This window comes from Mogibacterium kristiansenii (assembly GCF_029224645.1).
Classification (GTDB): domain Bacteria; phylum Bacillota; class Clostridia; order Peptostreptococcales; family Anaerovoracaceae; genus Mogibacterium_A; species Mogibacterium_A kristiansenii.
Window position 1 is genome coordinate 1 of the sequence record NZ_JAQXUZ010000015.1, and the last position, 115,343, is coordinate 115,343.

The 115,343-nt window shown below is 52.3% G+C and carries 90 protein-coding genes, 2 tRNA genes and 2 rRNA genes (1 of these 94 running past the window's edge); 78 read left to right on the plus strand and 16 right to left on the minus strand.

The features are described 5' to 3' along the window. The 11 genes from PUE40_RS03980 to lpdA form a co-directional block, all read left to right on the plus strand. A 23S ribosomal RNA gene (locus PUE40_RS03980) occupies nt 1-101 on the plus strand; the annotation flags it as partial. Nucleotides 102-171: 70 nt separating this feature from the next. Continuing rightward, a 5S ribosomal RNA gene (gene rrf, locus PUE40_RS03985) occupies nt 172-288 on the plus strand. 11 nt (nt 289-299) lie between these two features. Then, nucleotides 300-376: transfer RNA gene (locus PUE40_RS03990), tRNA-Ile, on the plus strand. Nucleotides 377-584: 208 nt separating this feature from the next. Then, a complete protein-coding gene (locus tag PUE40_RS03995; RefSeq protein WP_154554570.1) occupies nt 585-1,955 on the plus strand; it encodes an acetyl-CoA hydrolase/transferase family protein in 1,371 nt (456 codons plus the stop codon). A 52-nt stretch (nt 1,956-2,007) separates the two neighbouring features. Next, complete coding sequence (locus tag PUE40_RS04000) at nt 2,008-3,387, plus strand: NAD(P)/FAD-dependent oxidoreductase (RefSeq protein ID WP_154554571.1); 1,380 nt, start codon at nt 2,008-2,010, stop codon at nt 3,385-3,387. A gap of 383 nt (nt 3,388-3,770) precedes the next feature. Beyond that, the gene (gcvT, locus tag PUE40_RS04005; protein WP_277671976.1) at nt 3,771-4,862 is read left to right on the plus strand and encodes a glycine cleavage system aminomethyltransferase GcvT; all 1,092 of its coding nucleotides are present in this window, start codon (nt 3,771-3,773) and stop codon (nt 4,860-4,862) included. Nucleotides 4,863-4,904: 42 nt separating this feature from the next. Beyond that, nucleotides 4,905-5,282 (plus strand): glycine cleavage system protein GcvH, encoded by a 378-nt coding sequence (gcvH, locus tag PUE40_RS04010; RefSeq protein WP_154554572.1) that lies wholly within the window; start codon nt 4,905-4,907, stop codon nt 5,280-5,282. A gap of 32 nt (nt 5,283-5,314) precedes the next feature. Next, on the plus strand, nt 5,315-6,637 hold the full coding sequence (gcvPA, locus tag PUE40_RS04015; RefSeq protein WP_154554573.1) for an aminomethyl-transferring glycine dehydrogenase subunit GcvPA: 1,323 nt from the start codon (nt 5,315-5,317) through the stop codon (nt 6,635-6,637). Then, nucleotides 6,634-8,052 carry an aminomethyl-transferring glycine dehydrogenase subunit GcvPB gene (gene gcvPB, locus PUE40_RS04020; RefSeq protein ID WP_277671977.1) on the plus strand — a complete coding sequence of 473 codons (1,419 nt, stop codon included), beginning with the start codon at nt 6,634-6,636 and terminating at the stop codon, nt 8,050-8,052. Before gcvPA ends, gcvPB begins: the two co-directional genes overlap by 4 nt. 58 nt (nt 8,053-8,110) lie before the next feature. Beyond that, a complete protein-coding gene (locus PUE40_RS04025) occupies nt 8,111-9,103 on the plus strand; it encodes a lipoate--protein ligase (protein ID WP_277671978.1) in 993 nt (330 codons plus the stop codon). 16 nt (nt 9,104-9,119) lie between these two features. Then, nucleotides 9,120-10,496: a dihydrolipoyl dehydrogenase gene (gene lpdA, locus PUE40_RS04030; protein ID WP_277671979.1), complete on the plus strand. Its 1,377-nt coding sequence runs from the start codon at nt 9,120-9,122 to the stop codon at nt 10,494-10,496. Nucleotides 10,497-10,683: 187 nt separating this feature from the next. Here the strand turns inward: lpdA and PUE40_RS04035 are convergent, their stop codons facing one another. After that, nucleotides 10,684-10,866: a hypothetical protein gene (locus tag PUE40_RS04035; protein WP_277671980.1), complete on the minus strand. Its 183-nt coding sequence runs from the start codon at nt 10,864-10,866 to the stop codon at nt 10,684-10,686. 283 nt (nt 10,867-11,149) lie between these two features. Between PUE40_RS04035 and PUE40_RS04040 the strand changes: the two genes are divergently transcribed. From PUE40_RS04040 to PUE40_RS04065, 6 genes are all read left to right on the plus strand, one after another. Next, the gene (locus PUE40_RS04040; RefSeq protein WP_154554578.1) at nt 11,150-12,424 is read left to right on the plus strand and encodes a double-cubane-cluster-containing anaerobic reductase; all 1,275 of its coding nucleotides are present in this window, start codon (nt 11,150-11,152) and stop codon (nt 12,422-12,424) included. Between the two features lie 79 nt (nt 12,425-12,503). Further along, a complete protein-coding gene (locus PUE40_RS04045) occupies nt 12,504-12,758 on the plus strand; it encodes a putative Se/S carrier protein (RefSeq protein ID WP_154554579.1) in 255 nt (84 codons plus the stop codon). Between the two features lie 33 nt (nt 12,759-12,791). Then, nucleotides 12,792-13,556 carry an acyl-CoA dehydratase activase gene (locus tag PUE40_RS04050; RefSeq protein ID WP_277671981.1) on the plus strand — a complete coding sequence of 255 codons (765 nt, stop codon included), beginning with the start codon at nt 12,792-12,794 and terminating at the stop codon, nt 13,554-13,556. A gap of 88 nt (nt 13,557-13,644) precedes the next feature. Continuing rightward, nucleotides 13,645-14,244, plus strand: a complete 600-nt coding sequence (gene thrH / locus PUE40_RS04055) for a bifunctional phosphoserine phosphatase/homoserine phosphotransferase ThrH (RefSeq protein ID WP_154554581.1) — start codon at nt 13,645-13,647, stop codon at nt 14,242-14,244. Between the two features lie 494 nt (nt 14,245-14,738). Next, the gene (locus PUE40_RS04060) at nt 14,739-15,743 is read left to right on the plus strand and encodes an alpha/beta hydrolase (RefSeq protein ID WP_277671982.1); all 1,005 of its coding nucleotides are present in this window, start codon (nt 14,739-14,741) and stop codon (nt 15,741-15,743) included. 32 nt (nt 15,744-15,775) lie between these two features. Continuing rightward, the gene (locus PUE40_RS04065; RefSeq protein WP_277671983.1) at nt 15,776-16,312 is read left to right on the plus strand and encodes a GNAT family N-acetyltransferase; all 537 of its coding nucleotides are present in this window, start codon (nt 15,776-15,778) and stop codon (nt 16,310-16,312) included. 196 nt (nt 16,313-16,508) lie between these two features. Here the strand turns inward: PUE40_RS04065 and PUE40_RS04070 are convergent, their stop codons facing one another. The 6 genes from PUE40_RS04070 to coaBC all read right to left on the minus strand — a co-directional run bounded on the left by PUE40_RS04070 (nt 16,509) and on the right by coaBC (nt 25,890). Beyond that, the gene (locus tag PUE40_RS04070; RefSeq protein WP_277671984.1) at nt 16,509-17,009 is read right to left on the minus strand and encodes a hypothetical protein; all 501 of its coding nucleotides are present in this window, start codon (nt 17,007-17,009) and stop codon (nt 16,509-16,511) included. Between the two features lie 21 nt (nt 17,010-17,030). Beyond that, nucleotides 17,031-17,324 (minus strand): PD-(D/E)XK nuclease family transposase, encoded by a 294-nt coding sequence (locus tag PUE40_RS04075; RefSeq protein WP_277671985.1) that lies wholly within the window; start codon nt 17,322-17,324, stop codon nt 17,031-17,033. Between the two features lie 384 nt (nt 17,325-17,708). Next, a complete protein-coding gene (locus PUE40_RS04080; protein ID WP_277671986.1) occupies nt 17,709-18,854 on the minus strand; it encodes a flavodoxin family protein in 1,146 nt (381 codons plus the stop codon). Further along, nucleotides 18,829-19,788 carry a lactate/malate family dehydrogenase gene (locus PUE40_RS04085; RefSeq protein ID WP_277671987.1) on the minus strand — a complete coding sequence of 320 codons (960 nt, stop codon included), beginning with the start codon at nt 19,786-19,788 and terminating at the stop codon, nt 18,829-18,831. Before PUE40_RS04085 ends, PUE40_RS04080 begins: the two co-directional genes overlap by 26 nt. Before the next feature lie 3 nt (nt 19,789-19,791). Next, the gene (locus PUE40_RS04090; protein ID WP_277671988.1) at nt 19,792-24,594 is read right to left on the minus strand and encodes a nicotinate-nicotinamide nucleotide adenylyltransferase; all 4,803 of its coding nucleotides are present in this window, start codon (nt 24,592-24,594) and stop codon (nt 19,792-19,794) included. A 96-nt stretch (nt 24,595-24,690) separates the two neighbouring features. Next, nucleotides 24,691-25,890: a bifunctional phosphopantothenoylcysteine decarboxylase/phosphopantothenate--cysteine ligase CoaBC gene (coaBC, locus tag PUE40_RS04095; RefSeq protein WP_277671989.1), complete on the minus strand. Its 1,200-nt coding sequence runs from the start codon at nt 25,888-25,890 to the stop codon at nt 24,691-24,693. Between the two features lie 316 nt (nt 25,891-26,206). Here coaBC and rpmE point away from each other — a divergent pair, with 316 nt between their 5' ends. The 7 genes from rpmE to tyrS all read left to right on the plus strand — a co-directional run bounded on the left by rpmE (nt 26,207) and on the right by tyrS (nt 33,226). Beyond that, nucleotides 26,207-26,404, plus strand: coding sequence for a 50S ribosomal protein L31 (rpmE, locus tag PUE40_RS04100; protein WP_154554589.1), 198 nt, complete (start codon nt 26,207-26,209; stop codon nt 26,402-26,404). A gap of 195 nt (nt 26,405-26,599) precedes the next feature. Next, on the plus strand, nt 26,600-27,664 hold the full coding sequence (prfA, locus tag PUE40_RS04105) for a peptide chain release factor 1 (RefSeq protein WP_154554590.1): 1,065 nt from the start codon (nt 26,600-26,602) through the stop codon (nt 27,662-27,664). Continuing rightward, complete coding sequence (locus tag PUE40_RS04110; protein WP_277671990.1) at nt 27,664-28,671, plus strand: L-threonylcarbamoyladenylate synthase; 1,008 nt, start codon at nt 27,664-27,666, stop codon at nt 28,669-28,671. Before prfA ends, PUE40_RS04110 begins: the two co-directional genes overlap by 1 nt. A 12-nt stretch (nt 28,672-28,683) precedes the next feature. Next, nucleotides 28,684-29,115 carry a ribose 5-phosphate isomerase B gene (gene rpiB / locus PUE40_RS04115; RefSeq protein ID WP_277671991.1) on the plus strand — a complete coding sequence of 144 codons (432 nt, stop codon included), beginning with the start codon at nt 28,684-28,686 and terminating at the stop codon, nt 29,113-29,115. A 13-nt stretch (nt 29,116-29,128) separates the two neighbouring features. Then, on the plus strand, nt 29,129-29,767 hold the full coding sequence (gene upp, locus PUE40_RS04120; RefSeq protein ID WP_277671992.1) for a uracil phosphoribosyltransferase: 639 nt from the start codon (nt 29,129-29,131) through the stop codon (nt 29,765-29,767). Nucleotides 29,768-29,977: 210 nt separating this feature from the next. Further along, nucleotides 29,978-31,540 (plus strand): 4Fe-4S dicluster domain-containing protein, encoded by a 1,563-nt coding sequence (locus tag PUE40_RS04125; protein WP_277671993.1) that lies wholly within the window; start codon nt 29,978-29,980, stop codon nt 31,538-31,540. Nucleotides 31,541-31,888: 348 nt separating this feature from the next. Then, the gene (gene tyrS / locus PUE40_RS04130; RefSeq protein ID WP_277671994.1) at nt 31,889-33,226 is read left to right on the plus strand and encodes a tyrosine--tRNA ligase; all 1,338 of its coding nucleotides are present in this window, start codon (nt 31,889-31,891) and stop codon (nt 33,224-33,226) included. Nucleotides 33,227-33,889: 663 nt separating this feature from the next. On the opposite strand, the gene PUE40_RS04135 is transcribed toward tyrS, so the two are convergent. Next, nucleotides 33,890-34,474, minus strand: a complete 585-nt coding sequence (locus PUE40_RS04135) for an HDIG domain-containing metalloprotein (RefSeq protein ID WP_154554598.1) — start codon at nt 34,472-34,474, stop codon at nt 33,890-33,892. A gap of 254 nt (nt 34,475-34,728) precedes the next feature. Here PUE40_RS04135 and PUE40_RS04140 point away from each other — a divergent pair, with 254 nt between their 5' ends. Further along, nucleotides 34,729-40,398, plus strand: a complete 5,670-nt coding sequence (locus PUE40_RS04140) for a phosphodiester glycosidase family protein (RefSeq protein ID WP_277671995.1) — start codon at nt 34,729-34,731, stop codon at nt 40,396-40,398. 22 nt (nt 40,399-40,420) lie between these two features. Continuing rightward, nucleotides 40,421-43,477 carry a CotH kinase family protein gene (locus PUE40_RS04145; RefSeq protein ID WP_277671996.1) on the plus strand — a complete coding sequence of 1,019 codons (3,057 nt, stop codon included), beginning with the start codon at nt 40,421-40,423 and terminating at the stop codon, nt 43,475-43,477. 135 nt (nt 43,478-43,612) lie between these two features. Here the strand turns inward: PUE40_RS04145 and PUE40_RS04150 are convergent, their stop codons facing one another. Next, nucleotides 43,613-43,993 carry a flavodoxin domain-containing protein gene (locus tag PUE40_RS04150; protein WP_472850825.1) on the minus strand — a complete coding sequence of 127 codons (381 nt, stop codon included), beginning with the start codon at nt 43,991-43,993 and terminating at the stop codon, nt 43,613-43,615. 224 nt (nt 43,994-44,217) lie between these two features. Then, nucleotides 44,218-44,808 carry a GNAT family N-acetyltransferase gene (locus tag PUE40_RS04155; RefSeq protein ID WP_154554601.1) on the minus strand — a complete coding sequence of 197 codons (591 nt, stop codon included), beginning with the start codon at nt 44,806-44,808 and terminating at the stop codon, nt 44,218-44,220. A gap of 206 nt (nt 44,809-45,014) precedes the next feature. On the opposite strand from PUE40_RS04155, the gene PUE40_RS04160 reads away from it, so the two are divergent. The 26 genes from PUE40_RS04160 to brnQ (PUE40_RS04285) all read left to right on the plus strand — a co-directional run bounded on the left by PUE40_RS04160 (nt 45,015) and on the right by brnQ (PUE40_RS04285) (nt 80,666). Beyond that, nucleotides 45,015-47,579 (plus strand): LTA synthase family protein, encoded by a 2,565-nt coding sequence (locus PUE40_RS04160; RefSeq protein WP_277671998.1) that lies wholly within the window; start codon nt 45,015-45,017, stop codon nt 47,577-47,579. A gap of 2 nt (nt 47,580-47,581) precedes the next feature. After that, the gene (locus PUE40_RS04165) at nt 47,582-48,184 is read left to right on the plus strand and encodes a histidine phosphatase family protein (RefSeq protein ID WP_277671999.1); all 603 of its coding nucleotides are present in this window, start codon (nt 47,582-47,584) and stop codon (nt 48,182-48,184) included. 864 nt (nt 48,185-49,048) lie between these two features. Further along, nucleotides 49,049-50,011 (plus strand): amidase domain-containing protein, encoded by a 963-nt coding sequence (locus PUE40_RS04170; RefSeq protein WP_154554604.1) that lies wholly within the window; start codon nt 49,049-49,051, stop codon nt 50,009-50,011. A 9-nt stretch (nt 50,012-50,020) separates the two neighbouring features. Further along, entirely contained in the window at nt 50,021-50,398 is a 378-nt protein-coding gene (locus PUE40_RS04175) for a hypothetical protein (protein WP_154554605.1), read from the plus strand. A gap of 9 nt (nt 50,399-50,407) precedes the next feature. Continuing rightward, nucleotides 50,408-51,091: a response regulator transcription factor gene (locus PUE40_RS04180; protein WP_277672000.1), complete on the plus strand. Its 684-nt coding sequence runs from the start codon at nt 50,408-50,410 to the stop codon at nt 51,089-51,091. A 164-nt stretch (nt 51,092-51,255) separates the two neighbouring features. Next, nucleotides 51,256-52,515, plus strand: a complete 1,260-nt coding sequence (locus PUE40_RS04185) for an HlyC/CorC family transporter (protein WP_154554607.1) — start codon at nt 51,256-51,258, stop codon at nt 52,513-52,515. Between the two features lie 22 nt (nt 52,516-52,537). After that, entirely contained in the window at nt 52,538-55,276 is a 2,739-nt protein-coding gene (gene secA / locus PUE40_RS04190; RefSeq protein WP_277672001.1) for a preprotein translocase subunit SecA, read from the plus strand. A 73-nt stretch (nt 55,277-55,349) separates the two neighbouring features. Beyond that, nucleotides 55,350-56,466, plus strand: a protein-coding gene (prfB, locus tag PUE40_RS04195; RefSeq protein ID WP_277672002.1) for a peptide chain release factor 2 whose coding sequence is annotated in 2 segments (ribosomal slippage) — nt 55,350-55,415 and nt 55,417-56,466 — 1,116 coding nt in all. Because the reading frame shifts where the segments join, the coding sequence is not laid out codon by codon here. Next, complete coding sequence (locus PUE40_RS04200) at nt 56,467-57,111, plus strand: HAD family hydrolase (RefSeq protein WP_154554610.1); 645 nt, start codon at nt 56,467-56,469, stop codon at nt 57,109-57,111. It begins immediately after the preceding gene. 37 nt (nt 57,112-57,148) lie between these two features. Continuing rightward, nucleotides 57,149-60,568, plus strand: a complete 3,420-nt coding sequence (locus PUE40_RS04205) for a PD-(D/E)XK nuclease family protein (RefSeq protein ID WP_277672003.1) — start codon at nt 57,149-57,151, stop codon at nt 60,566-60,568. Nucleotides 60,569-60,585: 17 nt separating this feature from the next. Then, nucleotides 60,586-61,428 (plus strand): MBL fold metallo-hydrolase, encoded by an 843-nt coding sequence (locus PUE40_RS04210; protein WP_277672004.1) that lies wholly within the window; start codon nt 60,586-60,588, stop codon nt 61,426-61,428. A 12-nt stretch (nt 61,429-61,440) separates the two neighbouring features. Beyond that, on the plus strand, nt 61,441-61,920 hold the full coding sequence (gene rlmH / locus PUE40_RS04215) for a 23S rRNA (pseudouridine(1915)-N(3))-methyltransferase RlmH (RefSeq protein ID WP_154554613.1): 480 nt from the start codon (nt 61,441-61,443) through the stop codon (nt 61,918-61,920). A 67-nt stretch (nt 61,921-61,987) separates the two neighbouring features. After that, nucleotides 61,988-64,270 (plus strand): endopeptidase La, encoded by a 2,283-nt coding sequence (lon, locus tag PUE40_RS04220; protein WP_277672005.1) that lies wholly within the window; start codon nt 61,988-61,990, stop codon nt 64,268-64,270. 121 nt (nt 64,271-64,391) lie between these two features. Further along, complete coding sequence (locus PUE40_RS04225) at nt 64,392-65,564, plus strand: iron-containing alcohol dehydrogenase (RefSeq protein ID WP_277672006.1); 1,173 nt, start codon at nt 64,392-64,394, stop codon at nt 65,562-65,564. Nucleotides 65,565-65,842: 278 nt separating this feature from the next. Further along, the gene (locus tag PUE40_RS04230) at nt 65,843-67,207 is read left to right on the plus strand and encodes a CCA tRNA nucleotidyltransferase (protein WP_277672007.1); all 1,365 of its coding nucleotides are present in this window, start codon (nt 65,843-65,845) and stop codon (nt 67,205-67,207) included. Between the two features lie 77 nt (nt 67,208-67,284). Then, entirely contained in the window at nt 67,285-67,971 is a 687-nt protein-coding gene (locus tag PUE40_RS04235; protein WP_277672008.1) for an L-2-amino-thiazoline-4-carboxylic acid hydrolase, read from the plus strand. A gap of 33 nt (nt 67,972-68,004) precedes the next feature. Then, nucleotides 68,005-68,796 carry a pyrroline-5-carboxylate reductase gene (gene proC / locus PUE40_RS04240; protein WP_277672009.1) on the plus strand — a complete coding sequence of 264 codons (792 nt, stop codon included), beginning with the start codon at nt 68,005-68,007 and terminating at the stop codon, nt 68,794-68,796. A 525-nt stretch (nt 68,797-69,321) separates the two neighbouring features. Beyond that, on the plus strand, nt 69,322-70,065 hold the full coding sequence (locus PUE40_RS04245; RefSeq protein ID WP_154555027.1) for a CHAP domain-containing protein: 744 nt from the start codon (nt 69,322-69,324) through the stop codon (nt 70,063-70,065). Nucleotides 70,066-70,073: 8 nt separating this feature from the next. Then, nucleotides 70,074-70,976 (plus strand): LysR family transcriptional regulator, encoded by a 903-nt coding sequence (locus PUE40_RS04250; RefSeq protein ID WP_277672010.1) that lies wholly within the window; start codon nt 70,074-70,076, stop codon nt 70,974-70,976. 221 nt (nt 70,977-71,197) lie between these two features. Then, complete coding sequence (locus PUE40_RS04255; RefSeq protein WP_154555029.1) at nt 71,198-72,547, plus strand: LVIVD repeat-containing protein; 1,350 nt, start codon at nt 71,198-71,200, stop codon at nt 72,545-72,547. Nucleotides 72,548-73,384: 837 nt separating this feature from the next. Further along, nucleotides 73,385-75,175, plus strand: coding sequence for an aminopeptidase P family N-terminal domain-containing protein (locus PUE40_RS04260; protein ID WP_277672011.1), 1,791 nt, complete (start codon nt 73,385-73,387; stop codon nt 75,173-75,175). A 216-nt stretch (nt 75,176-75,391) separates the two neighbouring features. Beyond that, a complete protein-coding gene (locus tag PUE40_RS04265) occupies nt 75,392-76,486 on the plus strand; it encodes a M24 family metallopeptidase (protein WP_330636976.1) in 1,095 nt (364 codons plus the stop codon). A 116-nt stretch (nt 76,487-76,602) separates the two neighbouring features. Then, nucleotides 76,603-77,493, plus strand: coding sequence for a proline iminopeptidase (gene pepI, locus PUE40_RS04270; protein ID WP_154553818.1), 891 nt, complete (start codon nt 76,603-76,605; stop codon nt 77,491-77,493). A 120-nt stretch (nt 77,494-77,613) separates the two neighbouring features. Then, nucleotides 77,614-78,570 (plus strand): alpha/beta fold hydrolase, encoded by a 957-nt coding sequence (locus PUE40_RS04275; RefSeq protein ID WP_277672012.1) that lies wholly within the window; start codon nt 77,614-77,616, stop codon nt 78,568-78,570. Between the two features lie 5 nt (nt 78,571-78,575). Beyond that, nucleotides 78,576-79,109: a hypothetical protein gene (locus tag PUE40_RS04280; protein ID WP_154553820.1), complete on the plus strand. Its 534-nt coding sequence runs from the start codon at nt 78,576-78,578 to the stop codon at nt 79,107-79,109. Nucleotides 79,110-79,310: 201 nt separating this feature from the next. Next, nucleotides 79,311-80,666, plus strand: a complete 1,356-nt coding sequence (gene brnQ / locus PUE40_RS04285; protein ID WP_206157291.1) for a branched-chain amino acid transport system II carrier protein — start codon at nt 79,311-79,313, stop codon at nt 80,664-80,666. A gap of 130 nt (nt 80,667-80,796) precedes the next feature. On the opposite strand, the gene PUE40_RS04290 is transcribed toward brnQ (PUE40_RS04285), so the two are convergent. Continuing rightward, the gene (locus PUE40_RS04290; RefSeq protein WP_154553822.1) at nt 80,797-81,669 is read right to left on the minus strand and encodes a LysR family transcriptional regulator; all 873 of its coding nucleotides are present in this window, start codon (nt 81,667-81,669) and stop codon (nt 80,797-80,799) included. Between the two features lie 184 nt (nt 81,670-81,853). Here PUE40_RS04290 and brnQ (PUE40_RS04295) point away from each other — a divergent pair, with 184 nt between their 5' ends. The 3 genes from brnQ (PUE40_RS04295) (at nt 81,854) to PUE40_RS04305 (ending at nt 85,977) form a co-directional block, all read left to right on the plus strand. After that, a complete protein-coding gene (gene brnQ / locus PUE40_RS04295; protein WP_277672013.1) occupies nt 81,854-83,185 on the plus strand; it encodes a branched-chain amino acid transport system II carrier protein in 1,332 nt (443 codons plus the stop codon). Nucleotides 83,186-83,778: 593 nt separating this feature from the next. Next, nucleotides 83,779-85,191 carry a sodium-dependent transporter gene (locus PUE40_RS04300; RefSeq protein WP_154553824.1) on the plus strand — a complete coding sequence of 471 codons (1,413 nt, stop codon included), beginning with the start codon at nt 83,779-83,781 and terminating at the stop codon, nt 85,189-85,191. A gap of 102 nt (nt 85,192-85,293) precedes the next feature. After that, complete coding sequence (locus tag PUE40_RS04305; RefSeq protein ID WP_277672014.1) at nt 85,294-85,977, plus strand: TMEM165/GDT1 family protein; 684 nt, start codon at nt 85,294-85,296, stop codon at nt 85,975-85,977. A 125-nt stretch (nt 85,978-86,102) separates the two neighbouring features. Here the strand turns inward: PUE40_RS04305 and thrS are convergent, their stop codons facing one another. Further along, nucleotides 86,103-88,139 (minus strand): threonine--tRNA ligase, encoded by a 2,037-nt coding sequence (gene thrS / locus PUE40_RS04310; protein WP_154553826.1) that lies wholly within the window; start codon nt 88,137-88,139, stop codon nt 86,103-86,105. 355 nt (nt 88,140-88,494) lie between these two features. Then, a complete protein-coding gene (locus tag PUE40_RS04315) occupies nt 88,495-89,715 on the minus strand; it encodes a homocysteine S-methyltransferase family protein (RefSeq protein ID WP_154553827.1) in 1,221 nt (406 codons plus the stop codon). 131 nt (nt 89,716-89,846) lie between these two features. Between PUE40_RS04315 and PUE40_RS04320 the strand changes: the two genes are divergently transcribed. The 16 genes from PUE40_RS04320 (at nt 89,847) to PUE40_RS04395 (ending at nt 107,139) form a co-directional block, all read left to right on the plus strand. Next, on the plus strand, nt 89,847-90,383 hold the full coding sequence (locus PUE40_RS04320) for a DUF2284 domain-containing protein (protein WP_154553828.1): 537 nt from the start codon (nt 89,847-89,849) through the stop codon (nt 90,381-90,383). 36 nt (nt 90,384-90,419) lie between these two features. Then, nucleotides 90,420-92,162: a cobalamin-dependent protein gene (locus PUE40_RS04325; RefSeq protein WP_277672015.1), complete on the plus strand. Its 1,743-nt coding sequence runs from the start codon at nt 90,420-90,422 to the stop codon at nt 92,160-92,162. Nucleotides 92,163-92,192: 30 nt separating this feature from the next. Then, complete coding sequence (locus PUE40_RS04330) at nt 92,193-93,176, plus strand: ornithine cyclodeaminase family protein (RefSeq protein WP_277672016.1); 984 nt, start codon at nt 92,193-92,195, stop codon at nt 93,174-93,176. A 34-nt stretch (nt 93,177-93,210) separates the two neighbouring features. Beyond that, nucleotides 93,211-94,449, plus strand: a complete 1,239-nt coding sequence (gene hflX / locus PUE40_RS04335; protein WP_277672017.1) for a GTPase HflX — start codon at nt 93,211-93,213, stop codon at nt 94,447-94,449. 45 nt (nt 94,450-94,494) lie between these two features. Next, a complete protein-coding gene (locus PUE40_RS04340) occupies nt 94,495-95,115 on the plus strand; it encodes an HAD family hydrolase (protein WP_277672018.1) in 621 nt (206 codons plus the stop codon). Continuing rightward, the gene (locus tag PUE40_RS04345; RefSeq protein ID WP_154553832.1) at nt 95,108-96,145 is read left to right on the plus strand and encodes an ABC transporter permease; all 1,038 of its coding nucleotides are present in this window, start codon (nt 95,108-95,110) and stop codon (nt 96,143-96,145) included. Before PUE40_RS04340 ends, PUE40_RS04345 begins: the two co-directional genes overlap by 8 nt. Next, the gene (locus PUE40_RS04350) at nt 96,138-96,968 is read left to right on the plus strand and encodes an ABC transporter permease (protein WP_277672019.1); all 831 of its coding nucleotides are present in this window, start codon (nt 96,138-96,140) and stop codon (nt 96,966-96,968) included. The genes PUE40_RS04345 and PUE40_RS04350 overlap by 8 nt, the downstream gene beginning before the upstream one ends. 66 nt (nt 96,969-97,034) lie before the next feature. Further along, the gene (locus tag PUE40_RS04355) at nt 97,035-98,597 is read left to right on the plus strand and encodes an ABC transporter substrate-binding protein (RefSeq protein WP_277672020.1); all 1,563 of its coding nucleotides are present in this window, start codon (nt 97,035-97,037) and stop codon (nt 98,595-98,597) included. 39 nt (nt 98,598-98,636) lie between these two features. After that, nucleotides 98,637-100,118 (plus strand): ATP-binding cassette domain-containing protein, encoded by a 1,482-nt coding sequence (locus PUE40_RS04360; protein WP_277672021.1) that lies wholly within the window; start codon nt 98,637-98,639, stop codon nt 100,116-100,118. Further along, nucleotides 100,105-100,947, plus strand: a complete 843-nt coding sequence (gene larE / locus PUE40_RS04365; RefSeq protein ID WP_277672022.1) for an ATP-dependent sacrificial sulfur transferase LarE — start codon at nt 100,105-100,107, stop codon at nt 100,945-100,947. The genes PUE40_RS04360 and larE overlap by 14 nt, the downstream gene beginning before the upstream one ends. Continuing rightward, complete coding sequence (gene larC / locus PUE40_RS04370; protein ID WP_277672023.1) at nt 100,940-102,283, plus strand: nickel pincer cofactor biosynthesis protein LarC; 1,344 nt, start codon at nt 100,940-100,942, stop codon at nt 102,281-102,283. The genes larE and larC overlap by 8 nt, the downstream gene beginning before the upstream one ends. A 10-nt stretch (nt 102,284-102,293) precedes the next feature. Then, complete coding sequence (larB, locus tag PUE40_RS04375) at nt 102,294-103,214, plus strand: nickel pincer cofactor biosynthesis protein LarB (protein ID WP_277672024.1); 921 nt, start codon at nt 102,294-102,296, stop codon at nt 103,212-103,214. A gap of 87 nt (nt 103,215-103,301) precedes the next feature. Further along, nucleotides 103,302-104,102, plus strand: coding sequence for a mechanosensitive ion channel family protein (locus tag PUE40_RS04380; protein WP_277672025.1), 801 nt, complete (start codon nt 103,302-103,304; stop codon nt 104,100-104,102). Between the two features lie 127 nt (nt 104,103-104,229). Then, entirely contained in the window at nt 104,230-105,327 is a 1,098-nt protein-coding gene (locus PUE40_RS04385) for a M24 family metallopeptidase (RefSeq protein ID WP_277672026.1), read from the plus strand. Nucleotides 105,328-105,429: 102 nt separating this feature from the next. Further along, nucleotides 105,430-106,581 (plus strand): DNA recombination protein RmuC, encoded by a 1,152-nt coding sequence (locus PUE40_RS04390; RefSeq protein ID WP_277672027.1) that lies wholly within the window; start codon nt 105,430-105,432, stop codon nt 106,579-106,581. Nucleotides 106,582-106,713: 132 nt separating this feature from the next. Continuing rightward, nucleotides 106,714-107,139, plus strand: coding sequence for an RrF2 family transcriptional regulator (locus PUE40_RS04395; protein WP_277672028.1), 426 nt, complete (start codon nt 106,714-106,716; stop codon nt 107,137-107,139). Between the two features lie 777 nt (nt 107,140-107,916). Here PUE40_RS04395 and PUE40_RS04400 read toward each other — a convergent pair. From PUE40_RS04400 to PUE40_RS04410, 3 genes are all read right to left on the minus strand, one after another. After that, nucleotides 107,917-108,615 (minus strand): TIGR00266 family protein, encoded by a 699-nt coding sequence (locus PUE40_RS04400; RefSeq protein ID WP_154553843.1) that lies wholly within the window; start codon nt 108,613-108,615, stop codon nt 107,917-107,919. Between the two features lie 381 nt (nt 108,616-108,996). After that, nucleotides 108,997-109,851, minus strand: a complete 855-nt coding sequence (locus tag PUE40_RS04405) for an undecaprenyl-diphosphate phosphatase (RefSeq protein ID WP_154553844.1) — start codon at nt 109,849-109,851, stop codon at nt 108,997-108,999. Nucleotides 109,852-109,930: 79 nt separating this feature from the next. Next, nucleotides 109,931-110,006: transfer RNA gene (locus tag PUE40_RS04410), tRNA-Arg, on the minus strand. 368 nt (nt 110,007-110,374) lie between these two features. Here PUE40_RS04410 and rplM point away from each other — a divergent pair. From rplM to feoB, 7 genes are all read left to right on the plus strand, one after another. Next, the gene (gene rplM, locus PUE40_RS04415) at nt 110,375-110,803 is read left to right on the plus strand and encodes a 50S ribosomal protein L13 (RefSeq protein WP_154553845.1); all 429 of its coding nucleotides are present in this window, start codon (nt 110,375-110,377) and stop codon (nt 110,801-110,803) included. Nucleotides 110,804-110,820: 17 nt separating this feature from the next. Next, nucleotides 110,821-111,216 carry a 30S ribosomal protein S9 gene (gene rpsI, locus PUE40_RS04420; protein WP_154553846.1) on the plus strand — a complete coding sequence of 132 codons (396 nt, stop codon included), beginning with the start codon at nt 110,821-110,823 and terminating at the stop codon, nt 111,214-111,216. Between the two features lie 150 nt (nt 111,217-111,366). Continuing rightward, nucleotides 111,367-112,341, plus strand: coding sequence for an O-acetyl-ADP-ribose deacetylase (locus PUE40_RS04425; protein WP_277672029.1), 975 nt, complete (start codon nt 111,367-111,369; stop codon nt 112,339-112,341). 126 nt (nt 112,342-112,467) lie between these two features. Next, nucleotides 112,468-113,124, plus strand: a complete 657-nt coding sequence (locus tag PUE40_RS04430) for a vWA domain-containing protein (RefSeq protein ID WP_277672030.1) — start codon at nt 112,468-112,470, stop codon at nt 113,122-113,124. Nucleotides 113,125-113,808: 684 nt separating this feature from the next. After that, the gene (locus PUE40_RS04435; protein WP_154553849.1) at nt 113,809-114,024 is read left to right on the plus strand and encodes a FeoA family protein; all 216 of its coding nucleotides are present in this window, start codon (nt 113,809-113,811) and stop codon (nt 114,022-114,024) included. A 63-nt stretch (nt 114,025-114,087) separates the two neighbouring features. Beyond that, on the plus strand, nt 114,088-114,327 hold the full coding sequence (locus PUE40_RS04440; RefSeq protein WP_277672031.1) for a FeoA family protein: 240 nt from the start codon (nt 114,088-114,090) through the stop codon (nt 114,325-114,327). A gap of 47 nt (nt 114,328-114,374) precedes the next feature. Then, nucleotides 114,375-115,343, plus strand: the start of a protein-coding gene (gene feoB / locus PUE40_RS04445; RefSeq protein ID WP_277672032.1) for a ferrous iron transport protein B. It continues 1,179 nt past the right edge of the window; 969 of the gene's 2,148 nt are visible here — the first part of the coding sequence; its start codon is at nt 114,375-114,377; the stop codon falls past the right edge of the window.

Below are 115,343 nucleotides of genomic sequence, written 5' to 3' on the forward strand. Positions count from 1 at the left end.
AATGGTAAGACCCGTGAGAGACTATCACGTTGATAGGCCAGAGGTGTAAGTGCAGTAATGCATTCAGCTGACTGGTACTAATCGGTCGAGGACTTGACCAGATGGTTTAGATGGCCAGTAGATATTATTCAGTTTTGAAGGCACAGCCTTCAAAAAAACAAATAAGGAAAATCCGGTGATTATAGCAGAGAGGATACACCTGTTCCCATCCCGAACACAGAAGTTAAGCTCTCCAGCGCTGAAGATACTTGGCGGGAAGCTGCCTGGGAAATTAGGAAGTCGCCGGTTTTTTCCTATTTGGGCTTGTAGCTCAGCTGGTTAGAGCGCACGCCTGATAAGCGTGAGGTCGGTGGTTCGAGTCCACTCAAGCCCACCACGAAAGCACGGAGCATTTCGCTTCGTGTTTTTTTATGCGTTTTTATACAGAGACTTGAGTCCTCGCTGAGGCGAAGGCAACTGAAGATTATACTGTGAATTTGTTCGCTACATACAAACTTCACTTGTCTTTTTATTAAGAATATTATAAAATACGACAAGGTATGTTTGTTATTTCTTAGGATATCTTAGAATAACGGAGGGACAGAATGTACGATATTAAACAGGTGCAGGGGGAGTATAAGACCAAACTGATTTCTGCGGAGTTTGCAGCCAGCCTGGTTAAGAGTAACTACCGCCTTCATTTTGGTGTAGGCACGGGCACCTCGGTATACATGGATCGGGCGCTGGGAGAGCGCCTGAAGGACGACACCCTGCTGCGAGGCGTGGAGATTCAGACGGAAGTGGCGGTGCGGAACGACTATATGGAGACGTTTAAGGCGAAGCAGCCGGTGGAGCGGGTACGCTTCTATTCTTCACATTTTACGGGAATGGACCGGAGAATGTCGGAGTCCGGAAATACGTGGTATGTGCCAATCATGTTCAATGAAGAGCCGCTGTACTGGTCTTTAGAGGGCAATCAGTTCGACATCTGCTGCATTCAGGTAGCGCCGATGGACAAATACGGCAACTTCAATTTTGGGCCGACCAACGCGGATTTGCACGGAATTATCAAGGCGTCCAAGAAGGTGATTGTGGAAGTCAACGAGAAGATGCCGATTGCGCTGGGGTACGAATCCCACATCAATATTTCGGATGTGAATTACATTATCGAAGGGGACAGTCCGGACATTCCGGAATCCCTTCCGAAGGATGCGGATCCGGAGGATCGCCGGATTGCGGAATATATTGTCAGTGAAATTCGAAACGGCAGCGTGCTGCAGCTTGGAATCGGCGCGGTTCCCAACAGTATCGGCAAAATGTTGGCCGAGTCGGACATCCGGGACCTGGGCGGACACAGCGAAGTGCTCGTGGATGCTTTTATGAATCTGTACTACGCGGGCAAGCTCACCAACAACAAGACCCGGGACAAAGGACTTAGCGTCTACACTGCGGCGGTGGGCAGTAAAGCGCTGTATGATTTTATCGATGACAACCCGATTTGCTGCTGCGCGCCGGTAGATTACGTGAATAACGTGCACACCATTTCGGAAATCGACAATTTCATTTCCATCAACAGCTGTATCGGTCTGGACCTGTTCGGCCAGGTTTGTTCGGAGAGCGCGGGGTATCGCCAGGTGAGCGGAACCGGCGGACAGCTGGACTTCGTGCAGGGGGCTTTTGCGTCGAAGAACGGCAAGAGTTTCATGTGCACCCATTCCACGCGGCGGGATTCCAACGGAAAGCTGCATTCCCTGATTCATCCGGTGCTTCCGGCGGGATCCATCGTGACGACGCCGAGAGCTGCGGTGAACTACGTGGTGACGGAATTCGGCGCGGTGAATCTGAAAGGTAAATCCACCTGGCAGCGGGCGGAGATGCTGATCAGCATTGCTCATCCGGATTTCCGGGAGGACCTGATTCGCGAAGCGGAAAAAATGGGGATTTGGCGAAATACCAGCAAGATTGAGTATCTCTAAGGCTTTCGCAATACCATAAAAACAAATGCGACAAAAACAAGGAGCGAAAAGTATGAAGTATGACGTAATCATCGTGGGTGCCGGCCCGGGAGGAATATTCTCAGCCTATGAGCTGACAAAAAAGAATCCGGAATTGAAGGTGGGCGTTTTCGAAGAGGGAAATCCTTTGGAGAAGAGAAAATGTCCCATCGACGGAAAGAATGTAAAAGCCTGCATCAACTGCCCGACTTGCGCCATCATGAACGGCTTCGGTGGCGCCGGCGCATTCTCTGACGGGAAGTACAACATCACCAACGATTTCGGCGGGACGCTGTACGAATATATCGGCCGGGAGAAGGCGCTGGAATTGATGAATTATGTGGACGAAATCAACTGCGCCAAGGGCGGCGGCGATACGAAGAAGTATTCCACCGTGGGGTCCAAGTTCAAGAAAATCTGCATGCAGAACAAGCTCACATTGCTGAACGCATCCGTTCGCCATCTGGGAACGGACGTGAATTATATCGTTCTGGAAAATATTTATAAAGAACTGCAAGACAAGGTGGACTTCCGCTTCCGCGCACCGGTGGAAACGGTGGAGGCGCTGGAAGATGGGACCTACCGAGTGATCGGGCGAGACGGCAGCACGGCGGAGTGCGACAAGTGCATCATCTCCGTGGGCCGCAGCGGCAGCAAGTGGATGGAGAAGCTGTGCCGGGATCTGGAAATTCCAACCAGCTCCAACCGGGTAGACCTGGGTGTCCGGGTAGAACTGCCGGCGGTAATCTTTGAGGATCTGACGGATCAGCTGTACGAGAGCAAAATCGTGTACCGCACCAAGAAGTTCGAAGACAACGTGCGCACCTTCTGCATGAATCCACAGGGTTTTGTGGTGAACGAAAACACCAACGGAATCGTGACGGTGAACGGTCACAGCTTCGACGGAGCGGATAAGAAGACGGAGAACACCAACTTTGCCCTGCTGGTGTCCAAGCATTTCTCCGAACCGTTCAAAGACAGCAATGGGTACGGTGAAAGCATCGCCAGACTGTCCAACATGCTGGGGGGCGGCGTAATCGTGCAACGTTTCGGCGATCTGGAGCGAGGACGCCGGAGCACGGAAAAAAGAATGAAACGCAACACGGTGATTCCGACATTGCAGGCGACACCGGGAGATTTGAGCTTGGTGCTGCCGAAGAGAATCCTGGACGGAATTATTGAGATGATTTACGCTCTGGATAAGATTGCTCCGGGAACCGCGAACGACGACACGCTGCTCTACGGCGTGGAAGTGAAATTCTACAACATGGAAGTGCAGCTGGATGAGCATCTGGAAACGAAGTATCCGGGGCTGTACGTTATCGGGGACGGAAGTGGCGTGACCCATTCCCTGTCCCATGCATCCGCCAGCGGTATATTCGTTGCCAGAGATATTTTGGGATTGAACGAATAAGTGATGGCGGGAGAAAGAATATGACGGAAATGTGCACGTCTGTGTTGACGGCGTGCTACAGTATACACATACAATGACTAAGGAGTCTTTACCGAATCTACATATAAGCTTGCTATTATATGAGTGTCAGAAAAAGCGAACAAAACGACATTTTCCTTAATTGTTCTTTCTTAATTAATAATTTCGTAGTGAAGAAACAGGTATATGGCCTCCAACATATACCTGTTTTTCTTTTTGATTTTCCTTTATATACAAAATCATCAAAAGAAAATTGTAATAGATAAAAAAATAACTTATTCCACAAGGGGGTTCGGTGTATTGACGGCGGATTTTGTGAATGATAATATAGGAAAAGAATTTGATGTACGAATGGAGGTACAAAAGTGGAAGGAAAAAAAACACCCCTTTATGACACCCATGTGAAGTACGGTGGAAGCATCGTGGACTTCGGTGGTTTTCTGTTGCCGGTTCAGTACGAAGCCGGTATAAAGAAGGAACATATGGCAGTTCGGACGGAGTGCGGCCTGTTCGACGTTTCCCATATGGGAGAGATTCTGGTTCAGGGCGAGAAGGCTCTGGAGTTCCTGAATCACGTGTTGACGAACGACTACACGGATTTGAAGGACGGTTGTGCGAGATACAGCCCAATGTGCAATGAGAACGGTGGTACCGTAGACGATCTGATTGTTTATAAGAAGGCGGACAACGATTATTTCGTCGTTGTAAACGCGGCAAATACCGAGAAGGATTTCCAGTGGATGGTGGATCACAAGATTGACGGCGTGGAATTGTCCAACGCATCGGCAGAGTGGGGCCAGCTGGCACTGCAGGGTCCGAACTCCGAGAAGGTTCTGGCAAAGGTTGCGAAGCCGGAAGCAATCCCGGCAGGATATTATACTTGCGTATTTGATACCGAAATGCAGGGAATTCCATGCATGATTTCCCGTACCGGATACACCGGCGAAGACGGTTTCGAAATCTACATGCCGGCAGACAGAGCGGTGGACGCTTGGGAACTGCTGATGGATGCGGGTCAGGAATATGGAATTCTTCCATGCGGTCTGGGTGCAAGAGATACCCTGAGAATGGAAGCAGCAATGCCTCTGTACGGACACGAGATGAACGACGAGATTTCCCCGAAGGTTGCCGGTCTGGGATTTGCTGTAAAGATGGACAAGCCGGAATTCATCGGTAAGGAAGCCATCGAGGCAGCAACTCCGCTGAAGCAGCGCAGAGTGGGCCTGAAGGTTACCGGAAGAGGAATTCTGAGAGAGGAATGCGACGTATATAGAGACGGAAAGAAAGTGGGCGTAACCACATCCGGAACATTCCTGCCATACCTCAAGGGATCCTATGCGATGGCAATCGTAGAAGCAGCGGACAGAGAAATCGGCGCGGCTTGCCAGGTAGAGGTTCGCGGAAGAATGATCGACGCAGAAATGGTGAAACTGCCATTCTACAAGAGAGAGAAATAGAACACGATAATTATTTTTACTGTAAAACAGGAGGAACATATAATGGCTAATACTAATGAACTGAAGTATTCGAAATCTCACGAGTGGGTACGTTACGAAGGAGACGAGGCGTACATCGGAATCACCGATTTTGCACAGAGCAGCATGGGCGACCTGGTATTCGTAAACCTGCCGGAAGTAGACGATGAGATCGAAGTAGGAGAAGCGCTGGGCGACATCGAGTCCGTAAAGGCCGTAGAAGACGTACTGTCCCCGGTTTCCGCAACCGTTCTGGAAGTAAACGAAGAGTTGCTGGATGCACCGGAAGCAATTAACGAGCATCCGTATGACGCATGGTTCGTTCGCGTTGGAAACATCACAGAGACCGAAGAGCTGCTGGATGAGGAAGCGTACGATAAGTTTGTTGAAGAAGAAGCGTAAAAAAAGCTTATAAAAGAGAGGACCAAAAAGAAATGGGGACTTTTATTCCGAACACAAAAGAGGAACAGCTGAAAATGCTGAACGAAATCGGCTATGCGGATTTCGACGACCTCTTTAAGGACATCCCGGCGGAAGCACGAGTTCAGGGTGAGCTGAACCTGCCAAAGGGAAAGTCGGAAATCGAAGTAAGCCAGATCATGGAAGAGCTGGCATCGGACAACGTTGTCTTTGATTCGATTTTCCGGGGTGCAGGCGCGTACAATCACTACGTACCTGCAGCGGTAGATGCGATTGCCAATAAGGAAGAATTCCTGACTGCCTACACGCCGTATCAGGCAGAAATCAGCCAGGGCATCCTGCAGTCCATCTTTGAATATCAGACCATGATGTGCCAGCTGACCGACATGGACATTGCCAACGCATCCATGTACGACGGCGCTTCCGCAGCGGCAGAAGCATGTGCAATGACACAGGATCGGAAACATTCCACAATCTATGTATCCGATACCGTAGACAAGAGAATCCTCAGCGTAATCAAGACCTACGCATTCGGAAAGGATTCCGTGGTAAAAACAATTCCGGCAGCAGCCGGCGCGACCGATTTGGCCGCACTGAAGGAAACGCTGGAGGCAGACGACAAAGCCGCTTGCTTCCTGATGCAGTATCCGAACTTCAACGGAATCATCGAAGACGGCGATGCAATCGCAGAAATCGTTCACGGTGCCGGTGCACAGCTGATCATGAGCGTGAACCCGATTGCCCTGGGCGTTCTGAAGACACCGGGCGAAATCGGTGCGGATATCGTTGTGGCAGAGGGACAGCCTCTGGGACTGGGACTGGCTTACGGCGGTCCATACCTTGGAATTCTGGCAACCACCGAGAAAAACATGCGTAAGATCGTAGGTCGTCTCGTTGGTGAAACAAAGGATTCCCAGGGCGAAAGAGGATTCGTTCTGACACTTCAGGCAAGAGAGCAGCACATCCGGAGAGAGAAAGCAGCCAGCAACATCTGCTCCAACGAGGCTCTTTGCGCACTGAAGGCGTCCATCTATCTGGCAACCATCGGTCCGAAGGGACTGAAGCAGGTAGCCACTCTGTGCACTTCGAAGGCACACTATCTGGCAGAGAAGTTCGAGGAAATCGGCATGAAGAGAGCATATGAGGGTGAATTCTTCCATGAATTCGTAACCACCTGCCCGAACGCCGATCAGCTGCTGGACGCACTGGAAGACAACGGCATCCTGGGCGGACTGAAGCTCAGCGATACCGAGATCCTGTGGTGCTGCACCGAGCTGAACTCGAAGGAAGATATGGATGATGTAGTAGAAATCGCTAAGGAGGTGTTCAGCGCATGAAACTGATTTTTGAAAGAAGCATGCCGGGCCGTGGCCAGGACATCTTTCCGGAATGCGATGTAGAGATTAAACTGCCACAGGCAGCACTGAGAGAGAAAGAAGCAGCGCTGCCGGAAATTTCCGAGAATGAAATGGGCAGACATTACACCGAACTGGCAAAAGCATCTCGCGGTGTAAATGACGGATTCTATCCGCTGGGTTCTTGCACCATGAAGCACAACCCGAGAATCAACGAGAAGATGGCCGCATTGCCTGGATTTACCAACATCCATCCGCTGCAGCCGGAGTGGTCCGTATACGGTGCGTGCAAGGCTATGGAAATGCTGGAACACGATCTGGGCGAAATCACCGGAATGGACCGCATCACTCTGCAGCCGGCTGCCGGCGCACAGGGTGAATTCACCGGACTTCTCCTGATTAAGTCCTATCACGAATCCAGAGGCGAGAATCAGCGTAAGGAAATCATCATTCCGGACTCCGCTCACGGAACCAACCCAGCCAGCGCTGCAATGGCCGGCTTCAAGGTTGTTGTCATCAAGTCCAACGAAAAGGGAATGATTGACCTGGACGATTTGAAGGCACATCTCAGCGAGAAGACTGCCGGATTGATGCTGACCAACCCGAATACGGTAGGTATTTTTGACGACAATATTATGGAAATCACCAGACTGGTACACGAGGCCGGCGGTCTGTGCTACTACGACGGTGCGAACCTGAACGCGGTAATCGGTCTGGTTCGTCCGGGAGACATTGGTTTTGACTGCATCCACTTGAATCTGCACAAGACCTTCTCCACCCCGCATGGCGGCGGCGGCCCGGGTGCAGGTCCGGTAGGCTGCAAGGACTTCCTGGCAGAGTTCATGCCGGGAACCTATTCCAAGGATGACGGCTTCGTTCGTGCAGAGAAGAGCCTGGGAGATATGACCGGATTCCACGGCAACTTCCTGGTTTGCATGAAGGCGCTGACATACCTGCTCACCATCGGTGCAGAAGGCGTTCCGGAACTGGCAAAGAATGCGGTTCTCAATGCCAACTACATGATGGAGAAGCTGAAGGATTACTATCCAATGGCATATGACCACACTTGCATGCACGAGTTCGTTATGAGCCTGGAGAAATTCCACAAGGAAAGCCACGTATCCGCACTGGACGTAGCAAAGGCACTCCTGGATTACGGAATCCATCCGCCAACGATGTACTTCCCGCTGATCGTGGACGAAGCACTCATGGTAGAGCCGACAGAAACCGAGGCAAAGGAAGTGCTGGATGAAGCCATCGAGGCATTTATCGCAATTCATAAGCAGATGATGGAGTCACCGGAAAGCGTAATGGCTTGCCCGGTAACCACACCGGTTCGTCGTCTGGACGAAGTGAGTGCGGCAAGACATCCAATTCTAAAGTACACAGCTGAATAAAATGCATTGCAGTAAAGGCGCGGGCCGCAAGGTTCGCGTCTTTATCCACAGGAGAATCATGACAAAATTAAAATACATACTCACTGACTGCACCGACCCGGCAAAAAACTTGGCCGTGGAAGAATATTTGACATTCCGGGCAGATCCGGACGAGGTAACCATGTATCTGTGGCAGAATGCCAATACGGTGGTAATCGGAAGAAACCAGAACCCATGGAAGGAATGCCGCCTGGAAGAGATGGCGGAAGGCGGATGCACTTTAGCCAGACGAGTTTCCGGTGGCGGTGCGGTATACCACGACCTGGGAAATCTTAATTTTACATTTATCGCACAGGAAGGCTTGTACGACGTGGCAAAGCAGACGGAAGTCATCCTCCGGGCGGTACAGATTCTGGGAATTCACGCGGAGAAAAACGGTCGAAACGACCTTACCATTGACGGAAAAAAATTCTCCGGTCATGCATATTTCAAACGGGGAAAGTATTGCTATCACCACGGAACCATCATGATGGACGTAAACCGGGATGTGCTTTCCCGCTATCTGAACGTTTCCACGGCGAAGCTGAAGTCCAAAGGCGTGGACTCGGTACGTTCCAGGGTAACGAACCTGACGGAGTTTCGTCCGGAGCTGACCCTGAAGGAAGTGGAGGATGCATTGATTCAGGCGTTCGGTGAGGTCTATCAGGGGGCACCGGTGGAAGATCCGCTGCCATCCATTGAGAATCCGGATGTTCGAGCATTGTACGATCGCTATCGCTCGGACGAGTGGCGCCTGGGCCGCCGCATTCCGTTCGATGTGGAAATCGACAATCGTTTGGATTTCGGAAGCGTGACCATTCAGCTGCACGTAGTGGGAGGCGTGATTCAGGAGGCGAAAATCTATTCGGACTCTCTGGAAACCGACGTTTTCCCGGAAATCGAGGAACTGCTGAAGGGTGCAGCATACAAAAAAGCAAACTTGAGCGGATTGGACTTGAATCAGTTCGAGACAGAGGAAGAGCAGGCAATTGCAGCAAAGGTGATTGAGCAGATTACGCTGCAGATGGAGTAAAGCAGGAGGTAGGATTATGAGCGAATTTCAGTATGATCTGGTGATTATCGGAGCCGGACCGGGCGGATACGAGGCAGCGTATGAAGCGGCAGATTTCGGCATGAAGGTTGCCCTGGTGGAAAAGGATCTGGTAGGTGGAACCTGCCTGAATCGGGGCTGCGTGCCAACCAAAACAATGATGCATTCTTCCGATGCGTATCGGATTGCCACCCAGTCTGCAAATATCGGCGTTTCCGCCGAGGGCGTAAAAGCAGATTTGAACCGCATCATCGACCGGAAGTGCGAGGTTTCCGAGACATTGAGAGACGGGATCATGTTCTTGCTGAAGAAAAAGAAAGTGGATTTCGTAGCGGGAACCGCAAAGGTTACGGACGGGCACACCGTTGAAATCAGCGGAAACGATGAGGTATCGGAACTGACTGCGGCCAACATCATGATTGCCACGGGTTCGGAACCGGCAACTCCGCCGATTCCGGGCGCGGACCTTCCGGGCGTGCTGGACAGCACCGGATTGCTGGAGCTTCGGGGCGAAATCATGAAGGATTTCGTAATCATCGGCGGCGGCGTGATTGGTATCGAGTTTGCAACCATCTACAGCGACCTGGGAACGAATGTTACCGTTGTGGAGGCCATGGATCGTCTCCTTCCAAACATGGACAAGGAGCTGGGTCGCAGCTTGAAGATGAACTTCAAGAACAGAGGCATCGATACGCATACCAACGCAATGGTAGAGAAGATCGAAGAACGCAACGGCCGTCTGGTATGCTTTTACAAGGAGAAGGACAAAGTTCAGGAAGTGGAAGCCGACCACATCCTGGTTTGCACCGGAAGACGTCCGGTGACCAAGGGTGTCTTCAGTGAAGAGCTGGAGGAGAAGCTGCTGGGCGCAAGAGGTTTCCTGCAGGTCGACGATTGCTATCGCACGGAGATTCCGTCCATCTACGGAATCGGGGATGCTATCGGCGGAACCATGCTGGCCCACACCGCAACGGCAGAGGGCCGAAATGCGGTGGCAATCATGAACGGCAAAGAGCCGGAAATCAATATGAACGTGGTTGCAGGATGCATCTACACATCTCCAGAAATCGCTTCCGTTGGGCTGACGCAGGACGAAGCGAAGGAAGCGGGCATCGATGTAATTACCAAGAAGTTCCCGACTTCTGCTAACGGCAAGACCATCATCGAGGAGTTGGATCGCGGATTCATCAAGCTGGTTGCCAGCAAGGAAGATCACACGCTGCTGGGTGCACAGCTGATGTGCGGCAGAGCTACCGATATCGTCGGAGAGCTGGCAGTAGCAATTGCCAATGGATTGACCGTTGAAGAAGTGGCAAACACCATTCACCCACACCCGACTTTTGTAGAAGCGGTTTGTGAGGCGGCAAGAGCGTAATGAATCGTGGAAGGGCGGCGGTTTCGGCCGTTGCCTTATGCTGGAAGAATATATTGCAAAGTAAAAGGAAGCGGACTCGCCGCTTCCTTTTACTTTGTATTGGTAATAATAGGTATTGATAGCTTTGGGGTAGGGCACACACCCCCGTGAGGATGCATGCCGAATAATATTGAAGAACAACTATATGTTATTTGAGCATCTCGTAGGATGTTACATCGAAAGCACCCATGGATGCGAGTATGAGGACCATCAGCACAATCTGTGCACCGGAACCAGCTGAGACCGCGTCCATTGCAACAGTGAATACGATTCCGAGAGCTGCGCTAACTACCAGAATAATCATACCAATTACATTGTACATATTTCTCATAATGATACCTCCTATATTGTATGGTGTATTTAGTTGTCATTGCCGAATTCCTTCGACACCTATAATATACCACCGGCCAATCGATTTGTTAAACTAAACTATTTAATAAAATCTATTAAAATTATTAATCAATCAACCTATAGAAAATATATATATTAAATCCGTTTAACTGCGAAAGATATCTATTTCTTCTGGTGAAAAACGGGTGTTATACTAATGACGAAGAGGTATTGATACGACTACGCATATGGAAAAAGTTTTTTTGATACAGGAGGAAATAAGAATGGCAGATTATCATCAGATGTGGAAAGATCTCGGAATGGACGTGGACAACCACGATGTCCTGTGCAACGTGCTTCCGGGCGCAATCGGCGACGTGTTCCTGTCCCAGGAAAACAGACCGGAGAAGATGGACTACTTTGATTTCGTATTGGCAGAGGTTCACGGCGTTCGTCCGGCAGAGCTGGTAGATTTTAGAGAAAAAGGCGGAAAGGTATTTGGTACCTTCTGCGCATACGTTCCGGACGAAGTGATTTTCGCTGCGGGCGGAATTGCAACCGGCCTCTGTGCCGGCTCTCAGTTCTGGGTTCCGGGCGGCGAGAAATATCTGCCGGCCAACACCTGTCCGCTGATTAAGGCGATGCTGGGTGCACGGTTCGACAGAACATGTCCGTTCTATCGTCTGGCAGATGTATATATCGGTGAGACCACTTGCGACGGCAAAAAGAAAGCATATGAAATCCTGGGAACCGACGTTCCGATGCACGTAATGGATCTTCCGCAGATGAAGAGAGATAAGGATGTGAAGAAGTGGGCCGAGGAAATCCGGGAACTGAAAGCGCTGGTAGAGAAGGAAACCGGAAACGAAGTTACTCCGGAGAACCTGGCAGAGAATATCAAGAAAATCAATGCCAAGAGATCCGCTCTTAAGAGACTGTACGATCTGAGAAAAGAAAAGAACATTCCAATCAGCGGAACCGACACCCTGCTGATTTCTCAGATTGCATACTACGACGATCCGGAAAGATTCACCCAGATGGTAAATACCCTGTGCGATGAGCTGGATCAGAGAGTGAAAGACGGCGTCAGCGTATTCCCGGCAGGCACCAAGAGAATTCTGGTCACCGGAACACCGATGGCAATTCCGAACTGGAAGATGCACAACTTAATTGAAACCTCCGGCGCTGCCGTTGTCTGCGAAGAGACCTGCACCGGAACCCGCTACTTCGAGAACAATGTAGACGAAAGCGGCAAGACCGTAGACGAGATGATCGACAAGATTGCCGAGAGATACATGGGCATCAACTGCGCATGCTTCACACCGAATACCGGAAGATTCGACGATGTAGTTCGCCTGGCAAAGGAATACGACGTGGACGGCGTCATCGACGTCACCCTGAAGTTCTGCCAGACCTACGACATCGAAGGTGCGACCCTGGAGAAGAGACTGCAGGAGGAGAACATTCCGGTACTGCGCATCGAAACCGACTACACCGATGCAGACGCACAGCAGCTGAAGACCAGAATCGAAGCGTTCTGCGAAGTCATCGGCGAATAACCTATCCCCCATCCTTACACAGGAACATGGACTGCGTCCCCTTCTGGCGGACGCAGTCTCTGTATGTTAGAATAAAACCATGAAACACTACTATATACTATTCAACACCCATACAGATGGGCTGGCCATGTATCAGGCGATAAAAGGAGCCGGCATGTATGCCCAAATCAGTCCGACTCCTCGGGAGCTGTCGGTATGCTGCGGCATTTCTCTATTAATCCATCAAGAGGATATCGATACCATCCGAAAGTTGGCAGAGGAACAGGAGCTGGAATACATCGGAATCGAAGGCTTGGATAACGAATTCAACAACCGGCGCCATCGGTATGGTTAGACGAAAAGAAATTTATTTTTAGGCGAGGAAACTATGAACTACATTGGAATCGACATCGGCTCCACGGCATCAAAAATCTGCATTCTCCGGGAGAACGGGGAACCGGAATTCAAGGTGATGCCCACCGGCTGGAACAGCAAGATTACGTCCGGAATTATTCTGGACGGGCTGACGGAAGAGCTGGGAAGCGTGGAGGATTGCCGGATTGTGGCCACCGGGTACGGGCGGATTTCTGTGGACTACGCGGATAAGGTGATTACGGAGATTTCGTGCCACGGCCGGGGCGGATACGAAATGATTGGGCGGGACTGCTCCATCGTGGACATCGGCGGCCAGGACACCAAATTCATCAACGTGAAGCGCGGCCGGGCGGTGGATTTTCTGATGAATGACAAGTGCGCGGCCGGAACCGGGAAGTTCATCGAGGTGATGGCCAACCGGCTTGGAGTGACTATCGGGGAGCTGTTCGATCTGGCGGCGAAGGGAAAGCCACTGCCGCTAAGTTCCATCTGCACGGTTTTTGCGGAATCCGAAGTCATCAGCTACATGGGCGAGGGCAAGGAGAAGGATGAAATCGCGGCGGGGGTGATCAATTCCGTGGCGGTAAAAGTAGTTGCGCTGATGCAGAGGAAGGAGCTGATGGATACGGTCATCGTTACCGGCGGCCTCAGCGACAATCCGTTCTTCGCAAAACTTCTGTCGGAAAAACTTCACCGGGAAGTTCTGCCCATGGAGAACGGTCGGTACGCCGGCGCCTACGGCGCAGCGATTCTGGCTCGAGAGAAATTAGGACGCTAGCGGGCGACTTTTCAACTTGCAAAAATTTGTGATTATTGATATAATTAATCAAGATTTTTTGTAAAATAATAAAAGGAGAGAAGAAAATATGAATATCGTATGCCTGGATATGGAAGGTGTTCTGGTACCGGAAATCTGGATTGCGTTTGCGGAAGAGGCGGGAATCCCGGAATTGAAGAGAACCACAAGAGATGAGCCGGATTACGACAAGCTGATGAATTACCGGCTGGACATTCTGCGAGAGCACGGCCTGGGACTGAAGGACGTGCAGGCAACCATCGGAAAAATCGATCCGCTGCCGGGTGCCAAAGAATTCTTGGATGAGCTGCGTTCCATTACACAGGTAATCATTCTCAGCGATACCTTCCTGCAGTTTGCACAGCCGCTGATGAAGAAACTGGGATATCCAACCCTGTTCTGCAACGAGCTGGTGATTGGGGAAAACGGAATGATAGATGATTTCCGGATGCGTTGCGAAAAATCCAAGCTGACGACGGTACGGGGCCTGCAGTCTATCGGTTTCGAGACCATCGCGGCGGGCGACAGCTTCAACGACCTGGGAATGATTCAGGCCAGCAAGGCAGGATTCCTGTTCAAGAGTCCGGAATCCATTCAGACGGAGTATCCAGACGTTCCGGCGTACGAAGAGTTTGACGAACTGCTGGATGCCATCAAGAAGGCACTGTAGACTTTTCTTTTACACACGAGAATAAATGGAACCCCGGCGGGAATGAGCGTTTCAGTCCCGCCGGGGCTTTCTTTTGCTGCCGGACCGGGTCTCCCGGGCCGGCTGTTGCTGATTTTACGGGCGGCGGTTTGCGCCCGTAAACGGAAAGCAATGGCTTAGCGGGGAGCCGAGCGCGAACCACCGTTGGAAGGGACCTACGATGTAGGAAATACAAATAGGGAAAGATGTTGCGAAAAAAGACTAAATTGTTATAATCATCTAAACAAGACATATAACTTAGGAAGTAGGTGACAAACATGACGAACACGAAGAAAAGTCTCACTGAATTTTTTGTAGAATTGAGCTGTGTTAGATAATAACATATCCAAAGAATAATTGCCAATGAAATTGGAATCTAAACGCCCCGTCAGCGATTGAAGGCGGGCGGTGGATGTGTTAGAATTTCAGTATCGAAAATCCTGCATGAACGCATTGATAGCCAAGGGAGAGGGCGTATGGGAAGCAAGAACAAGAATCGCACAAAAATAATCGGTGCCGCAGCGGCTGCCGGGGCTGCACTGGGATATACCGCCGTTTGCAATCAGCTTTTTGATTTTACGGTGGCGCGGAAGAGCCTGTGGAGTTACGGCGGAAAGAAAAAGAAGGATGGGAAGGCCAAAGCCGTGCCGCTGGATCGGTACGGGCGGATTCCGGAACAGGACCAAGAGTGGCTGAAGAACCGGGAACAGGACGAATTGGAGATTTGCTCCACCGTGGACGATACACCGCTGTTCGGTCGCTATCTTCGATGCGAGAATCCTAAGCGGATTATACTTTGTGCCCACGGATACCGAACCAACTCCCTGAAGGATTTTGCCGGAGTCGCCCGGTGGCTTCACGAGAACAATTGCGACCTGCTGACAATCGATCAGCGGGGCTGCGGCAAAAGCGGCGGGGAATACATCACCTTTGGTGCCAGGGAGAAGTACGACGTGTTGGATTGGCTGGATTTCATCGAGAGGCATAACAGAAAAGACCTACCGGTCTATCTGTATGGCGTGTCGATGGGGGCGGCCACCGTGTCCTGCGCTTCCGGCCTGACCCTTCCGCCCAACGTGCGGGGGATGATTGCGGACTGCGGATATACTTCCATGAAGGATATCTGCACCCTTTGCCTAAAAAAATGGTTTCACCTGCCGGCGTTTCCGTTCATGCAGAGCTTTGGCCGGCGATGCCAGCGGAAGGCGCATTTCGGAATGCAGGAAGCGGATGCGGAACACGCCCTTCGGAAATGCCGGATTCCAAGTCTGTTCATCCACGGGACCGCAGACAAATTCGTGCCGCCGTCCCATGCCATTCGGAACTATCAGGCTTGCGGTGCGGCAGATAAAGATATCCTGTGGATTGACGGCGCGGAGCATGCGGTATCCTATTACGAGAACCCGGCGGAATACCGGAGTGCACTCAAGGCTTTTTTCGACCGGACGGAGCACCGGAAGCCGAGAGAAACGGAAGTATAGAAAGTATAGAATAATTAGAACGGAGAGAAGGTATGAGTATAGAAATTCGTCCGGCAAAAGCCTCCGATATGGAGCTTTGTGCCGCTTTGTACAAGGAAATATATAACACCGTTTATCAGGGAATCGTGGATTCTCGGCTAATTACATCCATCAACCAGGAGGACACCGTGCAGCGGATGCGGGGAGACTGGCTGCAGCCGGGGGGCGAATTCTGGATTGCCGAGGAAGTGTCGGAGGTGGGAGAACGCACCTTCCTGGGGTTCACCAGCGGATTGCCGTCGCCGGAGGTTTTGGGCGCCTTCTGGCTGGAAAAGCTGTTCCTGACGGAAGCGGCTCGGGGCAAAGGTCTGGGCCGGAAACTGATTGAGCACATGGGACGCTGCGCGAAAACCCAGGGATACGGTCAAATGGTAATAGATGTCTTCAAGGGAAACGACAATGCAGAGCAGATGTACCGCCATCTGGGGGCGGAGCTGATCAGCGAGGAGTATCCGGAGGAAATCAACCTGTTCCCGATTAAAGCGAAGTTGCTTTCCTGGGACGATCTGAGCATTTTTGAAGAAGAATAGCCCTTCGTCCATTTCGACCTGAAGGCCTACGAGTAGTCCAATGACGGAACCATGAGCGATACGATTCCGGCGGACGAGGACATCGCTAAGAGCCTAGCCCAGCTGCCGAAGGTGGAATAAAAACGACAATCCCGAAAAGGAAACGCAAAAAAAGAGCGGAACGATCCATTTCCATTCCGCTCTTTCGGGTATTTGATTACTTTGTTGATTCCTTTCGCTCCTTAATATAAGCTTGCAGTGCTGCTTCGGAATCAAGACCGGTTTCCTTGAGTGCTACTTTCACCGGAAGGTATCCGGATTCAAACATTTCAAGGATCGTATCTATGCGGCCTTCTTCACGACCTTCCGCGAAATAAGCTTTGTATTTTTCTTCCAGCAACATATAAACCCTCTCCCATCGTACATTATTTCGGGATTTAACGACCTCGTTCTGAATTCGATCGGTGAGCGGTGTATCCGGATTTTCTCCGCGGAGGTAGCGGAGAAAGCCTTGCAGTTCCGGGGACATGCCCGGAATTGTACTCTTGGCATTGATGAACACCTTAACCGTACCGTCAGCCAGATGAAGATCCGATGATTCCTGACAGATGTTCTCAAAGGTATATTTCGGAAATCCTTTCCCGAACAAGTCAAAGGTGTTAATGAAAATAATGTAGCTCGTTTTCAGCTCATCGTATCCTGCTCCGGAGCTAATCATATTTAAATCAACGGTACCTTGTTAATAGCGACTTCGCTTCGGCAGATTTCCGGTATTGGAGGTCTGCATTTCGATATTGTATGCAGTGCTGAGATCGTCTTCAAAGTAGACATCCAGGCGAACCCCTTTCTGCTCCAATGCGAGATCGATGGATTTCTGAGTTTCACTGTAAGCCACTTTGCCAACCTTTCGGTCCAGCAGCAGTTCCACCAACTCTTTGCAAATGTCCGGATTGTTCTGCATAATATTGCAGAACAGAAAATCATCGGTAAACGACAATTCTTTGTAGGTTTTGTACTTCCTTCTCGTACTCATTTATTCCTCTTTTCTTTATTATAAATCAAATATAGTTCCTGTCAAATCTTAATGGCAAACACTGAAACTATATTGGACTCGAAATAACGGTGCGCGCGCGTATGTTTCTGAAATTTCATGGTTCCATCCTATCAGAAATAGTTTTAATCACAATATGTTTAGAACAAAAAGGACTGAAACCACCGATAAAAAAACTATACACCCTTGTTTTTAAACTCGAGGAAGCAACCCAACGAAAATAGCAAGAAAAGAAAAAAATCAAAAAAGAGAATCAGACGCATCCGATTCTCTTAGGTGTGTTCCGCATAATCGGAGATACACCGCAATTCACATCATTTGGTTAAATGTATAATAGCATCTGCTTTAAGTCGCAGCCAAAACCCATCACCACATATGTCTCGCAAAGGTGCGCGCCTTGGTCTCAATTCCCGGCACATTCAAGATGGCACCGGGGTCGTTGGCGGTTTCCACGATGGCAAATCGCCCCGGCAGGATGAAGTTTTTGTTAAAGCAGAAGGCTCCCAGAATCTGCTCCGATACGATATCGCCGCCGCTGTAGCCGGAAACCACCAGACTGTAGATTCTTTTTTTACTAAAATCATGGGTCCGGAACAGTGCAGTGAGCCGGTTGACCATAGCGGTGAGGTTGGCGCTCAGGGCATCGTTGTAATTCGGTGAAATCAGCATGACCGCATCGCTGCGGAGGATGGCGGGAAAAACCTTCTCCGTCATGATTCCGCCGTAAAAGCAATCTTCCTTCTCGCCGAAGTGACGGCAGGTCTCGAAGGTGCAGCCGCGGCAATCCTGAATGGAGCCGTTCCGGAGGGACACCTCTTCCACCACGGTATCCTTTGGCAAATTACGCCGAATCATATCCCACAGAAGAAGCGTGTTAGAGGTTTTTCGGGAACCGGAATGGATGGCGGCAATATGAAGCGGGGCCGCAGACGTGGCGTCATCCGGATAGCACCACCCGGCATCGGTCAGATCGAAGTCCAGGACCTTTCGCATTAGATTTTCCACCTGAAGGGCGTAGACTTCTTCTACCGACTTTCCCGTGATTTGGCTCAGGACCCGGAAGTTCGCCAGGGTGCCGGTGGCTTCCACCAGGGGTTTTCCGGGAAAGGTGCAGCCCGAACTGTTGGCGGAGAAGGCCATGCGGCGGGCTAATGCTTTGGTGTACAGGTCGCTGGCGCCGTCCACGATAATTCCTCCCACGGAACCGTCCAGGCAGTGGGGATGGAGTCGGAAGGCTTCCAGCAGTCGGTAGTATTCCAGGTTGACGCCGGATTCCGAGAGGCAGATGGCGAAAATCACCTTTTTTCCGGGCATGGGAATATCCTCCAGTTCGGAGACTTTTTCCACCAGGGTAACCCGGATGCCTTCCGCTTCCAATCGGGTCAGGCAGTCTCCCAGCACCTGTTCCATCCGGCCGATTCGTCCCAGCATCTCGCAGATGGGACGAATTACCAGAAGTTCTTTTGGCTTGTTATTATGAATCTCATTATCGGATTTCGCAGAGGTTGTCATAAGCGTTTCGAATCCTTTCGTAAAGCTCTTCCGGAAGGTCCAAATCCTCCCATTCCCAGCCGCCTTTCGTAAGGCGGTTTTTCATTCCCAGAAATGCACCCCGCTCCCAGGTACCCAGGTACAGGGAGCCGTAATGCCATTCACCTCGGAGTGTGAGAAGGATGGACAGTGCGGCAGAGGAAAGGGCCGGTGCGATGTAGGGTTTGAAACCCAGGTCCCGGACAGCGATGTTGGCCCGAACTGCCTGTTCCGTCAATTCTCGGGAAAGGGCATCGTCGTATCGGTCAATGCTGTTGGCAATCACCAGGTCTTTCCCGTGTGGACCGAAGGCCCGTCCTTCTGTGAGATAGGAGGCGAAACGGGAATCCTTGGAGGCGTAGTATTCCGCTCTTTTGTGCATGACTCCAAGACCGTATCCCTGAATCTGCCATGGCTCCAGCCCGGATTCATTCAGGAACGCCGCGCACAGGTTGTCCACCGGATCGCTGACCACGCATACCAGCCCCTGATACCGGGCATTTCGTGCCAGTCCGGCATAGTGGCGGATGATATCCCGGTTGGCATCTAATTGAGCCATGCGCACGTCCGTTTTGGAGCCGGGCTCCACCGGCGGAATCCCTCGGCTGGCGCAGAAAATCAGCACATCTCCGGTAAAGAGTTCGTCTTCCGGCACCACCACCACGGACGGAAGCGCGGGCCCCTCGAAGGGGTATCCAATCTGATTCATTTCCATTTCCAGCCGTGCGGTGTTTTCTTTCCGAATATCGCAGATGCCGATGGACTCGATTACATCGCTTCCCAGAAGCTTGAGGCCGATGAGCATGGTGGTGCCCACATCCCCCAGCGCCACGATATTCACCCGAGCTTTGGTGCCCGGGATTACCGGACACTTTCGCAGGGAGAGGGGTTCTTTTACCAGATCATGAATATGCATTGTCTATTCCTCCAATTCGCATTCTCGGTACAGGCTCAGGCGCTGCGCCTTCCGGATATCGCTTTCCACGTACTGGGACGGGGAAAGGTGCTCATCGTATTCCAGGTCGGCCCCCAGCATCGGCATCCGCGGATTGCTGATGATGGCTCCCAGCCGCCGGATGGTCAGCTTCTTGCCGAAGGTGGCCTGATACTCCTGCTCCAACACCTGAAGGATATCCCGGGCGTTCTCCAGGCAGGTCATGGAGTATTTGTAAATGTGCTCCAGATTCTTTCCGCCCACGAAGTTAAAGCTGGTGTACGGCAGGATAAAATTAACGGAGCGTGACGCGGAACCGTCCGGCCGTTCGATGCTGTCCCCGCCGATGAACGGGTAGCAGTCCCGCTCATTGAGCCACATGGAGATGGTCGGAATGAAGTAGGCCGATTCCACCTCCCGGCCTCGCACGCTCATGGTGTCCCGGGCGTTCCCCGTAAGGAGGCCTACTATGATTTTGTGCACGTCGATATTCTGTGCCCGAAGAATCGGGTCGATGTTGTTCATGCGCTGTCCCTTATGGAGCAAATCATCAATGAGAATCACCGGCCGGTTAAAAGATTTCAGCATCCGTGCCTGATTCTTTAGAGATGGATAATTTTCCGATGCGCCCACGGTAAAGCCGGACAGGTCGTTTCGGAAATACTTCTCTGTGTGCAGCGCTTTCGTTACCGTGTTGGGAACGGCCACATCGGACAGCGCTTTTCCGAACGGTACCGCCAGATACGGTCCGCGTTTCTGTGTCGGATCCGGAACGGTGGATACTCCGTTGTCCAGTGCCACCAGATCCACAATCTTGCTGTACACCGCACTGGTATTAAAGGAAATCACCAGTTTTCCCGGGAACATCTGGGTAAAGGTGTTCAACAGTCGGTTGTGGGCATCGTCGATGGCCTTCTGAACTTTTGGAATCTTGTTCAGCGGCGCTTTAATGACCGTCTCCACATCCCGGAAAATGACAATCGGGTCGGTGAGGTCTACCGCATACACCGGATGAGCAGCGGTATCCGAAATATTTACAAAACCCTGTCGGCGCAGCGCCTCGATGGTGGCACCGCTGTAACCGCTTGGGTCAATCGGATGGTAGACCGCATAGGCGTAGTCCTTGGCCAGCAGACCGGTGAGCAGTTCCGTCAGAAGAATCTGGTTCAGATTGCTGACGGAGCGGTTGGCGTTCGCATAGAATGCACCGATAACCGCAATGCCTCCGTGGGCCTGATTTCGAATGGTGGCAGTAATCTTCGGATCCTGAAATTCCGTCAGCAAATCGTGGGTCTCAAATCTTCGTGCCGCCGCAAAAGCGGAAACTTTTCGGTTTTTATGTCCGCTCTCCACGTAGAGGGTCTGGGTGTCTTCGTGGGAGAGGTAGTTCCACAGTGCGTCGAAAGCGTAGCCCCGACCGCTCAGCTCCTCCCGCATATTGGCGATGGCCGCGTAGTTGTCGTGCTTGTAATCGCTGATCTTCAAATCCTGTGCCTGCAGTACGTGTTTGTACGCCGGCTCTCTGGAATAGAGGTTGTGGTCGTAGATATAGTTCTGTACAATCGGGTCCAGCAGGTTGGAAATATCTCGTCCCATATCGATATTGTCCCGGATTTTGGTGGAACTGATATCTTCGTAGTATTTTTTCAGCTTCAGGTGGATAACCTCTCCCGTAATCGGATAGGCTTCACCGGTTTCAGCCTCCATATTCTTGGCATCTCGTGCGAAGACGATGTGGTTAAAAGAATGGATGGAGTTTTCGCAGGGTTCCAGCCGGTAGCAAGAAGCGTTATTCACCACATCGGAGCCCATTGCAATGTAGACCTCCTGATTCGGAAACAGGCTGCGCAATTCCGCCAAATCCTTCGGATTGGCAATGTTGACGGAAATGTCATCCGGGAAAACATAGAGGTTCTCTTCATCGGCGATGGACATGGTGAGAATTTCTTCCCGCAGCATGCGGGGCAGGGTCTTCTTGGACCAGGAGAATTCGTCGATGGCCAGATATACCTGATACCCCATGTTTCGGATGGTGGTGGCAATGGCCTTGTGCCCCAGACTGAACGGGTCGAAGGTTCCCGGGAAGAACGCAATCTTCTTCGTTTCCGGGAAATGGAAGTCGCCCACCTCCGTCTGGTATTCCGATATGAAGCGATAGATGTTCAGCAGTCCGGCAGAGTTATTGTAGAACTGCAAATCCTCCCGTTCCTTGGCGGAAAACGGGATGATGGTTACCAGTCGCTTGAAACAGCGAGCCGCGAGGTCGTGCTTCTGCTCCGGGGTGAGCTTCTCGCTATGGAAGATTCTTTCGCCAATCATGCGGAAGGCTTCCTGAGAAATCGGCGCACGGTAATAGGCAAAACCCTTCAGAAGGAGTCCCAGCAGTCGGGAGGTCCGGGTTTCCATGACGCCGTCCTTTTCTTTGAATTTGTAGATACTGCATTCTTCCAGAATGACGGCAATGGTCTGGAGAGCCGCACAGGCGGAACGCTCCACGCCGTTGTTCAGCATTTTCTCCAGTTCGTCGATTACCTCATCCAGCTCCTTTGGCGGAAGATACAGGGTGATGATGCCCAGCACCTTCGGCAAGGACCGGCTGAACTGGTAATCCTCGATTTCCAATCCGTTGAAAATTTCAATCATCAGCTCGTTGGCCTGATCCGATGTGAGATCCGGCAGGATTTGGAACAGAACCTGAGCCGCATATCGGCGAACAGTGACGGTTTCACTGTTCTTAATCAGGTTGGCCAGGTGAATCGCAATCTGAAGGATGCGGGCCTGTCCCACCTCGGTATGCACCGATTCCAGCATATAACGGATGTTGGCCATCTTTCGGTTCCAGGAAGTGCGGGTTTTCAGATTGTCCAGGAACATGGTGGACAGCTCTTTGTCGGTAAGGGTTTTTCCCGACAGCCCCAGGATATCCCTCCGGCGGATATCCGTGAAGTTGTCCATGGTATCGCCGAAATAGTGATCCATCACGTCCAAGGTAATCAGGTCCACATCCTGGGAGAAGGAACCCAGCATATTCTTGGAAAAGAAGCGGATGGTCTGAATAAAGGAGTCCGGGCACCAGGACGGATTGATTCGAAGGGCGGTAATCATCAAAACGACAATTCGCGCTTCCGATACATCGTCCGAATCGTAATATTTCTCCAGCACATCGAAATAGAAGTGCCGGCGTGCCGGATTGCAGTTGTTCAGAGCAGATTCTACGTAGAAGTCCGCACAGGAAGTAATCCATTTCCGGTGATGGTCGGTCACTTTGTAATCCGGGTTCAGTATTTTTATCAGAAAGGATTCAAACTGATAGATGTTGGTGGAAGTGATGTTGGGCGAAGGGACATCCTTCGGCAGTTCTTTTTTGTACTCTTCCCGGTAATTTGCTACGATGCGGCCCATGAGTACCGCCGCCTGCTCTCGAATGTCGCTGGCCTGATGAGCCAACATTTCGTACAGAAAATTCAGGGTCAGGTTTTTCTGATCCTCGGACATGTAGGTGGAGTACTCTCCCAGAAGAGTGATGTAGGTACGGGTGTCCTTCCAGCGCTGACAGCTGCGAGCGGATTCGATCAGGCTGGCGAACTGTTCCGGATTACTGAATCGGCTCATCACCCGAATGTTATGGCCGATGGCCCGGAATTTCAGCTCCTGCACCACCTCATCGTTTCGGAGCAGAGCCGGGCGGAGGCGCAGTGGAATCGGTTTCTGAATGCACTGCTCATCGAAATGTGCGGTGGCATCTTTCGGAATATCCACGGAAACTCCGTTCTCAATCATCAGGTCTTCGAAATCCTTCAGTTTGGCGTAGACTTTTACGTAGCGATGGCGCTTGGCGGCATCCACGTTGTCCAGCTTGTTCAGGATGACATCGAACGCTTCTTTGAGGGAATAGAAGTGAATGACTTCCCGGTCCTTCACTCGGGTGCTCTTTACGCGGAAATCCGCATAGATGAGCAGCAGGGATTCCACGGAAAGGTTCTCCAGTTCCAGGTCCCAGGTGGAGTGATTGGCGGCGATGTGCGCAATGGTGGGAAGGGCATTCCGGCTGAGACAATAGTTGGTGTAGTAGTAATGAAGATACGGTACCCGCTTTTCTTCGAATGGGCGGCAGCCGTATTTCCCGATGTCATGCATGGCAGCGGCACCGGAGATGATGCCCAGATCCACCGGCATCCCTACCTGGTGCAGCTGATATGCCATATACATGGCAACGTAATGCACACCGCTGATATGACCCAGGGTGTTGTACGGTGTAATATCGATGCCAATGCGCATGAATTCGTAGATGTACTTGTTGCGAATCATCTTGTGCATCTTGGTGTATTCCGGATTGAAGTGGCCGGCTGCAATCTGAACATCGCTGAGCAGGCGAAGATCCTTTGTGGGATCGAAAGGAAGGGTTTTCTGTTCATATATGAATACGCCGCGCATCAGCTGGAGCAGGTTGTTCCGCTGCTGGCGGAAAGCGTCGGCATCCGCCGGCCCCGGAAGATGGGGGAACAGCTGATTCCGAAGAAACATGTAGCAATGCTGCAGCCAGCCGTCCTCCGGTTCCGAATTGCCGGTATGGAGGTGGTTTTTCCACACGGCCAGAATCTCCGGTGTGTGAATTCGTCCGGTTTCATCGCCGCGGTCAATTAGGTCGTAGGCCATGGCCTTGAACAGGTCTCGTGACCGATTTACCTGATCCTTGGTCAGACCTTCGCCATGCATGTACCCTCGATCCAGATAAGCACCGGTAATCTCGTTGTACAGAATATCTGCATTGTTTTCACTAAATAACATAAAAGCCCTCTCTCTGCTCGATATCACCGAGCGATGCGGCCTCCTCCCCCCGCGGAGAAGGCGCGTTTTTCTAAGCAACCATATAAGTAAGTAAAATTATTCCCGATTCGCCATGGCCAACGCCATGGTGAGCAGTTCACCTGCCGCATCGAATTTGGATTGAATCGGCAGTTCCCGTACCAGATCCTTGGTGATTACCGTAATCACGTTGGTGTCGGTGCCGAATCCGGCCCCTTCCGTCCGCAGGCTGTTGGCGGCAATCATATCCAGTCCTTTTCGTTCTAATTTCCCCCGGGAATTTTCGATGAGGTTCTCCGTTTCCATGGAGAACCCGCAGAGGATTTGGTCTGCCCGGCGAATTCCGGCAACGTCCTTTAGAATATCCTTGGTTCGGGTAAGGGGAATGGACATGTCCTCGTCCTTCTTCTTGACCTTCTGATCGTATGTCACTGCCGGAGTGTAATCCGCAACGGCGGCAGCTTTAAATATGAAGTCGGCTTTCGGCACCTGTTCCAGAACCGCGTCATGCATCTCCTCGGCGTCGGTAACCGGAATGAATTCTGCGTGTACCGGCGGCTGAAGAGCAGTAGGACCGGAAATCAAGGTGACTTCCGCGCCGCGGAACGAAGCGGCCCGTGCCAGCGCGTATCCCATCTTTCCGGTGGAGTGGTTGGTGATGTATCGCACCGGGTCGATGGATTCCTGCGTTGGACCGGCGGTAACCAGAACCCGTTTCCCGGCAAAATCCTTGTCGCAGGCCAGGAGGTACAGAATTTCTTCCAGCAGCACCTCCGGTTCCGGCATTTTTCCCGGACCGGAATCGCCGCAGGCCAGGTGGCCGTTGGCCGGATTCATAATGTGGAATCCGTATTTCCGGAGAATCGCCATATTATCCTGAGTAATCGGATTTTCATACATGGCAGTGTTCATGGCCGGCGCCACCAGCTTCGGACACTTCGCTGCCAGAAGAACGGTGGTGAGCATATCGTCGGCCAGACCGTGGGCCGCCTTTGCCATGAAGTCGGCGGTGGCCGGAGCCACGCAGATCAAATCTGCGGCTTTCGCCAAAGAGATGTGTTCCACATCGTATTTGAAATTTCGGTCAAAGGTGTCCACCGAAACCCGGTTGTTGGTCAGGGTTTCAAAGGTGAGGGGTGCGATGAACCGAGTGGCGTTCTCGGTCATAATGACGTGCACATCGGCGTGCTGTTTCTTCAAAGCGCTGGCCAGCATGGCACTCTTATATGCTGCGATGCCACCGGTAATGCCCAGCAGCACGGTTTTTCCCTGTAGCATAGTGAATTTCCTTTCAGTAATCGATTCGACAGCGGGATGCATTCCGAACTGCCGGAACATGTTGAAAAATAAACCTTTTTTTACAAATATATTATAACCATCGGGGGAGCGGGGTGCAATGATTGATAGGGAATGGACAAATTGACGGGGTGAAAGCGCTTCCTTCACGAAAAATCGAAAGAAAAGGGCAAAAAACCCGAAAAATAAAGCAAAAATCCCTTGCGCACAGGGTTTCATGCTGATATAATTATAAAGCTATTTGGGTAATGGACTAAGCCGTGCCCGAATGGACATTCACAGAAAGAGGAGAGACAACATGAAGGAAGGAATCCATCCTGATTATAAGGAATGTAAAGTTACTTGCGCATGTGGTAATACATTTATGACACTGTCCAACAACTCCGAGATGAGAGTGGACGTTTGCTCTGAGTGTCATCCGTTCTTCACCGGTCAGCAGAAGTTTGCAAACCGTGGCGGACGTATCGAAAAGTTCAAGAACAAGTACAACCTTTAGGGAACGAACGAGTAAGGGGGATGCTGTGGGAGAGACTGCAGCATCCCTTTTTCGTATGACTGTATTTTATACGGATGTGGGATGTGATATAATGGCAAAGAGCGTGATTTTCTTGTAACGACAGCAGATGACGCGCCGGAAGACCGGAAGAAATGTTATCGTTTTTTTACATATATAATATAGAGGAAAAAGATTATGTTTGACAAATTGGATTTTACCGTAGACAAGTACGAGGAGCTGGCAAAAAAAGTTTCCGACCCGGATATCATTTCCGACCAGCCGACATGGCAGAAGTACATGAAGGAAATGGGCGAAATGGAGCCGATTGTGAAGGAATACAAGCACTACAAGGATATGAAGCAGGAGCTGGAGGATTCCAAGGAAATCTTCGAGATGGAAGACGATGAGGAACTCCGGGAGATGGCTCGGGAAGAAATCAAGGAACTGGAAGCGGGCATCGAGAAATCCCAGGAGGAGCTGAAGATTCTGCTGTTGCCAAAGGACCCGAACGATGAGAAGAACGTTATTCTGGAAGTTCGTGCCGGCACCGGCGGAGACGAGGCGGCGCTGTTCGGCGGCGACCTGATGAGAATGTACCTGCGCTATGCAGAGAGAAGAAGATGGAAGACGGAAATCATCGACTTGAACGATACCGGAATCGGCGGTGTGAAGGAAGCGGTTATCATGATCAAGGGTAAGGGCGCGTACTCCCGTCTGAAGTTCGAGAGCGGCGTGCACCGGGTACAGCGTGTGCCGGAGACGGAGTCCAGCGGACGGATTCACACTTCTGCCGCATCCATCGCGGTGCTGCCGGAAGTAGATGACGTGGAAGTGAAGATTGACCCGAATGACGTCCGGGTGGATGTGTACCGCGCTTCCGGTAACGGCGGACAGTGCGTTAACACCACGGACTCAGCGGTTCGTCTGACCCACATTCCGACCGGACTGGTGGTAACCTGCCAGGATGAGAAATCCCAGATTAAGAATAAGGACAAAGCTTTCAAGGTATTGAAGGCCCGTCTGTACGACCTGATGCTCCAGGAGCAGAACGACAAGATTTCGGCAGAGCGCCGGAGCCAGGTGGGAAGCGGAGACCGTTCCGAGCGAATCCGGACGTACAACTTCCCGCAGGGTCGTGTAACCGATCACAGAATTAACGTGACAATCTACAAATTGGAAAACTTCCTGGATGGAGATTTGGACGAAATTATCGACGCTCTGATCACCCATGACCAGGCAGAGAAGATGAAGAGCTTCTAATGGATACCGAAAGACTTGAGATTACAGAAAAAAATATCGCTCATGCCGGCGAGATCATCCGGCGAGGCGGACTGGTAGCGTTTCCCACAGAGACGGTGTACGGCCTGGGGGCCAATGCGCTGGATGCGGATGCGGTTCGGTCGGTGTACGAAGCCAAAGGCCGTCCCAGCGATAATCCCATGATCGTTCACATTGCGGAGATGGGACAGCTGGCGGATGTGGCGTCGGAAATTCCGGCAGTGGCGGTGCCGCTGATTCAGGCTTACTGGCCGGGACCGATTACCTTTATCATGAAAAAGGCCGAGGGCGTGCCGATGGTGACTACCGGAGGATTGGATACCGTGGGAATTCGCATGCCCCTCAGTGAGGCGGCCAGAGATTTGATTCGGGCGGCAGAAAGACCGATTGCGGCGCCCAGCGCCAACCGGTCCGGCAGACCCAGCCCGACCCGATACGAAGATGTGCTGGAGGATATGGACAGCCGGATCGATGCGGTTCTTCTGGGAGAAGACTGCGAGGTGGGCATTGAATCCACGGTGCTGGACCTGACTGGGGAAGTGCCGATGATTCTGCGGCCGGGATATATCACGAAGGAAATGCTGGAGTTTACTTTGGGAAGCGAAGTGAAATACGACCCGGCGCTGTTCGTGGATCCGATGCATCGCAGCGTGGGGGAAGAGTTCCACCCGAAGGCACCGGGAATGAAGTATCGTCACTATGCGCCGAAGGCGGAAGTGAAGATTATCGAAGGCGACGATGACGCTGCGGTGGAGCGGGAAATCGAAGAGCAGCTGCGACTGTGCAAATACGCTCGGCAGAAGGCGGTGGCGCTGAATTACGGCCGGGACAGTAAGGCCGCGGCGAAGGATTTTTTTGCCCGTCTGAGAGAATTGGATCGGGAAGATGTAGATGTGATTCTAGTTCGGGCCCTTCCGGAAGAAGAACTGGGGTTCTCGGTGATGAACCGGATGCTCAAGTCGGCAGGGTACGACGTGATACATGTGTAGGAGGTGGAAGAAATGATTATTGCGATTGGATGCGACCACGCGGGTTATCCCCTGAAGGAAGCGGTCAAGGAGAAGTTGATTGCGGAAGGTCACGAAGTGCTGGATATGGGCACGAATTCTACGGAATCGGTGGATTACCCGATTTACGGAAAAGCCGTCGGAGAAGCGGTGGCTTCCGGTAAGGCGGAGCGGGGAGTTGCAATCTGCGGGTCCGGTATTGGAATTTCCATCGCCTGCAACAAGGTGAAGGGCATTCGCTGTGCGCTGTGCACTTCCGTGGAGATGGCGGAGATGTGCCGGAGACACAACAATGCCAACGTAATTGCCATGGGCGCTCGGATGATCTCTCAGGAGCTGGCTTTTGAAATGATCGATACATGGATGAAGACGGAATTTGAGGGCGGAAAACACCTGCGCCGAATCAATATGCTGGAAGAGATTTAATCGGAGGAAAGTAATGGCAAGAGAAGGAAAGGTTTATGTATTCGATCATCCGCTGATTCAGCACAAGGTTTCGCTGATGAGAAAAACATCCACGACCGTAAAGGAATTCCGGGAGCTGGCAACCGAGGTGGCGATGCTGATGGGTTTTGAGGCAACTCGGGATCTGGCGCTGGAGGATGTGGAAATCGAAACCCCGATGTGCACCACACAGGTGAAGATGCTGAAGGGAGAAGATATCGCCATCGTTCCGATTTTGCGGGCCGGACTGGGGTTCGTGGATGGAATGCTGGCACTGGTGCCGAACGCAAAGGTCGGTCATGTGGGGCTGTACCGGGATCCGGAAACCCACAAGCCGGTGGAATATTACTGTAAGCTGCCGGTGGATATTGAGAAGAGGGAGTGTTTCGTGGTGGATCCGATGCTGGCAACCGGCGGAAGCGCGATTGCAGCCATCGACTTCATCAAGAAGAGAGGCGCTACCAATATCAAGTTCATGTGTCTGATTGCGGCACCGGAGGGAATTGAGGCGCTCCACATCGCACATCCGGATGTGGACATCTACATTGCGGCAAAGGATGAATGCCTGAACGAAAACGCTTACATCCTTCCGGGCTTGGGCGATGCGGGAGACCGCCTGTACGGAACAAAGTAGGGAATAAAAAATATAGAGGACGATGATTTTCTCGGGACTGTTGGACGGGGGCGGTACGGGGAAATTAAAATAAAATTCAATATGTGATGATTGGTTATTTGAAATGTAGAGGGAAGCACGCATTTTACTTTTAACTAATAACAGAAAACCCAGAGCATCGGCGGATGCCCCGGGTTTTCTGTTGCACGATTTCATGAATTGGAGGAGAACATGAAAGGGTACATCACAGACAAGACGAAACTTCGCAGAAGGGTATTTGAAGAGGTGGCAAGGCTGGCCTACGAAGGAGGCGGCCCGGAGCAGCTGGACGACCTGCCGTACAAGATTATTTCCGGCGAGAACGAGCCTTTCCGGGACAGCATTTTCCTGGAGAGAGCCATCATCGGCGAACGCCTTCGGGTGGCGATGGGGATGTCGCTCCGGAAAATCAACGAGCATGCCAACACATCAAAGGGCGTGGATGAGAGCATGATTGCCGAGAAATACTATGAACCGCCGCTCATCGATATCATTCGGTTCGCCTGCAACTGCTGTCCGGATGGCGTGACGGTGACCAACGGATGTCAGGGATGCCTGGAACATCCGTGCAAGGAGGTTTGCCCGAAGGATGCCATCACCATTCAGAAGGACGGACGGTCCGTCATCGATCCGGACAAGTGCATCAAGTGCGGCCGCTGCGTTCAGGTGTGCCCGTTCAACGCCATCGTAAAGCAGGAGCGCCCTTGTGAGAAAGCCTGTGGAATCAACGCCATCCACAAGGATGAGTACGGTCATGCGGAAATTGACCAGGAAAAGTGCGTTTCCTGTGGCATGTGCCTGAACTCCTGTCCGTTTGCCGCTATCGTGGATAAGGGTCAGATCTATCAAACCATCAAAGCAATGCAAGACGATGCACCGGTTATCGCTATGGTGGCACCGTCCATCGCCGGACAGTTCGGAAAAGAACTGACCGACACCAAGATGAAAGAAGCTTTCGGCAAGCTGGGATTTTCGGATGTCGTGGAAGTTGCCGTAGGTGCGGATCTGTGTACCATCCAGGAAGCGGAGCATTTCATGCACGACGTGCCGGAAAACCTGCCGTTCATGGGCACCAGCTGCTGCCCGGCGTGGTCCATTATGGCAAAGAAGCAGTTCCCGGAGTTTGCCGGAAACATTTCCATGGCGTTGACGCCAATGGTACTGAGTGCTCGCCTGGCGAAAAAGCTACATCCGGAGTGCAAGGTGGCATTCATCGGACCGTGCCTGTCAAAGAAACAGGAAGCCAGCCGCCGGAGCGTGAAGAGCTACGTGGATTTCGTATTGACCTATGAAGAGGTTGCCGGAATGTTCGCGGCGAAAGGAGTGGACTTCAGCGCAATATCGGAAGGAGAGAAACTCCGCCGCGCCAGCAGCGATGGCTACGGTTTCGCCCGCAGCGGCGGCGTAGCGGAAGCGGTGAAGAAGCGTCTGGAAGAAGTGGATCCGGATCGAGAAGTTCTGATCGAGCGCGCCGAGGGCTTGGACAACTGCCGTAAAATGCTGATGCGGGCAAAAGCCGGAAAGCTGAACGGATATCTGCTGGAAGGAATGGCCTGCCCGGGAGGTTGTATCGGCGGGGCCGGAACCCTACTGGCGCTGAACCGCGCGGATTATCAGCTGGGTGTGTCCGAGAAGGAAGCCGGCGTTCTTCGCTGCTCCGAAAGTCGATATGCGGATATGCTTCCGGGATTGGAGCATTTGGGCGAAGAGGTGGCTCGTATTGAAGAAGAAGTTCGGACGCAGGGAGACGACTAATCGGAAACGTTCGGGTAAAAACAATTGTGTTTTTACCCGAAAACTTCCGAAAAATATGTTGACATCATACAAATGCGGTGATATATTGTAATAAATCACAACACAAAGAGGATGGAACAATGACTACATTTCTTAGAAACAGATCTCACAAGCAGGCCTACTATTACCTCTTCTCCTAACTGAAGAGGTGATTTTGTTGCGATGTGGGTTCAGAAATCCGGAAATGAAGTATTCAGGCTTCGCGGCAAAATGCTGCGGAGCCTTTTATTTTGCCCCGGGAATATGATAGAATAATGTCATCGTTTCGAAGGATAATTTTATTATGATAGATTGAGAAGGAGAGAGAAAATGTTTCAGATTCCAGACAATGTGAGCAAGTACGATAACGTGTTCGACGTACTTCAGGAAAGAGGATTGATTGAACAGTGTACCAATCCGGAGGCATTGAGAGACCTGCTGGGCCGGGAAAAGATTAAGTTCTACATCGGTTTCGATCCGACTGCGGATTGTTTGCATGTGGGACACTTCATCCAGATTATTATCATGCTGTACATGCAGAAATACGGACATACTCCGGTTATTCTGCTGGGCGGCGGCACCGGTGAAGTGGGCGACCCTTCCGGTCGAAGTGACATGCGTCAGGTGATGACCATCGATACCATCGACGATAACTGCAGAGCGTTCAAGAAGCTGTTCGAAAGATTCTTCGAGTTTGACGATGAGTGGAAATACGAGGGCAACGGCGGCGTATACGTTCCGGGACATCAGAACAGAGAGCCGCTGGAAGGAAAGGCTGTCAGCGTAAACAACGCGGAATGGATTCGGAAAGCGAAGTACACCGAGTTCGCCAGAGAAATCGGTACGCAGTTCAATGTAAACACCATGCTGAGAGCGGAGTGCTTCAAGAGCAGAATGGATCGGAACGAGGGTCTGTCCTTCTTCGAGTTCTGCTACATGACACTGCAGGCATACGACTTCATGGTTATGGCAAGAGACTTTGACCTGAAGGCACAGTTCGGCGGAAACGACCAGTGGTCCAACATCATCGCCGGCGTGAATCTGACCCGTAAGGCGTGCGACAAGGAAGTATACGGCATGACCTTCGGACTGCTGACCAACAGTGAAGGCAAGAAGATGGGCAAGACCGCAAAGGGTGCGCTCTGGCTGGATGAGAACAGAGTATCTCCGTACGAGTTCTTCCAGTACTGGAGAAACGTGAACGATGCGGACGTGAACAAGTGCCTGAGAATGCTGACCTTCCTGCCGATGGAAGAAGTGAACAGACTGTCCGCACTGGAAGGCTCCGAAATCAATAAGGCGAAGGAAATCCTGGGCTACGAGGTAACCAAGTTGGTTCACGGCGAGAAGGCAGCGCAGGAAGCGCTGGAAGCATCCCGCAAGGTATTTACTAGCGGAAACGCTGCTGCGGCAGAGAACATTCCGAGCGTGGAGATGGAGCGTTCCGTATTTGAGGGCGAAGGCATCGGCCTGGCGGCACTGGCCAAGGAACTCAAGCTGGTATCCAGCAACAGTGAAGCATTCCGCATGATTGAGCAAGGCGGCTTCAAGATCAACGACGAGAAGGTTGTGGACAGAAAGCACCAGGTAACGCTGGAGGACTTCAAGGATGACAAAATCATCATTCAGAAGGGTAAGAAGAAGTTCATCGCAGTGGTGCTGAAGTAATTGAAGAGAATTGCGTGTAGTGAAAGCCGCCCGACAGGGTTCGAACCTGTCGGGCGGCTTTTGTGGTGTGGCGGATGCCTCTTGGAGCGTCCCCTGAGTGCCCACTCGATAATTAGAGCGATCTCGATGCAAATGGTTAAATATGCCTAGAATTTCGGTGCGACTTCACGCTATTCTTACATTTTGGGCGGATTAGCGTGAACGAATTCCTTTTTTCAGCCGGTGTTTCCGAGCAGCCCGCTGCGTGAAAACATGATTTCGAAAAACAGTTCACGCTTTTTGAAGGGGAAAATTCTTTTTAGCGTGAACAAAAGGCAGGGCGTCATCGGTCAGAAATTAGAATTTCATAAAGTCGGCGGATTTCGTTCACGCTATTTTGAAGTTTTTTGTTAAACAGCGTGAATCGTCCTCAAAATTCTAGGCATATAGGATTGTGCGCGGATGGAAATAGATAATGCAACTAGGGCTTGGTCGGTTCATCACATGGGGAGGGATTGATTCAGGAATTGACATGTAAGAATGTATGATGTATAGTACATGCGACCTGGCTGGATTATCTCGTACATAATCGTATATGCAAGAAACAAAATGGTGAAATAGAAAGTAATAATGCAAAAAACTCGGCAGGCGTCCGGCTTGCCGAGTTTTTTGTCCCATAATTTATTATCCTTCGATTCCGTTCCGGGCATCTAGCTCCTCCGGATCCGGCAAAGACTGCATGGCTTCCAGCACGGTCTGGAAAAGATCGGTCAGTTCCCAGCCCAGCATCTCCGCACCCTTTTGGATGACTTCCCGGTCGCAGCCTGCGGCAAATCGCTTGTCTTTGAATTTCTTTTTCACCGACTTCACGTCCATATCCTTGCAGCTGTGGGATGGGCGAAGAATGATGGCGGCGCCGATCAGTCCGGTGAGTTCGTCGGCGGCAAAAAGAAATTTCTCCATTTCACACTCCGGCCGGACGTCGCAGCAGAGGCCGTAACCGTGGCTGCAGATGGCGTGGACCATTTCCTCCGGCGCCTGGATTTCCGCCAGAAGCTCCGGGGCTTTGGTGCAGTGTTCCTCCGGCCACTGCTCGAAATCCACGTCGTGAAGCAGTCCGCAGATTCCCCAGAAATCCGGATCTTCGCCGATTTTCTCCGCGTAATATCTCATGACGCCTTCCACGGTCACTGCGTGATGCTGATGAAAGGGCTCCTTGTTGTACTTCGTCAGAAGTCCCCATGCGGTCTCTCTTGTAATTGTGTTCATCTCTAATCCTCCCTTGATGGTTTGATTACCTATGATTATATCACAGCTTTTTTCGATGTATATATGCATTCTGAATAGATGCTCCGGCGAATATAAATGTAAACAATAATGAATTGGGAAAAATTATGGTATACTTAAGATTTATTTAAACTACAAGTGCAGTGACAAAAATCTAATAGAGGGGTAGACTTAAACTGTATTTTTATACCACCGATAATCGTCCATCGAATGAAGTTTGAAGAAAGGATTGGAAAATGGAAATGGGAAAACTGAAGAAAATGTTCAGCATAGCGTTAAGCTGTGTATTTCTTCTGACTCTCTGCAATGTGGAAAGCGTTTTCGCTGCGGATTTTACCGCTCCGGAAGGGAAACTGCTGACTTCGCTGAAGCAGTACAGCATTGCACCGGGAGTAAAAGAACAGCATATCACACTGGTAGACTCCCAAGGGGATAATCAGGTACAGGGATATGCTGCGACTGTGGATCTCACAAAAAAAGCCGGAATCCTTGCCAGCTATAAGGATTACGATACCAGTGGAAAGTGGGGACTGCAAACCGTTCGAGATCAGGCGGCCGCAGTGACCAAAAAGACCGGAAAGAATATCGTAGCGGCGACGAATGGAGATTACTTTAATATGACCACCGGAGAGCCTGTCGGTGTCCTTGTCATGAACGGAAAAGTGGTAAAGAACACCAGTGGCTGGAGTGAAGGTTACTATTATTTTGCAATACTGAAGGGGGAAGACGGAAAACCGGGCAAAGCGGTAATTCGTGATATGCACGGATCGGCTGACCTGAGCGACGTCAAAGAAGCAATTGGCGGACCGTATAAGTTGGTCACAGATGGCAAAGTGGACCTGGCGGATTGGCTCCGTGCAGATAAAGGCAGAATGCCTAGAAATGCGGTTGGTATAAAGGAAAACGGAGAAGTAGTTTTCTTTGGTGCAGATGGACGACAGGCACCGAAATCCGTTGGAATGACTTATGAAGAGACTGCACAGACCATGGTGAAACTGGGCTGTAAGGAAGCAATCTATATTGATGGCGGCGGCTCCTATACCTATGCCAGCAAGTCCGAAGGAACCGATGAGCTGACGGTAAAGAACAGTCCTTCCGATGGCGTGGAAAGAAAAGTATCTTCTGCATTGATGGTGTATTCCGATGCGAAGGGCAGCGGTGAATTTGACCATGCGACGATTGCTCCGGATAATGAAGTGTACACTCCGGGATCGAAGGTGCAGTTTAAGGCAACGGGTGCAGACAGTGCGGGAGGAAAGGCAAACATTCCGTCCGGCGCAAAGTTTGTACTGAAGGACAGCCAGATGGGCACCATCACGGAAGACGGTACATTTACAGCCGGCGAGAAAACCGGAACGGCAGAAGTACAGCTGAAGGTTGGAAACGACGTTGTTGGAACGACGACCATCGAAGTTCAGCAGCCGGATTCAATCTCTTTTGAGAATGAAGAAGTTGCGCTTGGATTTGAAAAGGAATCGGATCTCGGGCTCACGGTAAAATACAAGAATCGTCAGATTCATTATTCCGATGATGATTTTGACTGGAGCGTAACCGATCTGAAAGATGCGGACAAAAAAGAAGTGACCGACCCGAATGTGAAGCTGGGAGAATTCCATGGCAACAAATTCGTGTCTTCCGATGGAAAAACATTATACGGAACCGTTCACTGTGCGTATAAACACAACAAAGAAGTGAATGGAAAGGTGGCCGTTGTCGTTGGACTGCAGCCAACCGTTGCCATGGATTTTGAAGATCAGGTGGTCGACGGGAAAACCGTTGCGGCGAAGGATTATTGGACCTTTAATCGCGCCGGCTTTGATGCCGGCGGCGGGCAGATTCGCGGCGTATGGGATAAGGACGGCAAATGGCTGGGAACATCTTCTTCGTCAAAGCTGTTATACGGACATTATCCGAACTACGTGGATCCAACAACCGGTGCTGAGGATTCCAGAGGCGGAAAGGAATCCGCGGAAATCGTAGGAATCTCCAGTGGAGAACCGGTTCGGAAGGGAAATAATTCCCTCAAGTTGAACTACGATTTCTCCGGCGTCGGAGGAAGCACCGAGGGTGCGTGCGTTGGATTCTCCAACGAAACCCAGGAGATTCCGGGAAATCCATCGGCAATCGGAATGTACGTATATGCACCGAAGGGAACGCCGAATTTCTGGCTTCGAATTCGTGTGAAGGACGGAACCGGCGGAGTACAGACACTGAACTTTACACCGAATGGGTGCAGCAATGAAAGTGCAGAAGAATTGGGCGGCATTGACTGGACCGGCTGGAAATATGTAGAAGCAAAACTGGTTAATCCACAAAGCCACGAACCACTGAAGGGGCCGTTTAAGCTGATTGGTGGAGAGACCATTCGTCTGATGTATTTGCCGCCATCGGGAGGAAACTTCATCAAAGAAGACGGAAAAATTGTTCGGGTTCCGAAGGCGGACATCAAGGGTTCTATTTATGTCGATAACGTACAGTTCGTATACGGCGCGAATACGACAGACACGGATAACCCGCTGATTAACAGCATTTCGGTAAACGGAATCGGTCTCAATAATAAAGAAGAAGCCATCAAGTCCAACACCGCAAACTTTGAGGTGAATGTTTCCGATGTGGAAAACAAGTACACATCCGGTGTGGACTACAACACTAAAAATATCTGGATCGATGGAAAGAACATTACCGACAAAGCACTGGAAAACAATTCCCTGCTGGAGGATAAGAGTAAGGATACGATTTATCTGAACAACTGGTATCTGCCGAATGGAACTCATTCCATTAAGGTGCTGATTCGGGATAAGGAAGGAAACGAAACGACCAAAAAGTTCTCCTTCGATGTGGACGGAACCGATCAGAATAAGCCGAAGGTAAACGTGTATGCTGCGGAAGACGGAGCGTACTTGGGTGAACAGGTTAGCCTGAATCTGAAGGCAGATGATCGGAAATGTGTGAACAGCGCATCGACGGAAATCGAACTGGGCAAGGGTATTTCGGATTATACGGTGGAATACGCGGACGGATTCGAAGAAGCGAAGGCGCCGGTATACAACAAGACCGATAACAGCGTTCAGATTTTTGTAAAGAAGAAGGCGGATGCGGATGTTTCCGGGGAAGGAAATCTTGCGACGGTCAAGGTGGGTGTGCCGACCGATTTGACGAAGGATAAGAAATTCACTTATGCGGTGACGGCCGGTAATTTTGAGTACACGGACGATCAGGGCGAGACCCACGAACTTCCTTTTACCCGCAAGACACAGCGCATGGAAGTAAAATCGGCATACAACATTAGCGTTGAGAATACGGTGGCCGGAGAAGATACGAAGATTATCGTTACCGACAAAAATGGCAAGAAGGTAAAAGGGATTGGTATCTACATGGCGGACGGCGAGAAAATCGGGGAAACCGATATCCGTGGAACGCTGACCACATCGAGATTCCGCGATGCGCAGAAAATTTCGATTTACGCAAAGGATGCACAGGGAAAACCTTCGTTCATCGAAACGGCTCAAATTTTCAATTCCGGTGCAAATGAAGATGGAGCACCGGCGTACATTCAGCTGAACGCGGTGAAGAATTCGGAAAATACCAAGAGCATTACGTGGATGTCCAATCCGGCGAGCGCGGAAAAGAAGGCCGTGGCGAAGGTGGCACTGAAGAGCGACTATGAAGAACAAAAGGACAAGGCCTTTAAGGAACAGGAAGGAACTTGCGAAAGATTGAATTTCGACGGTTCTTCGATTGCGACGAACAATAAGACCATTTACATCAACACCGTGAATGTCACGGACCTGAAGAGCGGAAACGATTACGTTTATAAGGTAGGTGACGGAGAACACTGGTCCGATGTACGAGAATTCAGTACCTACAATAACGGTGAGGATACGAAATTCTTCCTGCTGGGTGACACACAGGTAGAGGATAAAAGTATCCTACAGGATATTATGAAGGACCTGGCAAAGGATAAGTATTCCTTCGGCGTGCAGACAGGAGATTTCGTGGAGACCTCGAATCTGTATAACGAATGGACTTCTATCCTGGATATGTTCAGCGCAGCACCGTTTAACAGAACCGATATGATTCATGTAAGCGGCAACCACGAATTCTACGGAGACACGGAAGGAATCAATCAGAAGAAACTGTTTGATATCAGCAATCAGCAGCATTATTCGGTTACCTACGGTAATGTATACGTTGCCGTTCTGGGATATAATTCCAAAGATCAGGCGGCAAAGGAAGATGCCGAGTGGCTGGTTTCGGACGCAGCAAAGAGCAATGCGAAATGGAAGATTGTAGTTTCCCATCAGCCGCCATACGGCACCAATGCGACGACAGATGACTGTAAGTCCTTTACGAAGTACATTCCGGATGCTTGCGAACGGGCGGGAATCGACTTTATGTTCTCCGGACATGATCACTCCCTGGTTCGAACCCATCCGACCACAAAAGGAGAGACGGACGAAAAGAATGGCGTTGTGTACTACGTTTGCGGCACTACCGGTGGCAAAGCATATCCGCCATCGAAACCAGAGGGCTTTAACTTTGCGGTAGACCCGATTGATGATTTCACCGGTGTTTACTTCAAGATGAATGCCACCGATACGAAATTCTCTGTGGATGTCTACGATGCCGATGGCACGAAGATGAATGATTACTGCTACAGTAAGGAGAAGGTAAAGGAAACCTGTGCCAATGATCAGCACGAATTTGTAGTCGTAAATAATCGACTGGTCTGCAAGAAGTGCGGAATTTCTAAGAAAATTCCTTCGGATAAGACCGGCATGGTTACCGATAAGGAAACCGGTCTTCCTCGTTATCTGAAAAATGGGGAATTTGTCAAGAATCATTGGGTGTCGATTGGCAATGACTGGTATTACATGGACAAGGATGGCTACGCATCAACCGGTACGGTTACCATCGATGGAAAGAAATATACTTTTAATAAAAAAGGCGTGTTCGTCAAGGGCAGTTTCGTAACGGAAACCGTTACATTGAAGGACGGAACCGAGAAGACGATTACGAGATACTATGAAGGCGGCGGCTCCTATGCCATCCGGTGGAGAGAAATCGACGGAAACATGTACTACTTCCGGAGAAGACTCAATAACGCTGTATCTCCGGACGATGGTGAGATGTACGTCGGCAAGGACGGTAAGGATACGAAGATTGCCACACCGGGCAACAAGAAGGTAACTTCAAGATACTTCAAATTCGATACCAACGGCGTCCTGCTTCGTGGAGCGTTTGAGAACGAAACCGATTCAAACAACAAAGTCGTTGGTACACGGTACTACTGGGGTAATGATTACGTAACGGAACCGACCGTGATTGAAGGCGTTCGTTACGATTTCGACCCGAATACCGGATACATGAAGAAGAAGTCCCTCTCGAAGTGCACGGTATCTGCTCCGGATCAGACATACACCGGCAAGGCATTGACGCCGGTTGTGGTAAAAGACGGAGATCAGGCGTTGACCGAAAAGGTTCATTACAAGGTAACCTACTCCAACAACGTGAAGAGGGGTACTGCGACGGCAACAGTTACCGGAATATCCAAGCGCGGATACACCGGAAAGGTAAAGGTAAGCTTTAAGATCAAAGAGGCAAAGAAGGTGGCGAAACCTTCCAAGGTAAAGATTGCTTCGGTGAAGAATCTGAAGGGCCGCAAGGTAAAAATAACTTGGAAAAAGGCTGCAAATGCCGGCGGATATAAGGTATACAGAGCGACCTCAAGCAAAGGAAAGTATCACTGCGTGAAGACTGCCGGTTCCAAAACACGGGGTTGGACCAATACGAAGCTGAAAAAAGGCAAGACCTATTACTATAAGGTTCGCGCCTACAGAAAGGTTTCCGGCAAGACGCTTTACGGCAGCTACTCCAGCGTAAAGAAAATCAAGATTAAGAAGTAATGTGTAAAGGTATAGGTGAAAAATGTATAGCAATTTGAAAAAAAGAACATGGATCCCTGTACTGGTACTGATGCTTGCTGCCCTTTGGGCAGCGGGCATCCTCTGTACTCCAACAGTGTATGCAGAGGAAACGGGGAGTGTGCACTTTAACGAAGCCTATGCTTCACCGGGGGAGAATCTGACGGTAACCTACGATGGGGACGCAGAAGGAATCAGCTACCGGTGGTACATGGATGACAAGCAGATTAACTGCAAAGGAAGCAAGTATTGTGTGACATCCGATGATTTGGAGAAACTGATTCGGGTGGAAGCATGGAAAAATCAAAAGAAGGTCGCCCAGTGTATACTGCTGTGCAGCAAATTGCCGGTGGTATACATCAACACGGAGGACGGTGCGGACATCACGTCGAAGGACACCTATGTCACCGCAGATTTTAAGATTCAGGGCTGCGATAAATACAACAGCGAAAACACCACACTGTACGATGGGAAAACCCAGATTCGCGGCCGGGGAAATTCCTCTTGGACGCGTTTTGAAAAGAAACCGTACAAAATAAAGTTGGACAAAAAGACCAATCTGTTCGGTATGGGCAAAAACAAGCATTGGGCATTGCTTGCCAACTACATCGATGAAAGCTGCATGCGGAATATGCTGGCGTCCTATTACGGAAAGCAGCTTGGCACGGTTGCTATGGATTCGGTATGGGTCGACGTGGTGCTGAATGGAAAGTATGCAGGGAATTATCAGCTGACAGAAACGGTGAAACTGGACAAAAATCGGGTGAATGCCTTCGATTGGGAAAACGCTGCCGGAGACATTGCGGAAGGAATTGCGGCAAAGGACGGCCTTTCCGATGAAGATGCCGAGAAGCTGGAAGATCAGCTGGAATCCGACCTGGATTGGATGACCTCCGATACCGTTAAATTCAACGGGAAGGAATACACTGCGACGGACTACTACAAGAAACCGAAGTCGGTTAACGGTGGATACCTTATGGAAATGGACAAATATTATGATGAAATATCCAAGTTCAAGACAGACCGAGATGTGCCGATTCAGTTCAAAAATCCGGAATTTCTGAACAGCAGCAACCGGGCATTTTCCGGAATTCGAAACTACGTACAGAATCTGGAGGATGCAATTTACAGTCCGGACAAGTGCGTGGCGGATATTGCCGGAAAGCGCTTGTCCTACGTGGATTTATGTGACGTGGATAGCCTTACGAGCTTCTGGCTGACCTCGGAAGTGATGCGCAACGAAATCGGTTCCGGAAGTACTTATATGTACAAAGACATCGATGCACCGATTCATTTCGGACCGGTATGGGACTTTGACTACGGCTCTGATTCGGTAGCACCTTTCGGCTCTTCATCGGCGGTATCCTGGGCATCGAATGGCAGATGGTGGTTCTCTGAAATCATGAAAGATCCGTATTTTGCCGTAAAGGCAAGGGAACTGTATCTGGACAAAGAGGATACGCTGAAAGAAGCGGTGAAAGAAAATGGCACCTTGGATCGGTGGCACGACTACATTGAGGAATCCGGGATTAAAAATCAGCAGCGTTGGCACTATTCCAGAGGTTTTGAAGAGGACAACAAAGCACTCAAGAGTTGGCTGAACAAGCGGTTTAACTGGATGGACAAACAGTTTGCGTCGGATGCATCCACCATGGAGTCCATGCATGTAAATCTGAGCGACAAGTTTAACCTCAAATTTGAGGGAGACGACGTCACCCATCTCAGTGCACAGAGTTACGAAGCGGTAAACAAGAAATCCGGAGAATATTGTCTGAATGTGGCTATCGGAAATGGCTCCTACAAGTATTTGAGCTATTACGTGAACGGCCATTATGTGGGCCGAATGAACATCGAAGGCAAGTCTAATGTCGATGTTCTGTTAGATTCGGAACTCTTTACCGAGCGCGTTGGCGACAAGAACGTGGTGACGGTATGGCTCCAGAACTCGGAAGATGAGTACAACGAGCAGCAGTACTGCACCCTCTCCTTGACCGACGGAAAGGTTTCGTACTGCAATGTGGAACTGGCGGACCGCGGAAAATCAACCGTACGGAAAATCACATCCGGCAAAACTCTTCGCGTGCCTGCTCCAACCGAAAGGGATAAAAATATGCTCTTTGACGGCTGGGACTTCGATGGAAAAACGGTTACGCCGGGAAGCCGGATTACGGTATCTTCGGATATAACCTTGCGCGCCGTATATCGCAGCTGCACTGATGGAAATGTATATCATGACTGGAAGAAAGCCGGTGATGAATATGAATGCAGTCGCTGCCATGCCAAGAAGGCGGATGACAACACATATGTTGATATAGCAGATTGTGAGTATTCACAGAGCTCTCGGTACAACACCCGCTATACCGGATCTCCGGTGGCTCCGAAGATTACGGTAAAGTACAACGGAAATATCCTGACGGCCGGAAAAGATTACAACATTACGTTCAAGAATAACGTAAATGTTGGATACGCAACCTATACGGTGACCGGAATTAAGGATGCCGGATTTAACGGAAAAGCGGAACTTAGTTACCGGATTATCCCGAGAAGGATGAAATACGTGAGCGTAAAGATGAAATCTTCTCATCTGACATATTCCGGAAAAATCCGGAAGCCATCCTTACAACTTTCCTATAAAGGAATTCCGTTGAAGGAAGGAACAGATTATACAGTATCGAAGGCAACCGCAAAGAATGTGGGCACCGGAACCGTTGAAATTACCGGAAAGGGTAATTTTAGCGAAAAAAGAACGGTGACATACCGGATTGTTCCGAAAACCCCATCGGTAACAAAAGCAAAACCGTTACGAGGAAAGAAGATTTACGTTCGTTGGAAAACGAAGAAGAATCAAGTGAGCGGATATCAGATTGCGTACTCCGTCCGCAAGAACTTCAAATCCGGAAAAGTTTTAAAAATCAGTAAAAAGAGTGCGGTTAAAAAGACCTTCAAGGTGAAAAAAGCGAAGAAGAAATACTACGTACGGGTTCGGACGTACAAAACCGTAAAGGGAAAGAAAATCTATTCATCCTGGTCCAAAGCAAAGGTGCTGAAGACCAAACGGTAGGAATGGACGAACCGGAAATGTAAACATCTGTTATCCTAAAGAAGAAAATGGGGGCTGCCGTCGGCAGCCCCCATTTTCCGTGTAATGTAAAGGGAGTTATTATGTGTAAAGTGATGTAAATGGGTCTATATTATTCTATGCCAGCGTCTGCCCCAGGTTCCGGCAAGCGGTCTTCGCTTCGTCGTCCGGTTCCTCGTTGGCCATCACGCTGTCGCAGGCCAGAATCGCACCGGCATTCCCAGCGCTCTCTTCCCAGGTGCGCATCCATTCGCCGTCGCCCCATCCATAGGAACCGAACAGCGCAATCTTCACTCCGCTGAGGCTGCCTTCGCACTCGTTCCACATCGGCTCGAATTCCGCTTCCTCCAGCACTTCCGCACCCATTGCCGGGCAGCCGAAGGCGATGGCATCATAGGCACTGATTTTGGAAGAATCGAAATTCGACGGCGTCAGCACGTCCGCTTCCGGACTGTTCAGCCGGGACGCCAGCTGTTTTTCTCGGTATACGTATATCAACGCACGATTTCCCTGAAAGCGCAAGAGGAACAGCCGGACGCCCTTGATTTTCAATTGAATATTCCAGAATCGAATCTGGTCTTCCAAAACTATTACAGAAGTTAAACAAGTCTAACCACAATGAAATAATACAAGACGGCGATTGTAATGTCAAGAAAAATATAAAAAAAGATTGCACCCCGGCCGGGATGCAATCCGATGCTTCGCGATATTTTATTTTTACCTTACAGATAATCGGCAATCACCTGCGGCACTTTCTCCGGTTCCTTGGCCTTCAGAATTTCCTTTTGCTCTTCCCACTCCTCTTTGAGAATCGCCCGCATCTGCAGGTCGAAGTAGTCATTTCCCTGGCGACCCGCATTCTTCATAATGCCCTCCTTCCGGAAACCGATGCTGTCGTAAAGGTGCTCGCTTACCATGTCGTCCAGGAAGTGATCGATGGCCACCCGGTGCAGATCCATCTCGGAAAAAGCGTACTCCAGCACCGCACGGGTGGATTCGCTGCCGTAGCCCTTGCCCCGGTAGCAAGCGTCTCCGATGTAGATGATCTTCAAATTCATGGAGTTGTTAATCGGGTCGATATCGTTGATGCCGATTCGACCGATGGGTTTGCGATTTTCCTTCAGCATGATGGTGAGCCATTTCCGAGAAGGGTCGTGCGTCACGTCGTGGAAATCGTCCGTCAGGGTATCCAGATTTCGCTTGTGGTCCAGGCAGAAATGCTCAATAACATCGTCCCGGGATTCCCATTCGGCGAAAGTATCCAGGTCTGCAAAAGATGCGTTTCGTACAATTAGGTGCTCAGTTTCAACCATTGCCTCGTAATCTCCTTCTCCATAAAAACAGTTTGCGCCGCGCCGGACGTCTCCGGGGGTGCGAATTTTCTTTTTACCGTATACGAATTATAGCAAAAAATTATACGGAATTCCACACCGTGGAAAGAGTTTTATACCGTACAACCCTTGAAAATGAAAGGGTATGAGTGTAAAATTATTTGGTTAATATTTTTTGGGGAGAAAAAATGAAAGCAAAGTTACAGAGATTTTTTGAAATTTCCGGATTTGAAGGGAAGGGAAAGGTCCTTCTCGGCCGGAAGATTATTTTGACACTGATTATCATCTGCGGAATGGGAATGGTGCTCATGAATGCCGGCACCTTTAACCGCAACTACGTGCTGGAGCGGCTGGAGACCCATTCCTACGAGCCGGTGCAGATTGCCGGCGATCGGGAGGCCACGCAGACCTTCGTGGCTCAGAAGGCCCATCTTTGGAAGGCCGGGGTGCGGCTGTACACCTTGGACAAAACCGTTCTGAAGGGAAAGGTGAAGGCGGAAATTCGGGACAAGGACGGCAAGGTGCTGTCTGCCATAGAGGTGCCGTGCAACGAAATTCACCTAACCAAGTACGATGATTTTACGGAATTTGAATTCAACACGGATCTGAAAAAAGGGCAGGAATACGTGCTGGCGGTGCGCACCGAGGGCAGCCCGAAATCGGACAACCTGGGCGTCTACATGGGCAAGATGGCCGATGAACAGAAGGACTACCTGAAGGGCAGCACCGTTTACGGCAAAAATACATCCGGACAGGATCTCCGCGTCCGGTGGGTCTATCAGTTCTTGCCGGTGGTGAGCGTGGCATTTATGGTCATCATGCTTCTGATGGCCTTGATTTTCACATGGCTGCCGATGGACTGGATTGATGCGCGGTGGAAGCGGAAGAAATTCTTCCCGCAAGCCGGCCTGAACCGAATCTTCGGATGGCTGTTCATGGCGGCAACGCCGTTCTTCTGCCACATCATCATGATGCGGTACTACGACATGGGACTGGGTGCCATCATCCATCAGGCGACCCGGGTGCCGCTGGTAGTTCTGCTAAACCTGCTGATTTACATCCTGGTGGCGTGGATTTTCTATGTGATTACCAACCGGACCACCGTGGCAGCGTCTCTGACCGTGCTGGTGGCATCGGTCTGCGCGCTGGGAAACTACTACGTGTTCAAGTTCCGGGGAACCCCGATCATGTTCCAGGACATCTATTCCCTGGGCACAGCGACGGAGGTGGCGGGGAACTATTCCTTTGAATTGGATCTGCGGATTGTCTATTCCCTGATATTCACCATCGTCTTCGTGACCGCAGCGCTAAGCCTGCGCATGGAGAAGGGTTTTCCTTGGAAGAAGCGTCTGGTGGGCCTGCTGGCCTGCGCCGTGGCATTGGGCGGGTTCTATCACACCCTGTTCAACACCGACTTCCTGAAGAACCACGATATCCAGGTCAAGACCTGGCATCCGCAGGGATATTATAAGCGGAGAGGCACTGCCCTGTCCTTTATCATCACCTGGACCTACAACACCATCGAGAAACCGGAAGGATATTCCGTGAGTGCGGTGGAGAAGGTTGCGGCCAAGTATCCGTCGGATTCGGAGAAAAAGAACACAATCGGGAAGAAGTCTCCGAACGTGCTGGTGGTGATGAATGAATCCTTGGCAGATCTGAACGTGGACGGCAAGATCAAAACCTCTTCGGATTACATGCCGTATATCCACAGCCTGAAGAAAAACACCATCAAGGGACATTGCCACATGTCCATTTTCGGCGCCAACACGGCCAACTCGGAATTCGAGTTCCTGACGGGAACTTCCATGGCCTTCCTGCCGCCGCGAAGCGTGGCTTACAATTCCCTGGTGCACACGGAACTGGCCAACTTTACCACCACGCTGAAGCAGCAGAACTACGGATACAACAAGGCGGTGCATCCGTACTACGGAAGAGGCTGGAACCGGGAAGTGGTCTATCCGCTGCTGGGATTTGACGACTTCATCTCCATGGAAGATATTCCGGAAAGCAAGCTGGACTTCATCCGGGCGAAATACATGTCCGACGAAGGGGACTTTAAGCTGCTGAAAGAATACTACGAGGGATATCGGGCAAAGAATCAGAGCAACCCGTTCTATCTCTTCAACGTCACCATGCAGAACCACGGCGGGTTCGATGCGGCGAAGCAGGGAGACATCGATCGTCCGGTTAAAATCACCGATTCCAAGCTGAAGGACGATCAGGCGGAGCTGTTCCTGAACCTGATGAAGAAATCCGACGATGCCTTCAAGGATCTGACGGAATACTTCGAGAACGTGGACGAACCGACAGTTATCGTCATGTTCGGAGATCACCAGCCGGCCCTGGAAGATTCCTTCTGGAATGCCATGTACAACGGAAAGTCCGTGGACAACATCTCTAAGGAACAGCAGGTCAACCGGTATGTCACCCCGTTCATCATCTGGGCGAATTACGATATCGGCTCGGAAGACAATGTGGACATCAGCGCCAACATGCTGGGCGCCTACACCTTGGACAAAATGGGCGTTCAGATGACGGGTTACCAGAAGTATCTGGTGGATATGCATAAGACGGTGAAGTTCGTTGCCGGAGAATTCTACATGGGTGACGATAACAATTTGCACCGCTTGACGGAGGAATCCAAGTATTCCAAGAAAATCAACGAGTATCAGAAGCTGCAGTACAACCTGCTGGCGGATACCGGCCACACGGTGGACAGCTTCTTTAACCTGAAAAAAAACGGTAAATAGACATGGAAAGAAAACTGTATCTAATCCGGCACGGAAACACGGAGGGGACGGAACGGAAGCTGTTCTACGGAAGCACGGACCTCCCCATTACCCAATCCGGCCGGCAGGAGGTGGAGGCGATGCGGCGGCGTGGGTTGTATCCGGAGGGCGAGGCCGCTGCGCTGTACACCTCCGGGATGCTCCGCACGGAGCAGACCTTTGAGGCCATCTACGGGGAAAGGCCTCACGGCCGGATTCCGGATCTTCGAGAGATTGAAATCGGAATTTTCGAAATGAAGACCTTCGACGAGGTGCTGGCCACTCCTTTGGGAAGCCGCTGGCTTAAGGGGGAGATGCCGGAATTTGATTTTCCGGGCGGAGACTCCTACGAAGGCTTTTTTCGCCGGGTCAACCGGGGCCTGGAAACCCTTCTCAAAGAGGACAATCCGCGGGTTATCGCGGTCCTTCACGGAGCGGTGATTTCCGCAATCATGGAAATCCTGTTCTCCGGCGAGAAGAAAAATATCTTCGACTGGACCCCGAGCCCGGGCTGTGGATATGAGATTCACATCAAAAACGGCATGGCCACAGAACATCTGGAAATTGCGGCAGAGCACGAGGCGTAACGAGAAGCGCCTCCGGCTCTGCCGTTTTTTTATTCCCAGGTATCAAAAGGCGCCGGACGGCCACCCGAGTTGGCGCCTCACCCCCGGCAAAGCCTTGAGCTACCGTTTCGAGGCGCCAACTTTTTGTCCCAAAGCCTGCCGGCCGAGCGCCCGAGTTGGCGCCTCACTCCCGGCAAAGCCTTGAGCTACCGTTTCGAGGCGCCAACTTTTTGTCCCAGAGCCCGCCGATGGACCGCCCGAGTTGGCGCCTCACTCCCGGCAAAGCCTTGAGCTACCGTTTCGAGGCGCCAACATTTTGCTCCGGAGCCCGCCGATGGACCGCCCGAGTTGGCGCCTCACCCCCGGCAAAGTCTTATGCCACCGTTTCGAGGCGCCAACTTTTTGCCCCGGAGCCCGCCTTCCGTCCGCCCGAGTTGGCGCCTCACCCCCGGCAAAGCCTTATGCCACCGTTCCGAGGCGCCAACTTTTTGTCCCAGAGCCCGCCGGTGGATCGTCCGAGTTGGCGCCTCACCCCCCGGCAAATCCTTGTGCCACCGTTTCGAGGCGCCAACATTTTGCCCCAGAGTCTGCCGGTGGGGCGCCCGAGTTGGCGCCTCACCCTCCGGCAAAGCCTTGAACTACCGTCATGAGGCGACAACACGATTACCTTCCCTCTGGCTGAACCTGAGAAAAATGCTTTCCTCTTGTGAATCCTGCAGATGTATGAATGGTCCCATATGCTTGGAATTACAGACGTGTATAAAAAAGTAAACGAATTCCAAGATGTGTTTAAATATTATTAACACATCTTAACACTAATTTAACATAAGTTGTTTAGAATGAAAGAAACGGTGGTTATTTGCAGTGTTAAAAGAGGAGGTTCGTATGAATTCAACCGTTAAAAAAGTATCTATTTGTAATGTTCTATGTTTACTAGTTCTTACTCTATGTATGTTAACAGTGGGGGCTTTTGCGGAAGATGATTCTGGTGAGAAAACTAGTGTTTTAGAAGCAAGAAATTGTCTGAATTCATACATTCAGAACAATTATCCGGAAATTGAAATCGATAGTAAGGAATATATCGATTTCTTATCAGATCAGTTGGTCTTTGATAAAGATATAAATTTACTTAATCAGGACAACTATCAGGAAATGATGGCATATGCATCGTTGTATGTAATCAATCCGGATTCTTATGCTAATAAAAAGGCACGAAATAAGATTGAAGGAAAAGAAATCTGGTCGACATATGCCTTGGTTGATGAGCAGGAGAAAGCGGCATCAGATGAACTATCAGATACTCTTGCAACAAAACAGAGTTTTTCGTCCTCAAAAGCAATTTCGTATGCAAAGAAGCATGCGCGCAATCCAAATACGCCTGCATATCCTGCATACGGCTCAGATTGCACTAACTTTGTCTCTCAGTGCATTAAGGCTGGAGGGAAATCATTCACATATGCTCCATCATACAAGACAAAACCAGACAAATATGGGACTACAAAATATTGGTATTCCTACCATTACACGTCATCAAACCCATATCATCGTTATAAGCAAAGCACGGCATTTATGAGAGTAAGTGATTTTTATACATACTGGAAGAATAAGGGTGCGAACATAATATCGTGTAAAAACCGGACAACATTGCAAGATAAAGCAAAGCTGGGAGATGTTGTTCAATTAGCAAAAAAGAATTCTAGTGGAAAAACAGTATATTATCATACTATAATAATAACAGGTGGAAAGAAAGGTGATTGGAAATATTCTGCTAGATCAAACAGCGCGGTGGATGCGTCTATATCAAAGATTGCATCTACTAATACATTTCGAATCATAAGAATCAAATAGGAGGTTTCTATGAAAGATAAGACGTTTGTGTTTCCGTTGCTTGTAGTACTACTCTCTCCTTTTGTGTGGTACACGAATCAATCCGGTGTTGACGGAATCCGCGGGACGCACTTTTTGCTTAACCCGTTTGTGTTTTTAACATTGGGCATAGTAATTGCGGGATGTATTTTATTGCGAAACAGACTGGTATTTCTGGTTGGAAATTTATTGTTCATTCCGGCAGTGTTTTTATATGTATATACTCAAGGAAAAGAATTTGAAGGAAGTGCATATTCGGTGAAGGATATCGTGTCCGGATTAACTCTATGGGGCGGTGCGGTCATCGCAATAGCCGTGGCAGGGTGTGCATTTTCAATTGTTCAAATGGCAAGAAAAAGGGAGAATTAAGTTCGAGATATGAAATCAAGCAATTTGGTTCTTTTGATTGAATTTGATGCAGTTATCGCAACAGCCATAAAGAGTTTTCTTATGGAATACGGATATGAAGTAACGGTTGCAAGCGACGCTGCATCTGCGATAAGATTGCTGCAGATTAAGGGCATTGATTTGATTCTGTGTGATTTACATAGTTTGGAAAATGCGAAATTGAAAATTGCGAAGCATATCAGTGATGCTGATATGCTTCGCAGCGTAGTTTTGATGTTGAGAAATAGCGAGGACGTGAATATGTGCAATCAACTCAGCATGAATGTTGTCAAATATCTTACGATTCCGTTTATGCCCAATGATTTGCTGGAAACTGTGAGAGCGTACTTTTGTGCGGTTCCTAATGGAAACGTTATTTCTGTTGGAAATATGACGTTTAACAGAAGAAAATATCAGCTGCAAACGGCAGTCGGCTCTGTTGAGCTTACCAAAAATGAGGCAGTAATTCTTCAAAATTTGATAGATCACATGGGCGCCGTTGTTCACAGAGAAGTTTTGCATGCACAGATAGATACCTATGGATTTTGCAATTCCAATCGCACCGTTGACGTTCACGTTTCTGCACTCAGAAAAAAGTTAAATCGTATTGATTCCAACCTAGAAATATTGACCAAAAGAGGTGTTGGATACATTTTGCGAATAGAATTAACGTGAAATGATTCATTCCTATCAATCCAATCTATACTTCCCACCCCATCTATTGAAAAAACCTTCCAAAACCACAGTCCCGATAGTTGAAATTCTTTTATTCACCACAATAATATAGTATAATTCAATGATGCGTAAGCATATTTATAATTAGGGACAGGAGGAAATTTTTGACAGCCTATATTTTCAGTATTTTATGTCTGTTATTGTTATCCGCTTTCTTTTCTGCAACGGAGACGGCGTTTACATCCCTCAATCGCATTAAGATGAAGAATATGGCCAATGATGACGTGAAGAACGCGAAGCTGGTGTTGAAGCTGGAGGACCGGTATGACAAGCTGCTGTCCACGATTCTCATTGGAAACAATATTGCCAATATCGGCATGACCGCCATTGCGACGGTGATGTTCGTTGCGCTGCTGGGCGGCTCGTTGGGACCGACCGCATCGACGGTGGTGATGACCGTGGCGGTGCTTATTTTTGGGGAAATCTCTCCGAAGAATATTGCAAAAGAACACCCGGAAGGGTTCGCGCTTTTTGCGGCACCGATTATGCGGGGGCTGATGTGGCTGTTCACGCCGCTGAACGTGCTCTTTTCCTTGTGGAAAAAGCTGCTGGGAAAGCTGTTCGGGACGCAGGAGAACGGGTCCTACACCGAGGACGAGCTGATTACCATCGTGGAGGAGGCCCAGATTGGCGGAAGCATCGGCAAGGAGCAGCAGGAGCTGATTACCAATGCCATTGAGTTCGACGACCTGGAGGCCATCGACGTGATTACCCCGCGAGTGGACATCGTGGCGGTGGAGCTGGGAACCTCCGTGGAGGAAATCGGCCGGACCTTTAAGGAGAGCGGGCTTTCCCGGCTTCCGGTGTACGAGGACGACCTGGATAACATTATCGGAATCATCAATCAGAAGGACTTTCACAACTACGTGGTGGGCGAGAATCGGGAGCTGGAGCAGTACATCAAGCCGGTGGCCTACGTGGCGGAATCCATTAAGGCGGCGGTGCTGCTGAAGAAGATGCAGACCAAGAAGACCCATATCGCCATCATTGTGGATGAGTACGGCGGAACCACCGGGCTGGTCACCATGGAAGACATCATCGAGGAGCTGGTGGGAAAGATTTACGACGAACACGATGCCATCGAGATGCGAGAGGTGACTCGGCTGTACGACGGATCCTACTCCGTTGCCGGTGGCGCCAACGTGGAGAAGTTCTTCGAGATGGTGGGCGAGGACATCGATATCAATGCCACCACCATCAACGGTTGGGTGATGATTGAGCTGGACCGGCTGGCAAAGGTGGGAGACACCTTCACCTATCGGTCGAGACATAAGATTTTTCACGTGCGGGTAACCCGGGCGGATGAAAGAAGGGCGTTAATGGTTCAGATCCGGATTGAGGACATTCCGGAGGAAGATGAATAGTTTTAATTAAAGGAGAAGTTGAATGGGATTTTTGGAAAAAATATTCGGAGATCTTAATGCGAAGGAAGTCCGGAAGGTGGAGAAGATTGTCGATCGTATCGAGGCTTACGACGAGGATATGCAGAAACTGACGGATGACGAGCTGAAGGGAAAAACCCGAGAGTTCAAGGAGCGACTGGCCGAGGGGGAGACCTTGGACGACCTTCTGCCGGAAGCCTTTGCGGTATGCCGGGAAGGTGCGTGGCGTGCGGTAGGCATGAAGCACTTCCGGGTACAGCTCATCGGCGGTGTGGTTCTTCATCAGGGACGAATTGCCGAGATGAAGACCGGTGAAGGTAAGACCCTGGTGGCAACCCTGGCGGCATACCTGAATGCACTGACCGGCAAGGGCGTGCACGTAGTTACCGTCAACGATTACCTGGCAAGCCGTGACGCGGAATGGATGGGAAAAATTTACAACTTCCTGGGACTCACCGTGGGCTGCGTGACCCACGCCATTGAAGGAGAAGACCGGAAGGCGGCGTATCTCTGCGATATCACATACGGAACCAACAACGAGTTCGGTTTCGACTACCTGCGGGACAACATGGTGACCTATGAGGAAGAGCTGATTCAGAGAGAGCTGAACTTCGCCATCGTGGACGAGGTGGACTCCATCCTCATCGATGAAGCCAGAACACCGCTGATCATTTCCGGACAGGGCGTGGATTCCAGCGGTATGTACGTATCTGCCAACAGTTTTGTAAAGACGCTGCTGAAGGATACGGATTATAAGATCGACGAGAAGGACAACCAGATTTCCCTGACGGATGAAGGTGTGGCGCAGTGCGAGCAGTACTTTGACATTCAGAACTTCTCGGATCCGGACAACATGGAGCTGAACCACTATGTGAATCAGGCACTTCGTGCCAACTACCTGATGAAGCGGGATGTGGACTACATCGTGCAGGACGGCGAAATCCTGATTGTCGACGAATTTACCGGTCGTCTCATGTACGGCCGCCGTTTCAGCAACGGTTTGCATCAGGCAATCGAAGCCAAAGAAGGGGTGAATATCCGGGCGGAGTCCAAGACCCTGGCCACCATCACCCTGCAGAACTACTTCCGTATGTACCAGAAGCTGTCCGGAATGACCGGTACGGCGAAGACCGAAGAAGACGAGTTCCGGGATATCTACAACATGGACGTTGTGGTCATTCCGACCAACCTGCCGATTGCCCGTGTGGACAAGCAGGATGCGGTGTACGCTCACGAATCCGGAAAATATGCGGCCATCGTGAACCGAGTAGCGGAGGTCCACGAAAAGGGACAACCGGTACTGGTGGGTACCATTTCCGTTGAGATTTCCGAACTCATCAGCCAGCAGCTGAAGAAGAGAGGTATCAAGCACAACGTGCTGAACGCGAAGCACCACGAGCGAGAAGCGGAAATCGTTGCCGAGGCGGGACGCCTGGGCGCAGTAACCATCGCCACCAATATGGCGGGTCGTGGTACGGATATCATCCTGGGCGGAAATCCGGAGTTTGAAGCGCGGAAAGAGATGAAGCGCCGGGAGTATACTCCGGAGCAGCTTGCTTTTATGACCGGAATCACCAAGTCGGAGGATCCGGAGCTGAACGAAGCCCGAGACACCTACAAGAAGCTGTGCAAGGAGTACGAGGCGGAGAGAAAGCCGGAGCAGGAGAAGGTAAAAGAATTGGGCGGACTATGCATCATCGGTACGGAACGTCACGAATCCCGTCGTATCGATAACCAGTTGCGAGGCCGTGCGGGACGTCAGGGAGACCCGGGTGAATCCCAGTTCTTCATTTCCCTGGAAGACGATCTGATGAGACTCTTCGGCGGCGAGAAGATGCAGCGCCTGGTAGAGCGCGTGGGACTGGAGGACGATGAGGCCATTGAAGCCGGCATGCTGTCCAAGTCCATTGAGAACGCGCAGAAGAAGGTGGAAGGCAAGAACTTCGGCATCCGTAAATACGTGCTCCAGTACGATAACGTAATGAACAAGCAGAGAGAAATCATTTACGGCCAGCGCCGGATGGTTCTGGATGGTGTGGACCTGAAGGAGTACATCCTGGGCATGATGGGCGAATTGGTGGACGGAATTGTGGATCCGGTGACCATGGAATCCAAGTATCCGGAGGAATGGGACTTCGACCGAATCTACGATGCACTGGACAACATCACCCCGAGATACCGGGAGGCGTTTGCCGGATATACCGATGAGGAGAAGCTGAACCTGGATGGGGACAGCTTCAAGGACGATCTGAAGCAGGCCTTCGAGAAGGTATACGATGCCAAGGAAGCGGAGATTGGCAGCGAGCAGATGCGTGAAGTGGAACGGATGATTATGCTCCGAGTGGTAGACAACCGCTGGATGGATCACATCGACGCCATGGATCAGCTGAAGACCGGCATCGGACTTCGGGGTCTGGGTCAGCAGGACCCGGCAATGGCATACGCATCGGAAGGTTTCTCCATGTTTGAAGAAATGATTTCCGATATCCGGGAGGAAGTGGTAAAATACTGCTATAACGTAACGGTTACCACCCGCACGGAGCGGACCAGCCGAATTCTCAGCCAGGAATCTTCCAAGGCGGAATATCGGGACGAGGATACCGCAAACGGACCGGATGCGGCTCCGGAAGAGGAGAAGCACCAGGAGACGGTACATCGGAAAGCGCCGAAGGTGGGACGGAACGATCCTTGCCCTTGCGGAAGCGGAAAGAAATACAAGAACTGCTGCGGAAGAAACGCATAGGAATAACAGGGTGCCCGGATAAGATTTTTATCCGGGTGCTTTTGGATAGACGAAAGATTAGGAGGAACGAAACATGGTTTTATTGGAAGAGATTAAATCCGCAATCCCTCAGGAGAAGGCGAAGCTGCTGGAAATCGGAGAGTATCTTTGACCTGCCGGCGCTGAAGAAAACCCTGGAGGGATATGAGAAAGAAATGAGCAAGGAGGGCTTCTGGGACAACCCGGCGGCGGCGCAGAAGCTCATGAAGAAAAAGAAATCCCTGGAAAATGAGATTGAGGGATACGAACGCATCCGGCAAGGCTTGGACGATACGGCGGATCTGATCGACCTGGCGGAAGAGCTGAACGACGAGGATGAAGCCAAGGAGATTCGCCGGAATTTCAGTGCGCTACAGGAAGACATGGAAGAGCTGAAGCTCCGCATGCTGTTGGGCGGCCGCTACGATTCCAACGACGCCATCCTTTCCGTCTATGCGGGCACCGGCGGCGTGGACGCCATGGACTGGGCGGAAATGCTGGAGCGGATGTACCTTCGGTACTGCGAAAAGAAGGGCTTCAAGGCGGAAGTGGTGGACCTTCAGAACGATACCGTGGCGGGCATCAAGAGCGCTACGATTATGGTGTCCGGGGAGAATGCCTACGGATATCTGAAGAGCGAGAACGGCGTCCACCGGCTGGTTCGAATTTCGCCGTTTAATTCGGCGGGAAAGCGGCAGACGTCTTTTGCCGGCGTGGAAGTGGTGCCGGACCTGGGAGATGACCTGGATGTGGTCATCAATCCGGGGGATTTGAAGATCGATACCTATCGGGCCAGCGGAGCCGGCGGTCAGCACGTCAACACCACGGATTCCGCCATTCGAATCACCCATTTGCCGACGAACATCGTAGTTACCTGTCAGAACGAGCGGTCTCAGCTGCGGAACAAGGAAGTAGCACTGAAAATCCTCACCTCCAAGCTCACCAAGCTGGCGGAGGAGGAACACAAGGAGAACCTGAACGAGCTGAAGGGGGATATGAGTCAGGCCTCCTGGGGCGCTCAGATTCGGAACTACGTGTTCCAGCCTTATACTATGGTGAAGGATACCCGTACCGGCGCGGAAACCGGAAACATCGGCGCGGTGATGGACGGAGATCTGGATCTTTTTGTGCGTGCGAAACTGTCTCAGGATGCGAAAGAGAGGAATCTGTAGGTGAAGAAAAAGCATATTATTTTTGATTTCGACGGAACAATTTTCGACTCCAACAGGGTCATCGTGGCTTCCTGGCAGGAGGTGTTCCGCCACTACACCGGCAAAGAAGGTCGGGTGGAAGATATTTACCACACCTTCGGGGAGACCATTCGGTACACCGTGAAGAAGTTCTTCCCTCAGGCGAACGTGGACGAAGCGGTGCAAATCTACCGGAACTACCAGCAGGCCCATTACGACGGAATGGTGGGGCTCTTTGACGGAACCCGGGAGATGATGGACCGCATGGTGGAAGGGGGTCACACCCTTTCGGTGGTGACCTCTCGCACCAAAGTTACCACGTTAAATTACATGAAGGAACTGGGCATCCGGGACTACTTCGACGTACTCATCACCTGCGATGACACGGACAAGCATAAGCCGGATCCCACCCCATTGCGCATGGCGCTGGAGGAGCTTTCCGCGAAACCGGAGGACGCCATCATGCTGGGGGACACGAAGTTCGATATCGGCTGCTGCAACAACGCCGGCGTGGACAGCATTCTGGTGGGCTGGAGCCATGATATCGACGAGAACGAGCTAAAAGAATTGGGCTTCCGGCCGACGTACCGGGTGGAAACACCGGCGGACGTGCTGAAGCTGATCTAGAGAATGCCACGCGCAGAAACGGATATAGGAGAAGGACATGCTGAAGATCTATCAGGGCCGAGAGAACATTGACAAGGAAAAATTCATCTATGAGCATACCGAAGGGGAGACCCTGGTGATCGTGCCCGATCAGTACACCCTGGTGGCGGAGGAACAGGCTTTGAAATACCTGAACACCTCCTGTCTGCTGAATGTGGAGATTCTCAGCATGAACCGGCTGGGCCTGCGCATGCTGCAGGAGCAGGGCACGGATAACGTGCGGATGCTGGACCGGTATGAGCGGTACATGCTTTTGGCGCGGATTATTCGCAATCGGGAAAAACAACTGGATATTTTCCGCACCTCCGCCGGCAAGCGGAATTTCGTGGAGATGGTCCACGATTTCATCGCGGATTTCCGCCAGCAGGAATGCACCCGAGAAGAACTGGAGGAAATTCTGGCGGATCCGGAAACCGACGAACTGTTGCGGAAGAAAATCCGGGAGCTCTCCGGCATTTTGGAGGAGTATGAATCCCTGGTGCAGGGAAAGTACAAGGATGTGGAGGATTACGTGGACCTGTACACGGACGCCATCGGGAAATCCCGGGAACTGGTGGGAAAAACGGTGTGGGTCTACGGATTCGACAGCATGACGGCGAAGTTCGTCCGCTCCCTGACAGAGATTGCCGGAGTGGCCCGGAACGTATACGTCATGGTGAACCGGACGGATTTCGGATTGGAAGACGTGCTGATTCGGAGCATCCGCCGTTCCGCCGAAGAGAAGGGCCTGACGGTTTCCGTGGAAACCCTGACCGGCGACGTGCTGGAGAAGTCGGAAACCCTGAAGCGCATCGAACAGGGTCTTTTTACCCAATCGGATAAAACAAAAATCGCCTCGGCGGATTTCCGTCCGGCGGATCTTAAGGTGGTGGAGTGCGCCAACCTGTACAACGAGGCGGAAAATGCGGCGATTCAGGTGTACAACCTGCTGCACCGGGGATACCGCATGAAGGATATCGTCATCATCTGCAACGACACGGAGAAGATGCAGCCCATCGTGGAACGCACCTTTCGGGAGTACGGACTGCCTCTGTTCCGGGATGCCCGGCGAAGCATTCGGGATTCGCAGGTGGTGGGTTTCGTGATGAACCTTCTGGAAATCTGCAGCGGCGGGTACCGGACGCCGGCGGTGATGGCGCTGCTGAAGAGCGGCCTCACCGGGCTGGAGCGGGAGGCCATCTGGAACCTGGAGAACTACGTCCGGGATTTCGGCATCAAGGGCTCTATGTGGACGACGCCGTTTAAATACGGGGATTTTGAGTATGACCCGGAGGAATTCGCCAAGCTGGAGGAGAGCCGGGTGGAGATTACCGGACGAATCGACCAGCTGAAGGTGCTGGCGGAAGAATCGGAGCGGATGGCGGATTTCATCGAGAAATTCTACCGATACCTGAATGAGGTATGGGATCTTCGGAATAAAATCCGGGAGATTGAAGACGGTCAATACAACCGGGATCGGTTCGAAGAGGCTCAGTGGACCGCCCAGAGCTACAACGAGGTGGTTCGGATTCTGGGATGCGTGGGGAATATCATGGGGGACGAGAACATGGACCTAAAGGAGTTCGTGGATCTGTATTCCGTGGGAATTCTCAATGCGGAAGTGGGGCTGATTCCGCCGACTCAGGACGGGCTGACCATGGGCGTGATGATTCGAACCCGGCCGGCACCGCCGAAGGTGGTGATGGTGCTGTCCGCCAATGAGGGAATCCTGCCTCAGACCCCGTCGCCGGAAGGGCTGTTTTCCGTGGATGAAAAGCAGCAGTTCGCGCGGCACGAATTCGTTCTGGGGAGCCTGGACGACTTGAAAATGATGGAAGAGAACGGCGCCATGTACCGCACCGTGTCCCAGGCATCGGAGAAGCTGTACGTAAGCTATTCCCTGGCGGGAAGCGATGGCAGCGATATGAAGCCGTCCGTTCTGGTAGATTACCTGAAGGACCTGTTCCCCCTGCTGAAAATCCGAAAGGATGCGGTGAGCCGGGGCTTTAATGCGGATCTGATACAGAACGGACCGGAGTCCCTGCGCCACATGATGAACCACTTCAAGGAGCGGCCGATGGATCAGATGATCGGAGCGCTTCAAGAGGAGGCATCGTCAGAGGAAGAAGAGGCGGAGGCAATTCCGACACCGGCATCTGCAGCGGCAACGGAATCGGCGGAAGAGGAAGAAAAATATCTGGCAGAGGGCATCCTCCGCTGGTACGAGAAGCACCGGCCGGAGCAGCTGAAGGAACTCAGCCGGGCGGGACTGGATGAGAACAGCGCTCGGGATTTGGACATCGACACCGCCGGACGGCTGTACCGCCGAGGGGAGGATTTCGTCTTCAGCGCCTCCAAGCTGGAGAAATACAACCACTGTCCGTTTGAATTCTTTGTGATGCACGGACTTCGGGCGGAAGAGCCGCGGGAGTTTCGAAGCAGCGGCCGGGAAATCGGCGATGTGTACCACGAGTGCATCATGCGGGTTTCCAAACGGCTTCTGGCAGAGGGCATTCTGGAGGATAAAAGCAATACGGAAGAGGCGGAAGCTGCCGGCACCGGTATCGGTGAGGGAGCGGAGGAACCGAAGACATCGGAATCGCAGGCGAAAGCGGAAGGAGGTATCTCCATGGAGCACCTGGCAGAAATGGTGGACGAAGAGCTTCTGAAGCTGTCCGAATCCTATCGCGGCGGACTCTTCGTTTCCGGCGACCGAGAGAAATACCGCATGAGCCGAATCCGCCGGATCTGTGAGGATGCGGTGCGGGTGCTGGCGGAACAGCTGCGCCTGGGAAATGTGGAAATGTCCTTCTTCGAAGAGCAGTTCGGACGGGGCTGCCGGTTTCAGCCGATTGAATACACCCTCCACGGGCAGAAGGTCTACATCGAGGGAAAAATCGACCGGGCCGATCTGATGCGGGGCGGCAACATCCGAATCATCGATTACAAGACCGGAAAGGACAAGCTGGACATCGAGCAGATGCGCATGGGCTACAAAATGCAGCTGATGGTGTACCTGGAAGGGGCCAGCGGCGACGAATACAATCCGGTGGGCATGTTCTACTTTAACATCAGCGACAGCGAGCTCAACGCCAACAAGCTGGATGAAGTCAAGCAGCAGGAACAACTGGCCAAGGAAGAGGGCGAGCGGTTCAGCCTGCGGGGCGCCGTGCTGGACGACCCGGCGGTGCTCAGCAGCATGCCGGTGGAAATGCTGGAGAAGAAGCCGAAGAAACTGAGTCAAGAAGAATTCCGCACCCTGCGGGAGGATGTGCACAAAACCATCGAGTTGCTCAGCGATGGCATCGTCCGCGGCAAAATCGACATTTCCCCGACCCGCCTGAAGAAGGACAAACGGGCAGAATGCACGTACTGCCAGTACCGTGCCATCTGCAAATTCGACTTAACTTACAGAAACAACAAGTACAGACAGATATAGAACATAGGCAGAAATTCATGAATTTAGCAATACAATCAATCGGGAGCAGCAGCTCCGGCAATTCCTATTTAATCACCGACGGCACCACCCACCTCCTTCTGGACGTGGGCCTCAGCGGCAAAAATATCCGCGCGGCTTTGGCGGACGCCAACATTTCCGAGGACGCCGTTTCCGGAATTCTGGTGACCCACGAGCACGTGGATCACGTGAAAAGCATCCGCATGATGTCCCGCATCTGCGAGAACGCAGAGGTCATCGCCTCTCGGGGCACGGCTCACAACTGCGACAAGTTCCAGTACGTGCCGGAGGACCGGCTTCGGTATTTTTCCGCTCAGGATGAAACCCGAATCGGAGACATTCAGATTAAGGGCTTCGCCCTTTCCCACGATGCCAGCGAGCCGCTGGGCTTCTCCTTCCGGAAGGACAACACGAAAGTCACGGTGGTGACGGATACGGGCACCGTCACCGATGAAATCTACGAAGAGATTCGCACCTCCGACGTGCTGGTGATGGAAGCCAACCACGAGGTATCCATGCTGGAAATGGGTCCCTACCCGTATCCGGTAAAAAGAAGAATTCTCAGTGACCAAGGCCATCTTTCCAACGTGGCTTGCGGCGAGGCCCTGACCCGCATGCTGGAAGACCGGCCGTCCCTGAGCCTTGCCGGACACCCTTGTGAGGACGGGAAGCTGGCGCTGCCGAAAATTCTTTTAGCCCATCTCAGTACCACCAACAACACGCCATTCAATGCGGCGCTGACGGTACGGGATGTGCTGGACCAGAACGATTACCACAAGAACGTGAATTTCCGCATGGAGGTGGCGGCCAAGAGCGCAGCCGGACCGCTGATTGGATTCTAGGATAGGAAGAAAATGAACATCAATATTATTTGCATCGGAAAGTTAAAGGAAAAATATTGGCAGGCGGCGGTGGCGGAGTACACCAAACGAATCGGTGGGTATGCCCGGATTCAGATTGTGGAGCTGAAGGAATCGAAGCTCCCGAAGAACGCATCGCCGGCGGATGAGAGTCAGGTGATGGAGAAGGAGGGGGAAACCATCCTGTCCAAAATCGGAGAGTCGGATTACGTGATTGCCATGGAGGTGGAGGGGAAGATGCTGGACTCCGTGGAACTGTCCCGGCATCTCACGAAAACCTTCGACAGCGGTCGGTCCACCGTGGATTTCATTATCGGCGGCAGCCTGGGGCTGTCCCCGGCGGTGAAAAAGCGGGCGGACTTCGGGCTTTCCTTCAGCCGCATGACCTTCCCTCACCAGATGGCCCGGGTGCTGCTGCTGGAGCAAATCTACCGCAGCTTCAAGATTGCCAACAATGAGACCTATCATAAGTAAAGAAACCTGCAGCATTCCCGCTGATGCAGGCATGCCGCAAACAAATACATAGAAGGGATGAAGAGAGATGACATTAGTACCGATATATAATCGAATCATAATTCCAAACGGAAAAGTATACATTATCAGCGACCGGTACCGGATGGTAACCGGTCAATTGCCGCAAGTGGGAGAACGAGTGATTCTCCTGCTTTCTCGGGAAGAGGACAGCTGGAAGGAACTGACGGAAGAGGGGTTCTATCCCGTGGGCGTGGGCGGCACCGTCACCGATGTGAGCAAGAACGGCTACTGCATCGTGGAAACCTCAGATCGGGTGAGCCTGGATGCCATTAACGGAAAGGGCGCGTTTCACGCAGAGCTCAGCATCAGCCGGATTCCGGACGAGGAGGAGATGGATCCCGAAATTGAACAGCCTCGAGTGAACCGCATGAAGCAGAAGCTTTACGAGTTCCTGAGCACCGTGCCGTGGGGGGTCATGGCCAAAAGCTACCTGAAGAACATGGAGAGCGTGGGAGAAATCGCTTCCGCCCTGTCCATCTGGATGAGCAATACGCCGGAGGAGAAGTACCGGGTACTGTTGGAGAGCAGTCCGGTAAAAAGAATGGAAATCATGGAGTCCATGGTTTACGAATATCTGGAGATGGCGAAGCTCACCGGGGAAGCCGAGAGTGCTCAGGAAAATGAGAACGAGAAGGCGTACCGGAAACAGGCCATCCAGCGGCAGATGGAATTTCTGCAGCGGGAGCTGGACGAAATGGATCCGGAAAGCGTTTCCGATATTCGCAAATTCGAGAAGAAAATCGAAGAGGCGGGCATGAACCCGGAGGCCGAGAAGGAAGCGAAGAAGGTGCTGAACCGACTGAAGCAGGAGGGTCAGAACAGTCCGGAATCCGGCATGCTTTATGACTATCTGGACTTTGTCACCACCCTGAAATGGGGCAAGGCGGAACCGGAGCACATCGACCTGGACGAGGCGGAAAGCGTGCTGGAGGAAGACCACTTCGGCCTGGATAAGGTGAAACACCGGATCATTCAGCAGATCGCGGTGATGGAGCTTCAGAAAAAGCAGACCGGCTCCATCCTTCTTTTTGTAGGTGCACCGGGCACGGGTAAAACCAGTATCGGCCGCAGCATTGCGCGCGCGCTGAAGCGGGAATACGTTCGGGTCAGCCTGGGCGGCGTTCGGGATGAGGCGGATATTCGGGGTCATCGGCGGACCTATATCGGCGCCATGGCCGGCCGGATTATGAACGGCATTCATAAGAGCGGCGTGTCCAATCCGGTGATGGTGCTGGATGAGGTGGACAAGCTGTCCGCGTCCTATAACGGCGACCCGGCCAGCGCTTTGTTGGAAGTTCTGGATCCGGAGCAGAACAGCACGTTTACCGATCACTACATGAACGTGCCGTACGACCTGTCGGATGTGTTCTTCATCTGCACGGCCAATTCCACGGATACCATTCCGGAGCCGCTGCTGAACCGGATGGAAGTGATTCAGTTCTCCGGTTATACGGCCACGGAGAAATTCCAGATTGCACGGCGGCACCTTTTGCCGAAAGCCATGGAATCCATGGGAATCCGGGAGGAGAATCTGGAGATTCCGGAGGACGTGCTGGAGACCATCATTTCGGATTACACGGCAGAGGCCGGAGTCCGGGGCCTGAAGAAACGACTGGACACCCTGTGCCGAGTGGCTGCAGTGAAAATGGTGAAGGACGCGGGCGAAGAACCGGCGAAGGTGGAAGTCCGGAAGGAGGATCTCCGGGAATATCTGGATATGCGGCCAATCAGTCACGACCGGATTTTGGAGAAAAAACAACCCGGCATCGTGACCGGACTGGCGTGGACCCGGGCCGGCGGCGAAATTCTTTTTGTGGAAACCCTGTTCACAAAGGGAAGCGGAAAGCTGATTCTCACCGGTCAGTTGGGAGATGTGATGAAGGAGTCCGCTCAGATTGCGGTGAGCCTAGTGAAATCCATGCACCCGGATAAGGCGGCGCTTTTTGAGGAGAATGATATTCACATCCACGTGCCGGAAGGGGCGGTGCCGAAGGACGGTCCTTCGGCGGGAATCACCCTGACCACGGCATTGACCTCCCTGGTGGAGAACCGACCGGTATCGCCGGAAATCGCCATGACCGGCGAGGTGTCCCTGCGGGGCGCGGTGACGCCAATCGGTGGGCTGCCGGAGAAACTCATGGCGGCGCAGCGGGCCGGCATCCGCAAGGTACTCATTCCAAAGGAGAACGAGGAAGATTTGAAGGATGTGGCAGAGGAAGTTCGGGAGAAGCTGGAGATCCTGCCGGTAAGCCGGGTGGAGGAAGTGCTGGAACTCACCGGACTGAAGTAGAAGTCATTATGCAAAAAAAGTCTTTTTCCGCAACAGGCTTGCGGAAAAAGACTTTTTTGTTGTAAGATGAAGTGGCATGAAATGCAATTCTTTAAGAAGAAAATTAGCAGAGGGAAGAACGATGAATAATTTTGAGTTTGAGAATCGGACGAAGGTATATTTCGGAAAAGGTGCGGTGGCAGAAAAGCTGCCGGTGCTGGCCGCTGGCTATGGCGGCAAGGTGTTGCTGGGATACGGCGGCGGCTCCATTAAGAAGAACGGCGTATACGATGAGGTCACCGGAATCCTGAAGGATGCCGGCGTGGAAATCGTGGAATTCAGCGGCATCATGTCCAACCCGACCCTGGAGAAAATGCAGGAGGGCGCCCGTCTGGCAAAGGAGCAGGGGGTTACCTGGATTCTGGCTGTGGGCGGCGGCAGTGTAATGGACTGCTGCAAATCTATTTCCATCGCCGTTCCTTACGACGGCGACGTGTGGGAAGAGTTCTGGGAAAAGCCGGGCAATTTGAATTTCGATCCACTGCCGCTGGGCATGATCGTAACCATGCCGGCCACCGGCAGTGAGGTGAACGGTTCCGCAGTGCTGACCAATACGGAAAAACACATTAAGACCGACCGGGACTATCCGCGGATGAATGCGGATTTCGCCCTGATGGATCCGACCTATACCTACTCCATGCCGCTGCGGCAGCTGCGGGCAGGCACTTTTGATATCCTGTCCCATATCATGGAAACGTATTTCAGTTTCCCGATTGAGGACAACGTGTCCGATGATATTTCCGAGGCCCTGATGAAGGGCGTCATCCGGGATTTCCGTAAGGCCCTTCAAAATCCGGAGGATTACGAAGCGCGAAGCAACATCATGTGGGAAGCTTCCATGGCGGAAAACCGGGTGATCAAGATGGGCAAAACCAAGGATTTCGAGGTTCACAATATGGAGCACCAGCTGAGTGCCTACACGGACTGCAACCACGGAGAGGGGCTTGCGGTGCTGCATCCGACCTATTACCGCCATATTTTCCGGGACGGTCTGGGTAAATTCACCCGTTTTGCGACGAACGTGTGGGGCCTGAATCCGGCGGACTATGCGGATGAAGAGGAACTGGCGCTGGCAGGCATTCAGGCGCTGGAGGATTTCATCCAGGAGTGCGGACTTCCGGGAACCCTGCGGGAGCTAGGCGTGGATGAAAGCACAGACCTTCGGGAAATCGCCGATTCCTGCTACACCGCCGGCGGCGCCTTCCGGGAAATCCGGCAGGATGAAATATATGAGATCTATAAGGAATGTTTCTAGAAAAAGAGAAGAGGGGAGATGGGAGAGTGATTCGCCGGGCGAATCACTCTCTTTATATAAAGAAAACTCCGCGAATTCGCGTTAGATGCGGAGTTCCGTTGATGCGTGGCGAAAGCGGCGGGCTTAATTGGTAAAGAAAGCTCTCATTGCGGTCGTGAAACAGAAGATGTGCTTCCCAGCGGCGGGGAAAGGGGGTAGAATACCTGTAAAGATGGAGATTCGATATGACGAATGTTATCGGACGAATTTTTTCGGTGAGGACTTAAAGGACGATGAATTTGAAGACTTATAAGGAGCAAATTCCGGCGGCGGCCCGGTTCATTATGGAGCGGCTTCAGGCGTCGGGATACGAAGCGTACCTGGTGGGGGGCGCGGTGCGGGACCTGATTCTGGGGCGGCAGCCGGGGGATTACGACATTACCACGAACGCGCTGCCGGAGGAGACGGAAGCGGTGTTCCGGGATTTTGGGACGCTGGAAATCGGAAAGGCGCACGGAACCATCGGGGTGATTGTGGATCACAAAGCCTACGAGGTCACCACCTACCGGGTGGATGGGGAATATACGGATCATCGGCGGCCGGATGCGGTTACCTTCACCCGATCTCTGGAACAGGATTTGGAGCGCCGGGATTTTCGGATCAATGCGGTGGCCATGGACCTGAATGGAAACCTGCGGGGCGTGCCGGGGTACGAAGAGGATTTCGCCCGGCGGCAGATCTGTGCTGTGGGCAATCCGGTGCAGCGCTTCGAAGAGGATGCCCTACGGATTCTGCGGGGCGTGCGTTTTGCGGCGCAGCTGGGATACGAGATTGAGGCGAACACCGGCCGTGCCATTCACGAGAAGAAACACCTGCTTCGGCAGATTTCCCCGGAGCGCATTCGGGTGGAAATAGAGAAAACGCTGACTGCGCCGAATCCCCTTCCGGTGCTTCGGGAATACCGGGATGTTTTCGCCGAGGTGATTCCGGAGCTTCGGGAGACCTTCGATTTCAACCAGCAGAACCCGTTCCACTGCTACGATGTGTACGAGCACATCCTCCACGTGGTGGGCAATGTGCCGCCGGAACCGGTGCTGCGCCTGGCGGCGCTGTTCCACGATATCGGGAAGCCGAGGTGTTTTGTGGTAAAAGAAAACTGGGGACACTTCTACGGTCACGAGCAGGTGTCCGCAGAGATGGCGGAGGCGATTCTAAAGAGGCTTCGCTACGACCGGAAAACGGTAAAAGACGTGACGGAACTGGTGGCATCCCACGGATATGTTTTTAACCGCACGGAAAAGTACGTCCGCCGGCGGCTGAACCAGCTGGGGGAAGAGCAGCTGATGCGGCTGATCGATCTGGAGCGCGGGGACGTGCTGTCCCAGGCGGAGCATGTGCGAAAGGAGCGTGCGGCGGCCATCGATGCGTTTCGGGAGCTGGTGCAGACCGTGGCGGAGAAAGAAGGGGTGCTGAAGCGGAAGGACCTAGCCATCGACGGCCGGGATGTGTTGGAACTGGGGGTGCCCCGGGGACCGGAAGTGGGCCGGGTACTGGATGAAATCCTGGACCGGGTGCTGGAAGGGGACCTGGAGAACCGCCGGGAGGTGTTGCTGGAAGCGGCAGAGGAATGGAAGAAAAAGCATATAATTTGGTACATAGGATAAATATTTCTGCAAAATATTGAAATTTTGGACAGAAAAGCGTATAGTGAGTACAAATAAGCAACCAGGGAGGTAGGCAAATGCTGAGAATTGAAAATCAAGCAATCGTGTTCGCGCTGCTTTGCAAATACACGGTGGAGACCGAAGGCGAGAAAGGCCGGGAGGTCATTCAGAAAGGTATGATTCGGTACGGCCGGGAGCGGGGCGCGCGGATGGCGGCTCGGGCGAAGGCCAACGGGGACCCGATTGCCCTGTGGACCAATCAGGCCTACGGCGAGTGGAAGCCGGATTACGAGGGACAGATGGAGTTCGGATACGACGAGACGGAACCGACCCTGAAGAGCTACATCAGCAAATGCGCGTGGTGTGACGCCTGGAACAAATACGGCCTGTTGGAGTACGGCCGGGAGTACTGCGTGAATGTGGACAAGGCGGTGTACGAGGGATTCTGCGAGGATTTCGTCTGTACGCCCAACGTGCCGACCATGAGCTGGGGCGGCAAGCGCTGTGAGTTCGACTGGGGGCAGCCGCTGACGGAGGAAGATCTGGCGAAAATGAACCGGAAGAAACAGGAATTGGGCACTTCAGCCATGCGGGATTTCGACTATCACACGGCACACATCTACTACACCATCACCGATGAAATACAGAAGGCGTTCCCGGAGAGTGCCGATGAAATCATCCGGAAGGCGGTGCAGGATTACGTGAAGATCTTCGGGCAGGCGGAATACAATCGAATTTTGGAATTTGAGGGAGAACGGTTCTAAGAAATTGAACGAAAGAGAAAGAAGGTACTTGAGATGAAATTTGGCGTAATTGGATTCGGAAACATGGGCGGTGCCATCGTGAAAGGTGCGGTGGCCAGCGGCGTTCTGGCAAAGGAAGATGTTCTGGTCTACGATATCAAGGAGTCGGCGCGGAAAGCGGCGGCGGAGTTCGGCCTGAAGGTGGCGAAGGACGATGAAGATGTCACGGCGAACACGGACGTGACCCTGCTGGCGGTAAAACCACAGCAGATGCTGGATACCATGGCGCAGACCGGCAAGGGACTGCAAGACAAGGCGATGCTGTCCATCCTTCCGGGCGTGTCTGTGGAGCGTCTGCGGGATGCCTGTGCGGTAAAAGAATTCCGCATTCTGCGGCTGCTTCCGAATACCCCGGCGCTTGTTTTTGAAGGAGCGTTCGCATGCAGCAAGGAAAACGACCTGACGGATGCAGAGCGGGATTTTGCCACAAAACTCTTCGAGTCCATCGGCACCATTACTTGGGTAAAGACCTATGACCTGGATGCGGCCTGCGGTCTTTCCGGCGGCGGCCCGGCATACGTGGCAATGTTCGTGGAGGCGCTGGCCGATGGCGGCGTAAAAGAAGGTTTGACCCGGGATGTGGCTTACGAGCTGGCGATTCAAACGGTGCTGGGGTCCGCAAAACTCCTGAAGGATACCGGGATGCACCCGGGCCAGCTGAAAGACATGGTGACTTCTCCGGCCGGAACCACCATTGAAGGATGTGAAGTGCTGGAAGATAACGGCTTCCGTGCGGCGACCATCAAGTGCGTGTCCGCCGCTACCCGGAAATCCAGAAGCATGTAATGGAGTGGGGGTATTTAATTGGAATTTTAAGATGTGGGGAGCTTGCGCCGGCGCAAGCTCCCTTCTTATTTGTGTCCGGCCGGCTCGGTTCGCGCCCGCCAGTCCGCAAAACCAATGAACTCGGTTTTCGAGCGCGAACTGCGGGCCGGAAAAAAAGACGATGGCGGCCCGGCCGCCGGAAGGGTTCGCGCCCGCCTGCCCGCAAAGCCAATGAACTCGGTTTTGGAGCGCGAACTGCGGGCCGGAAAAAAAGACGATGGCGGCCCGGCCGCCGGCAGGGTTCGCGCCCGCCAGTCCGGAAAACCAATGAACTCGGTTTTCGAGCGCGAACCGCGGGCCTGAAAAAAGGAAGATGGCGGCCCGGCCGCTCGGCAGAGCCGCAGATTTTTTTCACATTTATATCAATTATTTTGTGTTCAAAGTGGTAAAATAAGTTGTTACGCAGGGGAGGCGGTTGGCGGAAATCACCCCGACGAAAAATAGGCAATCGCATGGCCGCGAAGATGAATTAGAAAAGGTACACAGATGTTTAATATAAGGAAGAAACGGAAGAAAAAGAAAACTGTAAGCCCGCAGGTGCAGCTGACGCCGGAAGAACTGCAGGCCCTGGAAAGCGGCGATGATGAAGTGATGCGCCGCTACGCGGAGCGACGGATTCGGGCCGCCCGCAAGGCACAGCGGAAAAGAAAACAGCAGCGAATCCGGAGGCGGTCGTTAACGATAATCATCCTTTGTCTTATAGGAATGAATCTGGTTCTGGGCGGCCGGTATGTAAACAATCTGCTGAAAGCCGGCGGAACGGTATTGGACGGAGATGTTCCTATGGTGGAGACCGCCCGCACCCAGCTGGGAAACTACGGCGGAAAGAAGTTTTGGCAGTGGTATGGGTTTGATTCTCATGTGGATTGGTGTGCCTGCTTTATTTCCTGGTGCGCCGATCAGAACGGTTTGATTGATGACGGTAAGGTGCCCATGTCTTGCTACGTGCCGCAGCAGGTGAATTGGTTCCGAGATCGGGATCGGTACCACGAGCAGGGAGACGGGTACACGCCGAAAGCCGGGGATATCATTTTCTTCGACTGGGAACACGACGACTCCGTGGATCACGTGGGACTGGTGGCCTCGGTATTCCGAGGGAAGGTCTACACCATCGAAGGAAACTCCGGTTTTACGGGCAAGGATGAGAAGAAGTGGAAAGGAATATGCAAGCGAAACGGATATCCGATTAAGAGCAAGGATATTTTTGGCTACGGTCTGGTAGAGAAATAGGTGCGAATATGAACATCAAACAGATGAAAGGTTTCCTGGAATTATCCAAAACCCTGAATTTTTCCAAGACGGCGAAGCAAATGTACATGTCCCAGCCCGCCTTCAGTCGAATGATTGAGAGCATGGAAAAAGAAATCGGCGTTAAGCTGATTCAGCGGGACAAGGTGAATCCGAAACTGACTCCCGCCGGACAGAACGTGCTTCGGCATTGCGAACGTATACTGAACGAATATAACGAGCTGATGCAGGATGCCAAGCGCTTCAGTGCGGAGAGGAAAAAGCTCACCGTCGGAATTCTGGAGGACGGCATCCGGGCGGGGAACACCGGCCGAATGATTCGGCAGTTTGCAGAGGAAAACCCGGATGTGGAAATCGATTTCAGAAACACCAGTGAATCCGCCGCCTTCGATCAGATTCAGGAAGGGGAACTGGACTGTGGAATTCTGGTGCATTTTCCGGAGGTATACAGAGAACAGCTGAACGGAACGGTTATTTCCTGGGATCACGACTGCGTTTTCATGAACCGGAATAATCCGCTGGCATCGAAGGAAAAAGTTTCCGTGAAGGACTTGCGCTCGGAACGTTTCATCGTGGTGGATGCTTCTCAGTCTCGTTTTGGGTTCAACCGGACTATGGGACTGTGCCTGCAATACGGATTTGCTCCCCACATTGCCAAGAGCGTTTCTTCCGTGACCACCGCACTGCTGGAAGTGGACATGAATTACGGAGTGATGATTCTCCACAATTCCATGCAGGACATCGCCGGTCCGGAGACGGTGGCCATCCCGTTGGAGGGGGAACCGGAAGTGCCGGTTCAGATGATTCATCGGAAGGACAGCGGCAATCCGGCATTGGAGCGTTTTCGGGAATTCATCCGGGCGCGGGTTCCCCAAGGGGAGCCGGAGGCGTGACCGCGCTGCCGCAGGCGGCAGACGCCCCCGAAGAACTGCGCCAAACGGTTCCGTTCGGGGAGTCGGACGTGTGGGATGAGAGGTAATGCTTTTTTTGCATAACCTCCCCCTCAAAAATCGCATTTCCAATTGAATGACAAAAAGGATATCATCGAGTTATCGAAGATATCCTTTTTTTAGTGGAAGAGATTGGAGAAAAAACGATCATAAGGAGGAAATTCATGAGCAGAAGAACCGAAATGCTGCTGAAGAACATGGAATTTGTCGGCTACAATGACCTGAACAAGAAGCCGGGATTCCAGATGGGAATGCATCGCACGGAAGATGGAAGATATTTTATCTATTCGGCGTGCTTCCGGGATAATGGTTTTAATATTATTGAAGTGACGGATCCGAAGAATCCGGTGTCCAAGTGGGTCGAGGGCGATTGGGTCAGCGAGATTCATGACGGTCAGTCCCTGGCGAAGATTCAGGTGGCCGGCGGAAAGCTGATTGCTTGCTACGGCGGAACCATGCGGGTGCTCCACGGAACACACGAGCAGCCATATTGGGGCGGTTTCAAGATCTACGACATCACCGAGGATCCATGGAATCCGAAGTTCCTGGGTCAGTTCGAGTGTGAAGACGGTCCGGGCGTGCACCGGAGTTACTACGATGGCGGCAGATATGCGTACATCATGGGAAGTAAAAGAAATTATATGGGATACATCCTGCGCATCATCGACCTGGAGGACCCGACTCATCCGGTTGAGGTGGGCAGCTGGTGGGCAGACGGCCAGTACCTGGGCAACAAGAAGGCATCGGATATTCCGGAATTCGGAACCGAGCCGTTCATGAAGCTGCCGAACGGCCACGCCATCACCGAGAGAAACGACATCGTCTATGCGGCGTTCCCGAATGTGGGATTCTGCATGATCGATGTGAAGGACAAAACCCGCCCGAGACTGCTGGGCAATGTTCCGCTGAACCCGCCGTTCTCCAACGGCCAGTCCGGCGCAGCGGTGCACACCGCAATGCCTTTGGGCGACAGACCGTTCGCCATCGTAACTACCGAGGGTGAGCGTCCTTGGTACTTCGATCCGAACCGTGAGGATGGCATGTTCCACAAAATCACCAGCCAGCCGATGAACATCATCGGAATGATCGAGACCGGTGACAAGGAGAACCCGTCCCTGATTTCCGTATTCCCGTATCCGGAAGTTCCGGAGGAATACAAAAAGTGCCACGGCGAGAACTTCAACATCATTGACGGCCAGCGCGTGGTATTCGGCCCGCACAACATGTACGATGCCGCACCGCAGGATTGCTTGGAGCAGAGAGATGACAGAGTATACAACTGCCACTTCCAGGCAGGCCTCCGCGTCTACGACGTATCGGATCCTTTCGTTCCGAAGGAAATCGCTTACTTCATGCCGCCGGATCCGGAAGGCACTTGGTTCGACATCGAGGACGGCACGCTGTTCCCGGGACCGCACATCGGCATCGCCGAAGATGTTCTGGTAGACGACCGCGGATACATTTACGTGGACACCTACCAGGATGGACTGTACATCGTAAGATGCACCGTATAATCTTGTAAAAAAAACGCTCTGTAAAAATACAAACAACGAGACCGTAGGTGCCCAGCAGAGCGAAGGGGAAACGCTATTCTTGCGATTTCGCGGAATAATCCGGGTAACGTTTCGTGAAAAAGGGAAAAGATAGACTAGAAATGCTAGAGATGTAGGCTTGCAAGAGGAAGAGTTCCTCCTGCAAGCCGTTTTTGATTGTATGGGGGCCGGCCCAAATCCCGCCTGCCGGCCGTCCATGTTGGCGCCGCCCCGCCGGCAAAGCCTTATCCCACCGCCGGGTCACGCCAACAGGCCGGCCCAAATCCCGCCTACCGGCCGTCCATGTTGGCGCCTCCCCGCCGGCAAAACCTTATCCTACCGCCGAGCCACGCCAACAGGCCGACCCAAATCCCGCCTGCCGGCCGTCCATGTTGGCGCCCCTCCGCCGGCAAACCCTTATCCCACCGTCGGGCCACGCCAACAGGGCGTGCTCTTCCCCCGAAGGGCCCCTCTTCCCGGCGGGCCTGCCCCTCTTCTCCCGAAGGTCCCCCTCTTCCCGGCGGGCCTTCACCTCTTCCCCGTAGGGCCCCTACCGGCAGGCGGTTCTGCCGCCCCGTTCAAATCGAAATTTAGTAGGAATAGCCGGTGCAAAAGTGAAAAATAAGCCCTTTCCGGCAATTTCAACCGAAAATTAAAATTGTATCCATAAAAAAATCAAGAGCATTCTGGGGGAAGTATTAATTTTTTGAGTAGCCGGACCAGTTGAATTATTTATTGAAAGTGTTACAATTTTGACTAGGTATAGAACACGGTCTATGCTCCGGAGTTCTACCGCGTGTTATTAAGGAGGGAAACAAAATGACAGAAGTTGCAAAGCGCATTGAACAGCTTCGCAAGCTGATGGCAGAGCAGAACATCGACGCATATGTCGTTCCGACTGCAGATTTTCATCAGAGCGAGTATGTTGGCGAACATTTCAAAGCCAGACAGTTCATTACCGGTTTCAGCGGATCCTATGGAACAGCTGTTATCGCAAAGAACGATGCCGGTCTGTGGACGGATGGAAGATACTTCACCCAGGCACTGAGCGAACTGGAAGGCAGCGGCGTTCGTCTGATGAAGATGTTCGTTGATGACACTCCATCCACTACCGAGTGGCTGGCAGAACAGATTCCGGAAGGCGGCAAGGTTGCCTTCGACGGCCGTGTGCTCTCCATGGGCGAAGGTCAGGAATACGAAGAAGTTCTGGGAGCAAAGAACATCACCATCGAGTACGAAGTAGATCTGATCGATCAGATTTGGAGCGACCGTCCGGAACAGTCCAAGAAGCCATGCTTCTTCCTGGAAGACAAGTACACCGGCGAGAACGTTGCATCCAAACTGGCAAGAGTTCGGGCAAAGATGGCAGAATGCGGTGCTACCGTACACCTGATTGCATCTCTGGATGACAATGCCTGGTTGCTGAACTTCCGTGGTGACGATATTGACTTCTTCCCACTGGTTCTGGATTATGTAATCGTTGGCAAAGACGATGCACACCTGTACATCGACGAGAGCAAACTGAACGACAGAATCCGTGAAGAACTGGCGAAGAACAACATTCAGATTCACCCATATAACGACATCTACGAAGATGCCAAGAAGATTGGTAAAGACGAAGTCGCTCTCATCGACCCGATGAAGATGAACTACGCACTTTACAAGAGCCTGCCATGCAAGGTGGTAGAAGGTGCCAACCCAACCATCCTGATGAAGGCCATGAAGAACGAAGTGGAAATCGCAAACATCCGGAAAGCAGAGCTGAAGGACAGCGTTGCCCTCACCAAGTTCATGTACTGGATTAAAAAGAACTACGACAAGATGGAGATCACCGAGTTGTCCGCATCCGACAAGCTGACATCCCTCCGCGCTGAACAGGAAGGATACATTCGGGATTCCTTCGAACCTCTGCAGGCATTTGGTGCACACGCAGCAATGATGCACTACTCCCCGACAGAGGAGTCCGATGTTCCGCTGAAAGAAGGCGGCATGCTGCTGACCGATACCGGCGGCGGCTACTATGAAGGTTCCACCGATATCACCCGTACCACCGTTCTGGGCCATATCACACCGGAGCTGAAGAAATACTACACCGCAGTATACAGAGCAATGCAGCACTTGAGCGTGGCAAACTTCCTGTACGGAAACCACGGCTGGTCCCTGGATGTACTGGCAAGACAGCCAATCTGGGATCTGAACAAGGACTTCCAGTGCGGAACCGGACATGGATTCGGTTATCTGGGCAGCATTCACGAACCGCCAACCGGATTCCGCTGGTACATCGTTCCGTCCAAGAATGAGCATCACCAGTTCGAAGAAGGCATGGTTATAACCAATGAGCCGGGAATCTACGAAGAAGGCGACTTCGGTATCCGTATCGAGAACAACCTGCTCACCGTAAAGGGCGAGAAGAACAAGTACGGTCAGTTCATGCACTTCGAGACACTGAACTTCGTACCGATCGACCTGGACGGCATCAATCCGGAAGAGCTGACACGCTCCGAGAGAGAATGGCTCAACGATTACCACAAGGATTGCTACGAGAAGGTTAGCCCATTCCTCACCGACGAAGAGAAGGAATGGCTCAAGGAGTACACCAGAGCCATCTAGTTAGAAATCCAACACTCTCGGCGAACGAGAGACCGGTGCAGCTCTGCACCGCCGGACCACTCGGACACTTGGAATTTAGAAAATAATTATTTTGTAAAAAGAAAGTATATAATAACTGTAGATTCTCTATCAAAGTGCCGGCGGTCGTGCTATAATAATTTGTGGATGTTGTTTTCGGAACAATCCGGAAAGATTTAAGAAATGGAGGATTACATCATGTTGAAAAAAGATCGTTTGGAGAGAACCATTGCCAAGATGAAGGAAAAAGACATCCCTCAGATGCTCGTTTCCGACCAGTACGCACTGTACTACCTGCTGGACAAGACATTTGTTTTCGGCGAAAGAATGGGTGCGCTGTACATCAATGTTGACGGTACCGTTCACTTCGTACTGAACAAGCTGTTCCCACAGGTGGAAGACCTTGGCGTGGAGATTACCTATTACGATGACGTGGAGGACGGCGTAGAGATTCTGTCCCGTTTCGTCGACAAAGAGAAGACAATGGGTATCGACAAGACTTGGCCGGCAAGATTCGTTCTGAGACTTCAGGAACTGGGCGCAGGCAGCTCCTTCGTAAACAACGCATGCGTAATTGATAAAGTTAGACAGGTTAAGGGTGAAGATGAGCACAAGATCATGAAGGAATCCGCTCTGAAGATCGATCAGGTTATGGATAAACTGATTCCATGGGTTGCAAAGGGCCTCACTGAAATCGAGCTGAACCAGAAGACTGCAGAACTGTGCAAGGAAGTTGGTTTTAGCGGCATGTCCTTCGACCCGATCACTGCATACGGTAAGGGCGGCGCAGATCCGCACCACATCACCGACAACAGCAAGGGTAAGCACGGCGACTCCGTTGTCCTGGACATCGGCGGAATGTGGAAGGGTTATGCTTCCGACATCACCAGAACCGTATTCATCGGCGAAGTAAGCGAGAGACAGAAGCAGATTTACAACATCGTTCTGGAAGCCAACAAGAGAGGTATTGCAGCAGCAAAGCCGGGCAACAAGATGAGCGACGTAGATAAGGCTGCAAGAGATTACATCACCGAGCAGGGCTTTGGTGAATACTTCACACACAGAACAGGTCACTCCATCGGTCTGGAAGACCACGAGGTTGGTGACGTATCCCTGGCTAATGACGAAATCATCGTACCGGGACAGTGCTTCTCCGTTGAGCCGGGAATCTATCTCTATGACGAGGGCATCGGCGTAAGAATCGAGGACATCCTGTACATCACCGAAGATGGCTGCGAAGTGCTCAACGAGTATCCGAAGGATGAAATCATCGTTGTTCCGGACGGAGAATAATTGTTCATAAAACAAAGTTCGCCTCGGCAGACACTTCCGAGGGAATAAAACGGAAATGATAAGGGTGCCGCGGTCTGCGGGCTGCGGCATTTTATTTACAAAGGAGAGTTAAAAAAATGGCAAAGATTACAGAAGGTTACATGCCGTTCAGAGGTTATCAGACGTATTACAGAATCGTTGGTGAGCAGAAGGACAACGGAAAGGCTCCGCTGATCTGCCTGCACGGTGGTCCGGGATCCACCCACAACTACTTCGAAGTACTGGACAACGTAGCAGACGATGATGATCGTATGATCGTAATGTACGACCAGCTTGGCTGCGGAAATTCTTACCTGGACGGACATCCTGAAATGTGGACACAGGATTTGTGGCTGGACGAGCTGGATGCTCTGAGAGAGCATCTGGGTCTGGATAAGTGCCACATCATCGGTCAGTCTTGGGGTGGTATGATGCAGATTGCATACGCAATTGAGCGTGGTGCAAAGGGCGTAAAATCCTTCATCATCTCCTCCGGTCACCCAAGCAGCAGCCTGTGGGCAAAGGAAGGTATGAGAAGAATTAAGATGATGGATGAGGCAGATCAGAAAGCCATCAACCACGCACTGGAAACCGAAGACTTCACCGGCGAAGATTATCTGAAGGCAGTAGATCACTATATGGACAGATACTGCACATACTGGAGAGAAGATCTTCCGGAGTGCTGCACCAGAGCAAAGAAGAGCGGCGGCGAAGCATATCTGTATGGATGGGGCCCGAACGAATTCGTACCGTCCGGTACACTGAGAGACTTCGAGTATATCGACAGACTGCCTGAAATCGAAGTACCGTCCCTGATCATGAGCGGTATCTCCGATTTGTGCTCCCCGCTGGTTGCAAAGACCATGGCAGACGGAATCCAGCACACCAAGTGGATTCTCTGGGAAAATGCAAGACACACCACATTCGTAGACAGACACGATGATTACTGCGTTGAGCTGATCAAGTGGATGAACGAATACGACAAATAAGAACTGACAGCACATCTGTGCTTTAATCGATTTTAATCCGGACACGATCGAAAGATGCCGTGTCCGGATTGCTCTATAAAAAAACAGACCGGGTGAAAGCCCCGTGTCGGGAGGTGTACGATGTTACATGAAGTAAGTTTTAAATCCTTTAATGAGAGAGATGATGTGCAAGGCTGGATTTACGTTCCGGCAACAGAGCCATGCGGAATCATTCAGCTGGTGCACGGCTTCGGAGAGCATTCCAGAAGATATTTCCATATGATCGTGAATTTTATGGAGGCCGGCTATATCGTCGCGGCCGATGATCACGTAGGTCACGGCAAAACCGCCATGGTGAACGACACCTGGGGCGATTGGGGCGACAAGGGTTTCCGCACCATGATGGAGGACGAGCACACGCTCACCACCCTGGTCAAGGAAATGTATCCGAATCTTCCGTACTTCATGTTCGGCCACAGTATGGGTTCCTTCATCGCGCGAGATTACATCACCAAATACGGCGATGAACTTACCGGCGTAACCCTTTGCGGCACCAGCGGCGTATTCCCGCACGTAGAAGAAGGAATCGATCTCCTGGAAAAAGAAGTGGCAGCCGGTCACGGAGAGGATCCGGCCACCGAGGCACCGAATGTGGTGATGGGCTGGATGTTCGGACGCTGCGATGAAGAGATCAAGCTGGGCAACGAGTGGATCTGCTCGGATCCGTGCGTTCAGTACGACCACGCCCACGACCCATTTGACGCCTTCACAAAGCCGACCACCAATCGATCCTTCTTGTACTTCTGTCAGATGATTACCGCCATCACCGGAGCGGACTGGGCGAAAAATGTTCCGACCGAACTCCCAATCTTCAATATTGCCGGCGACCAGGATCCGGTGGGACAGTATGGCGAAGGGGTATATCAGGTATCCAACTGGCTGGCGGAAAGCGGACATGCCGTAGAGACGAAACTGTATCCGGGTTACCGCCACGAAATCCACAACTACGAAGATCTGAAAGATGAAGTGGTGGAAGACATTGTTTGCTTCTTCGACGCTCAGCTGGATTTTGACGACGACGATGAGGATGAGGAATAATAGAATTGATTAAATCCACAATTAGGAAGCGCACCTATCGCGCAATATATCGGTTACTGGACCGGGTATCTCCGGTGGATTACGACTGCGGCACCCTTTGCGGTGCCGCATGTTGTATGGTGGAATCGGAGCCGGATATGGAAATGGGCATCTACCTGCTGCCGGGGGAGGACAAAATCCACCGCCGGGAAGGCGAGGGCTATCGGTGGACGGAAGAATCCACAGAAGAGTTCGAATTCCCGGAATCCTGGAAGGGGAAGGTGTTCTTTTTGCACTGCATGAATCCCCCTCACTGCCAAAGAGCGCTGCGGCCCATTCAGTGCCGGACCTTTCCGCTGCTGCCCCATTTGACGGAGGAGGGCGAGCTCATCATGATTTATGATGATACGGAGGTACCGTACGCCTGTCCGCTGATTGAAGAGACCCTTCCGCTGAATGATGATTTTGTGAAGGCCACCACTACGGTGTGGCGGCATCTGATTCGAGACCCACTGATTTACGACCTGGTAAAAGCAGATTCGGAGGACCGCTACGAATAGCCCACCGTGCGGAATGGAGGGTATCGGTAGAATATAGGAATAGCGGAAAGAATATTTTTACAAAACGAACACATAACATCGGGCGACATGAAAAAAAGTGCTATACCCATAGGAATAATTCGTTTTTCAAGGAATTGTGAATATGTTAACATCTGTACCGTAAGGAAAGAGTGCTTTAGGTACATCCCCGGAGAAGCGGGGATGAAAAGTATGAGAGGTATTGAAATTATGGAACAGAATGGTAAGACAAGAAGCAAGCGTTCCGCCATTATCATCATGGGTCTGGCGCTGTTTGCAACACAGTTCGGTGCCGGAAATCTGATTTTCCCGCCGTTCCTGGGAAGAGACACCGGTTCTTCCTGGTTCGTTGGATTCATCGGCTTCTTTCTGATGGACGTTGGTCTGGCGGTAGCAGCGATTATTGCAACCGTATCCAACAAGAAGGGCGGCGTTGACGGCGTTATGGGCAAAATGGGCCGTATCCCGGGAAAAGCGATGGTAACCGCTATCATCATCTGCCTGGGACCGCTGATCGCAATTCCGCGTACAGCAGCAACCACCTATGAAATGGGCGTTAAGCTGCTGATTCCGGGACTTCCGCAGTGGGCATTCGGTGCTATTTTCTACGGAATCGCACTGCTTCTGGTAATCCGCCCGACAAAAGTAGTAGATATTATCGGAAACTATCTCACACCGATTCTGCTGGCAGTAATGGTACTGCTGATCGTGATCGGTATCGTGAATCCGATTGACGAGGCCGCAATCTTGGCAAACGCATCCCCGATGCACGACGGTATCGTAAACGGATACCAGACATTGGACGGTATCGGCGGCGTTCCGCAGACACTGATGATGATTACTGCGGCATGTGCTTACGGATATACCACAAAGGATGAAATTCGTCAGACTGTCAGCGGTTCTGCAGTGATTTCCGGAACTTTACTGGCTCTGGTATACGGCGGACTGACCTATCTGGGTTCCACCATTTCCGGTATCGCAGAATATAAGAATTTGGAGCAGGCTCCGCTGCTGATGGCAATCACCAACAAACTGCTGGGCAGCTATGGCGTAATCGCGCTGACCATCATCGTACTGATGGCTTGCTTGACCACCGCAATCGGACTTTCCGCAGTAGTAGGTGATTACTTCAAGGATCTCACCGACGGAAAGATGCAGTATAAGCACACCGTTGTCGCAGTTATTGTATTCAGCTATATTCTCTCCAACTTCGGACTGAGCAACATCATCGCGCTGGCAGGACCGATTCTGTCCATCCTGTATCCGCCGTTGATCGTTCTGGTAGTAATGACGCTGCTGGAGAAGGTGGTAAAGAACGATATGGCTGCATGCGTGGGTGCATATGTATCCCTGCTGGCCAGCCTGGCGGGAACCCTGCCGATGGGCGCAATCTCCGACATGGCTGCAAAGCTGCCGTTCGCGGCAGATGGTCTGGGCTGGATTTTTCCGGCTGTAATCGGATGCGTGGTAGGCGCATTCCTTCCGAAGCCGCAGAGCAAGAAGGTTGAAAATCTGAAGGCAAATGTGAATCTCGACTAAAAGTTTATAAAAAGAGTTTTTCCTCGGCCATTGACGAACCCGATTTCCGGTCCCCCCGGAAATGGATGCAAAACGAAAAGGCAGGCACTTCACGAAAGTGGAGCGCCTGCCGGTTTTTTTATGAGATGAATTAACAGGTGACGATGCCGTGCTGGTTGATGAATTCGATGAGCTTCCGCAGAGGGTCGTTCATGTATTTGGTGCTGTAGAAGAGCTGAAGCATTTCCACGAATTCTTCTCCCAGCGGGAAACATTCAAAGTCGCTGTCTGCGTCGACTTCCGAAAGGGGAAGGATGGCAAAACCTTGGGACAGAGCCAGCATCATGGTCTGTACATCCTGACTGCGGGCGACCCGAACTTCGTGGAAGGTTGTGCCGTATTTTTTGTGAAGATTGGTGCGGCAGTATTCGTAATACTCTTCATCCACGGATTTGGTAATCAGGGGAAGGTTCTCAATCGCCTTCTCGATGGAACCGAAGTGGCGTACCGTATTCGGCGGAAAAACCAGGTAGTCCAGGGCCTTTAGAATGTCGATGCTGCGGATTTCCGGATAGGAGCGAACTTTTTCGCTGATGTTGTCCGGCATGACGATGGCGTGGAGTCGCTGGTGTACCAGATCGCTTACCAATTCCTTTTCACTGCCGAAGGCGGCTTTCAGGTTTACGTCCCGATAGGCGGTTTGAAAATCCGTAAAGAGGGATACGTAGAAATGAGAACCGTCCAGCCCCAGGTTCAAATCCCGTGAATGATCCTGCTTCAGGGCGGCCACCAGGTTGGCATAATCTTTTTTCATGACCAGCGCCTTTTCGTAGAAAATTTGTCCCTGGTCGGTGAGCTCACAGCCCTTATTGGTTCGGTAGAACAGCTTGCAATTGAATTCGCTCTCCAGTTGGGCAATGTACTTGCTCATGGTTGTCTGCGCAATTCTGCATTGGTCGGCAGCTTGGGTAAAATTCCCGGTATCTGCTGCTGTCAAAAAATAGTCTAATTTTTGAATATCCATAACCTTTACCTCTCATTCTTATTATAACGGATAAAAAATAATAAACAATAGAATAAATTGGTTTAGTATGTCAAAACATGAAAAAAAGTGCTTGCAAGATGAAAAGAATTCTTTTTTAAAACGCATTTCTTCATGGTAGAGTAGGTGCGTATTGGTTATATGTATTAATAGGTAAGGTGAAAAAATGGAAAAGAAAAGAAGTAAGTTCTCTGCAACCCTGTGTATGGGACTTGCATTGTTTGCCGCACAGTTCGGTGCGGGAAATCTGATTTTCCCGCCGTTTCTGGGAAGAGAAACGGGAAGCAGCTGGATCAGCGGATTCATGGGATTCTTCATCATGGACGTGGGACTGGCAGCAATTGCGATTGCGTCGGTAGTGCTGAACCGAAAAGGGAACGTAGACGGAGTGGTTGGCAAGATGGGAGCGAAGCCGGGAAAGGTACTGCTTACCACCATCATGCTCTGTCTGGGACCGTGCGTGTGCATTCCGCGAACCGCGGCTACCAGCTATGAGCTGGGATTCAAGACCATCGCGCCAAGCGTTCCGCTGTGGCTCTACGGACTGGTGTTCTTCCTGATTACGTTGGGTCTGGTTATCCGCCCATCGAAAGTAGTAGACATTATCGGTAATTACCTCACCCCATGTCTGCTTGCGGTGATGATTCTCCTGATTGTCATCGGAATCATCAATCCGCTGGGCGCTTCCGTTTCCCCGGAGGAAATTGTTCCTATCGCATCCGGCATTCAGAACGGATATCAGACACTGGACGGAATCGGCGGCGTGCTGATTACCATCATGCTGATTACCGCTGCGTACAACTATGGCTACAAGGAACACGAAGACGTTAAAAAGATGATCGTCGGCGCGGATCTCATTTCCGCAGCGCTGCTGGCCATCGTGTATGGCGGACTGACGTATCTGGGCTCCACCGCATCCGGTATTCCGGAATATGCCGGACTGGACCAGGCCGGCCTGCTGGTAGCGATTACCTACCACTTGATGGGAAAATACGGCGTATACGCCCTGGCGACCATCGTAATCCTGGCTTGCGTCACCACCGCACTAGGACTCAGCTCCATCGTAGGAGACTACTTTGAAGAGCTGACCCACGGAAAGCTGAAGTATAAGCAGATTGTAATCGCTCTGATTGCCATCAGCTACGCCATGTCCAACTTCGGACTGAGCCAGATCATCGCCATCGCGGGACCAGTGCTGAACATTCTGTACCCGCCGCTGATCGTACTGGTACTGGGTGCCTATGTGGAAAAAATTACGGATAACGATCACGTCATCTGTGTGGGAACCTATGTGGCGCTGATTACCAGCATCCTGAGCACCATCAGCACCTCCGGACATCCGATTGCGTTCATCGACAACCTTCCGTTCGCATCCTTCGGATTGGGCTGGGTCATCCCGGCACTGATCGGCTGCGGTCTGGGTGGATTCTGGAAGAAAGATGCTGCTTTGTTCTCCGGAAAGGAACTGAAGGCCGGTAAGAAGCTGGAAGCAGAATAAAAACACTTAAAACACTAATTTCTATATTATATAAGGGAAACACCGTCTCGGTTTCGGAGGCGGTGTTTTTCTGTTATACGCAGTGTTGGCCGCATTTTCCCGCAGTGATAGACCAATGATTATACCGAAGTCGGTATAAAAAAACATGATAGCAAAAAAGAACAGTTGAAAAGTGGGCTGGAAAAAATTTTCAATTTATACTAAAAATTGGTTGAATGGATAATTAATCAACAATCAGGCAAATATGAGCGTTTATATTGATTTAAAAATGAAAAGAAAACACAATATATAGCGGTTTTAAAAAAGTACGACAATAAAATAACGAAATTTTGCTTTTAAAATCGTACAAATTTCTAAAACCCTATTGTTCAATAGGTTTCCGCCAGTATTAAAAATTGTAAAAAGTTTTCTCGCTTTAACTAAATATACAGAATATATGTTGCGAATGTGAAGAACAGGTGATATACTTTGAGCATAAATTGTATAGGGCGGATTAACCAATAGAGTGATTATTCCGATTTAGTCCGAAAGGTATAATGTCTTATACAGAGTTCTTATATGTGTCGTTTTCATTTTTGTATGGAGGTATTGAAATGGAACAAGAAAACCAAAAAGGCCAATTTAATTCCAATTTTGGATTCTTGATGGCAGCACTTGGATCGGCCGTAGGTCTTGGTAACCTGTGGTCCTTCCCTTACAAGATGGGTATGAACGGCGGATTCGCTTTCCTGCTCTTGTACGTAATTCTGGCAATTGTAACCGGTTACCCTCTGATGCTCTCCGAGATGGCTCTCGGTCGTAAGACTCAGAAGGCGGCAATCGAGGCTTACAAGGAAGCCGATCACAGATTCACCTTCAACGGTGTTCTGCAGACCATCGTTCCTTGGCTCTTGATTTGCTTCTACTGCACATTCGGTGGATTCATCACTAAGTACCTGGGAGACTCCATTCTGGCGCTCTTCGGTAAGGGTGTTCTGAACACTGCAGATCCGGGCGCACAGTTCGGCGGACTGCTGACCAACACCGGAAACTCCGTTGCATGGATGACAGGATTCCTGCTCCTGACGATGGTTATCGTATTCGGTGGTGTATCCGGCGGTATCGAGAAGTTCTGTAAGGTAGCAATGCCGTTGCTGTTCTTCATGCTGCTCATCGTAGTAGTAAGATCTTGCACACTGCCTGGCGCAGGCCCTGGACTGAAGTTCCTGTTCAGCCCGGATCTGAGCGCTTGGGGAAGTGCAAAGGGATTCTTCAGTGTACTCTCTTCGGCAGGTGGACAGTGCTTCTTCTCGCTCTCCCTGTCGTCCGGTTGTATCATTGCTTACGGTTCTTACCTGGATAAGAAGGAGAACTTGGAATCCAACGCAGCAATCATCACCTTTGGTGACTCCTTGGTAGCGGTTCTGGCTGGCGTAGCTATCTTCCCGGCTGTATTCGCATTCGGTCTGGAGCCATCCGCAGGACCTGGACTGCTGTTCGTATCGATGACAACCGTATTCACATCCATGGGCACTGCCGGAAAGATCTTCCAGCTGCTGTTCTGGCTGCTGGTATTCTTCGCAGCACTGTCTTCTTCCATCGGAATGATGGAAGCCGGTATTTCCGCAATCTTGGACTCCAGAGTGAAGGCCGGAAAGAGCGCAAACAGAGTAAAGGTTACCGTTGTCATGGCAATCATGGCATGGATTGGTAACTTCTTGACCACAGCTGACGGACTGGGCACAAGCCAGAATGCATTCTTCGTAGCATTCCGCGGCCTGTTCAGACAGCCGGATGTACTGGACGTATGGGACTGCATCGCAGAAGGTATCCTGATGCCGCTGACCGGTCTCATCATGACAATCCTGCTTGGCTGGTTTGTACCTGGATATCTGGATGATGAAATCAGCAATGGCGGAACCAGAAAGTTCAAGTCCAGAGGCTTCTACAACTTCTGCATCAAGTGGGTTGGACCGATCTTCCTGGCAATGGTAGTTTATGGACAGCTCACAAGCTTCTGGGGTTAATTTAAAGACTAGTTGTAAGACTTTAACTTAAGGCAAATATAAAGAACGCACAAATGCTCGGATTCTCGGATTCGAGCATTTGTGTTTTTTGAAGGAGAATGAATGGTGTTATTCTTTAAAATTTTTTTGACGGAATTCATTGCAGAGATGGGGGATAAGACGCAGCTGATGCTGATTGCGCTTGCCTCGAAGTACAAATTAAAGGACATTATACTGGGAACTGCGGTGGCGATTCTCGTGCTTAATGGACTTGCAGTGCTGGCAGGTGGACTGGTGAGTGAATTTATCCCAGATTGGGTCATTAAGATTGTTGCTGCACTGGCATTTCTCTATTTCGCTGCATCTACCATTGCGGGGGATGAGGATGAAGAGGAAGAAAATGCGAAATCCGGAATTCAGTTCGCGCCACTGGCTGTCTTTTGCACATTCTTTGTGGCCGAGCTGGGAGACAAGACGCAGCTTACTGCCATCACCTTTGGTGCAAATGAGGGAATGAGTGCGGCGTTTATCGTTTGGCTTGCTTGTTCTCTTGGATTGTTCGCAGCGGATATCCTGGGGATGATGGTGGGATATCTGCTGAAAAGCAAGACGCCGGACGGACTTCTGAACAGTCTTGCATTCGTAATATTCTCCATCTTTGGAGTGTACACACTATACCGGGGACTCCACCTCATTCGTGAAGGCGTCTGTCCAATCCCGGTGTGGCCAATATTAATCGGGGCTACAAGCGTATTCGTTGGTTTGTGTGCATGGTTGTTTGCGCGGAGAAAGAAGGTAGAACAGTAATATATTTTACAATAAACATGCATAACCAATCATCAACAGAAAGATTAGTACAAAGAAACGCCAGAACCGGCATTCGCCGGAACTGGCGCTTCTTTATTTGCGGACTTATTTTACAGTCCCGTTTCTTATTTTTCTTCTACTTCTTTCTTCCGGATCGCCTTTGTCTCAATCTCTTCCACAATCTGGCGGACGAATTCGGACAGCGGCTTGCTGCCTTCGTCACCGGCGAATCTGGAACGAACGGAAACGGCATTTTCTTCCTCTTCCTTGGCACCCAGAACCAGCATGTACGGAATCTTTTCCATCTGTGCCTTACGGATCTTATAGCCGATACGTTCCGTGCTGTGATCCACGTGAACATCGACGCCGTTACGACGGAGTTCACGGAATACCTTTTCCGCATAGTCATCGTACTTGTCGGAAATCGGCAGGATGCGAACCTGTTCCGGACAGAGCCATGTCGGGAAGTTGCCCGCATATTTTTCAATGAGCCATGCCAGTGTTCTCTCGTAGCAACCAATGGAAGTACGGTGGATGATGTACGGGCGCTTCTTGGAACCGTCCTTATCGATGTAGTACATATCGTAGCGTTCTGCCAGGAACATATCCAGCTGAATGGTGATCATGGTGTCTTCCTTGCCGTATACGTTCTTGGCCTGAATGTCCAGCTTTGGACCGTAGAACGCTGCCTCGCCGGTCGCCTCGGTGTAGTCCAGACCGATTTCATCCAGGATGGTTCTCATGGCATCCTCTACGCGGTTCCAATCCTCCGCAGTTCCCAGATACTTCTCGGAGTTCTCCGGATCCCACTTGGACATCCGATAGGTTACATCTTCCTCCAAACCCAAAGTGGTGAGGCAATATTTTGCCAGGCGAACGCAGTTCTTGAACTCCTCGTCAATCTGCTCCGGAGTGCACACCAGGTGACCCTCGGAAATAGTGAACTGACGAACGCGGGTCAGTCCGTGCATCTCGCCGGAATCCTCGTTACGGAACAGAGTGGAAGTCTCCGCCATTCTGTAAGGCAGATCGCGGTAACTCTTCTGACGCGCCTTGTACACATAGTACTGGAACGGGCAGGTCATCGGACGCAGTGCGTATACATCGCTGTCCGCATCGTTTTCAATCATCTTCAGGTCCTGAACACCGTGAATCTCACGGGAAGCGTCCTCCGCATTGTTCAAATCCTCCAGGTTATCGTAGCCCAGTAGGAACATACCGTCCTTATAGTGGTACCAGTGGTCCGAGATTTTGTACAGGGTGGACTTCGCCATCAGCGGAGTACGGGTACGAACATAGCCCCACTCGTAATCCTCCAGATCCTCAATCCAGCGTTGCAGCTTCTGAATCATTTTGGTACCGTTCGGCATGAACAGCGGCAGGCCCTGACCCACTACATCCACCGTAGTGAACAGGTCCATCTCACGGCCCAGACGGTTGTGGTCTCTGTTTTTGATATCTGCCAGGTACTCCAGATACTCTTCCAGGTCCGCCTTCTTGGTGTACGCGGTTCCGTAGATTCTGGTGAGCATCTTGTTGTGCTCGTCCCCTCTCCAGTATGCACCGGAAGAAGAAGTCAGCTTGAACGCCTTGATCTGCTTGGTGCTCATCAGGTGCGGACCCGCACACAGTTCGATGAAATCACCCTGCTGGTAGAAGGAAATGGTCTCGCCCTCCGGCAGATCCTCAATCAGCTCCACCTTGTACGGCTCTTCCCGATCCTTCATCATCTGAATCGCCTCTTCCCTCGGCAGTGTAAAGTACTCCAGACGGTCGCCCTTCTTGATGATCTTCTTCATCTCCTTCTCGATCTTGTCCAGATCCTCCCGGGTCAGCGGCGGCATGTCGAAGTCATAGTAGAATCCGGTGTCGATGGAAGGTCCGATGGCCAGCTTTGCCTCTGGGTACAGGTTCAGCACCGCCTCCGCCAGAACGTGAGAACAGGTGTGGCGATATGCGTGTTTGCCCGCATCGGAATCGAAAGTGAGAATGTTCAGCTCACAGTCGCTGTCGATTACGGTACGCAGGTCCTTCACCTCACCGTTCACCTCGCCCACGCAGGCAACACGGGCCAGACCCTCGCTGATATCCTTCGCGATATCGTAGATGGACATCGGTTCTCCGTATTCACGGGTACTTCCGTCTTTCAAAGTAATAATCATTTGGTTTCCTCCTTCTTGAAACGGAAGGTACAAAAAAGTCCCTTCCGCAGATATACTGTCAGAAGGGACGCATACATTTCGTATTCGTGGTTCCACCCATCTTCCGGGAAAATCCCGGCACTCATTATGGCTTTTCACGCGGCCGGCGGGCAGGATTAGTGCCACTCGGAGGTGGTGTTCCGCAAGTCCGAATCTGGGATAATTTCACCGGCTATCCCTCTCTGTAAGATTCTCCCGACAAGCGTACTGTCCTCGTCATCGTTTTATTTTTATAATCATTGATTTTAGCACCGGCGCAAAACCTTGTCAAGCGATAAAAACAAATTCGCCGCGGCCCGCTCGTCCGGCAAGCCCCCTAGATTACCAGTCCGTAGCGGTTGGCCAGCGGCAGAAGCTCCTCCTCCGGCAGATCGCCGGCATAGAGGACCCGGCCCTGATAAATTTCCAGCGCCTGCTCCAGAAGGGACGCATCATTGCAAAGAATGCACAGCGGCAGCGAGATGGCGTATTGGAAGTCCTCCAGGTGATCCAGCTCCTCCTCCGCTTTCAGTTCAATCGTCATGAAGAGAGCCTCGTCGTCCTCCTCTGCCTCCTCGCAGGAATCCTCCAGGTGCTCATCGCAAGGATAGATTTTGCCGATTTCGAGATCCGTCGGCAGGAGGTAGAGATTCTTCTCCGTCGCCAGAGGGATTTTGCCCTGAAAATCCGGGTGAGGCGGAAGGAATTCCACATTCTGAAGCTCTCGGTGAATCGCCCGAATGTGCTCCTCCGTGGAGCCGCAGCAGCTCCCGAAAATGCCTACGCCGGCGGCCGCCAGATCCTTCACGTAGGACGCCAGTTCCTCCGGACCGCAGTCGTAGTAGGTCTCCCCGTTCTTCGTCTTTGGCATGCCCGCATTGGGCTTGGCGATAAGAGGCACCTCCGCGTACTTCTGCAGCCGCTGAATGTGGGGCAGCATCTGATCCGGCCCCGTGGAGCAGTTCAGCCCGAAGGCATCGATGCCCATGTTCTGCAGGATTACCAGCGCTGCCGCAATATCGTTGCCCATCATCGTGCGTCCGTTGGCCTCACAGGTAAAACATACCATGATGGGTTTATCGGAAATTTGCCGGATGGCCAGCACCGCCGCCCGGGCTTCCGCCAGGTTGGTCATGGTCTCCACGGCGTACAGGTCCACCCCGGCTTCCTCCAGGGCTTCCGCCTGCTCCCGGTAGATTTCCAGCATCTCTCGGAAGGTGGTGTTTCCGATAGGCTTTAGAAATTTGCCGGTCTGGGAGATATCCCCCGCCACCAGCGCGCGCCCCTCGGCATTATCCAATGCTATTTTTGCCAGACGTCGATTGTACTCCGGCACCTGATTGAAGACGCCGTACTCCTCCAGCTTGACCCGGTTGGCCCCAAAAGTAGGGGCGTACAGCACGTCGCTTCCGGCTTCGATGTAGTTGTTGTGCAAATCCGTAATGGCATCCGGGTGCTCCAGCACCCACTGCTCCGCGCTGATGCCGCCCCGGTAGCCCCGTTTTTGAAGCTCGGTCCCCGTGGCGCCGTCCAGCAGAATCGGAAAATGAAGTTCCATAATATGCTCCTTTATGCTTGTCTCTTTGTCCCTATAAAATCTTTTCTTAATATTATAGGCAGAGGGTTTTGGAGGTGTCAAGAAAATATCAAAAATGGTATAATGAATCATTATACCGAGGGGGTAGGGAAATGAAAACAGAGGAGCTCATCGAGCTGGCACTGGAGGTAGGATTCGACCACGCCGGAGAACTGAATATGGGGGCGCTGGACTTCCGGCCGGAGGTGCGGGATATGTGTTCAAGCGGACGCTGCCGGGCCTACGGCACCCGGTGGAGCTGCCCGCCGGCGGTGGGGGATCTGGAACGCAGCCGTCGGCGCACGGAGAAGTATCATCGGGGGATCCTGGTACAGACCACGGGGCAGATGGCCCACGACTTTGACAGCGAGGGAATTTTACAGGCAGAGAAACGCCACAAGGAACGGTTTGCCACTTTGGTGCGGCAGATTCGTTACGGATATCCGGACTGCCTCCCCATGGGAACGGGGGCCTGTACCCTGTGTCGAAAGTGCACCTATCCGGACCGGCCCTGCCGCCATCCGGAGGAAATGTTCACTTCCATGGAGGGCTACGGCTTGCTGGTAAATGATGTGGCAAAAGCCTCCGGGCTTCGGTACGACTACGGGCCGGGTACCATCACCTATTCCGCTGCGGTACTGATTGACTAGAAAAGGGATTGTTTTAGGGACAAAGGAGAACGCAAAATGACACCAAAAGAAATATTTCTGGAACTGTTGAAGAAAGAGGGGCGGCCGGAGCGCCTGCTGAACCAGTATGAAGCTCTGCAGATGGCGCTGGGGGATCCGGTGAGCCGGTACCTTCGGGCCGGTCAGGTTCGGGGATCTCGGACCATCGACCGCTGGGGCGTGACCATTCTTTTCCCGGAAGATGCGCCGGGCACCATCCCGTATCACTCGGAGGAAGCCACGGTGCTGAAGGACATTACCCGATGGAAAGAGGTGGTCCACGCACCGGATATTAAAAACAACTGCCAGGAGGGCTGGGAGGAATACCGGAAGGCCCAGAGAGAAAAAGCGGGCGATCGGCGTCTCCTGGCGGGTTTTATGGGAACCGGTATCTTCGAACAATGCCACTTCCTGATGGGGTTCGAAGACACCCTGACCAATTTCTACGAGCACCCGAAGGAGATGCACGAGTTGATTGACTACATCCTCAGTTACCGCCTGGAATATGTTCGGATGCTGATTAAGGGATTGCAGCCGGACGTCATCTTCTCCCACGACGACTGGGGTGCGAAAAACCAGCTGTTCATGAAGCCGGAAATCTGGCGGGAATTCTTTAAGGAACCGTATCGGAAGTTCTACGGAGAGATTCGGGATGCGGGATGCATCGCCATCCACCACTCCGATTCCTATCTGGTGCCGATTCTGGATGATATGGTGGAAATCGGCATTCAGTGCTGGCAGGGAATCCTGCCGGAGAACAACATCCCGGAAGTGGTGCGCCACCTAGACGGCCGAATGATCGTCATGGGCGGCGTGGGCGCCGAGATTGACCGGAGCGATGCCACGGAAGAGGAAATTCGGGAATACATGCGCAAGATGCTGAAGCAGAACGGATCCCTGGAGCACTTCATCCCATCCATCACATACGGGCTGAGCGGCACCATTTTCAAACACGTGGATCCGATTATCGACGAGGAAATCGCCCGGTACAACAATGAGCTTCACTTCCGGCACTACAACTATCCGGTGACGGAAAAGAAATATGCCCTTTCCACGGGCAAAAATAAATCCGCATCTCACGGGGAACAGAAGGTGTCCGACAGTGTTCGGAAGAGCCCGCTGGGAAAGGTGGCGGACGTGCTGATGAAGGGAAACCGGAACCGGATGGAGAAGGTGTGCCGGGAAGCCCTGGATGCGGGATATGCGCCTCAGGAAATTCTGAACAAGGGATTGATTACCGGAATGACGGAAGTGGGCAATGCCTTCTCCCGGGGAGAGGTGTTCGTCCCGGAAATGCTGATGTCGGCAAAATGCATGACCACAGCACTGAACTTGCTGAAACCCATGCTGGTAGCCGATGCAAGCGCATCCTTGGGTAGAGTGTGCATCGGCACGGTGCAGGGGGATATGCACGACATCGGGAAGAACTTGGTGAAAATCATGCTGGAAGGAAACGGCTTTGACGTGATTGACCTGGGAAGCGATGTGCCGGCAGAGACCTTCGTCCGCACCGCCAAGGAAGAGAAGTGCGATATCATCTGCTGCTCCGCGCTCCTCACCACCACCATCGAAGAGATGCGGAAGGTGGTGGAAGGCTGCAAGGCAGCGGGTATCCGAGAGGATGTGACCATCATGGTAGGCGGCGCCCCGGTGACTCAGGATTTCTGCGACAGCATCGGCGCGGATATCTATACGGACGATGCCACCGCCGCGGCCAAAGCAGCGGTTCAAGCGATGGAAAACCGGCAGAGGCCGGCGTAACGAAATATGGTTTTATAGGAGGAAAAGAAAATGCTGTTACTATCGAAAGAAGACATTCGCAAAGTCGTAACCATGGCAGATATCATCGAGGGCAACAAGGTGGCCTACAAGAGCGTGGTGGACGGAGAAGTGGAGAATCCGCTGCGCACGGTAATTCCGGGAAAATATGACGGATCCTTTGTGTTCATGCCGGCCTACGCACCGGGACTGGATGCGGCGGCACTGAAGGTGGTGGATATTTTTCCCCACAACCCGGAACAGGGGCTGAAGACCTCTCCGGCGCAGGTGCTGCTCATCGACGGTAAGACGGGATACATCCGCGCCATCCTGGACGGCACATACGTGACGGAAGCCCGCACCGGTGCGGCATCGGGAGCCGCTTTCGATATTCTGGGAAAGAAGGCGTGCCGCAAGGGGGCCATGATCGGCACCGGCGGACAGGCGGCTTGCCAGCTGGAAGCCATGCTGACGGCAAGAAAGTTGGAAGAGGTGGCCGTGTACAGCCGGAACAAGGAGAAGCGGGAGGCTTTTGCGGCGGAGATGCAGGAGGAACTGAAGGAATTCGGCACCCGAATCTATGCGGCGGACAGCGCCGACGAAGCGGTGGAAGATGCGGACCTGCTGATTACGGTAACGGGATCTTCGGAGCCGGTATTCGACGGCACCAAGGTAAAACCGGGCTGCACCATCAGCTGCGTGGGCACCTACGAACCGCACAAGCACGAGCTGGATCCGGCGGTGCTGCCGAGAACCGCTAAGATTATCTGCGACTCCAAAGACGCGGTGATGGCGGAAAGCGGGGACCTGCTGATTCCGATTCGAGAGGGCATCATTTCCGAAAGCGACGTGCTGGGAAGCCTGGGAGACGTGATTAACGGCACCGTGGCCGGCAGAGAGAACGACGACGAGATCATCGTCTTTGAGAACGTGGGCATTGCGGCTCTGGATCTGGTGGCGGCAAAGGTCATTTACGATAAAGCGGTGGAGAAGGGCATCGGCCAGAGCTGGGGCTAGAGCCGACACCGAAGCGGAACATGGGAAATAAGATATGGAACAAATCGAAAAGACAGAAAAATATATTTTGGTGGCGGTAGCCACCGGCGAGGAAGAGGCGGCCTGGGCATCCCTAGAGGAGTTGGGGGAACTGGTGCGCACCGACGGCGCAGAGGTTTCCTCCATGGTGGTGCAGAACCTGGACCATCCGGAGCGGGCCACCTATGTGGGCAGCGGCAAAGCCCTGGAAATTCGGGAGATGCTGGAGGTGCAAGAAGCGGACGGAATCATCTGTGACGATGAACTGACCCCGTCCCAATTCCGAAATCTGTCGGAAGCCATCGGGGCAAAGGTGCTGGATCGGACCCTGCTGATTCTGGATATCTTTGCGGCTCACGCCAAGACAAAGGAAGGAAAGATTCAGGTGGAAATCGCCCAGCAGCGATACCGAGCCTCTCGCCTCCGGGGAATGGGAGAAGCCATGTCCCGGCTGGGTGCGGGCATCGGTACTCGGGGACCGGGCGAAACCAAGCTGGAGACGGACCGCCGGGTGATTCAGAAGCGCATCAAGGTGCTGTCTGATGAGATCGAGGATATGAAGCGGGTGCGGGAAACCACCCGGAAAAAACGGTCCGAAAGCGCCACCATGACCGTGGCCATCGTGGGATACACCAACGCGGGGAAATCCACCCTGCTGAACAAGGTGACGGATGCGGGCATCTTGGCGGAAAACAAGCTTTTTGCCACACTGGATCCCACCACCCGAACCGCGGTGCTGCCGGACGGACAGTCGGTGCTGCTGACGGACACCGTTGGTTTTATCAACAAGTTGCCACACCATCTAGTGGACGCCTTCCGAAGCACGCTGGAAGAGGCAAAATACGCAGACATCATCATGCACGTGATCGACGCATCCAACCCTCAGTGGGAACTGCACCGGAAGGTGGTACTGGACACTCTGAAGGAACTTGGCGTGGTGGGCAAACCGGTAATCACGGTGTGGAACAAGATGGACCTGCTTCCGGAAGGAGAGAAGAGGCAGGATTTTCAGGCAGATGCATCGGTGATGATTTCCGCCAAAAAGAACCTGGGCTTGGAAGAGATGTTTGAAGAGCTGGGACGAATCGTTCGGGAATCTCGGGTGTACGTGAACACGGTGCTCACCTACTCGGAGATGGGCATTCTGGAACAGATTCGGAAATTCGGACAGCTGCTGGAAGAAAAATACGAGGGGGACGGCATTCACGTGAAGGCCTACGTTCCCCATGCTTTGGCGTACCTGGCAGAACGGTAACATAGGGCCGGCGAAAGCACCGGGAAAGAAAACGAGGCGATGGATATGATAAAAACAGTTATTTTCGATATCGGGCGGGTGCTGATCGGCTTCGAGTGGAAGGATTACGTCCACCGACTGTTCGGCAATCCGGAGGTGGAAGCCCGGGTGACCGATGCCACCTTCGGCAGCGGAATCTGGAACGAGATGGACCGGGGAATCTGGTCGGAGGAAGAGGTGCTGGAGCGGTTCATCGCCCGGGCACCGGAACGGGAGAAGGAAATCCGGGTCGCCTTTGACCGGGTGGGATGCTGTACGGAGCGAAAGGAGTACGCCATCCCGTGGATTGAGGATCTGAAAGCTCGGGGATACCGGGTGCTGTTCCTGTCCAACTATTCGGAACATGTGCGAAAGCGAAGCACACATACACTGGATTTCCTGCCGCACCTGGATGGGGGCGTGTTTTCCTATCAGGTGCACCGCATCAAGCCGGAGCCGGAGATTTACCGCATCCTGCTGGAGAAGTATGAGCTGAAGGCAGAGGAGTGCGTCTTCGTGGACGATAACGGGAAGAACATTCAGGCGGCCCGGGAACTGGGCTTCCGCACCGTGCATTTTGAGAATTACGAACAGGCTCGCGAAGCGCTGGAGGAGCTGCTTCGGGAAGACGGGGAAGCGGATGAATAGCCGGATTGAAAATCAGAAGAATCCGGGCATCCGGCGGAGCCGGGTCGGTGCTGCGGCGGGAGGTCTGGTGCGGGGCTTGTTCCTGCTGCTGGTCCTGTCGCTGGTGGTGTTCTTTCTGGCGCGGGCGTGCCCCGGAGATCCGCTGCGGTCCTGGTACGGGGACGGGGTGGACCGGCTGAGTGCGGCACAGAAAGAGGCCATGCGCCGGAACCTGGGACTGGACCGGTCCCTGTGGGTGCAGTACGGCCTGTGGCTTCGGAACCTGTTCCAAGGCAACCTGGGAATCTCCCTTAAATACAAGCGGCCGGTGACGGCGGTGCTGGGCAGCGTGGCGGGAAATACCGCCATTCTGGGACTCCTGGCCTACGTGATGACCTTTCTGCCGGCTTTCCGAATCGGGAGCAGCTGTGCCCTGAAAGAGGGCAGCCGAAAGGACCGCCGGCTCTCCCGTATCGCCGTGGTGACGGGAAACATTCCTTCCTTCTTCCTGGGACTGCTGCTGATTTTGTTTTTCACCGTGAAAATCCGGCTCTTTCCCTCCGGCGGCGCCTATTCCTACGGTATGGCTCACAGCCTGCCGGATCGCATATGGCACCTGGTGCTTCCATGTGCCGTGCTGGTGCTGGAGCACGTGGGCTACTACGGCCTGATGGTGCGGAACCTGCTGGTGGAGGAAACCCGAAAGGACTACGTGCTGCTGCACAAATCCCAGGGCATTCCCCGGGAGAAAATCCTCCGAAGATACTGCATGAAGAACATCCTGCCGGGCATGATTCCGGCCATGACCATGGCGGTGCCCCACATCCTGGGCGGTACCTACGTGGTGGAAATGGTCTTCGGTTATCCGGGGCTGGGCACCCTGGCCTTCGAAAGCGCCCTGTACAAAGATTTCAACGTGCTGATGGCGGTGACCCTGCTCACCGGCGCCCTGGTCATCTTCTGCAACATGCTGGGAGAGGTCCTCAGTGCGGCCATCGATCCGAGAATGAGGGACGATGCGGCGGAATTCCGGGAGGTGGATTATGAATAAAAAAAAGAATCGCCTCGGCCCGGGCGTCCGGCTGAGCATCACTCTATTGGCTGTCGTGGGCATCGCTTCGCTGCTGGCGCCTCTGCTGGCACCTTACGGCCCAAACGAGATGGGGCCGGCCATCAACCAAGCCCCTTCGGCAGATCACCTGTTCGGCACCGATTCCATGGGTCGGGATCTGCTGAGCCGTATTCTGTACGGCGGGCGGGCCAGCCTGTGCATCGGACTGATGGCGGCGGCCATCAGCACCGGCATCGCCATGGTCTACGGATCCCTCAGCGGAATGAGCCGCCGGTGGGTGGACCGGGGGCTCATGGGTTTTGCGGACCTGATGCTCAGCGTGCCCCAGATCCTGATTGTGGTATTTCTCCAGGCGATTTTCGGAAAATCCGGATACCTGTCCCTGGCCCTCTCCATCGGCGTGACGGGCTGGATGGCCATGGCTCGGATCATCCGAAACGAAGTGCGGCGGATTCGGGAGACGGACTACGTCACCGCGGCCCGGATGATGGGCGGCAGCTTCGGCTACATCCTTCGGAAGCACCTGCTGCCGGGCTTTCTGCCGGCAGTGCTGTACGCGGCGGTGAGCAGCATCGGCGCGGCCATGATGACGGAGGCCACCTTGAGCTTTATGGGATTGGGACTCCCGGTGGCGGAGGTGTCCTGGGGAGGCCTGCTGTCCGACTCCCGGAATGCACTGCTCTCCGACAGCTGGTGGATCATCCTGATTCCCGGCATCGTGCTGATCGGAACACTGATCGCCATCGCGGCGCTGGGGGAACAGGTGCGGAAGGGGAACACCCGGCTGCACAGCAATTTATAAGTTATTCTAGGGAAAACCGGGCAAGAGATTGGCGTTATTTCTGCGTAAGCGAAAGGTAAAAACGAGATGAAAAATATTTCTAAGAAGTGGAAGCGAATTCTGCCGGCCATGCTGCTGGTTCTGGCATTGGCCTTTCTGGCCGGATGCGGCAGCGAGTCGAAGCCGGCCGGCGACACCATGGTGTACGGCAGTCAGGACTATACCGCCATTAACCCGGCATTGTACGAGCACGGGGAGATTAACCTGCTTATTTTTGCCGGATTGACGGCCCACGATGCGGACAACAACGTGGTTCCCGGACTGGCAGAGAAGTGGAGCTACGACAAGGGTGCCAAAACCTGGACATTCCGCCTGCGGAAAAACCTGACCTTCCACGACGGCGAACCTCTGACCTCAGCGGACGTGAAGTTCACCCTGGAATCCATCCTGGACGAGAAGAACGGATCGGAAATTGTGTCCAACTACGCGGACATAAAGAAGATTTCCTGCCCGGATGCCCGCACGGTGAAGATTCAGTTGAAGGAAGAGAATGTGGGATTCCCGGAATACATGACCATCGGTATCCTGCCGAAGCACCTCCTGGAGGGGAAGGATCTCACCACCGACGAGTTCAATCAGAAGCCGGTGGGCGCCGGACCGTACAAGCTGACGGAGTGGGACGAGGGACAGAGCATCACCCTGGAGCGGTTCGACGGATACTATGCCGGAAAAGCCAACATTCCGAAAATTATTTTTAAAATCGTGCCGGACAGTGCCACCCGTCTCCTGCAGCTGGAATCCGGCGACCTGGACATGGCCCAGCTGACTCCGAAGGACGGCAAAGCCCTGATGAAAAAGGATTCGGACTGCAGCGTGTACGAGATGGACACTGCGGACTACCGGGCGATTGCGTATAATTTTGCGGGCAGCAAGCTGTTCAAGAAGTATCCGGAGCTGGCGAACATCCTCAGCTACGGCATCGACCGGCAGGCGATTCTGAAGAGCGTGCTTCTGGGCGAGGGGGAGATTGCCTACTCGCCGATTCAGAAGAATCCGTTCAACGACAGCAGCATCGAGAAGTTCAATTACGACCCGGCGAAAATGAAATCCCTGCTGGAGCAGGACGGCTGGAAGAAAAACAAGGACGGTTGGTACGAAAAGGACGGCACGGAGCTGAAGTTCACCATCGCCGCCATGTCCGATGATCAGGTGCGGGTGGATATGGCCAACATGTGCGCGGAGCAGCTGAAGAAGGAAGGCATCCATGCCACGGCGGAGAACCGGAAGGAGCTGGATTGGGCCGGTCAGGATGCCTGCATCATCGGATGGGGCAGTCCGTTTGACGCGGACGACCATACCTATAAGGTGTTCACCACCGGTGCGGGAGACAACTACACCGGATACTCAAGCGCCGATGTGGACCGGGCCCTGGAAGCGGCGCGCTCCACCGACGACAACAGCCTGCGGAAGCAGTATTACAGCACCTTCCTCCACCGCATGACCGAGCAGATGCCGTTCACCTACATCGCTTACATCAAGGCCAACTACGGCGTGAACAAGGCGGTAAAAGGCGTGGACAAGAACGTGGTCCTTGGGCACCACGGCGTGGGGATTTTCTGGAACGTAGCGGATTGGAAGCTGGAACGATAGAAGATGACAAAGGATTACGGCAATAGGGAAGAATGGAATATGGGCAAAAATAAAACCGTTCTGAAGGTGGAGGATTTCCGACTTTGCTTTAACGGTCGCTTTGGCGCGGTGCATGCGGTGCGGGATGCCAATCTGGAAGTTCGGCGGGGCGAGATTGTGGCCCTGGTGGGCGAATCCGGCTGCGGCAAAACCGCACTGTGCCGGGCCATCCTGATGCTTCACTCCGCCCATGCCCGGTACCTGTCCGGAAGAATTCTCCTGGACGGCCGGGATGTGCGGACTTGCAGCGAAAGGGAAATGGAGCAGATTCGGGGCAAGGCGGCGTCGCTGGTATTCCAGAATCCGCTGAGTTCCCTGAATCCGGTGTACCGAATCCGGGAGCAGCTGGAAGAACCCATGCGCCGTCACCTTGGCATGAAGGATGCCGGCGCGTTGGAAGTCCGCTCCCGAGAGCTTCTTCTGGAAATGGGCCTGAAGGAGCCGGAGGAGATTCTGGAAAAATATCCCCATCAACTTTCCGGGGGACAGCGGCAGCGAGTGGCGGTGGCCATCGCGCTGGCGGGAGATCCGTCTCTGATCGTCGCCGATGAGCCGACCACTGCCTTGGACCCGGAAACCGCGAAGATGGTAACGGACCTCCTTCGCCGGGTGGCGGATGAGAAACAGAAGGGCATCCTCTTTGTGACCCACGACCTGGCGGTGGCGTCGGCGTTGGCGGACCGGGTGCTGGTGATGAAGAACGGGGAAATCCTGGAGCAGGGAACCACGGAAGATATTTTTGCGCGGCCGAAGGAGAACTATACGAAGAAGCTGGTGCGCTGTGCGGAGTGGGGACGTGGGAAAGCTCCTGCGGAATCATTGAAGCCGGAGCCGGAAAGGAAGCGCCTGGCAGCGGTGCATCACCTGATGGTGCGGTATCCCGGAGCGCCAAGGCCGGTGCTGAGGGACTGCAGTCTGGACATCCGGGAAGGGGAAATCCTGGGCCTGATCGGCGAGTCGGGCTGCGGCAAATCCACCCTGGCTAAGGTGCTTTGCGGCATACTGAAACCTTCCGCCGGGGAGGTGGAATTCTTTCGCCCGGTGAAACCCGTCCTGATCTTCCAGGATTCCGTGGCCTCCTTCAACGAACGGATGACCCTGGGCGAGATTGTTCAGGAGCCGCTGGTCATCGGGAAAATGCCGCTGGAGCGGCGAAAAGAAAAGCTCTGGGAGCTGACAGAACAGGTGGAGCTGGAAGAGGCATTGCTGGACCGGTATCCCTATGAGGTTTCCGGGGGACAGCGGCAGCGGGCGGCCATCGCCCGAGGGCTGGCCATGGATCCGGAATTCCTGATTGCGGACGAGCCGGTGTCCTCCTTGGACGCCCCGGTGCAGATGGAAATCCTTCGGCTGCTGAAGCATCTTCGGGACCGCCGCAATCTAACCCTGCTGATTATCTCCCACGATATTCCTATGGTGGAACACATCAGCGACCGGATTATCCGGATGGAAAAGGAAGGACTTAGAGATGAATTCAAATAAGTTACAAGAGAAGGAAGCGCAGCTGCGGGAGAACCTGCGGAATCTGGGCTCTCTGGCGGTGGCGTTTTCCGGCGGGGTGGATTCTACCTTTCTGCTGAAGGTTGCCCATGAGGAGCTGGGGGACCGGCTGTTGGCGGTGACCGCAAAGGGCAGCGTGTTCTCGGGACGGGATTTGTCTCAGGGAATGGAATTCTGCCGACAGGAAGGCATCCGTCAGGAAATCGTGGTGATGAACGAACTGGAGATTCCCGGTTTTCAGGACAATCCCCCGGACCGCTGCTACATTTGCAAAAAAACAATTTTTCAAAACCTGCTGGATACGGCGGCAAGTCACGGCATCCCTCACGTAGCCGAAGGAAGCAACATGGACGACCTGGGGGATTACCGGCCGGGACTCCGCGCCCTCCGGGAGCTGCAGGTGCTGAGCCCTTTGAAAGAGGCGGGCTTATATAAAGAAGAGGTTCGGCAGCTTTCTCGAGAGCTGCACCTTCCCACCTGGGACAAACCTTCCGCCGCCTGCCTGGCCTCCCGTTTCGCCTACGGTGAACGGATCACCCGGGAAAAACTCCGCATGGTGGAGCAGGCAGAAGACTTCCTGGCGGATCAAGGTTTCCGGCAGGTTCGGGTACGCATCCACGGGGCCGACCTGGCCCGGCTGGAGGTGGCGCCGGAACAGCGGGAGAAGCTGCTGTCTCTGGGGGACTCGGTAACGGAAGCCCTTCGGCAAATTGGTTTTACCTACGTCACCATGGACCTGAAAGGGTACCGCACGGGAAGCATGAACGAAATTCTGAAGGATGAGGAGAAGAAGGGAGTTGTCAATGGATAGAACATTGTACTTGGAATGTGAAAGCGGAATCAGCGGAGACATGTCGGTGGCCATGCTCCTGGACCTGGGGGCGGACCGGGAGGTTCTGGCAGAGGCCCTGAAATCCTTGCCGCTGCAGGGGTACGAGATTCGGATTTCCAGGGTGAACCGGAACGGCATCGATTGCTGCGACTTCGACGTGGTTCTGGAGGAGGAGAACCACGACCACGATATGGAGTACCTGTACGGGGAAGGGGAAGGCCATACCCATGCCCACGAACACGAGCATGCGCATGAGCACACCCACGAGCATGAGCACGAACACACCCATGAGCACGAGCACGAACATTCGCATGGCGACGACCATGCCCATGCCCATCATCATTCCCACGCTCATGTTCATCGCCACCTGGCGGAAATCAATCGGATCATTGACGCCGGCAATCTGACCGACGGCGCCAATGCCCTGGCCAAAAAAATCTTCCGCATCATCGCGGAGGCGGAGAGTCGGGCCCACAACCTTCCTTTGGAGAAGGTGGGCTTCCACGAGGTGGGTGCGGTGGACTCCATCGTGGACATCGTGGCTTTCGCCGTGTGCTTCGATAACCTGGACATCCGCCGGGTGCTGGTGCCAAAACTCTGTGAGGGCACCGGAGTGGTTCGCTGCCAGCACGGGATCCTTCCGGTCCCGGTTCCGGCGGTGACCAACATCCTGGAGGGTTCCGGGATTCCGATGGAAATTCTGCCGTACAAGGGCGAGTTCGTCACTCCAACCGGTGCGGCCATCGTAAAAGCAGTTCGTACCGGCGGCGGTTTTCCGGCGGGTTGCACCATCGCCCGTACGGGAATGGGTGCCGGCAAGCGGCAGACGGAACGGGCCAACGTCCTTCGGGGCATGCTTCTGGAATCCGCAGACGAAGCGTCGGATTCCGTGTGGAAGCTGGAATCGGATATCGACGACACCACGGGGGAAGTGCTGGGCTACACCCTGGAGCGCCTGCTTGAGGCGGGGGCCAAGGATGTCCACTACCTGCCGTGTTTCATGAAAAAGAACCGCCCGGCGTGGCAGCTCCAGGTAATTTGCGATGAGGAGCACCGACCGGCGCTGGAGCGCATCATCTTCCGGGAAACCACCACCATCGGCATTCGGCGCATCCGAATGGAGCGAAGCATCCTGAAGCGGCAGACCGGAAATGCCCGGACCCCCTTCGGAAATGTGAGAATTAAAATCTGCCGGAGCGGGGATGAAACTTATTTTTACCCGGAATATGAGGACGTGGCGGCGATTGCTCGGGAGAAGGACGTTCCTTTCCAGGAGGTGTACCGGGCGGCACAGCAGGAGGCACGGGAGTTGTAAGGAGAATGGTATGGATATTCAGGAGATTTTGAGAGGCTACAAGGCGGGGGAGATTTCCCTGGAGATTGCGGAGGCGAAAATCCGCCAGATCGATGAGCGGCCGGGGAAGGGCTATACCAACATGGGGTTCGCCCGGCTGGACACCCAGCGGAAGGAGCGGTCGGGTTTTCCGGAGGTGATTTTCTGCAGCGGGAAGCCGGACGATTATCTGGTGGCCATTTACCGCAAAATCACGGAATTGGAGGGCCGGGCGTTCGGCACGCGGGCCACGCCGCACCAGGCGGCGCTGGTACAGGAAGCCATCCCGGCGGCGGAGTATGATCCGGTGTCCCGAATCTTGAAGGTGGAACGCAGCGGTGGTGCCTCCGGAATGCATGGAGTCTCCGGCAATACCGGCGCCTCCGGCAGTTGTGACACCTCCAACGATAGCGGAGCCACCGGCGTGCACGGCGTCTCCGGTGTCGGTACTGCCTCCGGCGCGCATGGGGCTTCCGGTAATAATGGGGCCTCCGGCGGCCGGGTTGCGGTATGCACCGGCGGCACAGCGGATATCCCGGTGGCCGAGGAGGCGGCGCAGACGGCGGAATTCTTTGGCGCCCGAGTGGACCGGTTCTACGATGTGGGGGTCAGCGGCATCCACCGGCTGTTCAATAACATGGATGAAATCCGCAAAGCCGATTGCGTCATTGCGGTGGCGGGCATGGAGGGGGCGCTTCCGACGGTGATCGGCGGAATGGTGCGAAATCCGGTCATCGCCGTCCCTACTTCTGTGGGTTACGGCGCCAACATGCAGGGCCTGACGGCATTGCTCACCATGATCAACTCCTGTGCCAATGGAGTGGCAGTGGTGAACATCGACAACGGCTACGGTGCCGGGTACATGGCAACTCAGATCGGCCGGCTGGCAGCATCCGGCCGCAACCGGGAATAATAGGAACATTGAAATGGGACGTCGTTCGAGCTATAATGATGCTGTTTGCGAATTGGGCGAAAGCCCGCAACGGAAAAGGAGAAAAGAGTGGAGAAAAGTCTGGAAAAAGTTTTGAGCGTGCTGCTGTCCAAGGGAATGATTATCAGTGCCACTTACATTGTGGCCGCCTTCATCTTGGTAGTGGTGCTGAACCATTTATCCAAGAAATATCGGGAGAAAATCGATCCCGCGGACATTCGTCTGAATGCTTTTGTGCGGAGCGTTTTCAATACCATTAAGGGAATCGTTGTTGTCATCTGCCTGTTTGCGGTGCTTCAGGCCAACGATATTAACATCACGTCCATGATTACCGGCGTCGGCGTGGTCAGTGCCATTGCCGGCCTTGCGTTGCAGGATTTCTTCAAGGACATCATCATGGGGATTCACATCGTGAACGATCATTCCGTAGTGGTGGGTGAAGTGGTGGAAATCAACGGCGTGGAAGGCATCGTGCTGAGCTTCTCCCTGATGACTACGGTGCTTCAGGACCTGAACACGGGCAATACGGTGGTGATGTGCAATCGAAACATCACTCAGGTGGCCAAGGTCAACGGCATCTACGACATCGATCTGCAGCTGGCTTATTCGGAAGATCCGGATCGGGTAAAAGAAGTTTTTAGCGAGGCGGCAAAAGAAATCGCCAAGAACAAGGGGATTACCCGAGCGGAGTATTTGGGCATTCAGCGGTATGAGGCGTCCGGGGTGATTTATCGGATTCGCTATTACTGCTCTCCGAAAATTCACTGGCCGATGCTGCGGGCATCCATGGCCATCATTCAGCGATATATTATCGCCTCCGGTTTGGAAATCCCGTATCCGCAGATGGATGTGCATCATCGGAACATGTAATCTATGGGAATATCTTTTTTTATTGAAAAACAAAATAGTAGACCAAAGTTTAGACTTTATACTAGTTTATGAAAACCAATCGTGATATTATAGGGTCAGAGTCATTATATATAAGGAGGACGAAATAATGAACGAAAAATTCACTGCAAAACAGAACGAAAGAATTGCTCGTGTAATGGAGAAAATGAAGGAAAACGGCCTGGAGCAGCTGCTGATCAGCGATCCAAAGAGCATCGCATTCCTGACCGGTATCTTCGTAGATCCGTATGAAAGACTTTGGGCACTGCTGCTGAAGTCCAACGGGGAGCACGTATTCTTTATGAACACACTGTTCTTCGTTTCCGAAACAGGATACAAGGAAGTTTGGTTCACCGACATGGACGACCAGATTGGTCTGATTATGGAGAACATCGACAAAGAGGGCACCCTGGGAATCGACAAGACATGGGCGGCTCGTTTCCTGATTCCGCTGCAGGAGCGTTGCCCGAACCTGAAGACCGTATGGGGTTCCAACTGCGTAGATGATGTTCGTGCAGAAAAGGACGAAGAGGAAATCGCTCTCATGAAGAAGGCTTCCGAAATCAACGACGTCGTAATGGAGAGAGTTGCAGAGTACATCAAGGAAGGCATGACCGAGAGACAGGTTGCAGACTTTATCGATGCAGAGTACCTCAAGGAAGGTGCATCCGGAAACAGCTTCCCGACCATCGTATGCTTCGGTGAGAACGCTGCAGACCAGCACCATGAGCCGAGCGAAACCAGAACGCTGAAGGCCGGAGAGTGCATCCTGATTGACATGGGCTGCGTATGGAAGGGTTACTGCTCCGACATGACCAGAACATTCTACTGCAAGAGCGTAGATGAAGAGCAGGCAAAGATTCACGACATCGTTCGTACCGCTGTTCTGAAGGCAGAGGAAGTAATCAAGCCGGGAATTCCGGTTTGCGACATCGATAAGCAGGCAAGAGATTACATCGATGAGATGGGATATACCAAGTACTGGGGCGTTCGTCTGGGACACTTCATCGGTCAGGACGACCACGAATTCGGTGATGTAAGCCCGATTAACCACAATCCGGCTGCTGTCGGCAACATCTTCTCCATCGAACCGGGAATCTACATCGAAGGAAAATTCGGCGTTCGTGTAGAGGACCTGGTTCTGGTAACAGAAGATGGTCACGAACTTCTGAACCACGTTGAGAAGAAGTATCGTATCGTTGGCTAATCTCTGAGCAATCGGAAGATTTTGAATTTCAGACGATGAAAAGAAGCGGATGTAACCTAGGTTATTCCGCTTCTTTGTATTAAGGGAAAAGGAGAGTTTTGTATGCTGGAACAGGTGCTGCTGATATTGTTGGTTCTGATGAGTGCCGCCATCATTGCGCTTTTGTGGATGCTGGCGGGGGGCGTGCGGCGGAGCGGCGCCAAGACCGGGGAGTACTTCCGGTTGTACAATCAATCTGCGGTGGAAACTCAGAAAGCTATTGCCCAGCAGCAGGACGCTTTGCAGCGGGCGGTGGCCCAGCAGCAGGATGCTCGGCTGAAGGCTTTGGACGAGAATTTCAGCCGGCTTCGTCAGGAGAACGCCCAGCAGATAGAAAATATCCGAAAGACGGTGGATGAGAAGCTTCAGGATACCCTGGAAACCAAACTCACCCAATCCTTTGGCCTGGTCAACGAGCGATTGGAACAGGTGTACAAGGGCCTGGGGGAAATGCAGACCATCGCCTCCAATGTGGGAGATCTGAAGAAAATCCTTTCCAACGTAAAGACTCGGGGCATTCTGGGGGAGGTGCAATTGGGCGGAATCCTGGAGCAGATTCTCAGCCCGGAGCAGTACGAGGAGAACGTGGCCACTCGGCCGGGAAGTTCGGAACGGGTGGAATTTGCGGTAAAACTTCCGGGTTCCGGTGCGGGAGAGACCGTATACCTTCCCATCGATGCCAAATTCCCCGGGGACACTTACAGCGCTCTTCAGGAAGCGTACGATACCGGGGACAAAGCGGAAATTGAACTGGCGCGGAAGCGCTTGCTTACGCGGATTGCGTCGGAAGGGAAGGACATCTGCGATAAGTACATTGCCGTCCCGTACACCACGGATTTTGCAGTGATGTTTTTACCCTTTGAGGGGTTGTACGCGGAAGTGGTGCGTAACGGGATGATTGAGATGCTCCAACGAAAGTATCGGGTGACCATTGCGGGACCGACCACCATGGCGGCGCTGCTAAATTCCCTGCAGATGGGTTTCAACACTTTGGCAATCGAGAAGCGGTCTAACGAGGTGTGGAAGCTGCTGGCGTCGGTGCGCGCGGAATTCGACACCTTTGCCGACGTGCTGCAGAGCACGCAGCATCGGCTGAATCAGGCCAATGCGGATTTGGATCGGCTGGTGGGCGTGCGAACCCGGCAGATTCAGCGGAAGCTTCGAAATGTTTCGGAGATGGGGAATGAAACCGAACAAAAAAATCTGGACGAATAAAGTAGTTGACTACTGACTTGGTATGTGATATTTTTAAATAATGTTGCACGAAAATGAATAATGTTTCAAACTGCAGTGGCGACAGGAAAGAATGGGGAATTTGAGGACTGGAGAAAGAAAGGAATAAGAAAAATGCTTTTTACAAGAGAAACGGATTACGCATTACGGCTGCTGCGGAATCTTGATGCAAAGGAGCACAAGAGCATCAGCCAACTCATCGACAAGGAACTTATGACCACTGCTATTACCTATAAGGTTGCCCGAAAACTGGATCGAGGCGGCCTGATTGAAAGTGTCCGGGGAAATTCCGGTGGATATAAGTTAACCAGGGATATGAGCGAGATTACCCTCTATGATGTTTTCAAAATCATGAATCCGGACACGGTACTCAACGATTGCCTGCATCCGGATGTGAACTGCCCGTTGGATTCAGAGGATGCCCCTTGCCGATTCCATAAGGAGCTTTGCCGAATCCAGAAAGTCCTGTTTGAAGAGCTTCAGCGAAAGTCTCTGGCGGAGATTATGAAGGAAGAGGCTGCGGAAGAGAACGCAGAATAGTGAGTTTTTAGATTCGTTAGCAGCGGTGGAAGTGATTCTGCCGCTGTTTTTTGGTGCCTCACTATTCTTTCTTATCTGTACTGCCGGGCTACCGTTCCGAATTTCGCCTTCGGCCGGCATTTCCGCGGCGCGATTTGCTCCCCGCTCCCCGCAAAGCCTTGCGCTACCGTCCCGGGGAGCAAAATCTTCACAGAAATTCCGCGCCGCCATCTGCCTCCGGCGACCTTTTCAGCGGCGCGATTTGCTCCCCGCCCCCCGCAAAGCCTTGCGGCTTCGTTCCGGGGAGCAAAATCTTCACAGAGATTCCGCGCCGCCATCTGCCTCCGGCGACCTTTTCAGCGGCGCGATTTGCTCCCCGCTCCCAGCAAAGCCTTGCTGCTTCGTTCCGGGGAGCAAAATCTTCACAGAAATTCCGCGCCGGTGCGTGCCACCGGCGACTCCTGTTGGCGCTGTCCCGCCGGCAAACGCTTATATCACCGTCGGGCCACGCCAACAGGGCGCCCCGAATCCCGCCCGGCGGCCGACCATGTTGGCGCTGTCCCGCCGGCAAACGCTTATATCACCGTCGGGCCACGCCAACAGGGCGCCCAAAATCCCGCCCGGCGGCCGACTCCTGTTGGCGCCGCCCCTCCGGCAAAGCCTTGATCCACCGTCGGGCCACGCCAACAGGGCGCCCAGGCTATGATGAAAAAGAAAAAGACTGCAGATACTTATCCATCCTGAAAAGCATGGAACAAGTATCTGCAGTCTGAAAGGTTTCAATAAAGAAACTGAGCTTTAGTTGTTGGAAGTCGGAATATACTTCGCTACGGCGTCTGCCAGGGAGTGCACGTTCCGGGTCTGGATGATGACCTTGCCGGTTCCGTGGAATTCGTTTACAAGACCTTCGCCGGACATGAAACCGAAGGTGCCGGAGGCCACGCGGATGTTGTAATCCAGGGAGGCTTCCCAAGCAACTACGTGCTCGTTGTCGATGGCCATCGGTGCATTCGGGGTGATGTCCAGGACAACCAGGTCACCGAAGGCATTAATCAGAACCTGACCGTTTCCTTCCGTTTCCATCACGAAGAGACCACCGGTGCCGCCAAAGAAGGCTTTACCGATGTCCTGGCGCTTGATGTTGTAGAATACGGAATCATCGCAAGCCAGGAACGCACCGGTGTTCAGACGGTACTGATTTCCGCCGCCTACGTTGAGGCATGCTACCTTTCCAGGAACGGCCGGTGCGATACCCAGCCGGGCACCTTCCGCCTGACCGACTGCTTTTGTGATGAACATGCTCTCGCCACTCACCGCACTGCGGGCAATCGCGCCTACCAATCCGCCAAAGCCGGACTTCTTGCTGTTGGTTTCTGCCTGAAGGCTGACGTTCTGCATAAATGCCATAGCGCCCCGTTCCACTTTGATGGTTTCGCCGGAGCTGAGAGTAATATCTACGATTGGCGCATCGGAGTCGCCGATAATTTTATAATTCATTTGATCCTCCTGTCTATACGACGAGAATTATACGGTTGGTTTATTATAGCATATGGGAAAAGGAATGGAAATTACACCTTTGGGTACTTTCCCGTATGTGTCGGACGACTGTTCGTTTGCGAAGAATCCGATAGACGGTTCACACAGAAGGCATATATTCAGTTAACAAAAACTACACAAACGGGTGGTACTATAATGGTGCGGAAGGGAAATGACACAGAGTACCGGAAGCGAGAAACCATAATGCATTTTCTTTAATTGTTCTTTCTTAATTAATAATTTCGTAGTGGTGAAAAGTCGCCGAGCCCCCATCGGCGGCTTTTTACGTTTCCCAAAATAAAAACGGCGCTGCAATCGCAGCGCCGAAACGATTCTTAATAATTAGTGCAGTACGCCGAAGTACAGGATGACCAGTGCGCCCAGCACGATTCGGTACCAACCGAAAGGTTTGAAGTTGTGCTTCCGGATGTAGGAAAGCAGAAACTTAATAATGAACAGGGAGACCACGAAGGCCACGATCATGCCCACCGCCAGGATGACGTATTCCGTGGGGGTGTACAGCAGTCCGTTCTTCAGAAGTTTTAACAGGCTAGCGCCGGCCATTACCGGAATCGCCAGAATGAAGGTGAAGTTGGCCGCAGCCGGACGGGATACGCCAATCATCAATCCTCCCAGGATGGTGGCGCCGGAACGGGAAGTACCCGGAAATACCGCCGCAATGACCTGGAAGAGACCGATGGCAAACGCTTCCTTATAACTGATGCCCGCCATGGTTTCGGTGCGCGGGGTCTTATGGGAGTTGCGGTTCTCGATGATGATAAATGCCACACCCACCACAATCAGCATGATGGAAACCACCAGCCAGTTGTAGAAGTGAGCGTTCAGCCAGTCATCAAAAGCCACGCCGATTACCGCCGCCGGAAGACAAGCCACGATGGTTTTACCCCAAAGGTTCAGGACGCCTTTATCCAGGCGGATTGCTTTCTGGGGATTGGTGGCGTGCTTTCCCTCCACGATGACTCTTTTCAGCGGCCAGATTTCGCCCCAGTACAGGAGCACCACCGCCAGGATGGCACCCAGCTGGATGACCACCAGGAAGGTGTCCCAGAATTCCGGGGATACATTCATCTTGACGAATTCGTCCAGAAGTATCATGTGTCCCGTGCTGCTCACCGGCAGCCATTCCGTAATACCTTCCACAACGCCGAAGAGCACGGCCTTCAGAATTTCAAACATATATTACCTCATTTCTGCGATTTCCCTAAAAATAAAAATCAGACGAGTACAATACCGCGTCCGACCATGTATACCATATTGGTGCGCCCGGCGAGATTCGAACTCGCGACCTTCACATTCGGAGTGTGCTACTCTATCCCCTGAGCTACGGGCGCTAGGCGTGATTCATAAATCACTCAGTGTAGTATATCAGATTTTATGAGAAAAAACTACCCCCGAATTGCATTTATTCCCATAAGTTTTGAAAAGAGAACGAGCCGAACGGCGCCCTTCCGGGGAAAGCCGCCTCAAATTTCCGGAAAAAGTCCCCAAAACCCTTGACTCAGAACCTCCGGAGGATTATAATTTAAAGGCTTGCAAATGCGAAACTGTATTTGTGTGCAAAAAAGGAGCAGGCCTCGTGCCGGTAACTCCGACGCTAATAATTTATTTTTAGTATGCCGAACCAAATCGAGAGATTCCAGTAGGCAATGCCGAAACCGATTGAGTTGTAAGCAATCTGAGTAGGTAGAAAGGAAGAAAAATGAAGTCTTACATTGCAAAGCCTGCAGAGGTAGAACGTAAGTGGTACGTTATCGATGCAGAAGACAAGACTCTGGGAAAGATCGCATCTGAGGTTGCATCCATCCTGAGAGGAAAGAAGAAGCCGATTTACACACCGCACGTTGACACCGGTGACTATGTTATCGTAATCAACGCAGAGAAGGTTCGTGTAACCGGTAAGAAGGAAGAGCAGAAAATCTACAAGAGCCACAGCGGTTATCCGGGCGGCCTGAAGGAGACTACTCTCAGAGAACTCCGTGCGAAGAAGCCGGAAGAAATCATCCGTCACGCTGTTAAGGGCATGATGCCAAAGGGCAAGCTGGGCAGACAGATGTTCAAGAAGTTAAAGGTATACGCTGGACCGGAGCATCCGCACACTGCGCAGAATCCGGAAGAGTGGACATTCTAGGAAGGGAGGAATAGAAGATGGCTAATACACAGTATCAGGCAACAGGCAGAAGAAAATCTTCGGTTGCAAGAGTCAGATTACTCCCAGGAACCGGAAAGATCACAATCAATAAGAAGGATCTGGAAGAGTACTTCGGAATGGATATTCTGAAGAACGAAGTAAAAAGACCTTTCGACGTAACAGGCACAGCCGGCAAGTATGACGTTATCGCAATCGTTGAAGGTGGCGGTACAACAGGTCAGGCCGGTGCACTGAGACACGGAATTTCCAGAGCTCTCTGCGTAGCTGATGAGGAAGCAAACAGACCTGCACTGAAGGCAGCTGGTTTCCTGACCAGAGACCCGAGAATGAAGGAAAGAAAGAAATACGGACTCAAGAAGGCGAGAAGAGCGAGCCAGTTCTCCAAGCGTTAATTTCAGAGAAGTATTGCAAAACCCCCGGAAGCATTGTTTCCTGGGGTTTTTTCTTTTTCGTTTTTCTTCTCGGACGTTGGGGCGGTGGTGAAACTACTTTTTTTGTGATACACTGAAATTCAGAGTGAGACGGGGAAGGAGTTTTTTGCTATGCCTTTGAAGATTATCCGTGACGATATCACGAAATTGAAAGTAGATGCCATTGTAAATGCTGCGAAGCCAAGCCTGCTGGGCGGCGGTGGTGTGGACGGCTGTATTCATCGTGCCGCCGGACCGGAACTTTTGGAGGAATGCCGCACCTTGCAGGGGTGCGAAACCGGCGGGGCGAAGATTACTAAGGGGTACCGGCTGCCGTGCAGGTACGTAATCCATACTGTAGGACCACAGTGGCGCGGAGGAGAGCATGGGGAAAAAGCGCTTTTGGAATCCTGCTACCGTGCGTCATTGGAGCTGGCGCGGGAATACGGATGTGAGACGGTAGCCTTTCCGCTGATTTCTTCGGGGATTTACGGGTACCCGAAGGATCGGGCGTTGCGTGTGGCGGTGGATGCGATTGGGAATTTTTTGTCGGAAAATGAGATGACGGTGTATATCGTGATTTTTGACCGGCAGTCCTATCGGATTGGAAAGAAGCTTTTTTCGGAAATCGCGGAATACATCGATGACCGATATGAGGCGGAGCACACGGTGCGGAGGTTCTATACAGAGAATCGGGCGGATGTGGAAATCGCTTCCGCAGAGGCGGATATTCCGGCGTTTTCGCTGGAGGATGCGCTGTCTCAACTGGATGAGAGTTTCTCGGAAATGCTGCTTCGAAAAATCACCGAGTCCGGCATGACGGATGTCCAGTGCTACAAAAAAGCCAATATCGACCGGAAACTGTTTTCCAAGATTCGTTCCGACAAATTCTATAAACCGTCAAAGACCACGGCAATTGCCTTTGCCCTGGCATTGGAGCTGCCCCTTTCGGAAATGCAGGATATGCTCCGCAAAGCCGGTTTTACCCTGTCCCACTCCAGCAAGTTCGATATAATCGTGGAGTTTTTCGTACAGCAGGGAAATTACAACGTGTTTGAAATTAACGAGGCGCTGTTCGCCTTCGACCAGCGGCTGATCGGGATGTAGGAGAACTTGGGGGCTCCGATCGGAGATGTCGCCATCCATGCGACCAACTCCCCTGCCATCCCCGGTAAAATATGACTGTAAGGTTTGATCACCGAGCAGTCATTTTTTTATTGGGAGGAAAAGCAAATGAAAAAGAATCTGACAGAGATCGTATTCATACTGGATTGCAGCGGATCCATGAACGGGCTGGAGGGCGATACCATCGGCGGGTTTAATTCCATGATTGAGAAGCAGAAAAAAGAAAAAGGGGAAGCGCTGGTTTCAACGGTGCTGTTCAGCAGTCGGAGTGAGGTCCTGCACGACCGGGTCCCGGTGCAGGATGTGCCTCGGATGACGAAGGCGGATTACGTGGCTTGCGGCTGCACGGCGCTGCTGGATGCGATCGGAGGTGCGATTCACCACATCGGCAACGTTCACAAATATGCTCGGCCGGAGGACGTGCCGGAGCACACCCTATTCGTGATTACCACCGACGGCCTGGAAAATGCCAGCCGCCGCTATGATATCGACCGGGTAAAAAGCATGATTGAACGCCGGAAAAAGAAGTACGGATGGGAGTTCATGTTCCTGGGGGCCAATATCGATGCGGTGGAGACCGCCGAATGGATTGGCATCGACGCGGATCGAGCGGTGAATTATCGCTGTGACGGAATTGGAACCGCCTTGAACTTTGAGGTGCTGAGCGACGCAATATCCGATGTGCGTGCGGACGAGGAGCTAACGCCTCAATGGAAAAAAAGAATCGATGCGGACTTCCGTGCCCGGGGCGGCCGAAAAAAATAAAGGGAAGTAGACTTGTCTCCGGCCGGTCTGGGCGCCGCCTGCCACCGGCGGCTTTTCAGCGGCGCGATTTGCTCCCCGCTCCTCGCAAAGCCTTGCGGCTCCGTTCCGGGGAGCAAAATCTTCACACAGATTCCGCGCCGCCGCCTATCTCCGGCGACCTTTTCAGCGGCGCGATTTGCTCCCCGCTCCCCGCAAAGCCTTGCGGCTCCGTCCCGGGGAGCAAAATCTTCACAGCAATTCCGCGCCGCCGTCTGCCACCGGCGGCCTTTTCAGCGGCGCGATTTGCTCCCCGCCTCCCCGCAAACCCTTGTAGCTTCGTCTCGGGGAGCAAAATCTTCACAGAGATTCCGCGCCGCCGCCTGCCACCGGCGGCCTTTTAAGTTAGACTCCTATAACTTTTTTCTGAAACTTTATTGACAAGAGGGAAGAAATCGCTATAATAATATAAAGTTAGTTAAGGCGAACTAACAAATGTAACACAAGACTAACAGAAGTAATATACAGCTAACGAACCGGTCGCGAATGCCGGAAGCGTCTGCAAGAAATGCGAAGCGCCTGCAGGTCCTGCGGAGCATCAACGGAGCCCGCGAAGCACCGCAAGGACTGCGAAGCACATGCGCATGCACGTGCACACACATACGACAAGACAGCTTTGTCAGGATGAATGATACAGGAGGTGGGAACATGCCAATCACAATTGCAAAAACCGGTGATATCGTTCGTATCATCCGAATCACAGGGGATGATTCCATTCGGACCCATTTGGCGGAACTGGGTTTCGCGGTGGGCGCGGAAGTTAAAGTCGTGAAGGCGGTGAAAGGGAATTTAATTCTGCAGGTACACGGAACGCGGCTTGCTTTGGATCAGAGCATGGCCAGCCGGCTGCTTGTGGAGTTTTAGAAGTTAAGGATGGAGAATGAAGTAATTCAGGTCACTATTTAAGAGAACATTAAGGAGGAAAAAATGGAGACATTGAACAATCTGGCGGTGGGCGAAAGCGCAACCATCAAGAAAATCGGAAGCGTGGGACAGCCCCGGAGAAGAATCATGGATATGGGCCTGACCAAAGGAACGCAGGTCTATGTTCGCAAAGTCGCACCGCTGGGAGACCCGATGGAGCTGACCGTAAGAGGGTACGAGCTGTCAGTGCGGAAAGGCGATGCGGAACTGATTGAAATCGAGAACATTCAGAAAGCAAAGTAAAATTTTGGAGATAAACGAATTTAGGATATTAAGAAAGGAGTTATTCAGTGGCAATTAAGATCGCACTTGCAGGAAACCCGAACTGCGGAAAGACAACGCTGTTCAACGCGTTGACCGGAAGCAACCAGTATGTGGGAAACTGGCCGGGCGTTACTGTAGAAAAGAAGGACGGTAGATTAAAGACCGACAAAACCATTACAATTCAGGACCTTCCGGGAATCTATTCCCTTTCCCCGTACACCATGGAGGAAGTGGTCACCCGGCGGTACTTGGTGAACGAAAGACCGGATGCCATCATCAACATCATCGACGCCACCAACCTGGAGCGAAACCTGTATCTCACCACACAGCTGTTGGAGCTGCACATTCCGACCATCATCGCATTGAACATGATGGACATCGTGAATAAGAACGGAGACCGCATCGACGTCCCGCAGCTGAGCAAAGAGCTGGGCTGTCCAATCGTTCCGATCAGTGCTCTCAAGGGAGACGGCAGCGAGGAGCTGATTGATCAGGCGGTCAAAGTGGCAAAGAAGAGAACCATGGGAGACACCCCGCACGTGTACTCCGGCAGCGTCGAGCACGCCATCGCACACATCGAGGAATCCATCGAAGACAAGGTGTCCGCGAGCAACCTGAGATGGTACGCCGTCAAATTCTTCGAACGGGATGAGAAGGTTCGAGAAGAAATTAAGCTGGGCGCTTCTGTTCTCAGTGAGATTGAAGGTCACATCGAAGACTGCGAAAAAGAAATGGACGACGATGCGGAGAGCATCATCATCAACCAGCGCTACGAGTACATCAACCGCGTGATCCCAAAAGCAATTGAAAGAAAACAAGGTCACGAGAAGCTGACTTTGTCCGATAAAATCGACCGGATCGTAACCAACCGAGTGCTGGCACTGCCGATTTTTGCCGTAGTGATGTTCCTGGTATATTATATTTCCGTTACCACCATCGGTGACATCGTTACCGGCTGGACCAACGACGTGTTCGTTGCGGGAATTCAGGAGTGG

Excerpts from the sequence above, each read along its gene's own strand:
- PUE40_RS04145 (WP_277671996.1), top strand. The coding sequence starts at position 40,421 with ATGTATAGCAATTTGAAAAAAAGAACATGGATCCCTGTACTGGTACTG.
- PUE40_RS04385 (WP_277672026.1), top strand. The coding sequence starts at position 104,230 with ATGAACGAAAAATTCACTGCAAAACAGAACGAAAGAATTGCTCGTGTA.
- PUE40_RS04180 (WP_277672000.1), top strand. The coding sequence starts at position 50,408 with ATGAAATCAAGCAATTTGGTTCTTTTGATTGAATTTGATGCAGTTATC.
- rpiB (WP_277671991.1), top strand. The coding sequence starts at position 28,684 with ATGATTATTGCGATTGGATGCGACCACGCGGGTTATCCCCTGAAGGAA.
- PUE40_RS04235 (WP_277672008.1), top strand. The coding sequence starts at position 67,285 with ATGCTGAGAATTGAAAATCAAGCAATCGTGTTCGCGCTGCTTTGCAAA.
- PUE40_RS04345 (WP_154553832.1), top strand. The coding sequence starts at position 95,108 with ATGAATAGCCGGATTGAAAATCAGAAGAATCCGGGCATCCGGCGGAGC.
- PUE40_RS04205 (WP_277672003.1), top strand. The coding sequence starts at position 57,149 with ATGCTGAAGATCTATCAGGGCCGAGAGAACATTGACAAGGAAAAATTC.
- lon (WP_277672005.1), top strand. The coding sequence starts at position 61,988 with ATGACATTAGTACCGATATATAATCGAATCATAATTCCAAACGGAAAA.
- PUE40_RS04045 (WP_154554579.1), top strand. The coding sequence starts at position 12,504 with ATGAAACACTACTATATACTATTCAACACCCATACAGATGGGCTGGCC.
- PUE40_RS04225 (WP_277672006.1), top strand. The coding sequence starts at position 64,392 with ATGAATAATTTTGAGTTTGAGAATCGGACGAAGGTATATTTCGGAAAA.
- PUE40_RS04135 (WP_154554598.1), bottom strand. The coding sequence starts at position 34,474 with ATGAACACAATTACAAGAGAGACCGCATGGGGACTTCTGACGAAGTAC.
- PUE40_RS03995 (WP_154554570.1), top strand. The coding sequence starts at position 585 with ATGTACGATATTAAACAGGTGCAGGGGGAGTATAAGACCAAACTGATT.
- PUE40_RS04155 (WP_154554601.1), bottom strand. The coding sequence starts at position 44,808 with ATGGTTGAAACTGAGCACCTAATTGTACGAAACGCATCTTTTGCAGAC.
- PUE40_RS04040 (WP_154554578.1), top strand. The coding sequence starts at position 11,150 with ATGGCAGATTATCATCAGATGTGGAAAGATCTCGGAATGGACGTGGAC.
- larC (WP_277672023.1), top strand. The coding sequence starts at position 100,940 with ATGGATAGAACATTGTACTTGGAATGTGAAAGCGGAATCAGCGGAGAC.
- thrH (WP_154554581.1), top strand. The coding sequence starts at position 13,645 with ATGAATATCGTATGCCTGGATATGGAAGGTGTTCTGGTACCGGAAATC.
- gcvH (WP_154554572.1), top strand. The coding sequence starts at position 4,905 with ATGGCTAATACTAATGAACTGAAGTATTCGAAATCTCACGAGTGGGTA.
- upp (WP_277671992.1), top strand. The coding sequence starts at position 29,129 with ATGGCAAGAGAAGGAAAGGTTTATGTATTCGATCATCCGCTGATTCAG.
- PUE40_RS04405 (WP_154553844.1), bottom strand. The coding sequence starts at position 109,851 with ATGTTTGAAATTCTGAAGGCCGTGCTCTTCGGCGTTGTGGAAGGTATT.
- PUE40_RS04305 (WP_277672014.1), top strand. The coding sequence starts at position 85,294 with ATGGTGTTATTCTTTAAAATTTTTTTGACGGAATTCATTGCAGAGATG.
- PUE40_RS04050 (WP_277671981.1), top strand. The coding sequence starts at position 12,792 with ATGAACTACATTGGAATCGACATCGGCTCCACGGCATCAAAAATCTGC.
- PUE40_RS04320 (WP_154553828.1), top strand. The coding sequence starts at position 89,847 with ATGAAAACAGAGGAGCTCATCGAGCTGGCACTGGAGGTAGGATTCGAC.
- rpmE (WP_154554589.1), top strand. The coding sequence starts at position 26,207 with ATGAAGGAAGGAATCCATCCTGATTATAAGGAATGTAAAGTTACTTGC.
- PUE40_RS04390 (WP_277672027.1), top strand. The coding sequence starts at position 105,430 with ATGCTGGAACAGGTGCTGCTGATATTGTTGGTTCTGATGAGTGCCGCC.
- rlmH (WP_154554613.1), top strand. The coding sequence starts at position 61,441 with ATGAACATCAATATTATTTGCATCGGAAAGTTAAAGGAAAAATATTGG.
- PUE40_RS04160 (WP_277671998.1), top strand. The coding sequence starts at position 45,015 with ATGAAAGCAAAGTTACAGAGATTTTTTGAAATTTCCGGATTTGAAGGG.
- PUE40_RS04210 (WP_277672004.1), top strand. The coding sequence starts at position 60,586 with ATGAATTTAGCAATACAATCAATCGGGAGCAGCAGCTCCGGCAATTCC.
- PUE40_RS04260 (WP_277672011.1), top strand. The coding sequence starts at position 73,385 with ATGACAGAAGTTGCAAAGCGCATTGAACAGCTTCGCAAGCTGATGGCA.
- PUE40_RS04170 (WP_154554604.1), top strand. The coding sequence starts at position 49,049 with ATGAATTCAACCGTTAAAAAAGTATCTATTTGTAATGTTCTATGTTTA.
- PUE40_RS04275 (WP_277672012.1), top strand. The coding sequence starts at position 77,614 with ATGTTACATGAAGTAAGTTTTAAATCCTTTAATGAGAGAGATGATGTG.
- PUE40_RS04435 (WP_154553849.1), top strand. The coding sequence starts at position 113,809 with ATGCCAATCACAATTGCAAAAACCGGTGATATCGTTCGTATCATCCGA.
- PUE40_RS04355 (WP_277672020.1), top strand. The coding sequence starts at position 97,035 with ATGAAAAATATTTCTAAGAAGTGGAAGCGAATTCTGCCGGCCATGCTG.
- tyrS (WP_277671994.1), top strand. The coding sequence starts at position 31,889 with ATGTTTCAGATTCCAGACAATGTGAGCAAGTACGATAACGTGTTCGAC.
- PUE40_RS04075 (WP_277671985.1), bottom strand. The coding sequence starts at position 17,324 with ATGAGTACGAGAAGGAAGTACAAAACCTACAAAGAATTGTCGTTTACC.
- PUE40_RS04330 (WP_277672016.1), top strand. The coding sequence starts at position 92,193 with ATGCTGTTACTATCGAAAGAAGACATTCGCAAAGTCGTAACCATGGCA.
- PUE40_RS04070 (WP_277671984.1), bottom strand. The coding sequence starts at position 17,009 with ATGATTAGCTCCGGAGCAGGATACGATGAGCTGAAAACGAGCTACATT.
- PUE40_RS04300 (WP_154553824.1), top strand. The coding sequence starts at position 83,779 with ATGGAACAAGAAAACCAAAAAGGCCAATTTAATTCCAATTTTGGATTC.
- PUE40_RS04400 (WP_154553843.1), bottom strand. The coding sequence starts at position 108,615 with ATGAATTATAAAATTATCGGCGACTCCGATGCGCCAATCGTAGATATT.
- PUE40_RS04265 (WP_330636976.1), top strand. The coding sequence starts at position 75,392 with ATGTTGAAAAAAGATCGTTTGGAGAGAACCATTGCCAAGATGAAGGAA.
- brnQ (WP_277672013.1), top strand. The coding sequence starts at position 81,854 with ATGGAAAAGAAAAGAAGTAAGTTCTCTGCAACCCTGTGTATGGGACTT.
- PUE40_RS04325 (WP_277672015.1), top strand. The coding sequence starts at position 90,420 with ATGACACCAAAAGAAATATTTCTGGAACTGTTGAAGAAAGAGGGGCGG.
- PUE40_RS04440 (WP_277672031.1), top strand. The coding sequence starts at position 114,088 with ATGGAGACATTGAACAATCTGGCGGTGGGCGAAAGCGCAACCATCAAG.
- PUE40_RS04035 (WP_277671980.1), bottom strand. The coding sequence starts at position 10,866 with ATGAGAAATATGTACAATGTAATTGGTATGATTATTCTGGTAGTTAGC.
- PUE40_RS04315 (WP_154553827.1), bottom strand. The coding sequence starts at position 89,715 with ATGGAACTTCATTTTCCGATTCTGCTGGACGGCGCCACGGGGACCGAG.
- PUE40_RS04065 (WP_277671983.1), top strand. The coding sequence starts at position 15,776 with ATGAGTATAGAAATTCGTCCGGCAAAAGCCTCCGATATGGAGCTTTGT.
- PUE40_RS04125 (WP_277671993.1), top strand. The coding sequence starts at position 29,978 with ATGAAAGGGTACATCACAGACAAGACGAAACTTCGCAGAAGGGTATTT.
- PUE40_RS04340 (WP_277672018.1), top strand. The coding sequence starts at position 94,495 with ATGATAAAAACAGTTATTTTCGATATCGGGCGGGTGCTGATCGGCTTC.
- PUE40_RS04110 (WP_277671990.1), top strand. The coding sequence starts at position 27,664 with ATGGATACCGAAAGACTTGAGATTACAGAAAAAAATATCGCTCATGCC.
- PUE40_RS04395 (WP_277672028.1), top strand. The coding sequence starts at position 106,714 with ATGCTTTTTACAAGAGAAACGGATTACGCATTACGGCTGCTGCGGAAT.
- PUE40_RS04350 (WP_277672019.1), top strand. The coding sequence starts at position 96,138 with ATGAATAAAAAAAAGAATCGCCTCGGCCCGGGCGTCCGGCTGAGCATC.
- PUE40_RS04255 (WP_154555029.1), top strand. The coding sequence starts at position 71,198 with ATGAGCAGAAGAACCGAAATGCTGCTGAAGAACATGGAATTTGTCGGC.
- pepI (WP_154553818.1), top strand. The coding sequence starts at position 76,603 with ATGGCAAAGATTACAGAAGGTTACATGCCGTTCAGAGGTTATCAGACG.
- PUE40_RS04080 (WP_277671986.1), bottom strand. The coding sequence starts at position 18,854 with ATGACAACCTCTGCGAAATCCGATAATGAGATTCATAATAACAAGCCA.
- larB (WP_277672024.1), top strand. The coding sequence starts at position 102,294 with ATGGATATTCAGGAGATTTTGAGAGGCTACAAGGCGGGGGAGATTTCC.
- thrS (WP_154553826.1), bottom strand. The coding sequence starts at position 88,139 with ATGATTATTACTTTGAAAGACGGAAGTACCCGTGAATACGGAGAACCG.
- PUE40_RS04165 (WP_277671999.1), top strand. The coding sequence starts at position 47,582 with ATGGAAAGAAAACTGTATCTAATCCGGCACGGAAACACGGAGGGGACG.
- PUE40_RS04250 (WP_277672010.1), top strand. The coding sequence starts at position 70,074 with ATGAACATCAAACAGATGAAAGGTTTCCTGGAATTATCCAAAACCCTG.
- PUE40_RS04025 (WP_277671978.1), top strand. The coding sequence starts at position 8,111 with ATGACAAAATTAAAATACATACTCACTGACTGCACCGACCCGGCAAAA.
- PUE40_RS04060 (WP_277671982.1), top strand. The coding sequence starts at position 14,739 with ATGGGAAGCAAGAACAAGAATCGCACAAAAATAATCGGTGCCGCAGCG.
- rplM (WP_154553845.1), top strand. The coding sequence starts at position 110,375 with ATGAAGTCTTACATTGCAAAGCCTGCAGAGGTAGAACGTAAGTGGTAC.
- larE (WP_277672022.1), top strand. The coding sequence starts at position 100,105 with ATGAATTCAAATAAGTTACAAGAGAAGGAAGCGCAGCTGCGGGAGAAC.
- PUE40_RS04245 (WP_154555027.1), top strand. The coding sequence starts at position 69,322 with ATGTTTAATATAAGGAAGAAACGGAAGAAAAAGAAAACTGTAAGCCCG.
- rpsI (WP_154553846.1), top strand. The coding sequence starts at position 110,821 with ATGGCTAATACACAGTATCAGGCAACAGGCAGAAGAAAATCTTCGGTT.
- proC (WP_277672009.1), top strand. The coding sequence starts at position 68,005 with ATGAAATTTGGCGTAATTGGATTCGGAAACATGGGCGGTGCCATCGTG.
- PUE40_RS04085 (WP_277671987.1), bottom strand. The coding sequence starts at position 19,788 with ATGCATATTCATGATCTGGTAAAAGAACCCCTCTCCCTGCGAAAGTGT.
- PUE40_RS04000 (WP_154554571.1), top strand. The coding sequence starts at position 2,008 with ATGAAGTATGACGTAATCATCGTGGGTGCCGGCCCGGGAGGAATATTC.
- PUE40_RS04425 (WP_277672029.1), top strand. The coding sequence starts at position 111,367 with ATGCCTTTGAAGATTATCCGTGACGATATCACGAAATTGAAAGTAGAT.
- PUE40_RS04090 (WP_277671988.1), bottom strand. The coding sequence starts at position 24,594 with ATGTTATTTAGTGAAAACAATGCAGATATTCTGTACAACGAGATTACC.
- PUE40_RS04290 (WP_154553822.1), bottom strand. The coding sequence starts at position 81,669 with ATGGATATTCAAAAATTAGACTATTTTTTGACAGCAGCAGATACCGGG.
- PUE40_RS04360 (WP_277672021.1), top strand. The coding sequence starts at position 98,637 with ATGGGCAAAAATAAAACCGTTCTGAAGGTGGAGGATTTCCGACTTTGC.
- hflX (WP_277672017.1), top strand. The coding sequence starts at position 93,211 with ATGGAACAAATCGAAAAGACAGAAAAATATATTTTGGTGGCGGTAGCC.
- PUE40_RS04175 (WP_154554605.1), top strand. The coding sequence starts at position 50,021 with ATGAAAGATAAGACGTTTGTGTTTCCGTTGCTTGTAGTACTACTCTCT.
- PUE40_RS04140 (WP_277671995.1), top strand. The coding sequence starts at position 34,729 with ATGGAAATGGGAAAACTGAAGAAAATGTTCAGCATAGCGTTAAGCTGT.
- coaBC (WP_277671989.1), bottom strand. The coding sequence starts at position 25,890 with ATGCTACAGGGAAAAACCGTGCTGCTGGGCATTACCGGTGGCATCGCA.
- gcvPB (WP_277671977.1), top strand. The coding sequence starts at position 6,634 with ATGAAACTGATTTTTGAAAGAAGCATGCCGGGCCGTGGCCAGGACATC.
- prfA (WP_154554590.1), top strand. The coding sequence starts at position 26,600 with ATGTTTGACAAATTGGATTTTACCGTAGACAAGTACGAGGAGCTGGCA.
- gcvPA (WP_154554573.1), top strand. The coding sequence starts at position 5,315 with ATGGGGACTTTTATTCCGAACACAAAAGAGGAACAGCTGAAAATGCTG.
- brnQ (WP_206157291.1), top strand. The coding sequence starts at position 79,311 with ATGAAAAGTATGAGAGGTATTGAAATTATGGAACAGAATGGTAAGACA.
- PUE40_RS04430 (WP_277672030.1), top strand. The coding sequence starts at position 112,468 with ATGAAAAAGAATCTGACAGAGATCGTATTCATACTGGATTGCAGCGGA.
- secA (WP_277672001.1), top strand. The coding sequence starts at position 52,538 with ATGGGATTTTTGGAAAAAATATTCGGAGATCTTAATGCGAAGGAAGTC.
- lpdA (WP_277671979.1), top strand. The coding sequence starts at position 9,120 with ATGAGCGAATTTCAGTATGATCTGGTGATTATCGGAGCCGGACCGGGC.